Below are 115,343 nucleotides of genomic sequence, written 5' to 3'. Positions count from 1 at the left end.
AAATCAGAGCGTACCTCATCGGTAGGGATTGGAGATGGAGATAGAAATGGAGATGGATGGGGGAACGAAGGCGGGTTGCTCCTCTACCCAAACCCCACAAGCGGAAGGGTGTGGCTCCGGCTGCCAAAAGATTGCGAAGGGGATATTGAGTTGTACAATGGACTAGGCCAGCAAGTAGCCGTGGGAACCTGGACCCAATCCCGAACCGGAAACAATGAAATAGTGATGGAGTTGGACGGATTGCCGAACGGGCTGTACGTGGTGCAAATGGTTGGCAAGGGGCAACGGCGTAGTGTGCCGATTGTTGTGGCGCACTGATTGGGCGCAACCAAATATTCAAAAACGGGGCAGGCTGCCGGTAACGGAGCTTGCCCCGTCTGCGTTGGCCACCGTTCTACGAAAACAACCTCCGCAACAGCTTCCGCTTGGCCACGGGCAGCATGGTTTCGGCAAAGGGGAAATCAAGATCGGTTTGGAAGATGTAGGTGGCCGGGTTCGGAAGCGAACGGTTCTCGGCAATCAGCAGCATCTTCAGCGATGCCGCCGTCATCCCAAGATCGTTCAGCGAAACCGTCCGCACCGAGGTGGTTCGCAGGTTCCGGTATCGCTCGTTCTCGCTGGTGAAAATGCTCACCTCATACTGAATCACATGAAGCACCCCCCGCTGCAACTCTGGGATCAGCAAATACCCTTCCTCAACGTAGGAAGGAAGCAGCCCAACGTGCTCCAACCGCAGGTGGTCATCAACAAAATTGAAGATCGTTTGCCCCTCCTCGATTGCTTGTTGCAGCAGCGGCATCGCCCACCGGATCAGTTCCTGGACCGCCAGAACATCATCGTTGCTGAACGATTCGTTCCGGTAGATCACCCGTTGGCCTTGTAAGTCAAGCCCAACAATCCGCCCGGGAAGTTGGTCGCGAAGGTTCGTGCTGTTGTCGGTGATGGTCCGGAGCGTCACGTACAGCTCCGTTAATTCCGAAAGGGTGGGGTAGATACGGTTGTGCGTGAACTCCTGCCGAACGCGCCGTAACCCCTCAAGAATCCGATACCGGCTGGCCTCGAAATCCCTGCCAGCCGAAAGGAAGGCCTGTAAGCTGAGCGACATAACAACCTCTCTCTTTCTCAGTAAAAGTTCTGTGGAAGCAGCTGAAGAAGTCGTGGAAATGATACGAAAGAATGGATCGGCAACGCAAGAGCAAAGTTGCTGCGGCTTCCGCTCTTTCGTGCATATGGTGAGTTCCTATCTTTGCCCTTGCTTCCGTCACGTTCCATAACCATTCCTATGTCCTTTCTCCTTGTATTTTCGTCCGCGCTTGAGCGGGATGCTGCGTTCCCGAATGGGGTTCCCCCTTCGTTGCCGAGCGATATCACCGGCGTGGGGCTGGTGGATGCTGCCGCCGGAACGTCACGGATTGTGGCGCGCCACACGCCGGCGGCGATGCTGTTCGTCGGAACGTGCGGTGCGTATCCGGGAAGCGGTTTCCAGATTGGCCAGCTTCTGCTTGCACGCAGCGTTCGGCTTGGTTCGGGCGATGTGGCTTCCCAGGCAATGCGAATCCCGGGGCTGATGCCGGAAACGCTTCTTACCGATCCCGAGCTAACCGAGCAACTCCGCCGCCGGCTCTCCCCGCCGCCCGCCGATGCCGAAGTGATCTGCACGTTGGGAATCACCGAATCGGAATCGCTGGCGCGGCAATTGGAGTCGGGCATTTCGGGCCGGGTGGAGAATCTTGAGGCGTACCCGGTGCTTCGCGCCGCTGCCGGAATCCCCACAGCAATTCTGCTTGGCGTCACCAACATTGTTGGACCCGACGGAGGGAAAGAATGGAAAGAACAATTCCGAAGCGTGATGCAGGCGGCCGTCAACGCAATCCTTTGAACAGAAAAAGATGACTATTCCCGAAACCACACCGACCGTCGTTGCCGAGCTGGAACGGATGTTCGATGCCTTCCCCGACCTCCCGCGCGAGGCGATCATCAAACAGGACATCCTGCGCGTTGGCTTGGCATTCGACGAAAACGCCCTTGCGGTGGCCAGCGGCTACAAGCCAAAAGATTACTTCATCTTCTCCTTCGATCTTGTCCCCTTGAAGGAGATGCAGCACCACGAGGCCTACCGCTCGCCGGAGGAAATTCGGATGACCGGAGGGGCCTATGACCTTCGGCCCACCATCGTTTCGGTTCGGGTCAACCCCGATTCTCCGTACCGCGTGCAGCTTCACGAAGGCCGCCTTGCACTGCTGTGCGAAGGCACTCACCTTGCCGATCTGGAGTTCCCTCCAATCCCCGACTACTACGCCCACAGCCTGAGCAGCGGCAAAAAAATTTCCGAGATAGCCCCGGCAATCGAGTGGGGGTATTTGGTCTATCTCACCGTCTATCGCCTTTGCCAGTATTGGGGGAAAAGCGAGGAATGCCGGTTCTGCGACCTGAACGAAAACTACCGCCAGCAAAAAGCCCAGGGCCGCGAGTACACCGCCGTCAAAGCGATTGATGACATCGTGGAAGCAATGGGGCTGATTAACCAGCACGACACTGTCTCCAAAGCCTACACCGTCACCGGCGGAAGCATCACGTCGTCGTTGCAAGGGATGAAAGAAGGGGAGTGGTATGCCCGATATGCCGAGGCAATCGAGTCGCGCTTCCCCGGGCGTTGGATTCCGAAGGCCGTGGTCCAGGCACTGCCGAAGGATGAAGCCCAGATGCTGCGCGATGCTGGCTACCGGATCTATCACCCCAACTACGAGGTCTGGTCACCGGAGCTTTTCCCCTGGATTTGCCCGGGGAAGGAACGCTACGTTGGCCGCAGCGAGTGGATCAAACGGATTGTTGATGCCGCCGAAATTTTTGGCCCGGAACGGGTGATCCCGAACTTTGTGGGTGGGGTGGAAATGGCGCAGCCCCACGGCTTCACCGATATTGACCGCGCCGTTGCTTCCACCACCGAAGGGCTGGAATATTTTATGAGCCAGGGGATCATTCCGCGATTCACCACGTGGTGCCCCGAGCCGACATCGGACCTTGGCCGCCAGCAGGGACCGCCGTTGGAGTATTTCGTGAAGCTGCTGCTGGCATGGCGTGGAACCTTCGAACGCCACAATCTTCCCGCCCCCCCAGGCTACGGCCGCCCGGGCGTGGGGAATGCGGAGTTCTCCGTCAGTGCTTTCATGGATGTGATCCGCGTTGACCGCCTGCCAAAAGGCCGCGAGGTGGCGGAGGTGTAAGCCAAGAAGAAAATCATTCTCCTGGAACGGGTAGCGGCTCCGACCTTCGTCGGGGCCCAGTCAGAAAGTGCCGAAGGCTACCGGGGTGGGGTAGCGGCAGGTCTTTAGCCTGCCCAGTGTGGAAGATAGACGCCGAAGGCTAAAGACCTTTTATGAACCCCGACTTCATGTCGGGGCGGCTACCCGTGTGTGGATGCCGGGTAGCGGCAGGTCTTTAGCCTGCCGCGAGAGGGAGAGGAAGGCACCGAAGGCTAAAGACCTTCGGCTACCCGTGTGTGGATGCCGGGTAGCGGCAGGTCTTGAGCCTGCCGCGAGAGGGAGAGGAAGGCACCGAAGGCTAAAGACCTTTTATGAACCCCGACTTCATGTCGGGGCCCCAGTCAGAAGGCGCCGAAGGCTAAAGACCTTTTATGAACCCCGACTTCATGTCGGGGCGGCTACCGAACGGATGGCTTGCACTCCTGCCGTTGCGCACGCGCACTCAATTTCCATCAGCGATTCCACCATGAACGTTGTTCTGCTTGGCCAAAATATCGCCCACTCCCTTTCTCCATTTCTCCACAACGCACTCTTCCGCCGCCACCGGCTTCCGTTTGTTTATGGCCTGTTCCCGATTGCTGCTTCCGAACTCCCTTCCGCCGTGGAGATGATGAAGCGGGGGGGATATGCCGGGGCCAACGTCACTTCGCCCCACAAGGAGCTTCTGTTCCAGCTGGTGGATACGCGGGACCCGATTGCCAAGCGCGTTCGGGCCGTGAACACGGTGGTGTTTCGGGATGGGGCTGCGGCGGGATACAACACCGACGTGCAAGGCTTCCGGTGGTCGCTGGAATCAACGGTGGATGGAGGGATTGGCGCGTTCCGAACCGCTGCGATGTTGGGAACGGGCGGGGCTGCGCGCGCCGCTATCGCTGCGTTGTTGGATTCCCCCAATCTGAAAAAACTGACACTCTACTCCCGCACGCTTCCACGCGCCGTTGCCGAGACGGCCCGCTGGAACGACCCCCGAATCATCCCCGCCCAGATTGAGCATTTCGCCCCGGCGGAGCTTGTGGTGAATGCCACCCCCGTTGGGCTGGCCGCCGATGCAAGCTCCACAGATATTTTTGGCGGGCTGTTTGGAACGGAAGAGGCACGCAGCCAAGCGGGTGAAAGAGCAGGCGCAGGTGATGATGATCGCGCTCCCCGCTGCCAGCTTTTTTACGACATGATCTACCGCCCTGCCACCACTCCACTGATGGCGATTGCCAAGCGCGCCGGGGTTCCCGCCATGAACGGGCTGCGTATGTTTGCCGCGCAAGCCGCCGAATCGTTCCGGCTGTGGACCGGCGTGGATGCCAGCCCGGCGGAACTGCACAACCTTCTTCAAGATCATCTCCAAAACGACCTTCAAACCCAATGATTATCTGGCTTCAGGGACCTTCGGGCGGGGGGAAAAGCACGGTGGGGCGATTTCTTGCGCAGCTGCGCGGCGTTCCGTTTCTGGACCTTGACAAGCAGATTGAGGCCGAGGCGGGGAAATCCATCCTCGATATTTTCTGGCACGACGGCGAGACCGCGTTCCGGCGGATGGAGTGGAACGTTCTGCTCCGAATCATGGAGTCCGACCCGGGGCCAACAGTGATTGCGTTGGGTGGCGGGGCCGTTGCGGATCCAGCCATCCGAAGCATGATCCGCGAGTCAGGCATTCGGATTTTTTTGGATGTGGACGCAATGACTGCAATCGAGCGGTTGCAAGGGGAGGAGCCGCGCCCGCTGCTGTTCGAGGAGGATCCGCTGCTTGCGTGGAAACGGCTTTACCGCCAGCGGCTTGGCTGGTATCAGGAAGCGGAGCTAACCATCCAGAGTGATGCCCCGCCGGAGGCGATTGCCGAACGGCTGAACCACCAGATTAACCAACTGATGGAGCCGGCGTGGCACATCCAAACGGAGCCAAATGGGGAGCGGTGCTCCATCACCGGTTACGCCGCGCTGCCGCCGCTGGTGCGCCGCTTGCGGCAGCTTGCGGCCGGGCGGAAGGTTGCGCTGGTGATGGATGCTGCCGTGGCGCAACTGTACCACGACCACCTGGGCTTGGACGACGGCAGCGAACACTTGGTGCTGCGGATTGAGGCGACCGAGGAGTCGAAGAGCTTCAAGATTGTTGAGGAGTTTGCGCGGGCGTTGGTTGCTGGCGGTTTCACGCGGGACTCGTTGGTGGTGGGGATTGGTGGCGGCGTTGCCACCGATGTTGCGGGGTTCCTTGCCTCCATTTTCATGCGTGGCATTGGCTGCGCCTACGTCCCCACCACGCTGCTTGGCCAGGTGGATGCTGCGATTGGCGGGAAGACGGCGATCAACGTTGGCGGCATTCGGAACCTTGTTGGGACCATCCGCCAGCCAAGCGAGGTGCTGGTTTGCGGCGCGTTTTTGCGGTCGCTTCCGGTGCGTGAGCTTCGGTCGGGATTTGTGGAGGCCCTAAAAATGGGGATTGCAAACTCTGCCGAGCTTGCCCGCGCCGTTGCCCTGGCCGCTCCGGCAATCTTGCAAGGCCAGCTTCCCGCAATTCTTGACGAGGTGATCCGCCAAAGCATCGCCACCAAAATTGATGTTGTGGAGCGCGACACGTTCGACGCTTCGTTGCGGATGTCGCTAAACTTGGGCCACACCTTTGGGCACGCGCTGGAGGGGAGCGCGCCAGGAATCTACGCCCACGGCGAGGCGGTTGCGTTTGGGTTGATTGCCGCTGCCGAGATGTCGCACGCGGTGGGTTCTATCACTAGCGACCGTTGTGATGAGATTGCTTCCGCCGCACTGCCGTTCACGCTTCGCACGGCCCCAATCCCACCGGTCGAGCGGATGATTCGGGCGATGCGTTCGGACAAAAAACGCGCCGGTTCCGGAATCCGGTTTGTGTTGCCCACCCAGCAGGTTGGCGTGCGGTTGTTCGACACCGATGAGGTGGCGATAATCCAACACGCCGTGCGCCGCGCAGCCGAACGGATGGAAGCCGGCGGATAGCGCGGGCGGGTCCAAGTAACCTGCTTCACAGCAGATTCCATTTCCCGGGCGCACTCCAACAGACCTGCTGATAGTCTAGTCAGCTGATTTGGCACGTTGGAATGCATCTGTTGTATAGCTATCGCAGCACCTGAAGCGGCAACACACGGGTTTGCTGGTTGTTGGTGATGCGGATAAAATATAACCCCGAAGGAAGTCCCTCAGTTGGTAGCTGAAATTGATGCAGCCCTGCATCACGCTCCGTTGCTGGCTGAAGCACACGCTCCTGGCCCGTCACAGAAATCATGCTGATACCAACCCGCGACGGCTGCGGAAGCTGATATCGCAAAACAGGAACAGCACCCTCAAGAATGCGATTGGGAGCAAGATCAAATGCTGTGGGAGCCTCAGGCTGTGGTCCTGCATCGATGGACTTCCCAACATAGCGTAGCACCCGCGCTGTGGCACCGGTGATGACACCATTACTGCCAGGCTTGTAGGAGACCCGCAGGGTGAAGAAAGAATCAAAATCCAACGTTTCGCGGTTCCATGTCAGCCCACCATCGGTGGTGCGAAGAACCTTGTCGCCGCCGACGGCTAACCCATGCAGGGAATCGGCAAAAGAAAGATCGCTGATGCCAAAACCAGTGGCAAGAAAAGTATCAAGTAATGGATGCCAGGTTATTCCGCCATCGTAGGTTCGGGAGAAAATATCTGATAATTGTGGTGTTGAAGCCGGTGGGAAGTATTTGCCGGAGGACATCCAACCATTGAGGGAATCAAGGAAAAAGAATTGAGCATACTTGCATGGTGGGTCGTAGAAATATTTCCATGTTTTTCCGCGGTCGGCAGAGTAGGCAATGGCTGTGCTGTCCTCGTAGTAAATGGCGCAAATAAAGACGTTCGGGGCAGGAGTTGTTGCGGATTCGATATAGCGTTGCTCCCACATTGGCGGAATGGGGACGGCAATGGAATCCCATGTGGCACCACTATCGGAGGTAGCAAGGATATATTCAGGGTTGGGTCCAATCGCCTGAATAATACCATGCTTGGGGTTTGCCATGATAATTTTATTGAGCTGATGTGTTACAGCTATTCTTGTGGTTTTCCAAGACGTTCCTCCATCGGTGGTGCGAACAAGAATGCCGCTATCGCCACACGCGATTATTGTGTTCTTGGTGGTGTAAGCAACGCTCATATATCGTGGCAATCTTTTTCCCGTGGAATCTTGTTGATGGATAGACGACCACTGTACACCCCCATCGGTAGATCGAAAAATAGTATTTGTAAATCCGATCCCCCATGTTTTTACAAAGGCACAATTCAAAGAATCAAGGCAATCAACATCGCTAATAAAGCTGCCATCAGGGATAGAATAATCAATCTGGGTAATCCAATCGGGTTGCTGGGCCGAGAGTGAGAGAACAATGCTGAGTTGAAGCAGGAGTAGTCGGGTAAGAGTAAAGATATTCATGGCCGGTGCCGCTTGGTGGATGGTTGGTAGTGGTAGAAATTGAGGGCAATTGCAAACGGTGGAGGGGGGGATACCTCCCCCACCGCTTGCAACACAACAAATAGGTTATTTAATTACGGTGAACGATCCGGTGGCAAGTTGCTTCCGGTCGGCACTAACACGGTAGTGGTAGGTTCCGGCGGCTACATCGGAGGCATTGAACTCCACCTCCAACGTTTTATCAGCGGTGGTTACGCCGCGTTGGGTGGCAACAATGTTTCCTTGAAGATCAACAATATCAACCACTGCTTCCGGCACGGCAACAGCGGTGCAGCGAATAATTGTTTTTCCATTGGTTGGATTGGGGGCAACAACAACTTCGGCAACCTCAGGTGCGGTCCAAGGAGCCTCACGCTTGGCCGATGTTGGCGAGTGCACGGGAATATATCCGCAATATGATTGGCAGGGTGGGGTGCAGGTTACTGTGGTTGACGTTTCGCCAATTTGCTCGAAGGTGACCGTGCCATCGGTGCCTTTGCAAATTTTATACTCCGAAGTACAGCAATCGGATAAAAAGCCTGGTCCGGGGCAATGTTGATACGATGCGACCTGCGTTGGAGAGGTAATAAATTCGTAGCATCCTCCAATAAGAACCCGCCAGTTTGTTTCGCATTCTCCTTTGCCTGGCCTACAGTTCAAGGGAAGGTAATCTAAGTAAGTAATAAACAGATCCGCAATGGCGGATTTGAACATATCTCCTGCAGCGCAGGTGCAATTAACGTCATCCATGTCAATTTTCTCGACATAAATATCACAAGTGCCGCAGTTGCGTGTGCGGATATAGATTTTTCCGGTGCATCCGTTGCAGTGGCCGTAAAGGTCAAAGCGGACAGGAAACACAGAAACGCCGCTCCAAGAGCTGTTTGGGCAAGTGGGGTCTGGACAAGGGTTGCTTTGCGCAGTGGCCGTAGCAACGGCGATGACCATCGCCACCAGCCCAATCGCTAACCTATAAAGGAAAGAAATTGAGGATGAACCTACCCCTTGGAGTTTGGAGTTTGGAAAATGAGTCCTTGCTAACATGGTTTCCTCCGTATGGAGTTATGTGAATGGGAAAATGCGGCGGCGTATGCCAGCCACGTGAACGTGCGAGAACAGAAGGTTGTGTATCTGGGGGCAGAACGAGACTAAACTTACAACGGATCACAGCCGGTGGCAAGGGATGCAGCAAGAGAATTTTGTGAACGGAAGGAAGGGATCAATCGCAGCCATGATTTCCCCCAGCATTGGAGAGATGCGAAGCCGCTTGCGACGAAACAGAAGGCGCGACACTTCGACATGACCTACTCTTTGAACTGGCCCCCTCCGCTACTCCCCTCGAAGCACCACCACCGACAACACTGCGCCCCCTTCCGGTGCGTTCCGTTGCAGCGATAGGTAGCCGTTGGAGAGGTAGAGAATCGTCTGGTTGCTGTAGAATTCCGAGAGCGATTGCCCGCTTTGCCCGGTGGTCAGGACGCTTCGCAGGAAAGCGGTGGTGTCGGCAAAGTCAACAATCTGGCGCATCGAGGGACCAAGCGTTGTTTCGTAGGGAAGGTCCAGCCGCCATTCGCCGTTGTTCAGCGTGGTGTTTGCGCCGCCAATCTCGAACGGACCAATGTCAACAATGCCGCGCAGCTGCGGGTTCTTGCTGAATGGATGGTGGAACGTGACGGTGTGAAGGTTTCCGTACCGCCACGTGGCAATGTTCCAATTCCCGAACCGGCGGTGCAGCGTGTCGAGTGCGCGGCCAAGCGCGTTCCGAAGAATCTGATCCCGGGTTTCGTTTTCCCCGGTTCGCACGTCGTCGAACCAGGCACCATCCACCAGCAGCTGGTGGCGAATCGAGCGAATCGGCAGCAAGGCCATCCGCCCAAATTGGTGATAGAGTTCCGGGCCAAGCTCGTCGGCATACGTCATCTCCACCACGCTTTGGAACCATGCGGCGGCAATAGCTGGCTCGGGCGCGTCAACCAGCATCCCCCCATCCCAATCCCGCATTCGCGCTAACACCTGGCGCACCAGCGGCGTTTGGCGCAGGCTGTCGGGGAAGGCGTGAAGCAGAAATTCCGACATCAGAAGCAAGTGTGGCGAGCGGACATCACCCTGAATCTGGATCATATCCTGAACGCCGAAGTTGTTCCCTTCCTTCAATAATTCGTTCAGCCGGAACGCCCGCGACGGATCCTCCCAGCCATCCCCAATGGCAACGCCAGGCGTGTTCGAGACTTTGTTGTTCGCGCTGGCGATGTAGCCTGCGGGGGGATTTGTCAGCGTTGGCAATTGGCTGGGGGAGGAGTATCCCTTCCAGTCGAAGCGGCTTTCGGTTCCGTTCGATGGCAGGTTCATCCCCGCGCCGTCGCCACGCAGCGGCAGCTTGGCCGAGGGGAGAAAAGCGATGTTCCCGGCGGCATCGGCATAGACGAACGCCAGCGCCGGAACGCCACACATCTGGACCCCTTTGGCGAACTCCGCCTGGTTGGCGGCGCGGTTGATCCGCTGCCAACCCGCAAGCTCCATCGAGGGGTCATGCCCAACCCAGCGGAAGCTAATGGCCCGCGTGGCGAACGCGCTGGTTGGGTCGTTCATCTGTGGGTAGCCAATCTTGGGGTCGCGAAGGTAGCGGCGGAACTCGCGCAAATCGGAAAGAAGGGGGCCGTGGGCCGCAAACCGCACCGCCATTGGCGTTGCCGCCGAATCCTTGCAGCGAATGGTGTCGCGGACCAGCCGCAGTTTTTTCCATTTGCCGTCGTACAAGTAGCTGCGGCGCGTTGCGCTGTCCAGCTGTTCAACAAAAAAATCGGTTTGGTCCGCCATCAGGCTGGTGATGCCCCAGGCGATGGAGGCATTCCGCCCAATCACCACAAACGGGCAGCCCGGAATCGTGACCCCGGCAACGGTGGTTCCTTTCCAGGAGACCACGGCTTGGTACCATTTGGCCGGCGCGCTGTGGGCAAGGTGGGGGTCGTTGGCCAGTATCGGTTTCCCCCCCTCGGTGCGTCCGCCGGCAACGGCCCACGCGTTGGACCCGACGTGCGCCCCTCCCATTCCCAACAGCTGGCGGGTTTCGGCATCAAGCTCCATCACCTCTAACAGATCGGAAATTGCGGCGGCGTTCGGCTGGCGCGGCTGGGTGGTGTCGCGCTGTTGGGTGGAATCGCGGCGGGAAGTGTCGGGGGGAGGGGGAAGGTGAAACCGTTCCAGCAACGGCTCGGGCTTTTGTCCGCCGGGGATGATGGTGGGGGCATCGGAAGGGTACCACGGAAGGATTTCGGAAAACCGGGCGGAGTCAACGCGGTCCCGAATGTCGGCAAACACCATGTCGGTCCAGAAGGAGGTGTTCAGCTCCCACGCCAGCAGCTTCGTGACGATCACCGTGTGCTGTGGGGTCCAGGGTTCCGGCACGTAGCCAAGCGCGTCGAACTCGAACGGATAATGCCCCGCGTGCGAGGCAATGAAGGCGTTCACGCCGTTGCAATAAGCGTCCAACGCCGCGCGGGTTTCCTTCGGAAGCGATTCCAGCGTTTTGGCTGCGGCATTCTTGAAGCCAATGGTTTTCAGCAGTGCGTCCTGGCCAATCAGTTGCTTCCCGAAAATCTCTGCCAACCGCCCTTCCCCGGCCCTGCGGAACAGGTCCATTTGCCACAGGCGGTCCTGGGCGTGGGCGTACCCCAACGCGGCCCAAGCATCGTTCTCGTTGGCAGCGGTGATGTACGGAACGCCGTAGCGGTTACGGGTGATTGTGGTTTGATCTTTCAGCCCAGAGATCGTGTCCTGGCTGGTGCCGTCGGGGGTGAAGGAGCGGCCAATCAGGCGAATGCCCAACAAGACAAGCCCAACCACCAACCCCACCAGCACGATGACGGTCCCAAAAAATGAAAAGCGACGCATGGCTGCAAATGTAGGAAACAGGGAAGAAGATGGCCGAAGGAAATGCTAAGAAATGGTATTGGAGTAAGTGCGGCGGCTTGTACTGGCCGGGTAGCCGCCCCGACTTCCGTCGGGATTGATAAAAGGTCTTTAGCCTTCGGCGTTTTCTTCTTTCTCTGACTGGGCCCCGATAAAGATCGGGGCCGCTACCGGTATCACTGGGCCCCGATAAAGATCGGGGCCGCTACCCTTCGGTTACTTGGCGGAACCTCACTCTTCCCGCCCGGCGCGCACCCATGCGGCTGCAATCCGAAGCTGGGGGTAATCAACGGCGTTCCCAATTAGCCCACGCAGGTCACGGAGCGAGGCGTACGGGATCCGCTGAAGCTCCTGGGCCACGGCCTTGATAATCCCCTGCGGAACAAACCGCCGGATGTCCAGCTCCACCCCCAGCGTTATCAACTCCTCGATGTGGCTGCTGACGGTCGAGGGCTGCCGCGACGAACGGCGCGAGATTTCCTCAAGGTCGCCGCCATCTTGATAGAGTAGGTAGGTCCGTTTCAGCCGGTCGGGGATTCCTTGCGGAGTCTCTTCCTGCCATGTCTCCTCGGCCTGTAGCTGCTCAATCAGGGCGATAAATGGCGCGCCGCAGATGCCGTAGGTTGCTTCGGTCATCCCGGCAATCTCCATGAAATCGGTGCGGCTGGTGGGGAGTTCGTTCGCAATGGAAACAAGAAGATCATCGGGGCAGATTGCTTGCGGGCGCAGTCCCTCGGCACGCCCAAGCCGGTCGCGCTCCTGCTGAAGAAGCTCCAGCACTTTGGGGTTGCGGCTGCGCTCGGTTTCGTTCCCGCTCCAGCCAATGGTGAATTTTTTCAGAGCCAGATGCGCCACCGCTTCCCTTCCCGCCGGGGTGATCTTCACGGTGGGTTTCACCGCCATCGCGCTTTCCAACAATCCTTTATCAATCAGTTGTGTGGCGATGTCGGCAAGCTCGCGGCGGTCCATCTCCCGTAGCTCGCCAAAGCGGGGGTAGGTCTCCAGCCGGAACTTTGCAATCGTTGGGTTTGTGGTCCCGCGAAGCAGGTCAACAAGGGTCATTTTGCCGAACCGCCCGCCAAGCTCGTGGGCGGTGGCCAGCAGTTGCTCCATTGCGCGGCGGGTTTGCGGGCGAAGCTCCATCGGCTTGCGGTCGGCCCCGGTGTGGCAGTTGTCGCAGTGGCCGCAGCGTGGCGTTTCAATCTCGGCACAGAAATATTCCAGGATAAAATCGCGGCGGCAGCCAAGCGTTTGGGCGTAGCGTTCCATTGCGTCCAGCTTGGTAAGCGCGCGGTTGCGGGAAAGCTCAATGGAGCGTTCGTCAATCCGGACGTTGCGGATCGGGAGGCGTTCCTGCACGAACTGATATCCGGTTCCGGCGGTTGGGGGTGAGTATTGAATAAGGCGGCTTGCCATCAAGGCCCGCAGGCTTTGCTCGAACGCCTCGAACGGGATGTCGTGCTTCCGCGCAAGCTCTTCCGGGTTGAACAATGTTTCGCGGCTAAGGGATGCGCCGCCCAGCGTTCGCAGCAGTGCGGTGATGGTCTTCTTCCGGTTCTCGTCGCGGGTAAGTTGGTAGTAGTGTTGAATCTCGCGGCTATCGGCAAGGAATCGGATTCCGCCCAATCGTTCGGCACGCACTTTCCGGATGATCTCGTTCTTCTCCAACGCTCCCAAAATCCCATGGAGTGCGGACCCATGAATTTTTGCTCGCCCAATAAGGTCCCGTTCGTCGGGGACGAACACCCCTTCGTAGCGGCTTCCCAATCCAACGCGAACCATGTCCCACATGGCATCATAGACGGCATCAATGGCCGAGCGGTCGGGGTAGGTGTTGCGGATGAAGAACTCCTGCAAACGGCGGTCGCGGGTTTGGTACAGGATGGCGCAATCGCTTGGGGACCCGTCGCGCCCGGCGCGCCCGGCTTCTTGGTAGTAGGCTTCAATCGAGCCAGGAAGGTCCATGTGGATCACGTTCCGCACGTCGGCTTTATCAATCCCCATTCCAAAAGCGTTGGTGGCCACAATGCACCGCGCCCGCCCGCTGATGAACGCCTCCTGCGCGGTGGTGCGGTTGGCATCGGGAAGCCCCGCGTGGTAGATCGTCACCGGGAACCGTTCGGCATGAAGCATCGTCCCGACGCTCTCCACATTCTTTCGGGTTCCGCAGTAGATGATCGTGGAGCCGTCCCGCTGCAGCTCCTTGCTCAAAATTCCCCGTAGCTCCGCCTCCTTGTTTTCGGGGGTGATGACCTTGTAATTAAGGTTGGGGCGGTCGAACCCCCGCACGAACCTTCGCGGTTCCTTCAGGCGAAGCTGGGCGATGATGTCTTCCTGGACGTACGGGGTTGCCGTGGCGGTTAGGGCCAGCACCGGGGGGCGGTTAAGCTCGTTGATCGCTTCCCCCAGCCGCAAGTAGCTTGGGCGGAAATCGTGGCCCCACTCGCTGATGCAATGGGCTTCGTCAACGGCGAACAGGGAGATTTGGACCTCGCGGATAAGCTCAAGAAATTTCGGGCTTTCGAACCGCTCGGGGGCAACATAGACCAGGGAATAAAGCCCGTAGCGGATGTCGGTCATCCGCTGGCGGACTTCGGGGAACTCTAGAGTGGAGTTGATGGTGGTTGCCCGCACCCCGCGCGAAGCAAGGGCATCCACTTGGTCTTTCATCAAGGCAATCAGCGGGGAGACGACCAGCGTCACCCCTTTCAGCAGCAGCGCGGGGACTTGGTAGCACAGGGATTTTCCGCCGCCGGTTGGCATAATCACCAGCGTGTCGCGCCCGGAAAGTGCCGACTGGATGATCTCCTCCTGCCCGGGCCGGAACGTGGAGTAACCAAAGAAGCGTTGCAGTGCTTCGGTAGCGTTGTGTGGTCGTGCGGATTCAAGCATGAAGGAAACTACGAAGGAAGCGGTGGGATGGGAAGGGAAATTTTGGTGGCCTGGTAGAATCTTTGCGCGGAGAATCTAAAAAAAAGGCGAATGGCACGGTTCTGCCCGAAACAATGCCCCGCCCCCTTGTGTTCCCTTCGCGCCAAACGGGTGTGGGAAAGGGGCGATTCCCCTGCGCCCGCCCGTTCATCGTTTTACAACTCGCACACGACTTGCTATTGTCTGCAACAAGCGGTCGCGATTATATTTGAAGCCTTTCTTACAAGAACCCAGATCAACAATCCGATTCAACACGAAGTACGGAAGCCTGGCGGCGTGGAAGAAAACGCGTGCCAGATCAAAACCTTTGCGGAGCTGCGTCAGTGAAATCCACAACAACTCGTCTGATTCTTATCGCCCTGTCCATCATTGCGGCGGGCTTCTTCCTGTGGCCAACCTACAGGTTCTACTCGCTGGATAGCGAACGGAACGCCCTGGACTCCATTGCCCGGGTCAAGTGGGACTCCATCCACAGAGAAGATTGGGAGGATGCCCGCGCAAAGCGGATCAAGTTAGGGCTTGATTTGCAGGGGGGTATCTATATCACCATGGAGGTAGATGCGCCGGCATTGCTGCTGGAAACCGCCAACCGCGACGCGATTGACGACCCGTTCCGCAAAGCGATTGAGGCCACCGAGAGCGAGGCAAAACTCTCCGACGAACCGGTGATTGACATCTTCGCCCGCAATTTCAAGCAACACGTTGGCCCAACCGGCCACACGCTGCTGGATTATTACACGGACCTGAATCTTGGCGAAGACATCAGCGATGAAGCGATCCTTGCCAAGCTGGGGCAGAACATCAACGAGGCCGTGAACCAGGCCGAAGAGGTGATCCGCCGCCGCATTGACCGCTACGGCGTTACCGAGCCATCAATCACCAAAACCGGGCGCCGCATCATTGTGGAGCTTCCTGGTGCGAAGAACGAGGAAGAAGTGCGCGGCCTGCTGCAGACCACCGCACGTCTAGAGTTCAAGCTGGTGAAAGATGGGACCGATGTGATTGAGGTCTTCAAGAAAATTGACCAAGTGCTGGCCGGGAAAGTCAACCCGAACGACACCGCCAAGAAGGCGGCTGCCGACACCACCATTGCCAAACAGGACAGCGGCGCGGCCAAGATTGACAGCACTGCAGTGGCAAAGAAAGTGGACACTGCCAAGAAGGGCGACTCCGCCAAGAAGGCACCAGCCGACACGAACACCCAGCTTGCCCAAAACGACAGCAGCAAGAAAACCGGAAACGACAGCGCGGCAAAACCTGCCGACACCGCTGGCGACCCGAACGACCCATACAAGGGGCTAAGCGACGAGGAGAAAGGGAAGCGGTACGTGGCCGATCATCCATTCTCCACCTTGTTCCAGACGATCTACCGCCAAAACTCGGACGCAAAAGGGGAGGATGTGACGGCGATTTACGGAGGCCAAGCCAGCAGCTTCCCAAAAGGGCAGTATGATTTCTACACCAGCAAAGCCGGTGTGGAGAAAATCCGCGAATACTTGGCGCGCCCCGATGTCCGTGCGGTGATCCCTGAGGATATGGTGGTGGCATTCTCGGCCCACGGCGAAAGCCAAACCAACAAGAAAGATGACCCGCAGGCAATCTTCAGCATGTTCGTTGTCACCCGCGATGCCGAGCTAACCGGCGAGGTCATCACCGACGCGACGAAGAACTTCGACAACATGACGGGCCGCCCTGTGGTCCACATGGAGATGAGCGACGACGGATCCGACCGCTGGGCCGACATCACCGGAAAGAACATCAAGAAGCGGGTGGCGATTGTGCTGGACTCGGCGGTCTATTCGGCACCAACCGTGCAAAACCGCATCGCCGGCGGAAGCTCCCAGATCACCGGCTCGCGCGATCTTCAAGAGGCCGAGCTTCTTGCAATCGTCCTGAAAGCTGGTGCGTTAAAAGCACCGATTAAAATCATCGAAGAACGGATCGTTGGCCCGTCGCTTGGTGAGGACTCCATCAATAAAGGGATCAACTCGATGTTGCTTGCCGCTTTGTTGGTGGTGCTGTTCATGGCGATGTATTACGCCTTCGGTGGGGTGGTTGCCGATGTGGCGGTGATTATTAACGTCTATCTAACAATGGCGGTGCTTGCCGCGCTGCAAGCCACGCTGACGCTTCCTGGCATTGGCGGCTTGGTGGTCACCATCGGCATGGCAGTGGATGGCAACATCCTGATCTACGAGCGCATCCGCGAGGAGCTTGCGCGCGGGCGCGGATTGCACCAAGCGGTCAACGACGGCTACAACAAAGCGTTCGCCGCAATTATTGATACCCACTTGACCACGATCATCACCGGTATCATCCTGTTTGTGTTCGGCACCGGTCCAATCCAGGGCTTTGCCGTGACGCTTATCATCGGTATTCTGGCCACCCTGTTCACGGCGGTCTTTATGACCAAAACAGTCTTTATGATTATGCTGGATCGGGGGGCAACCTCGATCAACTTTGGCCAACCGAAGTCTCGCAAAGTCACCGAAGCCCAACAGGCCCGCGCCTAACCAACAACGCTGACGTGATGATGCGTCGCGGGTCAACAGTCCACACACTGAACATTGAACGAACGTAGGCTATGCAATTTTTCAGCAACACACATATTGACTTCATCGGCAAACGCCGGTTCTTCTACTGGGTCTCGGCAGCAATCACCGTTGCGGGGCTTATCGCGGCGTTTATCCGCGGCGTTGAGTTCGGCATTGACTTCGAGGGGGGAACCGAGGCTGCCTTCAAATTCGCAAAGGTTATTCCGCTTGATGAAATCCGCACCGCCGTGGATAACGCTGGCTTCAAAGGGTCGGAATTGAAATCGTACGGCGGCGACGACAAAGTGCTGATCCGTGTGAAGCAGGAAGCTGCCACTGTTAGCACAGGGGAAGCCAACAAGCTGGCGCGGACCCTGCAAGAAAAAATCCAGTCCGCCTTCCCTGGCAACACCATGACGCTGTTGAAGGTGGATAACATCGGCCCAAAAGTTGGCAAGGAGATGCGGGGCAAAGCGTTGCTTGCGGTGATCGTCTCGGTGATCGCCATCTTGCTGTACATCACCTTCCGGTTCGAGTTCCTGTTTGGGCTTGGCGCGGTGATCGCCCTTGTCCACGACGTTCTGGTGGCCTTCGCCCTTGCGGTGATTTTCAACGGAGTGTTTGGGCTGAACTTGGAGATGAACATGGGGATGCTGGCCGCGTTCCTGACGGTGGTTGGTTTCTCCATCAACGACACGGTGATCATCTTCGACCGTATCCGCGAGAACCGCAAGCTGCATCGCGGCGAAAACCTGATGATGTTGATGAACCGCTCCATCAACGAAACGCTTCCCCGCACCATCAACACCTCGTTGACGGTTGCGCTGGTGCTGGTGATCCTGTTGCTTTTCTCGGGCGAGGTTCTGAACGGCTTTGCGTTCACGATGTTGGTGGGCATTATCACCGGAACCTACTCCTCCATCTACATCGCCAGCGCGTTCGTTATCAGCGTGCTTGTGAAGCAAGGGAAGCTGGACCCACGTGCCGAGCGTGACTTTGCCGAGCACACGCAGCGCCTTATCGAAGAAACCCGCCAACGCAAAGCCGCAGCGGTGGCGCGGTAAAAACCTTGAACCCTTTATTCCCCTAACTCCCATGAAATTCACGGTTGAACAGACGGAACCTGCGATTATCGTTATCAACGGCGATGTGCTTGGCGGTGCCGATGCCATGGAGTTCACCAGCGGCGTGGGGGAGTTGGTTCGTGGTGGTGCGCGCCGGGTGGTGGTGGACCTTAACGCCGTGGAGCTGATGAACAGCTCGGGGTTGGGAATGCTGGTGGGGGCCGCAAAAACCGTTCGCGGGGCTGGCGGGGAATTCTGCGTTGTTGGTGCCAACCAAAAAATTCTAAGCCTGTTCAAGATGACCCGCTTAGATGCCGTGTTCCGCACCTTCGCCACGCGCGAAGATGCGCTTGCCTAAATGCCCGCCTGCGCGCCGATGCCCGGCGCGGGGTGGCCAACGGTGGCTATGAGTTCATCATGGCCGCCACACGACCACACAATCTTCATGCTCCGATTCCTGCAACGCCACGTGCGTGGCTGATTGCGGAATCGGGGCTGTTTCATGTTCCGAAAAAACCACTACCATGAGCGTCAAAATTATCGTCGGTGCACAGTGGGGGGATGAGGGGAAGGGGAAAGTTGTGGATTTGCTAACCGAGCAATCGGACGTTGTTGCGCGGTATCAAGGGGGCGCAAACGCAGGGCATACCATTGTTGTGGATGGGAAAAAATATGTGCTCCATCTGATTCCTTCCGGCATCCTTCACGACGGTGTCACCTGCGTGATTGGCAACGGAGTGGTGATTGACCCGGTGGCGTTGATGGATGAAATCCGGCGGTTGGAGTCGCTGGGCATCTCCATGAGCGGGCGGCTGAAGATCAGCCACAAGGCGCATCTTATCATGCCGTACCACAAACTGCTGGACCAGCTTCAGGAAAGCGACCAGAAGATTGGAACCACCGGGCGGGGAATCGGCCCTGCCTACATTGACAAATACAACCGCTCCGGCATCCGCATTGTGGACCTGCTGGACCGGACGTTGTTGGAGGCCAAACTGCGCCGCGCCATTGCCGAAAAAAACGAATGGTTCCGCAAAGTCTATGATGCTCCGGAGTTAGATGTTGAGAAAACGGTGGCGGAATATCTAGAGTTCGATAAGCAGATAGATGAGTATATCACCGACACCACGTCGTATCTGAACGAAGCGTGGCGCAGCGGGAAACGGTTGCTGCTGGAAGGGGCGCAAGGGGCGTTGTTGGATGTTGACCACGGGACCTATCCGTTTGTCACCAGCTCCTCGCCAACCTCTGGCGGGGCCTGCACGGGGTTGGGATTGCCGCCAACGGCCATCACCGGGGTGATCGGGATCGTCAAGGCGTACAGCACCCGCGTTGGCAACGGGCCATTCCCCACCGAGCTACACGACGAGGTTGGGGAGCGTTTGCGGAGCGAGGGGGCGGAGTTCGGCGCAACCACTGGCCGCCCGCGCCGCTGCGGCTGGCTGGACCTGTTCGCGCTCCGCTATTCGGCCATGATTAACGGCATCACCGAGATCGTCCTGACGAAGCTGGACGTGCTGAATAATTTTTCGGAGATCGGCGTTTGCACCGGCTACCAACTGGACGGGCGGACGCTGAAGTATTTCCCCAGCGAATGTGGCAGCCTTGAACGGGTGGATGCCCAGTACCAGATGCTCCCCGGCTGGAACACCAGCTTAGAAGGTTGTCGCACGTGGGAGGATCTGCCCGCCGCCGCCCGCGATTACATCAAGTTCATCGAAGAGTTCGTTGGGGCAAAAGTGACCTATCTTGGCACCGGCCCCGGGCGTGAGCAGATCGTGATCCGGTAATTACGCCAGCATATCGGCGAATGTAATCGGCGCAGGTGATGGGTGGGCATCATCTGCGCCGTTTGTCTATGAGCTGGTTCATAGATCTTTTGGGGAAGAACTCAGCGGGCAAGGTGGCGGTTGGAGGCGTTGCAGGCGGCGAATTCTCGGTGGTAAACCATATCTTTGTCAGCCAAGCAATCAATGTTCTTACAACAAAGCAATGCAGCCGAAGGATAGAAAGAAGTATAAAATGGAGTTTAAAAAAGAGCTTGAGAGTTTCACTGGCAAGCTCAAAAGGTATGTGTCCACTGAAAATGGTGATTGGGCAATAAAAGGTTTTATTGATGTTTATAAGAACATCTACACGATTTCTTCCGATACGAAAATCGTTTCTAAAATCCTCGAAATACACATCTTTCCGCAAATCGTGCAATTCGCTGAAAGCATTGGCTTTAATATTGTTCTTGCTGAAAAACAGAATTGGTATCCTGATTTAACGTTCATACGAAAAGATGATGAAGACGTGAAGTTTGCTGTTGATATTAAAACTACTGTCAGGAGAAATGATAAAACCGCTGGGTTTACCCTTGGTAGCCACGGAGGGTATTTTAAGGAGCGGGAAAAGAGCAAAAACATTCAGTTTCCATACAATCATTATCTAGGACATTACTGCATAGGAATTATTTACACTCGAGCAGATTCCCTTGATAGTCTTTCGGAAATTCAATCCTTTCAAGTACAAGAGCTTCAGGAAGAGTTCGACCTATTGAGCAAAAAAAGCAGTGAGCGTCAAGTGACAACGATAAAAAATCTAAAATCCATTACTTCGGTAATAAAAGACTTTGATTTCTTTGCGGCAGAGAAATGGAAAATTGCGAGCGATAAACAAGGGTCAGGGAACACGGCAAATATTGGATCAATTCTTGACATACAAGACCTGAAGAATGAAAATGGAGTTTTTAGCAAATTAGGAGAGGAATGGTTCGACGAGTATTGGATGAATTATGGCTCAGCTACGATGATGAAAAATGGCAAGCCAACAAAAATCACGACTCTCAAAGATTTTTTAGAATTCAAAGGAAGAACAGACCTTTGGAGTAAGATCGTCTCTAAATCTTCAAATAAAAAAGAAAAATGAGAGTGATTGTCCCTCCCATAAAAAGCCAAGGCATAAAAACCAAATTGGTTTCTTGGATTATGGACGTTGCGCCTAAAGTTTTAGGTGCATGGATAGAACCATTTCTTGGAACAGGTGTTGTGGCTTTTAATTCAGGGTATAAAAAGGCAATACTCAACGACTCAAACCCTCATATCATCAATTTTTATAAAGGCATTCAACAGAAGGTTATTACAGCCTCTTTAATGAAACAGTATCTGGAGAAAGAGGGGAAGCTGCTCAGCATGGCAGACAATAATGGATATGAGCATTATTTGAAAATCCGAAGCCGTTTTAATAGCGGTGAATTTTCACCATATGACTTTATTTTTTTATCAAGAGCGGGTTTTAATGGGATGATGCGTTTTGGAAGCAAGGGCAATTGGAATATCCCGTTTTGCAAAAAGCCAGATCGCTTTACTCAAGCGTACATTACAAAAATTACTAACCAAATAACGGCGGTAGATGGCGTTATCCAACCTGAACCTAATTGGATATTTTATAATAAATCTTTCGCAGACATCATTCCTCTTGCAACAGTGCGCGACCTTGTTTACTGTGACCCACCGTACTTCGGTCGGCACACTGATTACTACAACGGCTGGACAGAGAAAGATGAGGAAACATTGTTCCACTTGCTTTCCGAAACTAAAGCGAAATTCATTCTTTCAACATGGCATCATAACGATTGGAGAAAAAATGAGATGATTGATAAATTCTGGAAGAAATTCAATATCATTACTAGGGATCACTTCTATCATAATGGTGCCAGTATGGAGAACAGGAGGACAATCGTTGAGGCGTTGGTCTGCAATTTCGATATAGATACGATTGCACAGCACAACCACGGGGTAAAATCACAATCACAGGCCGAGCAATTAACCATTCCTTGGAATTATAGTGTGGGACATAACATTCCATAAAAGTTGGAGGGAGTGTTTCGTGAAAGGAATTACGTGCTCAATGATACCTTGAAAATCGGTTCGTAGAAATTTCGTATCCATGATGTTGCATAATTCCCTTGACGGGGTCAGCTACAAAACCACGAAGACGACGCACCGGCTTGATCTGAAATTCAGCGTGATCGTCAACTTGGGTTTTGGTGGGGACCAGGTTGTCGCGCTGAACACGAACTCCATCACCAGAACAACGTGGACCAGTGCCGAGCTTGGGGCAATCATCCGCGAGGAGCGCGAAGCAAAGGCAATCAACCTGGGAAGCTACACCGGCATAACCCTTCCGGTGATACCGGCCTACGGTTCGGTGACAGCAATGACGAAGGTGCTTGCCAAAGGGAGTTAGGCCCAGAGATAGACTGGCAAAGAGTAAATAGAACAACGGCATCTTGCTTGATTGCAAGATGCCGTTGTTGTTTGCGGGGGGGGGGTACTTCGGCCTTGAGAAGGTCAGAGCGGCTACCTCGCTCCATTGGTAGCCACCCCAAGTGTACCCTGTTCATGTTCCCTTTGATATTTTTTTACCTGCTCTGTCACGTTTTACAGCATTCCGGCATATATGCAATGGCAAGGGCATTGATGAAAGGAATCTCTTGCGAGCGATGGCCCGTTTTTAACGGGAAGGATGGCGACGAAGCACCCGCTTTCTGGTACCCGTCAGGAATTGCTTTTTTGGAGTGTTCAAAGGCTCCTGCAACCGCAGCGTACCCTTACTACGCCGAGGCAGCAGGAATCAAGAACCGTAAGGGACAAAAAGGCTGTACTACCGACTACAACAAACACCAACCTTTTTGGAACAATGAAACAAACAACGCCGATCACAATGTGCCAGACATGGCGCAAGAAGTGTAGCATGGGAATAACCAAGCTACGGATGCTAAGTATTGCCACAATAGCGATACTTATTACGACGACATATTCCGGTTTGGCGCAGTGCCCCACTGGCTTCGCAGGACCATTTACAACAACAATAACAGTGGTGTTACCACCACCATGCGGTACCACTACTGTTCAGGTAGAGTACTGTGTTGGTAGTACATATATTGGACCAGTTAGCCAATATCGTATTACTAAGGTGACAATAGTTTCTTCTGGTACACCCTGTGTTATTGATGGTGCAAATATGAGGATAATCGCTAAGGCACTTATTGAAAATAATCCTGCTGGATTAAATTGTGCTGGGAATTGCCCAACAGTTATACCAATAATGAAAGTAGGATGGGGAAATTGTGGACATACGGTAAATGGTGTCTGGGAACCATGCCCTTCCGCAGCAAACGATGGTTGTGGAGACCTTTATGAGATATGTTGCCGTTGCGATGGCACTTTGCGGGCGTTTTATAAAGGTTCTTCACCATCGGATCAATGTGAATACGAAACTGGGTGTACTACAATGTGCCCGCCAGCTGGTACTCCCGAACCAACGCAATGCCCGTAATGAGGATAAGATCGCATGGGTGTTGAATCATAGTGCTCTTCAACTCTGAAGAGCACTATGATTCATTTGTACTGGTAATTTTTTTCTTGTATCGGTGACATTCTTAAGAATGACCGAGTCTTTATCAAAGAACCAACGATCTGTGTAACTACAAACCCAATTTCCCAATGGCGCATCTTTTTACTCAAATAACACCACAGCTACACGGCTGGAACATTTATCGGCACTCGCTTACCATCTTCTTCGTGCTATTCATAGTTGGGTATAGCAGTATTGCTCAAACATGGCAAGAAGTGGCAACCGACAACTATGGAGTTGCATGGTTAGATAATCAGACAATTATAGTTGTGGGGGATAACGGTGTCATTATGCGCTCAGAGGATGCTGGTCTAACATGGAACTATGTGCCAAGTGGCACACGAGAAGTGTTGCTTGATGTCCATTTCTTCGACAAAAAAGAAGGGTTTGCTGTTGGAACGCAAGGGGTGTGTATTTATACTAACGATGGAGGACAAACATGGAGTCCGGTTCAATTACCAGCAGCCGGAACTATCTCAGGTGTAGATTTTCCAACAAGACTGAAAGGGTGGGCAGTGGGTGATAGCGGAAAAGTTATTAGCACTACTGATGGAGGAAAAACATGGAACGAATTAGTATCGGGTACAATAAGCTATTTGATAGATGTAAAATTTATTGATAGCCTGACTGGCGTTGTCTGTGGATTAAATAATACACTGCTTCAAACCGACAATGGAGGAGGGGCATGGCATAAGGTGTCGTTATCGAACGATTCATTAGTTCGCTATACAGGAATAGATATTCTGAATGATACCATCGTGGTTGTTGGGTACCGAATTGGACCGTCACGCGCCCCAATTATTCAGATCAGTCGCGACAAGGGAAAGACTTGGAGTGTGGCTCAGACAGCAGCATTGAATATCTATCCAGAAGCTGTAAAAATTATTGGGAATGGTAGAATAATAGCTACAGGTAATTTCCCGAGGGCAACTGATACGTTGGGAGTTAAAGTTGTTGCTTCAGATAATGGAGGGGAAACTTGGCAAGAAATACAAACAGGATTGTTAGCCGAATGGTATCCGCTGACGGCAATAGACTTTAGCAAGAGTGGGAAAATAACAGCCGTAGGGCGGCAAGCAAGCATTATTGTAAGCAATGACACGGGGCGCACATGGCAAACGCGTTCCTATGCACGACTGTGGTCTAGCTCCCATTTCCCTCAATTTACATTGCCAATGTATGCATCCCATTTTTATAGTTCTTCATCGGGAATCGTCATTGGGGGATCTGCATATGGCACAACATTGCGCACCGAAGATGCTGGATTAACTTGGCATACATACGAGGCACCAAGTGCATTGTATAGCCTTGCAGCATTAGATAAGCAACAGCTAATTGGACTCCCTTTTGAAAGTGGCACGTTATATACTTCTTCTGACCAAGGAAGAAGATGGGAAGCTATCAGACCAAATTTTCATGATAAACGGTATAGTAGCGGAACAGCACTGCAATTTTTAAATAGTAGAGATGGATATTTTGGTGCCGATAGCTTAGTGTTTTATACAAGCGATGGTGGTGCATCGTGGCAATGGAGAGAAATTCCTGTTTATCGTGGTAAAATCTCACAGTTGTTAGTGGTCAATCATAACACTATGTGGGCTTCGCTTGTTAGTATTCCAGAAGATGCTCATATATTGGATTCTCATTTTGTTTGCCGCCTTTATCGTACAACAAATGGTGGCGTTGAATGGCAACAAATTCGGCAATCATATTCCGAACAAAATCATAATTATCAGAGTTTTTATTTCCGCAATGCTACAGAAGGTTGGATAAGTTTTGGAGTTTCTGGATGGTCTCCGCTTCCAAGTTACATACTCCATACTACTGATGGCGGGGAAACTTGGGACTCGGTAGAAGTATCGGGTGGAACAGTCAACCATATCCAGTTCTACAGCGATTCGTTAGGCTATGCTGTTGGTGGCAATGCATTAATCATGAAAACCACGGATGGAGGTAAATCATGGAATCGAGAATACCCGTGGCCATATCAAGCAAGAGATACCGCCGTAATATTTTTGGGTTCGGCATTGCTCCCTGGCTCAAGAACGATCATTGTGTATGGCGATGGAGTGTTAGTTCGTGGGGCATTTGATTCACCAGCGACATCGGTTCCAACTCTGGGTGCGCCATCATCCAACATCACCATTCGTGTTCTGCCGACAATCTCCGCAGCAAGTAAGCGCCAAATAGAGATTCATGGGGCACGCGCCGCACGGCGCATCAGCCTGTATGATATGCTTGGGACAAAAGTCTATGATCGCGTTTTGCAGGAGCGTCGGTGGGATCAAGATAAAGAGGTGATAGAAGTGGATCTGGACGAACTCCCAAGCGGCTCCTATCGTGTGATGGTGACAACCGAGGAAGGAGAGTACAGTGCTCCGTTAGTGGTGGTGAAATAAGCTCAAACCCAGTCAGGATGCTGCCGATAGTACACGAGCAATGAATAGGTATATGAACGACCGTTTGAAAGAGCATGAGATCATCGTCCTACAATCCCCTAAGTTGGTGGTGCTTGCTGTGGATAACCATAAGTCGAGTTCTGGTTGCACAGACTCCTATTCCACCGCCGTTGCTACCCACCGGAACTTTGATCAACTGTTCCTTTGTTCAATCATCTTCATGGAACACTCTGCAAGGTGATGAATCCATAGTTTCAGCACGGATTTCTACTCGCAGTAACTATCAGTGGAATTTTACACCATGCACCTTCCGCACAACCTTTACAACATTGATCGGTGGCAGCTACCGTGCTGACTCCATTCCACAAAACGCTTTTCGCCTGAGTGATAATGAGGCGTTTGCCGAAGCAATTATTGTGCTGCCGCTTGGATGGATGGTTAATCCTTACGCTAGTGCCAATTTCCGCACGCCTCTGACCGAATCGTTTGCCATTGTTGGTGGACAGCGAATTCGCACAGCAAACCTTTGGGATCCGGTAACATCGCAACAGGCACTTGGCGGTACTTATTTTCTTGGAAGCAAAACTGCTTCATGGAGTTCACGACTCGGCTTCACGTTACAGCAGCTTCGTGCACACTATCACACACAACAAACCAACGATGTACGAACCCCAGAAATTGAGGCTTACAAAGCTCAGTCGGGAGTTGAATGGGTCAATGAGATGTCGGCCCAGATAGACTCATCGCTCACATACACGGGACGTTTTGGGATGTTCGGATCATTCGACGATGTTAGGGTATGGGCTGTGCGATCGGAGAACGAGTTACGAGTGAAGGTGTGGAAGTTTATTGGAGTAACGTGGAATTTTACGGTGGTGCAAGATGTAAGGCAAACCCGGCGCACCCAGATACGCCAATCGCTGACACTGGGGATTATGCAAGATTTTTGAGAGGGGAGCCATCGAAGCATCGCCAAAGCCAACAAGACTTCACAACTGTGGCAAACCTTCTAGAACAAAGTATAGGATCGAAACTACAGGATACTACATATAGGAGTTTGGTAATGGCCTCCTCGCCCCGCCAGCAAAGAACAACAGTAACGGAAGAATGGTTGTACCTTATTGAAGTTGCTAATCCCATACTTTTGAGATGGCTTCGATGGAATGTGAGCGAAGAATATGCACGAGAAGAAATCCTTAGTGAAGCAAAAGCAAAAGCGTGGTTAGAATTTCACCAGTGGGATCCAGAACGAAGTTTCACATACTGGATGCTCGGAATTCTTAAACATGAAGCTCAAAAATATCAACGCAGGGAGCAGCGAAAAGGAGGAGCCAGTATAAACCATGAATCATTTGATGAAAATATCCACGTGGGAGTGGGAGTGGGAGTGGGAGTGGGAGTGGGAGTGGGAGTGGGAGTGGGAGTGGGAGTGGGAGTATTCATTGACGCACACATAGATTGGGAGAGAATCAAGAATGTGTTGAGTGAAGAAGAACAGATGATTGTCTATTACCACTTTGGGCTACTCTATAGTTATAAAGAGATTGCTCAGGAACTTGGAAAGAGTGAGGAAGCAATACGACAAAAAGGGAACCGAGCGAAAGAGAAATTGAAGCGCAATTTCCCCGAATTACATGACTTGTACTAATACAGGTCTTGAGCTACGTCCAAAGGAAAGAAGTCAACCTACAATACGTCAGTACCTCTTCTGAGCATAACAGTCGCCTCTCATCATTCAACTCCTAATAATTTTTATCGAAGCCTCATTCATGGATGATGGAATAAGGCGGGGTGTGTTGATGCCTTGCAGGAAGCAAGGTGTTGCTGATACTCTTCTCGCCAAAATAGAGTTTTGTGTTCATGCAGTATTCTTGCTTTGCGCGGGCGGGTCTATCAAAGCTCTATCAAAGATTGTCATCCCCCAAAATATCCTCCGGGTTTGATGCTCCCGATTCCTTACTTTTCATCGTGATGTCCAACAACCCAATTCTTATCATCAGCGGCGAGCAATCGGGGGAGACGTATGCCGGGCTGCTGGTTCGCGAACTGCAGCGGATCAACCCTGCGCTCAAGTTTTACGGAACGGGAGGGGAGAGGATGAAGGAAGCAGGGGTGGAGTTGCTCCATCACATCAACCAGATGGCGGTGGTGGGGATCAGCGAAGTTGTGCGGAAGTACCGGACCCTTCGGGGAATCTTTACGGATGTGGTGAACTCCATCCCAAACCACTCCCCACAACTGGCAATCTTGGTGGATTACCCTGGCTTCAACCTGAAATTGGCTGCGGTGCTGAAGGAGCGCGGGATCCCGGTTGTTTGGTTCATGGCTCCGCAAGTCTGGGCCTGGAAGGAGTCCCGCGTGAAGCAGATGCGCCGGGTGATTGACACGCTGGTTGTTGGCTTCAAGTTCGAGGTGGAGTATTTCCGGGGGCATGGCATCGCCGCCAACTACTTTGGGCATCCGCTGGTTGATCTTCTCACGGAATTGGAATCGCAAAAGCGGGCTGCATTGCCGAACTCCATCCCAACCATTGCCTACTTGCCGGGGAGCCGAAAAGGGGAGATTGCGCGCCATTGGCCGCTGGTGAGGGAGGTGGCGGCGTTGTTGGGCGAGCGGTTCCGGCACGTGGTGCAGCGTGCCCCTTCGATACCGCCGGATCTGCTTCTGGGGAACGGAGCCAACATCGAAATTCTTAGCCAACCCCACAGCGCGCTGATGCAGGCCGATGTCGCGTTGGTGAAATCGGGAACCTCCACAATGGAGGCAACGATTTTTGGGGTGCCGTACGCGTTGTTCTACCGGACCTCCGCCATCAACTTTGCGATCTTCAGCCGGCTTGCAAAGGTTCGGCAGCTGGGGATAGCGAACATCATTGCGGGGAAGGAGATCGTTCGGGAATTCCTGCAAACGGATGCCACCCCGCAACGCTTGGCCGATGAAATCCGAAGGCTGGCCACCGATGCCGGCTATCGCCAGCAAGTGGCGGCGGATTTGCTGCAGGTCCGCAACAGTTTGGAGGCCCCGGGCGTGCACGCACGCATTGCCGAGCATATCGCCAGCACGTACGGTTTGCGCCCAGCAACTGCCCGGTAGCTTGGAGTTCGTGCCATTTTGTTAGTCGTTGTTTTTTGCCAAAAAAATGCTTGGCAGCCGCTACCCGCTTCGCCTATATTTGCAGGCTCTTAAACGAAGGGGGTCAACAACCCCCCGCACAGCCAAGGGCAGGTGGCCGAGTGGTTAATGGCGGCAGACTGTAAATCTGCTCTCTTACGAGTACGGAGGTTCGAATCCTTCCCTGCCCACTTCAGTTCTTTGTCAGATTTATTTGCGAGTGACGTTACGGCTCCGGGGAAACAGACCGGGGAAGACTACCGCTCAGAACAAGTTCGCCACACGGTGGGCTTGTCGGCTGGGAAGCCATGCGGGAGTTGCTCATCAGCACGATGTTGGGGCGTTTGCCATCACGGGTGAACAACCTCCATCATCTCTTCCCTGATCGAATCCCACCGCCTTCGTCACATCATAGCAAGTAGAGTGTTTACGCTCACGTAGCTCAGTTGGTAGAGCACGTCCTTGGTAAGGACGAGGTCACCGGTTCAATCCCGGTCGTGAGCTCTCTCTCAATACCGTTCGTTAAGCGGGAGTAACTCAGTTGGTAGAGTCACAGCCTTCCAAGCTGTTGGTCGCGGGTTCGAGTCCCGTCTCCCGCTCTATCCTTTATCATTTCGGAAACCGAAAACCATGCGCGACATCATTACACTGGAATGCACCGAGTGCAAGCGTCGTAACTACACCGCGACGAAAAACAAGAAGAAGCAATCAGGGCGTGTGGAATACAAAAAATTCTGCAAGTGGGACAACAAACGCACCGTCCACAAAGAAACACGCTAACCACGCGGTTTACGGATGTAGCTCAATTGGTAGAGCACCCCGATTTGCAATCGGGGAGGTTGCCCAACAGAATAGAGTGTTTACGGGTGTAGCTCAATTGGTAGAGCACCCCGATTTGCAATCGGGGAGGTTGCCCAATAGAATAGAGTGTTTACGGGTGTAGCTCAATTGGTAGAGCACCCCGATTTCCAATCGGGGAGGTTGCCCAACAGAATAGAGCGTTTACGGGTGTAGCTCAATTGGTAGAGCACCCCGATTTCCAATCGGGGAGGTTGCCCAACAGAATAGAGCGTTTACGGGTGTAGCTCAATTGGTAGAGCACCCCGATTTCCAATCGGGGAGGTTGCCCAACAGAATAGAGCGTTTACGGGTGTAGCTCAATTGGTAGAGCACCCTGATTTCCAATCGGGGAGGTTGCCCAACAGAATAGAGCGTTTACGGGTGTAGCTCAATTGGTAGAGCACCCTGATTTCCAATCGGGGAGGTTGCCCAACAGAATAGAGCGTTTACGGGTGTAGCTCAATTGGTAGAGCACCCCGATTTCCAATCGGGGAGGTTGCCCAACAGAATAGAGCGTTTACGGGTGTAGCTCAATTGGTAGAGCACCCCGATTTCCAATCGGGGAGGTTGCCCAACAGAATAGAGCGTTTACGGGTGTAGCTCAATTGGTAGAGCACCCCGATTTCCAATCGGGGAGGTTGCCCAACAGAATAGAGCGTTTACGGGTGTAGCTCAATTGGTAGAGCAGCGGTCTCCAAAACCGCAGGTTGCGGGTTCAAGTCCTGCCGCCCGTGCAAGTTGAGAAAGGGGTGGAGCATCCCGATTTCCAATCGGGAAGGTTGCGGGTTCAAGTCCTGCCGCCCGTGCAAGTTGAGAAAGGGGTAGAGCATCCCGATTCCAATCGGGAAGGTTGCGGGTTCAAGTCCTGCCGCCCGTGCAAGTTGAGAAAGGGGTAGAGCATCCCGATTCCAATCGGGAAGGTTGCGGGTTCAAGTCCTGCAAGAATCAGATATTTCAGAGGGATAGACGATACTTATGAAGCAGACTATCGTTGGTTTTGTTCGCGATGTCAGCAGCGAGATGAAGAAAGTCTCGTGGCCGACCAAGGAGCAATTACAGGAATCCACCGCTGTCACCATCGTTGTATGCTTATGCGTGGTGGTGATGGTTGGCGTTGCTGATTTTGTCCTGACCAAACTCTTTGGACTTCTGTTTTAAGGCTCCTGCCCAATGTACCAACCTGAACATACGGCAACCGCTGGCGGCGAAATGGCGATTCAGCGCCGCTGGTACGCTATCCGAACCTACTCCGGGCACGAACTTCGTGTGAAGCAGATTCTGGATAGCGAAATTAAGCGGCTTGGGCTTGATGAGCTTGTCCCCAACGTCCTGATCCCCCTTGAAAAAGTCTTTGAAGTTCGCGACGGCAAAAAACGAACCCGCCAGAAAAATTTCTTGCCAGGGTATGTGTTGGTCGAGGCGGTGCTGAACAAGAAGGTGAAAGATTTGATCCAAAACACTCCTTCGGTTATCAGCTTCGTTGGAACCAAAACCGAACCAACCCCGCTTCAGCCGGATGAGATCAATAAAATTTTGGACAGGGTGGAGGAGCGGAAGCACGTGGAGACGATCGTGGATGCCTTCCGCGAAGGCGACCCGGTGAAGGTGATCGAAGGACCGTTCAACAACTTCAGCGGTGTGGTTCGCGAAGTCAATATGAGCAAGCAAAAACTGAAAGTGGAGGTCTCCATTTTCGGGCGCAAAACCCCAGTGGAATTGGATTTTTCGCAAGTGGAGATGGAGCGATAAGGCTCCGTGATAGAATAGGAAAGCAGAGAACATAGCAACAGCAAATAGAGTTCCGTCATGGCAAAGAAATTACTCGGCACGTTCAAGCTCCAGATCACCGCAGGTTCGGCAACAATGGCTCCGCCCGTTGGTCCGGCGTTCGGTCAGCGCGGCTTGAACGGCATGGAGTTCGTGAAGCAGTTCAACGCAAAAACGCAGAAGGATGGGGGGATTCTGACACCAGTTCTCGTCAGTTTCTACTCCGATAAAACCTTCACGTTTGTTGTAAAAAGCCCACCCGCTGCGGTCTTGATTATCAAAGAACTTGGCATCCCGAAAGGTTCTGCCGAGCCAAACCGCAACAAAGTCGCCAAGGTCAAGCGTTCGCAGTTGGAAGAGATCGCCAAGCTGAAAATGAACGATTTGAACTGCGACACCATCGAAAGCGCGGTCTCGATGATGGCCGGAACAGCACGCTCGATGGGCATCACCGTCGAAGACTAATTCCCCGCGCCCCGGCTCCGCTTCCGAAGCAAGCACGGCGGCTTCTGCGCCAAGACGTTCTCCACACAGTCACCATTTGACTTCCCCGCAACAACGCGGCGGATGGATTGAAGATTTTAGATATGTCAAAGCATAGCAAACGATTCAGCAACATCACTCGCAAGGTTGATAAGAACAACCCGTACGAGCTTCGCCAGGCGGTTCAACTTGTCAAGGAGAACGCAACGGCAAAGTTCGACGAGTCGGTAGATATCGCCATTCGTCTTGGTGTGGACCCGCGTAAGGCGGACCAGATGGTTCGTGGAACGGTATCGCTGCCGCACGGTATCGGCAAAACCGTCCGTGTTGCCGTCATCACCCGCGAAGCCAAGCAGCAAGACGCTCGCGAGGCCGGTGCCGATCACGTCGGGTTCGAGGATATGCTGGAGAAGATCAAAGGGGGGTGGACCGATGTTGACGTTATCATCGCTACTCCCGATGTGATGGGCGAGCTTGGCAAGCTAGGCAAAATCCTTGGCCCGCGCGGCCTGATGCCAAACCCGAAATCGGGAACGGTCACCACCGACGTCGGCACAGCCGTACGTGAGGTGAAAGCCGGTAAAATCGAGTACCGCGTTGACCGCGCTGGCGTGGTTCACGCTTCGGTTGGCAAAGCCTCGTTCGAGCTTGATAAGCTGATGGATAACATCCAAAGTTTTGTTGGAAGCATCCTTCGCGCAAAACCACAGACGGCCAAAGGAAAATACGTCCGTGGCATCACGCTTAGCTCCACCATGGGGCCTGGGGTTCCGGTGCTGGAGGCCACCTTCACGGGTGTTGCCGACCACCACTAATCTCTCTACGTTTCGATTACGCACTCCCCCTTCGATCCATGATGCTCAACGATTGGTAGAAGGGGTTCCGCTTACTCCGGCGTTCCGATGATTCTTGCGTGCGTTTGGCTTGCTTCCCGATAACACGGGGCAAGGCTTCTCCAACGTAACCATAGTTCCATCATCGGCCCGATCCGGGATCAACATAGATTACCATGATAGCCGTGAGCCAGATCGCTCACCGAAGACTATGAACAGAGAACAGAAAGCACAAGTCGTCGCCGATGTGGCCGAGATGATGGATGGAGCCAGTGGAATTTACTCCATTGACTTCACGGGGCTGAATGTTGCCGACACCATCCGCCTGCGTCGCGAATTCAAGAAAGCGGGGGTGAAGTACAAGGTTGCCAAAAACACGCTGATCAAGCGTGCGCTGCAGGAGCGTGGCGGCTACGATCACATCCTTGGCCGCTTTGTCGGGCAAACCGGCATCGCCCTCGGGTATGATGATCCCGCAGCCCCTGCCCGCGTGTTGAAGGAGTTCATTGATCCAAAAACTGAGCTTCCGAAACTGAACTTTGCGGTGCTGGAAGGAGAAGTCTTTGAAGGCAAACGCCTTGCCGAGATTGCCGCCATGCCTTCACGGAAGGATATGCTGGCCGCTATCGTTGGCTCGCTGCAGGCTCCGATCTCCGGCATTGTTGGCTCAATTAACGCCGTCATGCGCGACCTGTCGTCGGTGATTGAAGAGGTCGCCAAAAAGAAGGAAGGAGTTTCCGCGTAACACCGGCCCTTGGGGGGAGGGGAAATCGCCCCGTACCGGATTCGCGCAACTTCAGCCGTTGCACTTGAACATCGAACAAACAACTCACACATTCTTAGGGAATACAGAAATGGCAAACGTAGAAGAACTGGTCGAAAAGATTGGCAACCTTACCCTTCTTGAGGCCTCCGAGCTGAAGAAGGCTTTGGAAGACAAATTCGGCGTCACCGCCGCTGCACCAATGATGATGGGCGGCATGATGCCAGCCGCTGGCGGCCCAGCCCCAGTCGTGGAAGAGCAAACCGAGTTCACGGTTGAGCTGACCGACGCCGGCGCACAGAAGATCAACGTGATCAAAGTGGTCCGCGAGATCACCGGGCTTGGCTTGAAAGAAGCCAAAGACTTGGTGGAAGGCGCACCGAAAGCCGTGAAGGAAGGGATTGCAAAAGCCGAAGCCGAAGATCTTCAGAAGAAGCTCGAGGCTGCCGGTGCCAAGGTTACCTTGAAGTAATCTCCCCGTTCCGAGCGTCGCCCGGGGGTGGCATTCACGCCACCGAACGGCGACACTGCGAGCGCATCTTGAATCTCCCCGATAGTCCGTTTGGCGCGCAACGCCACGTCTGTCGGGGAGAACTCTATCTTCGATGGTGAAGTGAAGGGTGCCAATATTTTTGGCAGCGGGGCAATACAACGGCTGTTTGCCCCGTCAACCGTTCGCCGTATCTTCACGGCCGTGAAGCAACAGAAGGGGGGAAACCGATCCCAACGCGCCAGCCGCTGAAGGCCATCGCGCCCCCTGCCCGCTGTTGCCCGGCCCAAACGCTCATGCTCAGCGCACACACGCACATCAAGATCGCTCTTACAAACACACAGCAGTTTTCAGGATTCTTCGCGATTCGGTCAGGATCGGGACGAGTCCTTTTTTTGTCTGACGTGACCTTGCAACTTTTCTGATAGATCGGAGGATCATACCTGTGACAACCAACGCACCAACGATCAACCAAAACGACGGGCGCATCACGTTCTCCCGCGTTAAGCATTTGTTGGATATGCCGGACCTGCTGGATGTGCAGGTGGCCGCATATCGGGAGTTTCTGCAGGCCGACATACCCCCTGCCGAACGCAAAATGGTGGGGTTGCAATCGGCATTTGCTGGCAATTTCCCCATCACCGATGCTCGCGAAATTTTTACGCTGGAGTATCTGGAATACCGGATCGAGCGGCCAAAGTATAGCGAGATTGAATGCCGCGACCGCGAACTTACCTTTGCTGTCCCGCTGAAAGCCCGCTTGCGCCTTAGCTCCAAAGCCGAACCCGATTCCGACGATTTTATCGAAACCGTTGAGCAAGAGGTCTATCTTGGGAACATCCCCATGATGACCGAGCGCGGCACCTTCATTATCAATGGTGCCGAGCGGGTGGTTGTCTCCCAGCTTCACCGCTCCCCGGGCGTGTTCTTTAGCGATGCCATGCACCCAAACGGCACGCGCATCTTCTCGGCTCGTATCATTCCGTTCCGTGGTTCGTGGGTGGAGTTCACCACCGACATCCAAAACGTGATGTACGCCTACATTGACCGCAAGAAAAAATTCCCGGTCACCACGCTTCTGCGTGCGCTGGGCTTCAGCAGCGATGACGACCTGCTGCAACTCTTCAATCTGACCGAAGACGTTGCTGTCTCGGAATTGAACGCAGACTTTGTGGACCGCGTGATTGCCGGCGACGTGATTGATATGGAAACCGGCGAGATCATCATCGGCCGCGATGCCATCCTGACCGAAGAGCTGATCGTGCGGTTCCAAGCCTCCGGCGCGGAAACCGTGCAGCTGTACACCCTTGAGGCTTCCCAGTCCGACTCCATCATCGTTAAAACGATCCAGAAGGATATCGCCCGCAGCGAAGAAGATGCTTTGGAGGCAATCTACCGCCAGCTCCGCTCCGGCGAAGCTCCAGATTTGGAGACCGCCCGCGCACTGATCGAGAAGCTCTTCTTCAATCCAAAACGCTACGACCTTGGCGAAGTTGGGCGGCATCGCATCAACCAAAAATTGGGATTAGGAATCCCGAGCGACCAGACGACCCTTACCCGCGAGGACATCGTCTCCATCATCAAATATCTGATTGATCTTCAGCAAGGGAAACGCCAGGTGGACGACATTGACCACTTGGGGAATCGCCGCGTCCGCACCGTCGGGGAGCAACTTGCCGCGCAGGTGAATATCGGCATGGCACGCATGGGCCGCACGATCAAGGAGCGGATGAACATCCACGATGCGGAGAACTTCACCCCTTCGGAATTGGTCAACGCCCGGACGGTCACGTCGGTTATCAACACGTTCTTCGGCACCAACCAGCTGTCGCAGTTCATGGACCAGACAAACCCGCTGGCCGAGACAACGAACAAGCGGCGTATGTCCGCGTTGGGACCCGGCGGCCTTACCCGCGAACGCGCTGGCTTCGAGGTTCGCGACGTTCACTACACCCACTACGGCCGCCTTTGCCCGATTGAAACGCCGGAAGGTCCGAACATCGGCCTTATTTCATCGCTCTGCATCTATGCCCGCATCAACGGCTTCGGCTTCCTTGAAACGCCATACCGCAAAGTGGTTGACGGCAGGGTGACCGACGACGTTGAGTATATCTCCGCCGATCTTGAAGAAGGCTCAATCATTGCCACCGCAACGATTGAAACCGACAAGGATGGCAACATCACCGTGGACCGCGTTCGGGCGCGGCAGTCGGGCGACTTTGTGATGGTGGAACCGCACCAGATTCAGTATGCCGACATCGCGCCAAACCAGATGGTCTCGGCCGCAGCCGCAATGATTCCGTTCCTGGAGCACGACGACGCAAACCGTGCGCTGATGGGGTCCAACATGCAACGCCAAGCGGTCCCGTTGCTCCGCCCAGAACGCCCAATTGTGGGAACCGGCATGGAGTGGAAGATCGCCCGCGACAGCCGCACACTGATCGTTGCCGAGCGCGACGGCGTGGTGAAATACGTTGACTCCACCAAGATCATCGTGGAGTATGACCAAACCCTCAGCAAGGATGACCAGCTTGTCAGCTTTGTTGACGACCGGGTGAAGGAGTATCCGCTGGTCAAGTTCTTCCGCACCAACCAGGACACCTGCATCAACCAGCGGCCCCTTGTCCGCGAAGGCCAGCGCGTTGCCGCCGGCGATGTTCTTGTGGATGGAAGCTCAACAAAAGATGGCGAGCTTGCCTTGGGCCGCAACCTGTTGGTGGCGTTCATGCCGTGGCGCGGCTACAACTTCGAGGACGCTATCGTTATCAGCGAGCGGGTGGTAAGCGAGGATATCTACACCTCGGTGCACATCGAGGAGTTCACCACCCACGTCCGCGACACCAAGCGTGGCGAAGAGGAGCTAACCCGCGAAATCCCCAACGTCTCCGAAGAAGCCGTTCGGAACCTTGATGAAGCAGGGATGATCCGCATCGGTTCGGAGGCAACCGAAGGGGATATTCTGGTTGGTAAGATCACCCCAAAAGGGGAGACGGACCCAACGCCAGAAGAGAAACTGCTGCGCGCAATCTTTGGCGACAAAGCTGGCGACGTCAAGGACGCATCGCTAAAAACCCCGCCGGGGATTAAAGGTGTGGTGATCCAATCGCAGCTGTTCAGCCGCCGGGTTATCAAGAAGGACACCGACATCCGCAAGGATGAGAAGAAACGGCAGGAGATGCTGGACCGGAAGCTGATCGAGGAGCTGGACCGCTACAGCAAGATGCTTGCCGAAAAATTGGGGCTTCTGTTGGATGGCGAGACCTCGTTGGGAATCCGCGATGAAAGCGGAACCACCATCATCCGCGCCGGAACCGGGCTGAAGGCCGACACCTTCACCACCAAGCTGGCCGATGGATTGGACGTTGGCCTTTGGAGCACCGAAGACCCGTGGGTGGAGAACAAGCGGAAAAACAGCCTTGTTCGCAAAGCCTACCAAAACTTCCGCGCGATTGTTGACTTGGTGCAGGACGACATCCGCATCGAGAAAAACAAGGTGGCGCAGGGGGATGAGCTTCAGCCTGGAATCCTGCAAATGGCAAAGGTCTATGTTGCCAAAAAGCGGAAGCTGCAAGTGGGGGATAAGATGGCCGGCCGCCACGGAAACAAAGGCGTTGTGGCCAAGATCGTTTCGGTGGAGGATATGCCATTCCTTCCCGACGGAACCCCGATTGACATCGTGCTAAACCCGCTTGGCGTGCCGTCGCGTATGAACCTGGGGCAGCTGTACGAAACCGCGTTGGGCTGGGCTGGGCTTCGGCTGGGCGTCCGTTTTGCCACGCCAATTTTCGACGGCGCACGCTGGGGCGATGTGATGGATTGGCTGGAGAAAGCGGGCCTTGACCGCTCGGCCAAAACCGACCTGTACGACGGACGCAGCGGCGAACGCTTCGACCAACAGGTGACCGTTGGGGTGATCTACATGCTGAAGCTCTCCCACCTTGTCGAGGATAAAATCCACGCGCGCTCAATCGGCCCGTACAGTCTTATCACCCAGCAGCCGCTGGGCGGAAAGGCGCAGTTCGGCGGGCAGCGATTTGGGGAGATGGAGGTCTGGGCGCTGGAAGCCTACGGCGCGTCGAACGTGCTGCAGGAAATCCTGACGGTAAAATCCGACGACGTCCATGGCCGCTCGAAGAGCTACGAAAGCATTGTGAAAGGGGAGAACCTGCCGGAACCAAACATTCCGGAATCCTTCAACGTGCTTGTGCGCGAGCTTCAAGGGCTTGGGCTTGAGGTGAAGATTGACTAACGGCGAAAGCTGAAGCAATCCGCCCGCCATGCTTTCCTCCATCAGCGCGATGGAGGAAGCGGCGTGCAAGAACCCCCAAGCAGCGTGATGGCACGGGCGCACTGCGCCAATGCAAACCAATGAAAAGTTGACTAACGAAGCACTGAACTTATAAACCGGGAGATCATCGTGTTCACACAACCGAATCAGATCGTCGGGCAGAACTTCCGCCGGATCATGATCAAGCTGGCATCCTCCGATGACATCTTGAACCGCTCGCACGGCGAAGTCACCAAGCCGGAAACCATCAACTACCGCTCGTTCCGCCCCGAAAAAGACGGGCTTTTCTGCGAAAAAATCTTCGGCCCGGTCCGCGACTGGGAATGCCATTGCGGCAAGTACAAACGGATCCGCTACAAAGGGATCATCTGCGACCGCTGCGGCGTAGAAGTGACGCAAAAAGCGGTCCGCCGCGAACGGATGGGGCATATCGCCCTTGCCGTTCCTGCGGTGCATATCTGGTACCTCCGTTCGCTCCCCTCCAAAATTGGCGCGGTCCTTGGATTGCCCACCAAGGACGTGGAGCGCATCGTGTACTACGAGTCGTACGTGGTGGTCCAACCAGGCCTAACCGGTTTGCAAGTGAACGACTTGCTGACCGAAGAACAATACCTTGACATCAAAGCAAGCCTTCCCCCCACCAATGCCGAGATGGAGGATGAGGACCCGAAGAAGTTCATCGCGCTGATTGGTGGCGAAGGCATTAAGGAGCTTCTGCGGCGCGTAAAGCCGGACGAGCTGGCCCTGGTCCTGCGCGAGCAATCCCGCACCGAAACCTCCATGCAGAAAAAGGCCGAGGCATTGAAACGCCTGCGGGTTCTGAACGCGTTCCGCGAACGCCCGGAAGGGGAAGGGGAGCCGAACAATGCCGAATGGATGGTGCTGGATGTGATTCCGGTGATCCCGCCGGAGCTTCGCCCGCTGGTTCCGTTGGAAGGCGGGCGGTTTGCCACCAGCGACTTGAACGACCTGTATCGCCGCGTCATCATCCGCAACAACCGCCTGCGCCGCCTGATGGACATCGAGGCCCCGGAGGTGATTCTGCGGAACGAAAAGCGGATGCTTCAGGAAGCCGTGGACTCCCTGTTCGACAACTCACGCCGTGGCTCGGCGGTCCGCAGCGATTCGCAGCGGGCGCTGAAATCCCTGAGTGACATGCTGAAAGGGAAGCAAGGCCGCTTCCGCCAAAACTTGCTTGGGAAGCGCGTTGACTACTCCGGACGTTCGGTGATTGTGGTTGGCCCGGAACTGAAACTGCACGAGTGCGGCCTGCCGAAGGATATGGCTGTGGAGCTGTTCAAGCCGTTCATCATCCGCAAGCTGATTGAACGCGGGCACACAAAGACCGTGAAGTCGGCAAAGAAGGTTGTTGAACGGAAGACCACCGAGGTTTACGACATCCTTGAGATTGTGATTGACGGCCACCCGGTGCTTCTGAACCGCGCCCCAACCCTTCACCGTTTGGGTATCCAAGCGTTCCAGCCGCGGCTGATTGAAGGGAAGGCGTTGCAGCTTCACCCGCTGGTCTGTACCGCCTTCAACGCCGACTTCGACGGCGACCAGATGGCCGTGCACGTGCCACTAAGCCACGATGCCCAGCTTGAGGCAATGCTCCTGATGTTGTCGTCGCACAACATCATCTCCGCACAATCCGGGGACCCGATCACCGTGCCGTCGCAGGACATGGTGCTTGGTTGCTACTACGTCACCAAAGCCCGCCCCGGCGTTGCCGGCGAAGGGAAAACCTTCTCCTCGCCAAAGGAAGTGGTGGTGGCCTACAACACCGGGCGGCTGCATCTTCATGCCCGCATCAAAGTTCGGATTGATGGAACGTTGATCGAGACCACAACGGGTCGCGTCATCTTTAACTTCATTGTGCCGAAGGAGCTGGGGTATCTGGATATCCTGCTGACGAAAAAAGAGCTTACCCGCCTTATCAGCGAATGCTTCCGCAAAGCGGGGCTGCTGAAGACGGTGAAGTTCCTTGATGACCTGAAGGAGATGGGCTTCACCTACGCCACCAAAGGGGGGCTGTCGGTCTCCATCTCGGACGTTATCATCCCCCATGAGAAGGATGAGATTATCGGCAAGGCCCAGAACGAAGTTGACCGTATCGAGAACTTCTATCTGGAAGGCGTTATCACCAACGGCGAACGCTACAACAAGGTGATTGACATCTGGTCCAACGCCACCAACCGGGTCCTTTCGGTGGTGGTGAACGAGCTGAAAAACGCCGACGACGGATTTAACACCTTCTGGATGATGCTGGACAGCAAGGCCCGCGGATCCACAGAGCAGATCCGCCAGCTTGCCGGAATGCGCGGGCTGATGGCCAAGCCGCAGAAATCGCTGAGCGGTGGTATCGGTGAGCTGATCGAGAACCCCGTCACCGCGAACTTCAAGGAAGGCCTCTCCATTCTGGAGTACTTCATCAGCACCCACGGCGCACGCAAAGGCTTGGCCGACACGGCGTTGAAAACCGCCGACGCGGGATACCTTACCCGCCGCTTGATTGACGTTGCCCAGGACTCCATCATCAGCGAGCTTGACTGCGGAACCATTCGCGGTATCGAGATGTACGCGCTGAAAGATGGCGAGCATATCAAGGAGCATCTGCACGAGCGTGTTGTTGGCCGCGTGGCGTTGGAGGACGTGATTGACCCGATCAGCGGCAATGTGATCGTCAAAGGGGGACAGATCATCACCCCCGATATCTCCGCTGCGATTTCCGAAACGCCGCTGGAGATGATCCTGATCCGCTCGGTGCTGACCTGCGAAGCCAAACGGGGCATTTGCGGACGTTGCTACGGGGTGAACCTCACCACTGGCAAACTCTCGGACGTTGGGGAAGCGGTTGGCATCATTGCCGCTCAGTCCATCGGTGAACCAGGAACCCAGCTTACGCTTCGCACCTTCCACACCGGTGGAACGGCGTCGCTGATCTCGGCACAAAGTACCGTCCAAACCAAGAACGAAGGGCGCGTCCAGTACGAAGGGATCAAGTTCATCGAACGCCAAGAAGAAGATGCCGACACCGGCGAGATAAAAGTGGAGTGCGTGGTGACAGGCCGCGCCGGTGCCATTGCCATTTTGGATGCCGACAACCGCGTGATCCACCGCTACGATGTTGCCTACGGTTCGCAGCTTCACGTAAAGGATGGCGACCGTGTGCAGAAAGGTTCGGTGCTGTACGAATGGGACCCGTACAACAACGTCATCATCACCGACAAAGAAGGCTACATCCGCTACCGTGACCTTATCCCGAACGTCACGTACCGCGACGAGGCCGACGAGCAGACCGGATACATCACCAAGCTGGTGATTGACTCCAAGGATCGTACAAAAAGCCCAACCATCGAAATCGTTGATGAGAACGGGCAGGTGCTGCAGCCATACATCATCCCCGTTCGTGCCCACATCAACGTGGAAGATGGGGAGATGGTGAAGCCCGGAACGGTGGTTGCCAAGATGCCCCGCGACGTTGGGAAAACACGTGACATCACCGGCGGTCTTCCCCGCGTTACCGAGTTGTTCGAGGCACGCTCGCCACAGCAACCGGCGGTTATCAGCGACATTGACGGAATCGTCAGCTTCGACAAACCAAAGCGCGGCAACCGCGTGGTGGTGGTGACCTCCCTTGACGGCTACACCCGCACCGAGTACACCGTCAGCTTCGGCAAGCACGTGCTGGTGCAGGAAGGGGACTTCATCCGTTCTGGCGAGCAGATCAGCGACGGCTCGATTGACCCGCACGACATCCTACGAATCATGGGGGTGAACGCCGTGCAGGAGTATATCGTCAACGAGATTCAGGAAGTCTATCGGATGCAAGGGCAGAACATCAACGACAAGCACATCGAGGTGATTGTCCGGCAGATGATGCAGAAGGTGCGCATCCAGGACCCAGGCGACACCCGATTCCTGGAAGGGGACCAGGTGGACCGCTTCAAGTTCCAAGAGGAGAACGAGGAGATGAAGAACCACGTGGTGATTATGGACAAGGGGGACAGCCGCCTGAAGGCCGGGCAGCTGGTGCTGCGCCGGAAGATTCGGGAGATGAACGCCGAGCTGAAGAAGAAAGGGAAAACCTTGATCGAGGCACGCGATGCCGAGCCGGCAACCTCCGAGCCATTGCTGCTTGGTATCACCCAAGCATCGCTGACCACGGAATCCTTCATCTCGGCAGCATCATTCCAGGAAACAACGAAGGTGCTGACCGATGCCGCAATCGAAGCCAAGATTGACAACCTCCATGGCTTGAAGGAGAACGTCATCATGGGTCGCTTGATTCCGGCAGGGACCGGATTGAAAAGCTATCGCGACATCCTTGTCACCAGCAAGAACGACAACGCCATTGACACCGCCGACCGGAAGCAAGCCCTTCCAGCAACGGCTCCGTCGAAGGTCTCGAAAGTCTTGTTCGGGGTGTAATCCACCACTGGTGGTGGCCGCATATCAATCCCAAGCCCTCGGCGAAGCAATTCACCGGGGGTTTGTGGTTTCCAGGATCATTCAATCGGTGATGAATTTGGCATGGATGGATTGCTGCTTCGCACACGGTGCGCGCTTGTGGGGGCCGAACGGCTGAAAGCACTGGTGGTGCTTGGCAGCGGCATGGGGGATGCGTTCGCCCAAGCCGCGCTGACCCCGGTTGCCACGCTCCCGACCAGCGTGGCTGGGCATCGCGGGGTGCTGGCAATGCTTGGGAATCCAACCGATGGAATCCTTCTTGCACTTGGGCGGCGGCATCTGTACGAAGGCGTTGGGCGCGGGGAGATTGAATCCACCGTTCGGGCCGCCGCCGATTGCGGTGCACGCCTGCTGGTGCTGACCAACGCCGCCGGGGGATTGAACCCCCACCTTCGCGTGGGGGACCTGATGCTGCTTGGGTCCGCCTTCGCCATGCCGATGACGAAGCTCCCGCACGGGGTTCCAAACCATGCCAGCTTCAGCACCGAGCGGTACTCCACGATTGAAGCCGATGCGTTGGCCCGGGGCGTTGCGCTGCGGCGCGGCAGCTACGCAATGGTGACCGGTCCCAGCTACGAAACCCGCGCAGAAATTCGGATGCTTCGCCGGCTTGGTGCCGATGCCGTTGGGATGTCAACACTGATGGAGGCCGCCGCCGCCAGGGAGTGCGGAATGGAGGTGGTGGGCTTATCGCTTATCACCAACATCGCCAGCGAAACGCCGGCGGAGCTGCTGGACCACCACCACGTTGTGATGCAAGGCCAAAGCGCGTTCGGAAACGTGCGGAAAGCAATTGAGGCAGCGTTGCACGGGGTAGCGGCCCCGACTGGGTCGGGGTAGCGGCCCCGATCTTTATCGGGGTAGCGGCAGGTCTTTAGCCTGCCAAGACACCGAAGGCTAAAGACCTTCGGCTACCGACTTTTTATGAACCCCGACTCCATGTCGGGGCGGCTACCGACCTTTTATGAACCCCGACTTCATGTCGGGGCGGCTACCGACCTTTTATAAACCCCGACTTCATGTCGGGGCGGCTACCGAAGGTTCTTGCACTGCCTCAGCTCTTTACGAAATCCCATTTCCTCCTTTTGTACTTTTGCCCTGCCAACAAGCCGGGACCTCTTCGCAAATCCTTCAATCCTGCCGATGCGCCACATTGATCCAGCCACTATCCATCACAGCGAGTCGCACCGTTATTTGCTGAGCTGCGTTGCGCCGCGCCCAATTGCGTTTGCCGGAACGGTGGATTCCGATGGCCGCCCGAATCTTGCCCCTTTCTCCTTCTTCAATGCCTTCGGCGCGAATCCTCCGGTGGTTGCGTTCTCCCCAGCGTTTCGGGGGACGGACGGCAGCCCCAAGCACACATTGCTGAACGTGCTGGCAACGGGCGAGTTCACCATCTCGGTGGTGAGCTATTCGATGGTGGAGCAGATCAGCCTTGCTTCGTGCGATTTTCCCGAGGGGGTGGATGAGTTCGTGAAGGCTGGATTTACGAAGCTGGAAAGCCACAAAATCAAGCCCTTTGGCGTGGCCGAATCGCCGATGGTGATGGAGTGCAAGCTGCTTCACCATATCCCCGTTGGCGGCGGACCCGGGTCGGCCAATATCTTGATTGGCGAAGTGGTGATGTTCCACCTTCAGGAATCAATCTTCGACGGCCAATATCCCAGCGCGGACCGGTTGGACCTTGTTGCCCGAATGGGGGGGCCGCTTTACTGCCGCGCAAGCGGGCCGGCGGTGTTCACCCTTGCCAAGCCAACCCACACCGGCATTGGGTTCGACGCGCTTCCCAACCACCTGCTGGAAAGCACCATCCTTACCGGAAACGATCTGGCAAAACTGGCCGGGGTTCAGCAGCTTCCCGACGTGGCGGCGGCGCAAGCGTTCATTGCAACGGAGCTTGCAAATCTTCCCGCAAGCCTTCCCGATAACCTTGCCACCGAGCTTCGCGTTGGCACGCCGAACCGAGCGTTCCAAGCCTTCTTGGCCGGACGGATTGGCCGCGACCAGTGGGGGGAATCCGACACCGCAACGCTTCACCACATCATCCAACAATTCCTGCGGAAGAACGACGTGGCCAACGCTTGGAACTGCGCCATTGCCCAGGAATTGCTTCGCCACCCCGAGCACCATTTGGCGGCAATTGAACAGAGAGATCAACAACCAAATCAATAGAATCAACAGAGTTTTAACAGAACGCTCATGGCCTACAACATCGAACAGACCGACGCGCAACTACTGAACACCACCGCAGCAATCCGCTACCAGCTGAGCTTCCCGCACGCCGCGCAGCATTTGGTGAATGTGGAGATGGAGATTGACACCGAGGCGGGGGAACTGACGCTGGCGCTTCCGAACTGGATACCTGGTTCGTACAAGGTTCGCGACTTCGTCAGCAACCAGGGGGACCTGCAAGTGTTCGCGCCGGACGGAACGCGGCTTACTCCAGAATGGACCTCCAAGAATCGTTTCACCCTTGCGGTCCCAACCGCCGGGACGGTGCGGGCTTCGTGGAATTGGTACGGGAACGAGCGTTCGGTGCGGCTTAGCCACATCAATCGGTTCCATGCGTTCATCAATCCGGCCAACGTGATGATGTACGTCCAGGGGCGCACCAACGAACTCCATCACGTGGAAATCCACAACCCGTGGTCCCAAATCAGCACGCCACTTTCTCCGGTTCGGGAAGGGGTGTGGGGGGCGTTGAATTACGACATCCTGGTGGATTCGCCGATGGAGCTTGGGGACCATTTTGTGGCCACCTTCACCCGCCACGGAGCAACGCACGAGGTGGCGGTGATTGGCGCGGGCGACTTCGACCCCGATTGGATTGTTGAGCAATGCAAAATCATTGTTGACACCGCCGTGAAGATGTGGGGAAGCCTTCCGTACGACCGCTACGTCTTCATCAACCAGCTTCTTAGCGGGCTGTATGGCGGGCTGGAACACGCCCGCTGCTCGGTGAATATTTTCGACTCGGAAATCTTTGGCGACAGCGACCGCGCCGTGAAGTTCCTGGGGCTGCTGTGCCACGAGTATTTCCACTTGTGGAACATCAAGCGGATCCGCCCGATTGAGTTCGGCCCGTTTAACTACGACCGCGAAATCTACTCCAGCATGCTCTGGCTTGCCGAAGGCTGTACCAGCTACTACGACGACCTGATGACCTACCGCTGCGGCTTCTACAACCGCGCCGAGTACCTGCGGACCTTAGGCTCCGATCACCTCTGCACGCTGATGGCGATCCCCGGGCGGAAAGCGATGTCCATCAAGGAAAGCTCCTTCCTCGCCTGGGTGAAGCTCTACGTCCCAACGCCGGACCAGAACAACCGGCAGGTGAGCTACTATCTGAAAGGGGGGGTGATCTTCATGCTCTTGGACCTTCTCATCATCTCCGAATCGAACGGCGCAAAAAAATTGGACGACGGGATGCGGGCATTGATGGCACGCTACGAAGCAAACCCTGCGGTTGGCCTAACCGAAGATGAGTTCATCGAGATTGTTGGCCAGGCAACCGGGGTGGAGATTGGGACGCACTTGCGCCACTGGCTTTCCAGCACCGACGAGCTTCCCCTTGCCGAATATCTGGGGCGTTTCGGGTTGGAATGGGGCAGCAGGGTTGCCGTTGCCGAGGCTCAGCATTTTGGGGAATCGTTGCCATACCAACGCCCATTCCCTGCCACATGGGGGGGGATGCAGGTTGAGGAGATTAAGACCGGGCTGAAAGTAAGCCGGGTTGTTCGCGACTCCCCTGCGGAGCGTGCAGGGCTGGGGGCGGATGATGAGGTGCTGGCGTTGAACGGAGTTCGCGTGGGAAGCAGCAAGCAGTGGGACGCTGTTTACCGGGGGGCATTGCTGGCAGGGAAGCCGCTGGAGATTATCGCCGCAACGGAAGGGAGGGTTTATCAAGCAACCCTGCAGCCGGAGGAGCGGGTTGTGTGGGAGCTGACCCCGAAGCCAGAACCAACCGAAGAAGAAGCAAGGCTGATGGAGTTCTGGCTTGCACGCTAAGTGCCCGCAGGAAGAAAACGGGAGGTAGGAAGGTGGGGGGGGATTTCACTATTTTGGCTCACGCTAATTCAGCAACTGCACCAAAAAGAACCAATAGACATTCCGGACCAGACGACCATGAACAAACAACTTCGTTTCCGCCAATTGTTCGCGCTGCTTTGTGTGGCGGCTCCGTTAGCATTCACCGCCTGTGGTGGCGGGGAGAATGGCGGCGCAACATCCACCGCCGATGCCGGCGCGCCGGTGCAGGGGGATTGGGTTATCATCCACAGCACCGCCGACCCTGAGGACATGCGCGAGCTTGTGGCAACCGATGCCAGCCAGCAGGAAATCATCAGCTATATCTACGACCGGTTAATGCTCCCGAATTGGGAAACGCTGGAGCCAATGCCGTGGCTTGCCGACTCGTTGCCGGTGGTTAGCGCGGACCATTTAACCTACGATTTCCGCCTGAAGAAAAACGCCAAGTTCAGCGATGGCAAGCCGGTTACGGGGAACGATTTTATTTTCACCCTGAAGGCAATCAAAAATCCGGCAATTAAAAATGCCGGGCCGCTTGCTGGATATTACGAGCGGGTGAAATCCGCAGAGCTAATCAACGGCGATCCTTACCACTTGCGGTTCACCATGAGCAAGCCATATTTCCTTGCTGCTGATAATTTAGGATCCCTTTTTGCGATGCCAAAACATATTTTGGACCCCAATAGTCTAACCGATAAAATCACCTTTGATGAACTGAATGCTGGCAATTCAAAAAATCCAGCAATTCAGGAATTTGCCGACTGGTATCAGACCAGCGACAAAGCATTTAAGAAGGAAATCCTGATCGGCTCCGGCCCATATATGTTCGACAGCTACACCCAGTATGACAAAATCACTCTTGTGCGGAATCCAAATTATTGGAATAAGGAGAGCAAGTTCGGCAAGGCATACCCCGACAAGATCATCTGGAAGACAATCCAAGAGAACGTTGCGGCAGTAAATGCCTTGCGTGCTGGCGAAATTGATGTGGTTCCAACAATGCCGAAAGTCCTCTACAAACAGCAAAAACCGCAGTTTCCGGGGCGAGGCATTGCTTCTACCGAATATGATTATCCAAGCTATAATTATGTGGGCTACAACCAGAAAAAGCCGTTGTTCCAAGATAAACTGGTTCGCCAGGCGCTTGCGCGTGCAATCAACCGCGATGAGATTGTGAAGAATGTCTATTTCGGTTATGCGCGTGCAATTCAATCGCCGATATTCTACAAACGGCCAGAGTGCGACACCACGATACCGCTGATTAAATTTAATCTTGAAGAAGCGAAAAAAATGTTGGCCGATGCGGGGTGGAACGATACCGATGGAGATGGCGTGTTGGATAAAATGATCAATGGAAAGAAAACCGATTTCAAGTTTGAAATTATGCTGACCACGGCAAGCAAGCCAACGGTGGATCAGATATCGCAGATTTTTATCAACGACTTGAAAAAAATCGGAATTGAGGCATCAACCAAAAGCCTTGATTGGGCGATCTTCTTGAAAAATACCCGCGCCGGCGATTATGACGCATATCTTGGAGGCTGGGCGATGGACATTGTGGAAGGGGATAATTACCAGCTGTTCCACTCCAAGTCAATCGGTGCCGGCTCGAACTACGTCTTCTGGTCCAACCCAACGGCCGATTCGCTGATTGAAGCAATCCGGACGGAATTCGACCAAGCCAAACGGTTTGAGATCACCAAGCAGTTCCAGCGCGTGTTCAACGAGGAGCAACCGTACAACCTTTTGGTCTCCGCAAAAGCCACTGGTGGCTACAGCAACCGCTACCAGAACGTGACGTGGTACGCGCCGCGCCCGTGCTTCCTTGCCAACACGTGGTGGGTTCCGCTTACGGCGCAGCGGTACAAAGCCCAGCAGCCGGTGGCAATGAACTAACATGAGCCAGCAACTTCCATGAAGTGAAGAAAATTGCGCCCTGCCGCCCATTTTGCGGTGGGGCGCGGTGGCTTCTGGGGTAGAAGTTTGCGTATCTTCATTTGCCGCGTGATTCTTTCAACCAATCAACACGCTCACGTCCACGAACACATATCTGGAAGGACACTTGCCTGATGGGTACGTACATCCTAAAACGCATTCTCCTGTTCATTCCTACCTTCATTGCCATCACATTCCTGACGTTCGGCATCAGCCGCCTTGTCCCGGGGGACCCTGCCGAGCGCAAAGCCGGGATGGGAAGGGAAGGGCAGCAAATCGCCAACCGTGAGCTTTCGCAGGAGCGAATCCAGCGGCTTCGGAAGGAATGGCATCTTGATGAGCCTATCCATGTTCAATACATGATCTGGGCCGCCGGCATGATCCAGCTGGATTTTGGAAAGTCGTTCAAGGACGACAAGCCGGTGATAGATAAAATCACAAGCCGCCTTCCGCTTACGGTGTTGATGAGTGTTATCTCCGCCATTCTTGCCTACATTATCGCCATTCCTATCGGCATCTACTCGGCTTCGCACAATGGTTCGCTGGGGGAGCGGTCGCTTTCCACCTCGTTGTTCATGCTCTATTCCCTCCCCGATTTCTGGATTGGCACGCTCTTCATTGTGTTCCTCACCATTGGCAGCAATTACTTCGAGATTTTCCCCAACAACGGCCTAACCAGCACCGGCGCGGAGACCTGGCCGTTCTTCAAAAAACTGACGGATTCGGTGTGGCATCTTGTGCTGCCGATTGTGGTGTATACCTACGCGAGCTTTGCTTACATCTCGCGCCAGATGCGTGGGGCGATGATGGAAACCCTGCGCCAGGATTACATCCGCACCGCACGCGCAAAAGGGCTTGCCAACAAAGTTGTGGTTTACCGCCATGCGTTGCGCAACTCGCTGATCCCGATCATCACCCTGTTTGCGGGGTTGTTTCCGGCGTTCATTGGTGGATCGGTGGTGGTGGAGCGGATCTTTAATCTCCCCGGGGTTGGACAGCTTGCCTTCCAAGCAGCCACCGAACTTGATTACCCGGTGGTGATGGGAATCCTGACGATGAGCGCGCTGCTAACAATGACCGGCGTGCTTGTTGGCGACATCCTCTACTCCGTTGTTGACCCGCGCATTGCCTACGCCAAGAAGTCCAGCTAATAACCTTTGAATCTGAGCCTTCCATGCAAAACAATACAACCACAACCGAGCCAACGCCGAACGGTGGGGAAGGGCAGCATCTTCCCAACGAAACCTACTTGCAGTATGTGAAACGGCAGTTCCGCAAGAACCGCCTTGCGCGGACCGCTCTCTATTTCACCTACTTCATGTTCTGTGTGGCAATTTTTGCCGACTTCTTGGCGAACGACCGCCCCATTGCTTGCTCCTACAAAGGGGAGTTTTACATGCCGGTGGTGCAAGATTATTTGAAAGGAATGGGGATGTACCGATACCCGAAGGAGCTGAACAACGTTGATTGGAAATCGCTGGAGTACGATTGGTCCTTCTTCCCTCCGGTGAAATACCACGGCAACGGCATTGACGGCGCGAACCCCTTTGTCCCCCCGTTCACTTCCGGCAGCGACCACTTTTTGGGGACCGACCAAGTTGGCCACGATCTGCTGGCCGGGCTGATCCACGGGGCGCGTATCTCCCTGTCGGTCGGTTTTATTTCGATGAGCATTGCGGCGTTTGTTGGGATCAGCCTTGGGGCAATGGCCGGGTATTTTGGGGGATGGGTGGATATGCTGATCTCGCGATTGATTGAGCTGTTTCTCAACTTCCCGACGCTGTTCCTGATTATCACGGTGGTGGCGTTCTATGGGGCGAATATCTTTTTTATGATGGTGGTGATTGGCCTGACCGGATGGACCGGAATTGCCCGATTAATTCGTGGCGAGGTCCTGCGGATTCGGAACATGGAGTATATCACTGCGGCGAACTCCATCGGGTTTCCGGCATTCCGAATTATCTGGCGGCAGGTGCTTCCCAATGCCCTTGCCCCGGTGCTGGTTTCGATTGCGTTTGGGATTGCCGGGGCGATTCTCACCGAGTCAACACTCTCGTTTTTAGGGCTTGGGGTTCCGGCCGAGGTGGTAACGTGGGGGGCAATTTTGGACGGCTCCCGCAGCGCAACGTTCGCGTGGTGGATGGCGATCTTCCCAGGTTGCATGATCTTCCTTTCGGTGGTTAGCTACAACCTTATCGGCGACGGATTGCGCGACGCACTGGACCCGCGATTGAAGACGTAAGCCGTGGGGCATGAACAAGAAAGAACAGGGGGAATCAATATCACGATTGATTCCCCCTGTTCTCTTTTTGCTCTGTCACCTCACGGCTAATTTCCCATCTGCCTCAAGCCATCTATGAGCTCCATCAAAGTATCTGCCAACAACGTTCAGTTTATTTGTGGTGCTGTTGAATATCAGAGTGCCTTCAGGCATAAGATTTGGGTTAGGGCGGTGATCAATCCTATTTTCTACCCCTTTAAACACCGAAACCCGGTAGGCGTTGTTGCAGTTCTGCGTTTCCAACGGGATGTCTCCCGAACTATTGTCAGTTCGTGGTTTAGGATTTGGTGCAATTGGCAAATGCTCATAAAGGCCAGTTAATGGAAGGTTAACCGGGGCTGGGCTTGGGGCTTGAGTATTGCCGGCAATAAGCATCCCCTGTGAAATACGTGGGACGTTGTAGATCTGTGCAGGATGCCGATCCGACTGATAAAAATCAAATTTGTCTGTTCCCATTTGGTTCCCAACCGATACCAGCGAACCTACGTATGCTTGGGTTTGATTTGTGTCGAAAACAGCATCACGAATGTTGAAAATTGAATTGCCCACAAATGTTATGGCCATAGGATTCTCATCACATTGTGGCACTTGATCGCCTACAATAAGTACGTGTGATAAATCCTCAAAATGGCATCCATAAACAAAAATCCCGGCCAGCCATTGTCCGATAAATATGCCTTCGCTACGAACAGGAATCGGATTGTTGAACCTATCCCGAAGCTCAATCCCGCGCTCATCCACTTCATTGTTTCTGCTATGGCCCATACTTACCCCAAATAGCTGAATTTGCCCCCAACTCTGATCCGTTCTTTCAAGCGTTTCTGGTGAGCTATCAATAGAGATATGGTAATTATTCCCCACCATTCTGCCGCCAAAAAAACGGATTTGCCCAGTGGCATCGTTATCGGCTTCAATACGGACACCAACATGGCAATTCCCCACGGTAAGGTTATCCAAAATAATATCATATGCTCGTATGATCCGGACACCACGATTAAAATTATGAAGCCGCACGTTTTCCAATCTAACATTGGTCACGTCGCCTGGAATGCGTTTTCCGCTCGGGTCTTCTAATGCTCCTACTCGATTTCCATCTTTATCAAGAAAGCCACCGTTTAAATCTTGGATTTCAATGCCACTAATATCAGGATACCATCCTTCATTATGAGTCCCTTTATTTCTGTCGCGGCCACCTGTCGTGATGTTGTCAAGGACAAGGTCACGGAGTATCACATTCTCAATATATGCCCGGCGGTTATTGTAGCCTGTTGATGTTGGTATATAAGCATTGCGGATCCGAATAAGTGGGGAAGGAAGAGTGTCAGGGCTAGGGATAATTGTTCCTCCCATGCCAATAATTTGCACGTTCCGTTGGGTAATCTCTGCCGTTTGGTTAATAATGTAATAGCCTCCCCGAATTGGATCAGATGCTGAAAGGGTTTTTCCGTCACTCTCAATCTCAGGGTACTCGAAACGATTGATGAATAGGATGTCACCTTCTTGTAAATCAGCAAAAGCTAATTCCAAAGAAGGTAGGTTCTTTTCGTGGATTACAGCACCAGGATTAGGCAAATAACGAGAATCTGAAGCGTATTTGATTCCCGGAACAGTTGGAGCATTCGGTTCGTTTGATTGAAACATGGTACCTCCTGTACAGCAATGGTAGCGATAGATTAGTGGTAGAACGGGTAAGTATATACCTCTTGGCCAGTTTTGATAATTGCGTAGTACGCTCCATGTGGATACCCATGGAAGGGGATGATAATTTGATCGCTGGCTTCTTTGGCATCAGTAGATAGGAGTTTTTTACCTTGTACATCGTACACTTCAATTTGTGTAGGATGGTGTGATTTGTGGTAGTCTATACATAAGCTACCTGAACGAATGGTTAGAATGGGACGTTCTTGATCGCTTCTATCCAGCGGTAAGGATGTTACTTCCGGTTTAACACAACAACGTGTTACTCGTGGCAGTCCGTGCTCATCTTGACCAACTACAGCAAAGCAATATTCTTCATGAATTTTTATAAACATAAAAGAAGTAGTAATAAAAGGGGTTCCGGTACTATACGTAGTAATTATACCTTTGGAATTCATATGAATAAGGCGATTATCCTTGTTTTTCAATCCATAATTGATATAACCAACACAAACCCATGATTCATCTGCTAATGGTTCTGATTCGTAGATATGAGTTCCTTCAAAAGGAGCGGTCGAAGTGAAAATTAGTGAGTAATTCCCTGAATAATCAAAACGGTACACTCCCAACCCAGTAGTGTCGGGACCTCTTCGGAGACTGTCACTGTCAGACCAATATCTTCTGGCTATCAATAGTTCAAAATAATTCTCTCCTATTCTACCTCCAGTAACCATTTCACTTGTCCAGTCTAATTTAATTTGCTGTTGATGTATTGAGCCACTCCCTTCTAAATCAATAATGGCTACTACTGGATCTGTTGGATAATCTGTTCCGAATTCATCAAGTGACATTCCAACTACTCGTACACCCGCAATCACGATTTTGTTGTTTGGAAGTATAAGTGGAGTTACGCCAGAGTAATAGTATAATGGGAGTGAGAAATGGTGAGTACTTATAGAATCTCCATTGCTATTTAACTGTATAGCCATAAGGTCAGAAGTATCTTTTCGTATTTGTCCAAAAGCACATATGCCGCTGTTTCGTTTGGCAATAAACACACGCCTCTCCCAATAGGTAAAGCGATGAATCCAACGTATGTTCCCGTTAAAATCCATTAATCCTGTGAAAATATCAGAAGTATTGTCATATTCACTCTTGGGCTTTATTTTGCCGATAATAAGCATTGTAGAATCGTCAAAGAGAGACGCGTACATGTTATCAATCTCTGGGTATAGTTTTCTCCATAGTAGATTACCATTATGATCTGTTTTAATAAGCAAACCAGAGAACCCTGAGACTGGCGAATAACGATTACCACAAATAAGAAATCCATCTGCAATAGGTAGTGCTGAAGAGGCTGTACCTATTCCCAAGAGCGAATCGGAGTAGGTTTTATCCCAGAGGATATTAAGGTTCTGAGCAAGCGCAGGGGAAGGGGAAAAACCCAGGACCAGAATGAAGGAGATTGCGGATATGATGAGCGTGTTCATGATATTGGAGTTTCATGGTTAACGATGCGCTATGGATGCAAGGCAAACAAGAGAGGGTATTGAACCCTTTGTGAATCAATGACCCTCTCCTTATCAAGATTATCGTTATCATAGTTCGGTTACACCACGTGCCAGAACCCTTGGTACATTGCCCAATCACCAGCGTTGCTAATGGTGCGTATGCCAATACGAAAATCACCACACTCCTTAAGGGTAACTATAAGACTTATTGCGCCAGTGTAGGTCCCTGTCTCCCAGCGGATAACCGGAATCGTGCCTTGAGTATCTCCACGACTGGCTGCATTACCAAGTAAGGATAGTTCAATACTCGTGATTGTAGTACCTCCAACTGTTAATGGAATTGTATTAGCCCACTCACAGCCACCTCGTAGATATACATCATTCCGTAGCGGTGGAGCAAGAAGTGTACTAAGGTTTGCTGTCTTGTGTTCAAAGCCCCATTGTTGAGCATTCGCCACGTTTTGCTGTTGGTCGGTACCTAATGCTGCAACAACGGGGGCGGCAGTTAGACTGAGATGAGGCGTAGAAAGCCATGATGCTGGTGGAGTGGAATACTGAATGCTATCGGCATAGATGCCGGTTTGCGAACCGAAGCCTCCAGTTAAGGTTGCCATAGCAATAAAATTAAGTGGCGATTCTGGTGGAAGATGTGCAAGATCATTCCAACCTTGTACTTCGGCTTCATGTCGGCACGCAAGGTTTAGACGCGAACTGCATGAAAGATCATGCAAAGGAGGGATCAAACTTGCAGTTCTGTTTCCGCAATTGCAGTTTGTCATGGTAATACCTTTAAGAAGTAAGAGTTATGCGGCACCGATGTACTGGACTTCAGTCATCGGAAACTATGAGGAGGGGTTGCTGACAACTTACACTGCGGTGGCGCAAGAAACAATGCGGAATTTGCGGACGGCCAGATATTTCTTGATGCTTCCCCGCTGCTACCCCTCGGCAATTATTCGCCTCACCACTTCGCGATTTCCTTCCAGGATATCATACTTCTCAAGCTCCGTTGTTGGGACCCAGCGGAGCGTTGCAAAGACGTTGTTCTGAATTTCACCTTCCCACATATCCACAAAGAAATACCGCACGCGGTAGGTTTTTCCATCAACCGGGTAATGGGCGATTTCTTCGTGAAATAATCGGCCAATTTCGGTGGTGATGGAAAGCTCCTCGGTCAGTTCGCGGCGCAGTGCTTCTTCGGCGGTTTCACCGGTTTCTACTTTCCCGCCGGGGAATTCCCATTTCAGCGGATAGCTTTTCCCGGGTGGGCGTTGGCAAAGCAACACCGCCGAATCGGCTCCCCGAAGAATTGCCACGGCAACGTCAATAATCACCCATTTCCTCCGGTTGCTTCAAAGCTAAATTTTGCCCCTTTGGCAGGGATAGAAACGTGCGTAATTCCAACCTCCTGCAAGCCATCGCGCAATGCTTCCTGCGCGGTCTGTTCGCCATGAACCAAGAAAACCCGTTGCAGGCGTTCGCGGTTCTGGTGGCCGATAAAATCAACCAGCTCATCATGGTCGGCATGGGCCGATAATCCATTAACCACTTTCACTTCGGCCCGAAGGTTGTACGGCTGCCCCATGATATTCACCACCGGCTCGCGCTCCACAATTTTCCGCCCCAACGTGTGTTCGGCCTGGAATCCGATCACCAGCACGGTGTTTCGCTCCTCCTCGATATGGTTCATTAAATGGTGGACCACCCGCCCGGCTTCCATCATGCCGCTTGCGGAGATGATGACGCAAGGGTGGGGATCATTGTTCAGCCGCTTCGACTCCTCGGCACTGCGTAGATATTGCAGCCCACGGAAGCCAAACGGGTCGGGGTCGGTCAGCAGAAGGTTGGTGACTTCACGGTTGAAGCAATCAAGGTGGGAGCGGTAGATATGGGTGGCATTGATTGCCAGCGGCGAATCCACGTACATCGGCACGCGGGGAAGCTCGCCCCGTTCAAACAGGACGTTCAGCAGATAGACCACATCTTGGGTGCGCCCAACGGCAAAGGCCGGGATAATCACTTTGCCGCCACGCTGTGTGGTTCGGGTGATGGTCTCCTTCAGTGTTTGCATCAGGTTTGGGAACGGCTCGTGGTGGCGTCCGCCGTAGGTGCTTTCGCTGATGAGGACATCAACATCGGGGAGATATTCCGGGTCGCGGAGGATGGGGCGGTTTTTCCGCCCAACGTCGCCGGTGAAGCCAATCTGCAAGGTCTTCCCATGTTCCCGAACGGTAAGCACCACCCCGGCCGAGCCAAGGATATGCCCGGCATCGTAGAACGTTGCTGAAACGTCATGGGTGACGTTGAATTGGCGGCGGTAGGGAACCCCGGCGAAGTGTTCAATCACTTGCAGCGCGTCGTCCATGGTGTAGAGTGGGCCAACGGCTTCGCGCTTTTTTTTCCGGAGGAACGCCGCATCCGATTCCTGGATATGAGCCGAGTCGGGGAGCATGATGGAGCACAGGTCCCGCGTGGCGTGCGTGGCGTAGATGTAGCCGTTGAAAGGCCGTGGATACCGCCCCGAAACAAGCGAGGGGAGGTTGCCAGAATGGTCAATATGCGCGTGCGACAGCACCACGGCATCAATGCTGCTGGGGTCGAACGGCAGGTGGCTGTTGATTTGGAATGCCTCCGAACGGCGGCCCTGGTACATCCCGCAATCAAGCAAGATTCGGCTTCCGTTGGCGGTGGTAAGCAGGTGCATGGACCCGGTGACGGTTTTGGCTGCGCCAAGAAATGTTAGTTCCATGCGGGGAAAATACAGGATTGCAATGGCAACGGAGAAGGGAAGAGAGGGAGGAAGAAGAATTAATTTTTTGTCATTTATGCTTCCCCCGTTGCTATCGGGGGGGCGTTTGTTGTAGATTTCTGCTGTTCAACAACGCTGGCTGGCGCGCACGCCACGCAGCCAACATGCGGGAGTAATTCAGTGGTAGAATGCAAGCTTCCCAAGCTTGACGTCGCGGGTTCGAGTCCCGTCTCCCGCTCCACACACACACGTCAGTCCTTCGTTCTCGTACAGCATCTGCATTGCCAGCCCAACGCGGCAACGCAGCGATGGAATCCAACACTACCAGCCGCCCCCCGGCACTTTTTCGTCACTGTTGACAAAGCAACCGTTTTGTTTTCTGTGGGAGGGGTGTATCCCTGCCACCAGCATGAACGGCCAGCAACAACTTGCAGCCCGATGGCTGCAAGAGGACGGAATTTCGGGAAGAGGGGGGAACGGCAACGCTTCCCAACCAAATCGCGCACGGAAGCCCGGAGCTTACCAGCCGACGCTTGTCCTACACCAATTAACGTTACAGGGGGACCGCACCATGCCAGCCTACGTCTATGTGCTTCGCAGCACGGTAACCGGACAACATTTCATTGGCTCTACCAGCAATTTACAGGATCGCATCTCCCATTATAACCGTACCTCGGGCCGGACCTATCGCCCAGGAGGACCGTGGGAATGCGTGTATGTGGAGGTTTGCGACAAGCTGGAAGATGCCCGCAAGCGGGAACGCCACTTGCGGAGTCTGGACGGAGTTGATGAGAAGATCAAGATACTCTACACCACGGCTGAACGAACGCGGCAGTAGCCACTGCTGCATGGCGTATGCCGTCCGGTTGTACAAATAAAGAATGCTCCCTGAACACATCAGATTGTTCAGGGAGCATCTGTTTTTCTGGCAAGAATTCCCGCCGCTACTCGGAGTAGCGGTGGTCCTCAATCGGGTGCTCGGCAACATGGTCTTCCCGAACCCTTACCACCATGAATTCTTTCCCGTGCGCGTTCAACAGCAAGCGGTTGTGGCTATGCCGTTGGATTGTGCAGCCAAGCTCATCCACCAGCAACCGCCGTGCGTCGTCGAAGTTGATGGTGAACAAGATCATCAAGTTTTGAGGGAGCGAGGACATTGCTGCCTGCTCGGCAGCCGCAGTGTCATCCGTTGCGGGCTCTGGGGTTGTGTCCGCCGGGGCCTCCTTTTTCCGTAGCTGCACCGACTCGGTGGCGGCGCGCAGCAGCGTGCGCGGGCGGTCCACACCCACCATCTGCAATGCCATTTCGGCCTCAACGCTGGAGGCATCACGGACTTCGTAGGAAAGGATCCGCAGATCCACCTGGCGGTCGCCGGTGATGGGGATCGTGATGAAGGGGAAGGTGATTTTCCGAAGCTCCTTCAAGAAATTGCTGAACTCCTTGTCCTCAATTTCCTCAATGGCAACATGAGCTCGGTGGCCCAGTTGTTTCAGCTCCTCCAAATCCCGCTGCGCGTTTGGCGAAGAAGAAATAAGCTCCGTGACGTTGATATGAACCATGGTGTCGGGGGTGTTGTTCCCCAGCCAATTCCGGAAAACACCGATTGGCGCAAGGGTGTCGCGGAAGTAGCCGTTGTAGTTCCATCCCGCAAGGCAGCGGTCCAGGAATGATAGCGCATCGCCGACACGCACTTGGAAATAATACTTCCCGCCATCGGTATGGAACACCGATTGCGGCGTGGCAGCCACTAGCGCCCATGCAAACGGAACGCTTTGCCGCTGCGTTGCTACGGCTTTGTCAATGTCGGCTGGTTGATTTGGCGAGAGGATCAGATAGGAATGTGCAAGCATATCCAACGTGGTTGTTTAAGTGGACACTGAAGTGGGGCGCAATATACTTCAGCAGCGGACATTGAGTAATCGTTAATTTCACCTTACGGGAGATTTTATGAAGTAATTTTGCGGCAATCTTTACCCGATGAAGCGATACCGATGAACGAAGTACTGGGCGACCCCCAAACCGATCCGATGGATACCGCAGCCGGTGCCGAAGCCAGCCGCATGGACGAGCGCTCGATGCGCAACGCGGTGCTGCTGTTTGGTGGGCTGATTCTTTGCGGCTTCCTATTTGTTGGAATTGGCCCCAATGATTCCGACCAAAACAGCATGGTGGCCAATCCCTTGCCTAGCTCAGCACCGAAAGGTTCCGGCATTCAGCTCTCCGGCTTGGTCATGTCCCACGCCCGGTATCTGGACACCATCTACACCACCGACTCGGCCTATCTGGAGATTAACCTGCGGAAGCAGCGTGTGCAGTTGCACCGCCGCAGTGGGGGCCCGGTCAGCTTCCCGGTCTCAACCGGCAACCCGTACATCAGCGAAGGAATGGCCACCCCGGCGGGGGTGTTTACCGTGCAGAATAAAACGCCAATGGCCATTAGCAAGCAGTTCAACGATGCGAAACTCCATTGGTGGATCGGTATTCAGGGGGGCGTTGGATTCCACGGGCTGGATGGAAATGGATATTACTGGAACTTGGGGGTCCGCCCTTCCTCCCACGGCTGCGTTCGGATGGCGCGCGAGGATATTGCCCAGCTGTACAAAATGGTCCGCCCGGGGATGCTGATTCTGGTGCACGGTGGCTCGCCTGGAAGAATCGTAGAATTCTGCGCCCCGAACGACACCGCCGGCGCAACGGTGATTGACTCGGCCAGCGTCTATTCTCGCAATCTTGGTTTGCGCAGGCTTCGCACAATCTTGGATGCCGACGCTTGGATTGACCCGCAGCCACGCATCGTTCACCTTGCCGGGCAACGGCTCCGCTGGGGAATGCCGATGGTGGAATCCACAGCGATCCCAAAACAGAAAATCCCCACCTACCAGTTCCGCAGTGCCGAGCTTGCCCAGCCCCACGAAGCCGCACGCCAGGACCGGACGCTGCAAACCATCACCTCCCGCTGGAGCCTTACGGTCCAACGCTATCTTGACTCGCTGGAACAGGTGGAGAAGAAGCGATGGAACGAAGAGCAAAAGGCGGACCCCGTGCTGTAAATTTCCCTTTTCTTGTCAGGGAGGAGCTGCGTAGGTTGTCCCATCAACAACGTTCTGCTTGGTTCATTCAACAGCATCTCCTTCCCATGATGAAATCATTCTTGGCTGCTGCAATTGCCGCTGCTGCAATCGCTGGTTTTGCCGGATGCGGCAGCGGCGATGACCCCGCATCACCAACTACCCCAACCGACACTATCAGCAAGGTTCCGCCGGTGGCTTCGTTCACGCTGCTGCAAACGGAGTTGTTTACCAAAAGCTGTGCTATTTCTGGATGCCATGCCGGCACCATGCCAACCGGGGGGCTATCGCTGAATCCGGAGGTGGCGTGGAAAAACCTTGTGGGAATCGTTCCAGAAAACGAGGCCGCCGCTGCCGAGGGGTTTCAGCGGGTGATGCCAGGGCAGCCAGAGCGGAGCTTCCTGCTGAAAAAACTGAGCGGGGAGCTTGGTCCAAACCACGGCGCACGAATGCCGCTGGGGTCGGCAGCGTTGGACAGCGGGAAGTTGGAGTTTATCCGCCAGTGGATTGCTGCTGGCGCGCCCGACACCGGGGTGGTTGCCAACGCGCAATTGCTGGCCGGAGGGAGCAGTGAATTCATCCCGCTTCCGGCACCTGTATCGGGATTCCAGCTTCATCTTCTTCCATTCGACATCCCCGCCAACAGCAACCGCGAAATCTTTGTCACGCAGAATTCCCCGCTTGCTTCCGGCACCTACGTTTCCGGCTACGACGTAAAGATGCGGAACAACAGCCATCACTTTATCCTGTACACCTACCCAAAAGGAACCACCAGCTTCCCCGCGATTGGAAAAGTGAGGGAGTTAGGGAAGGATATGGATGAGTTCTTCAGCAAGCGGATATTCTTCCTTGGCTCGCAGACGGCAAACGATAGCTACCGATTCCCGCCAGGGGTGGCGTTGCAGCTTCCGGCAAACACCGTGTTCGATTTGAACTCCCACTACGTGAACCCCAACCAAACGATTGCCCAGGGGGAAGTGTATGTGAACTTGCACACCACCACCACGGTGCAACGGGTGGCGCAGGTGCTGTTTGCCAGCCAAACGGATATCTCCCTTCCGCCATATCAAACCACCACAGTGAAGGATAGCATCCAGTCGCCATTGAACGCCGATATTTTTATGCTGACTTCCCACATGCACAAGCATGGGCAGCAGTTCAAGGCGTACATCCGCCGATTGAATGGGAAGGAGGAGCTGATCTACCAAAGCACCGATTGGCATCTGCCGGCGGTGAAGACGTACGACGCACCGCTCCGAATCCAGAAAGGGGAGTGGCTGCGGTGGGAGGCCACCTACTTTAACGACACCGACAAAGTGATCCGCTACGGCAACACCAGCGAGGATGAGATGTGCATCATCACCGGGTACTTTGCAATGGCCCAGTAATCGCAAGCAAGGGAAGTCGCAAAGAAAGGGCACGCAACAAAGAAAGGGTGAGTAGGGAAGGGGATCACACCCCTTGTTCCTGCTCACCCTCTGATTTTTTGGGGGATGCTCTTACTTGTTCTGAATCGTGGGGTCCGGCATTGTGGAGTTCGGCACCTTGCTCTCCTGCCCGCGCAGAACCGGCGGCTGCTGCGATTGGCTTGGTTGCTTCTGTTCCCCCTGCGCCGCTGGTTGCCCCTTCGGGTTCTTCGCCCGGGCTGGTGGCGGCGTGGCAGCGGGGGGGGCAGCCGGTTGCTCAACCGTGGCGCGTTCGGTTGCTTGCTGTTGGGAATTCACCGCTGGTGGGGGCTGGTGCAATTGCGGCGGAGCGGGGGGGATTGCCTGCGGAGCCGTTTGCACTGCCGGGGCCGGATTGGTCGCTTCTTGGCTATCCCCGGGGGAAGCAAGCCAGATGATTCCGCCAACCACCCCGATTGCTGCCACCGCGCCAACAATCATCTTCCCAAGCCATGCCCCTTGCGATGCCGCCCCTGCGCCACCACCATGCGTGCCGCCCGATGCGCCGCCATCGGCAGCGGGCGTTGCGGCGGCAAGTGCCAGCATTTTTTTGCGGGTCAGCGCGTGGTTATCGGGAATGCTGTTGCGGTCGGCACGGAGTGTTTCTTCAATCCGTTGCTCGGCGGCAATCGCCCGCGCAGTTTCGGGATCGGAGGCGGCTTCGGCCAGAAATTGCTGTTGCTCGGCGGGGGGCATTTCGCCAAACAGATAGCGGTCAAGTTGTTCGTTCGTAGCCTTGTTCATCCGTTCTTCTCCTGTGGCTGGGCATTGGTTGCTGCTGGTGTGTGGGGCGTTGGGTTTTGTTCGGTCATTGAAAGGATCATGGTTCGTAGCTGTGCGCGTGCCCGCGATGCGCGCATCCTGACGGCATCCACCGATTTCCCCATCATCTCCGCAATCTCATCAAAACGGTATCCGCTGTAGGTGTACAAAATCAAGACTTCCCGCATCTCCAACGGCAATTTGTTCAAACAGATCACCACCAGCTCTTCAAGCTCCGATTGCTCACGCATCTGGACGGTGGGGAGTTTGTACTCCTGAACGTCGTCAATCGGGGTCAGTTTTTTTGTGTCGCGCAGGTGGTTCAGGCTAAGGTTCCGCGTGATCCGAAGCAGGAATCCGGTGGGGTTCAGCACGTGCTGCGGGTTCTTCCGCATCCGTATCACCCGCTCCCACACTTCTTGGACGATGTCCTCGGCTTGGTCGGGGCTCCCCACCAACTTCAGGCAGTAGAGGTACAGGCGGTGGTGGTGGCGGTCGAACAGTTCGGCAAAGGCGCGGTCGTCCCCGGCAAGGAATTGGTCGAACAGTTGTGCCTCTGGATTGGAAGGGGGCATGGCTCGTAGCTCGGATATGGAATCCGTTCCTGATGAAATCGCCCTGTTCGGCAAAGCAAGCGTCATCGTTCCCATCGGCTTGGTTGGATATGAAATGGAAGCAAGTGCTGTGGGGCAACGACACCACGCTTCCGGCAATCATAACACCTTCATAACACCATCCAACAGAAACGGTTCCCCTGCGGCCTGGGGCCGGCTTTATGCCGAGCGGGTCAGCGCAAACTCAACAAACGCCAGCAAGGACCGTTTTGCCTCGCTGTCGCGGAAGTTGGCGATGCTGGCGCGCGCGCGTTCGCAGTACTCAACCGCTGTTCGTTCGGCATAGACAAGTCCGCCGTACTGCGTCACGAACTGGCGCACCGTTTCGGTTCGCGCCCGCGATTCTTCTCCGTTTTTTATCAAACTCAAGATTTTTTTTGCCTCCTTCCGCGGGGCGTTGTTCATCGAGTAGATCAGCGGTAAGGTGAGTTTTTTCTCCTTAAGATCGTTGCCGGTTGGCTTGCCAATGGCGGCATCGGTGCTGACGTAGTCGAAGATGTCGTCCCGAATCTGGAAGGCAATGCCCACCATCTCGCCGTAGGTGCGAAGCGCGTGGTGGGCGGCGGGGTCGTCGGTGGCGCTTCGTGCGCCAAGCTCGCAGCAGGTGCTGATAAGCGATGCGGTTTTATCGCTGATGATCTTGAAATACTCCTCCTCCTTGATGTCCAGCTTCCGCGATTTTTGGATTTGCAGCAACTCACCTTCGCTCATGCGGCGAACCGCTTCGCTGGTGACCCCCAAGAACTCATACTCCTTGTTTTCCACCGCCACCAGCAGCCCTCGCGACAGCAAGTAATCGCCAACCAGCACCGCCACTTTGTTTTTCCAGACGGCGTTGATGCTGGGGAAACCGCGGCGTTCGTCGGCCTCGTCCACAACGTCATCGTGGACCAGGGTGGCGGTGTGAAGAAGCTCCACCATCGTGGCCCCCACGTAGGCCCTGCGGGTGGTCCCTCCGGCGACCTCGGCCGAAAGGAGCACCAGGATCGGGCGGACCTGTTTCCCTTTCTGCCGCAGGATGTAGCGAACCACCGTGTCAAGCAACAGCATCTTGCTGTTCATTGACTCGCGGAAGAACTTGCGAAACTCCTTTAAGTGGGGTTCTATTGGGCGTGAAATTGTAGAAAGGTCCATACTGGAATGGCTCGTCGGTTGAACTCAGGGTTGGGGGGATTCGGTTTGTTCAAGCTGTGCGGCCTCGTCGCGCTGCCGCTTGGCTGTTTTGGAAACAAGGATGCTGATCTCGTACAAGGCATAGAGCGGAACGGCAAGCAGCATCTGGTTGATCGGGTCCGGCGTGGGGGTGATAATGGCCGCCAGAATAAGGATCACCACAACCCCATGCCGCCGGTATTTCCGCAGCATTCCCGGGTTGATGATGCCGAATCGAGAGAGGGCGTAGCTCAGCATCGGCATCTCGAACACAGCACCGCAGGCAAGGCAAAAACCGAGCACAAAACTGAAGTAGGAGCTAACAGCAAACTGATTCTCGATGTTCCCCCATTTGATGGTGCTGGTGAACCCAAGCGATGTTGGAACCATGATGAAATACGCAAACGAAACCCCCAGCAAGAAGCAGAAGACCGTTGCCACGGTAATCCATCCCACATACCGTTGCTCCTTTGGATACAGCCCGGGGCGGATGAACCCCCACAGTTGCCACAGGATAAAGGGGATGGAAAGGATCAGCCCGCTGAAAACGCTTACTTGAATGGCAAGGGTGAATTGGCCCATCACCTCAAGGTTCTGCAGCTTGATCCCAAGCCGGGTGGCGGGTGCAAGCAGAACATCGCTCATCAGGAAGTCAAGAAAAATCCCGCACAGGGCGGACATCACCACAAGGGCAATCACGGCTTTGAAAATACGGCCACGCAGTTCTTCCAAATGGTCGAAGAACCCCATTTCGTGGCGAACTTCTTCGCCGCTGCCATTCTGCAGCGATTGCTGCGGCTGCGCTGACTGGGGGACGGCGGATGGATCCCACTCCGCCGGCGGCAGCGATTCCCGAAACGCGGTCTGCGCGGCGGCATCGGCCTCCAATTGGATCGGCTTCTGATTGTCGGGGGGGATGCTCTGTGGATCCATCGGTCGTTGGTTCTTTTCGGGATTGTGTTGTTGGCCCTTGCTTCGCCGCCCGTTGTTGCTTAGGCCGCAAGCTCTTCCGGCAAAGCAGGACGCGCTCCGGCGTCCGCAAGTGCATCGGGATAAAGGGGGAAGGCGGCGCAGAACTCCTGGACCTCACCATTCACCGTGGCTTGAAGCTCGGTGTTGGTGATGTTGCTTAGCACACGGTCAATAAACTCGGCAATCTGCTCCATCTGCGCTTCTTTCATTCCGCGTGTGGTCATTGCCGGCGCGCCCAACCGGATTCCGGAGGTAATCAGCGGCGACTTGTCGTCGAACGGGACGGCGTTCTTGTTGCAGGTGATTCCGGCGTGGTCCAGGGCGTTCTCGGCAGCTTTTCCGGTAAGCCCTTTGTTCCGCAAGTCAATCAGCATCAAGTGGTTGTCGGTGCCGTTCGAGACGACGTTGTAGCCCCGGTTCATCAGCGATTGCGCCAGTGCGGCGGCGTTGGCAATCACCTGTTGGGCGTAGGTGCGGAAGTCGTCGCGCAGGCATTCGCCAAAGGCAACGGCTTTTGCGGCAATCACGTGCATCAGCGGGCCGCCCTGGATTCCGGGCATCACCCAGCTGTCAATAATTTCCGACATCATCTTCGTCCGCCCCGATTTTGGCGCGACAATGCCGAACGGATTTTCAAAATCTTTCCCCATCAGAATCACCCCGCCCCGCGGGCCCCGCAGCGTTTTGTGGGTGGTGCTGGTGACAACGTGGCAATGCTCAATCGGGGAGTCCAGCAGCCCTTTGGCAATCAGCCCAGCGGGGTGGGCAATGTCGGCCATCAGGAACGCGCCAACCTCGCGGGCAATCTCGCCAAACGCCGCGTAGTTGATGTTCCGGCTGTAGGCCGACGCGCCAACGGTGATCATCTTCGGCTTATGTTGGCGGGCTGCGTCGCGCACAGCATCGTAATCAATCAGCCCCGTTGCCGGGTCCACGCCGTAGGCCACGAAGTTGTAGAACTTGCCGGAGAAGTTCACCGGCGAGCCGTGGGTCAGGTGGCCGCCGTGCGAAAGGTTCATCCCAAGAACCGTGTCGCCGTGGTTCAGAAATGAAAAATAGGTGGCCATGTTTGCCGACGAACCGGAGTGAGGTTGCACGTTGGCATACTCCGCGCCGAACAGTGCGCGGGCACGCGCTTGGGCCAGCGATTCGGCAACATCAACCCATTCGCATCCGCCGTAGTACCGCTTGCCTGGGTAGCCTTCGGCGTACTTGTTCGTCAGCACGGAACCTTGCGCCTGCAGCACCGCCGGGCTAACAAAATTCTCGCTGGCAATCAGCTCAATTTTGTCGTTCTGCCGGTACAGTTCTCCGGTTAGCGCAGCGAACAATTCGGGGTCTTGGTTGCGAAGCGTTGAGTTCATGAAGGCAAAGGTTGTTGAAGTTGGAAATTCGTGTTGAAGTTGGTTGGGGAGCGTTGCCGCTTGGAGAGATTAGCACCCGGTCAATCGGTGGATTTTTTCCACGCGGTTGCGGTGGCGTTCGTTATCGGAAGCGGGGGTGGAAAGGAACGCATCAACAATCTGCTGGGCGGTGTCCCAATCAACCAGCCGCTGGCCGATGGTGAGGACGTTGGCATCGTTGTGCTGGCGGGCAAGCTGCGCCATTTCGGCGGTTAGGCAGTTGGCCGCGCGGATCCCCGCCACTTTGTTGGCCACAATGCTTACGCCAATGCCGGAGCCGCACACCAGAATGGCGCAATCGGCTTGGCCGCTTGCGACGGCGTTGGCGGCGGCGGCGGCGTGGTCGGGGTAGTCGGTGGACTCGGTGCTGTTGGTTCCAAAATCAAGCACCGTATCCCCTTGCTGTTGCAGCAACGCCGCAATTTCCTGCTTGTAATTGACCCCGGCATGGTCGGCACCAAGAGCGATTGTGCGGTTCATGGTCTGTTCGATACGTTGACTTAGTGATTGAGCCTGAAGTGGGGTCAAATATAGAAGATATGGGGAACGTGGCAGCCCGCTTGGCGCTGCCAAAGGCCTTACTCTGCAAACCGTTTCGAGATCATCACGTGCCACGTAATCCCGCCGAACTCATAATCGCGGCGGGCGGCGAAATCCAGCCGGAGGTTCTGGCTATCAATCGGGGGGGTAAGGAACAGGCCAAACGCCGCATCCCCCACGCTGCTGAACCCCAACCGAAACCCCAGATCAATCCCCCGATATGGCACACACTCGGCGGCAATGCTTACCGCCGGTTGCTTGCTGAACTGCCCGATTGTTGCCTCCACCGTCCCAATCAAATACTCTTTTGGTGGCCCACTCTCCCTGTGGATTTGTCCGCTGGGGTCGGGGTGCTGCTCCTCAAGTTCGGGTTCGGAAAAGGGGAGAAGGTAGGCCGCGCCAAACCGTCCATGCCACGGGATAACCTCCTTGGGACCATCTTGGTAGCTGGCAATCATTCCCCCCGCCACGTTGCTTAGGCTGGTGCTGATAAACAATCGTTTCTGGAAGGCGATGCTGCCGGAAAGCCCAATCGAATATCCATTTTCTGGCGCGTCAACCCCGCTAACGTCGCGCCGAAGGTAGCGCACCGATGCCCCAACGTTCCCGGGGCCGATATTCAGCCCCGCACCAACCGCAACCGCAAGGTCCTGGCTGGAAAGCTCGCCAAGTTTCTGCCCGGTGTTCGTCCGCCCGGCAATGCCGCCTACCCCGTACCGAGTGATCCCCAATCCAAACCCCGCCACGCCATCAATGGCGTAGCTGCCGCACAGCGTCTGTTGCTGTTGCTGGAATGGGAGCAGGGAAATCGCCGCAGCCACCCCTCCGCCGGTTGTGCGTGCCAATGCCGCGCTGTTGGTAAGCAGTGCGGTTGCGTCGGGGAAGACAACGTGCGACGCCCCGGCCAAGGAGGCTTCGGAAGGAAGGAGCGTGCGTCGGAACGGAGCGCCAGCAAGCCCGCCCGGTTCGGTCTGTGCGGTGGCAACGCACAGCGGCACGCACAGCATCAGAACAATGAGCGGAATGGCTTGGTGGAAGAACATAGAAGAGCAAGGAACGATGCTGGCAGAAGGCTTAGCGCGCAATCAGCACCTTCTTGGTGATTCGCTGGTCGCCGGCTTCCAGCACCACCAGATAGGGCCCGTTCGGCAGGCCCGTGGTGCGGAACGTGAAGGTGTATTCCCCTTTGGTGACGGAGGTGGTCCCGTTCGTCTCGATCAGCTTCCCGATGATGTTGTAAAACGCCACCCTGATTCGCGGCTGATCCTCGGGAAAGGTGGCGAACAACGTCACCAGCTCATTCTCGGACGATCGCCCAACCGTCGCGGAAATTTCCTTCTTCGGTTCAATCTGCTGGGCAATCTCGCCGGCGGTTGCATGGGTGGTGGCCGGTTTGTTCGCGGCGTGCAGTTCGCCACCAACCAACAGTGCCAGGCCGGCAACAACGGCAAGGAGAATAGAGCGTTTCAACGTTTCAGTATCAGGATTGGTATGGAAGATTGCTCGCCCGAGCTTGATTCAACAACGCAAATATACGTTCCATTGGCCACTACTGCGCCGTCGCTGTTGCGGCCATCCCATTGTTCAACGTTCAGCCCTGCTTCTTTATCACCGCTGCGGAGCAACTGCCGCACCAGTGCCCGCGAGGCATCGTAGATGGTGATGGTGACGCTGCCACGCAACTCCAGATCATAAAAAATCTCGACGATGGATTCCCTACCCCCCAGCATTGGGTTGAAAGGATTTGGTTGGGCGTAGGTTCCAACCTCAATCGGCTCAAGCTCGAACGCCGCACGGCCAAAGGTGCAGCTGGAGGAACCGCTGCCGCAGCAAAGCCGTGCCGTGACGGTTCCGGCAAAATTTCGGGGGAGATTCAGGTCGTAGATTCCTGGGCGGTTGCTCACGGTTTTCACCCCCGCCGCATCGGCAGTGGTGATGGTAAGCTCCACGCTGTCGCAATCGAACAGGTTGGGATTCCAGCGGAGCAGGCGCGCACGTGCGGCCCCCGAGTCTATGGATAGCTGGATCGGTTCCGTCAGCAGTGTGATGGTGTCGGCCACCGACTCCACCCCGGCCAACGACGTATCCACCAGCCGGAACCGCAGCCTTGCGGTCTGTTGCGTGGGGCAGGGGTCAAGGCAGGGGGCGTTAGTTTGGATAAACGCCGTATCCCCCAGGTAGGTGATGGTTGCCGGAACCGCTTCCCAGTCGTTCCCCGATCCCAATGCCCGTTCCAATCGCAAGTTGCTGGCGCAGCGGATCACCGTTTGCGCGGCGATCGCATCCCCGGGCCGGTACTGGCTGCGCGGCAGAACCAGCGGCTTGATTGATGGTCCGGTAATGGTGAAAGAAAGGCTGGTTGCCGAAAGCGTGGGGACCGCGTTATCCTGCAGCAGCAAGGTGTAGCTGCCTGGAAGAAGTTGGCCGGTTGGGAAGGTGAATGTTCCGCTGTCGGTGGCGGGTTTCAGTTCGGCAATCATCACGCTGTCGGTTCCCGTGGATGCGCGAACAATCACCCGCAAGCCTTGCTCGCCGCCGCCAACGCGCCGCGCACCCCAACGGGCGGTTGCCTGTTCCCCTCGGCAATATTCATCCTTGGTGGTGACTTCCCCCAGCGGGTTTTCAATGGCGGTTCCAATCGCGTAGGTGGCGCGTTCGGTGGTGGCCACAATGGTGTTGGTTCCGTTCCCTTGAAGATCCGCAACGGCAACCGCCACAACGCGGGAATCGAGCTTGAAGGCTTTCACTTGGCGGAACCACTGGCGGCGCGAGGCATCAACCGTGCTAAGAAGGACATCGGCATAGCGATTCATTTGCAGCACGATCAGGCTGTCGCTGTGGGCAATGATGATCTCCTGCTTTGCGGTGTCGGCATCGCGAACGATATCGGCAACGGCCATCAGCCGCCCTTTGAAGGGCCAAGCGGTGTAATTCCAAAACACCCGCCCGCCGTTGTTTGGTTCGCGTGCGCCATTGCGTTGGAAGAAGAACAGGTAGTTGCTATCAACGTCGCGCCCATCAAGCTGGCGATAGGCGGCAAGGACTTCGTTCCCGGGGTTGTTGGGATATTCGCCATCAACTCCGGGGTCTTGCTTGGAGGTGTCGTTGCCGTCAACATTTCCGGAAAGGATGGTCCACCCCACATTCTTCACGGTGTTGATGCTGAAAATACCGCGCGACTGATCTACCGGTAACCCATCCTGGGTTAGCAGCAAGGTGATGGAAGGAACGCCCGGGCGATCCTCGCTGAAGTTCGTCGTCACCAAGCGGTATTCGCTGGGGAAGGTGAGTTGGGAGCGGTCCCGCCCGTCGTACATCCGCACGAAGTAGGAGTTGGTTTCCCCCAGGGTGTCGTTCTGGGAAGTCTGGCTGGTAAACCTTCGCGTTTCCACATGAGCAAGCTTGTCGTCAACCTTCAGCCCAATGCCATACATCCGGGTGGTAAGGGTTGGCGTAACCCCTTGTCCGGCAGGGATCACCTGCCCAGCCGGCTCGATAAGCGAGCGGGTGGAGGGGGCAATGTAGGGAATGGCGGAGCTGTCCGTAATCGTGATAGCAGGTGCTTGTGGATAGACCCCTGGAGCAATCGGGAAGCGGTCGGTCTGGACAAAACCGTTGCCGCTGTTGGTGTAGCGATACACCCCGTTCACAATGCTGTCGGGGGTTGATGGCGTGGTGTTCCGGAACTGGTTCTGGCTGGCAATGGCAAATACGGTCGGCTTCCCCTGGACCATAAACGCTGCGGCTGGATACACCCCAGCAATGCGGTTGTAGCTTGGGTCGTTGCTGGCCAGCGTTGGAATGCGGACCGAGAACCCGTTGCGCCCGTTTGGTTGGCTAAGGATTCCGTTTAACTGCGTTTCGCCCCGCTGCTCGCGCTCAATCCCCAATCCTAACAGGTTGGGAACTCCAACACCATTGGGCATTGTTGCTTCGGAATTGAACAGCCCGGTAAGCGTCAGGGTGTAGGGGGTGCTGGGGTCAATGGTTTCGTCATAATTCACCGTGTCGTACATCCTGCCAAACGCATCCAGAAACCGCAGAATGTGCGACCCCGATTCCAGCCCAATAATCTGCTGCTGGTTTGCGCCTTCCTGCCGGACTTTTCCGGCAAGGAGCACCGGTGAATTTTTTAGCGACTCCGTCCGCCAGATAATCTGCAGGTTTGCGGTGTCGGCCAGCTTGGTTGTGGCGGGGTTGTTGCGGGTTCCTTCTGGGGTGCCGTTGGGGTACCACCATGTTGAGGTCAGCGGTTGCGCCCCGGCTTCGGCAAGCGGAAGCAGCAGCAGAACCCAGAAGAGCAGCACCATGGATAAACGAAACGTCAGCACGTGATCGTCGGAATGGGGAGTTAAAGCAACAGTTCGATAAATGGGGGGGCAGCTTGCCCGGTCAGAATCTTTCGTAATATAGCGGCCCCTTTGCTGCAAAGGTACGGGAGTTTCCGAACCATACTTCCCTGAAGTTCGTTGCAGTTCATGGCAAAACGCCATGAAAAAGGGGCGGCGCAATCCGCTCCCGCTCTGCTAACACGCCAACGGAGTGTCTCGTTTCGGAGCCGGGTTGCCGGGGGCGCAGCAACGTACAATCAACAGAAGGTGACACTCAAAGCAATTGCTACGGAAATAATAGAGGGACATGGTTTCTCGTGGACCCTCCAAACGTTCCAATCACGCAACGGATAACGGAATCTATGCCAACATCACGGCGCATTCTTTGGGTGGATGATGAAATTGACCTCCTTCGCCCCCACATCAAACTGCTGCAAGCAAAAGGGTACCAGGTTGACACCGTAACCAACGGCGAAGACGCTGTTGAGCTGGTTCGCCAGCAATCGTTCGATCTTGTTTTTCTTGATGAGTCCATGGTTGGCATGGGGGGCTTGGAAACCCTTGCCGAACTGAAGGACCTTCGCGCCGCCATGCCGGTGGTGATGGTGACAAAAAACGAAGCGGAATCGGTGATGGAAGAAGCCATTGGCCGCCGCATCAGCGATTACCTAACCAAGCCGGTGAATCCAACCCAAATCCTTCTTGCCTGCAAAAAACATCTGGAAGGGGAGAAGTTGGAGGCCGACTACGCCCAGCGCGATTACATCCGCGAGTTCAACCAAACGGCCATTCAGCTGATGAACCCGTTGGATTGGGAGGAGTGGGCCCAGCTGTACGTGAAGATGACCAACTGGGAGCTGGAGTTCGACCGCCACCGCGACATCGGCCTTGAGCAAACCCTTGCCGACCAAAAACGGGATGCCAACGCCGAGTTCGGGAAGTTTGTGGAGAAAAACTACAAGCAGTGGCTGAACCCCGACAACCCCGACCGCCCGCACCTTAGCCCCGACGTTATCAACAACTACGTCCTGCCGCTGGTGAAGAAGGACTCCGGCCCGGTCTTCCTGTTCGTGATTGATTGCATGAGGTTGGACCAGTGGTTAGTGATGGAGGAGTTGCTGACGCGCTACTACTCCATCCAAAAAAACTATTACTTCAGCATCCTTCCCACCGCCACCACCTATTGCCGCAACGCAATCTTTGCCGGGCTGTACCCCAGCGAGATCGAGCAGCACTACCCCGACCTGTGGCAAGGGGGGAACGACGACGACCACTCCCAAAACAAGTACGAAAAAGAACTGCTGGATAAGCTGCTGCAACGGAAGCGGATCAGCCTTCGCAGCGGGGTTCGTTACGTGAAGATTATTGATACCGATTTCGGCAAGAAGATCGAATCGGAGATTGCCAGCTACGCGCAGTCGCAGCTGTCGGCAGTGGTGGTGAATGCCGTGGATATGATGGCCCACAGCCGCAGCGATTATCCAATCCTGAAGGAGATTGCCCCGCACGAATCGGCCTACCGCTCCCTTACCCGCAGCTGGTTCGAGCATTCCTCCTTCTTCGGAATGCTGCGTACGCTTTCGGCAATCCCCAACGTGCAGATTGTGGTGACAACCGACCACGGCTCCATCCGCTGCATGAGGGGGGCCAAAGCCCTCGGGGATCGCGAGACCTCCACCAACCTGCGGTACAAGTATGGCCGCAACGTGAAGGTGGATGATAAGTTTGCCGTCCACGTCCGCAAGCCGGAAGAATTTAAGCTGCCAAAACGGGGGATGCTGACCGAGTATGTGATCGCCAAAGAAGATTACTACTTCGTCTATCCAACCGAGTATCACTATTACTTGAACCATTACCGTGACAGCTTCCAACACGGGGGGATCTCACTTGAGGAGATGATCCTTCCGGTTGCCACGCTGACACCACGGTAATTGGAGTTTGTGCACATATCGCGCTATCACAGGCGAAGGAACAGAAGCTGAAAACGAAATGGACGTAGAGATTTTTTTAAGCACCAGCCCAGAGCAAACACAGGAGTTCGGGGAGAACTTCGCGCTGCGGCTGAAGCCCGGGGATGTGGTCGCTTTCTACGGCGAACTTGGGGCAGGGAAGACGGAGTTTATCAAAGGAATTTGCGCCGGTTTCCGGGTGGAGGAGATCGTCTCTAGCCCCACCTTCACCGTCGTCAACCAGTATGAAGGGGTTAGCCGGAAGGAGAAGCCGGTCACCATCTTCCATGTGGACCTGTACCGCATCAACTCCGTTGCGGAGCTTCGCGAGGTTGGGTTCGAGGAACTGATCGAAGACCAGCAAGGGGTGAAACTGGTGGAGTGGGCCGAGTACGCCGTGGCCCTGCTTCCGCCAAATCGCTACGATATCCATTTCTACAGCGATGATGATGCCGACAGCAACGCCCGCCGCATCGAGGTGATGCAGGTGGTCTCGCCGCAATCGGCCCATGCTGTGCCGTAGCGGTTCATCGCCATCGTACAACAAACGGCCCGGCCCTGCATAACGGTCGGGTCGTTCTTTTCAGCTTGGGACATCAGCGTGTACTTCAATCCAACATCGGCACAGTAGAATGCTTGTTGCAATCGAAACAACGGGAGAGACCTGCGGAATTGCCCTGTTCCAGCAGGAGCAATTGCTGGCCGAATTTCACGTTGCGCTTCCGCGAATCCACGACCGTGCGCTTGCCACGCTGTTCCAGCAATCGTTGGATAGCGTCGGGATGCAGGCCGGTGATGTTAGCGCGATCGCTGTTTCCATCGGCCCGGGTTCCTACACCGGCATTCGCATCGGCGTTAGCTTTGCCATTGGGCTTGCGATTGGGACCGGTGCGCCAATCATTCCGGTCCCCACGCTTGATGCCATTGCCTTCTCGCTTCGTGGGCTTGCCAAAGCTACCCGGCGCAGCCGCGTTCTTGCGGTGATCCCTGCCGGGCGGCTGGGGCTGTACGCCTCGCTGTTCCAAGTCCTTCCGGAATTTTTACGCCTAACCGATGCCGGGGCAATCCCGCCGGAGCAAGCCCCGTTGCTGCTTGATGAAAACGTGATTGCTGCCGGCCCAGGCATTGCGCAGCTGCAATCCCACAATTCCGACCGCCTTGCCGAAGGCACAATCCAGCTTACCGCACGTGCTGTTGGCCAGCATGGTATCTTCCTGCAACGCCTGGGGATAACCTGTAGCCCAAAGGAACTAGAGCCGTTGTATATTGGGTAAAGGGTGAGTGCTAAAAAAGAAAGCGCGTCCGGCACCTTGCCGCCGCCCATTTCCAAGCAATGCCACGGGACCTTCTATCAAAAACCATGAAGCCTTCCCCGGGCAGCAACCCCGGATAACGAACCAACCTCCATTTAACCTTCAACATCATGCCGTGGTGGAGCCGTAACCGCAAGAATCTTGACGAATCGCAGAACCAACAGCGCGAAATGCCCGATGGCCTTTGGACGAAATGCCCAAGCTGCGAGACGGTCATTTATAAAAGTGAGCTTGAGGAAAACCTCTACACCTGTCCCAAATGCGATCACCATTTCAGGATCGGTTCCAACCATTACATTAACCTGCTGATTGACCCCGACACCTTTGCCGAAACCCATGCCCAGCTAACCTCAACCGATCCGCTGGAGTTTGTGGACGAAGATTCCTACCAAGTGAAGCTGCGCAAAGCCACCAAGCGGACCGGCTTGGCCGACGCAATGCGGACGGGGTTGGGGGATGTTAGCGGGCAGCGTATCTCGCTGGCAATCATGGATTTCAGCTTTATCGGCGGGTCCATGGGGTCGGTCGTGGGGGAGAAGTTCTGCCGCGCCGTGGACGATGCCATTCGTGAGCGGGTTCCGTTTATCTGCATCACCGCTTCCGGCGGCGCGCGGATGATGGAGGCGGCAATCTCGCTGATGCAAATGGCCAAAACCAGCGCACGGCTAACGCTCCTTGCCGAAGAACGCATCCCCTACATCGTTATCCTTACCGACCCCACAACTGGTGGTGTCACCGCCAGCTATGCAATGTTGGGGGATATCACCCTTGCCGAGCCGCGGGCGTTAATCGGCTTTGCAGGACCGCGGGTGATTGAGCAAACCATCAAACGGAAATTGCCCGAAGGATTTCAGCGCTCCGAGTTCCAGCAGGAGCACGGGTTTGTGGACCACATTGTTCACCGCAAGGAACTGCGCAAAACGGTGGGCCGCATTCTCACACTCCTCCCAATTCCAGAGGTTGCTGGCTAAATCATTGGCCAGCAAGGGGGAATAATGCCCGTCCCGAATCGGTTTCGGGGCGGGATTGGGCAACGCTTCTCTTGCTCTCTTAGCATCTCTGTCAGTATCCGCACAACTTCATCGAACTTCCGCACAACATCACGTTATGGCAGCCAAATCTTCCGCAAAACAACCGCGCCGCAAACGCAAACCTGCTATCCATCTGCTCGGCTTCCCCATGGACTTGGGGGCGGGGCGGCGTGGCGTTGATATGGGACCATCGGCACTCCGCATTGCCGACATTGAAGGGCGATTAAAATCGTTGGGAATTAAGGTTGAAGATGAGGGGGATATTGAAATTCAAGTGCCGGAGGTGCTGAAAATTAAAAACCCACGATTGCGGTATTTGCCGGAAATAACCGCCGCGTGCGAAAAATTAGCGCGGAAAGTGAAAAAAATTCTGAAGTCGGGCGATTTTCCGCTTGTGTTGGGGGGCGATCACTCCATGGCAATCGGGACCCTTGCCGGGGTTGCCAGCTACTGCCGCGATGCCGGAAAACGCTTGGGGGTAATTTGGATTGATGCCCATTCCGACATCAACATCCCCGAAACTTCGCCAAGCGGAAATATTCACGGAATGCCCGTTGCCGCTTCGATTGGGCTTGGCGCAAAAGAATTAACGCGAGTGGGTGGGGATTTCCAAAAATTGGATCCCACGAACATCGTGATGATTGGCCTGCGGTCCGTGGATGAAGGGGAACGGAAAATTATTCACGAACGTGATATCCGTGCCTACACCATGACCGATATTGACCGCAAGGGAATAAATACGGTGATGGAAGAAACGCTCGATTATTTGCAAGCCCGCACCGATCATATTCACATTTCCTTTGATCTTGATAGCGTTGATCCAACAGTTGCTTCCGGCGTGGGAACTCCAGTTCCCGGGGGACTTACTTGGCGCGAGGCGCATTTTATTATGGAAGTGCTTGCCGAGCGTGGCGCGCTCGATTCAATGGAGGTTGCCGAAGTAAATCCAATCCTTGATAACCTAAATAAAGGTGCAGAATTTGCCGCCGACCTTGTTGCCTCGGCAATGGGAAAAAGAATTCTGTAGATTTTTTCTGCACACTACTTGCGGCATTTTTGGATAATCGCAAACGGCATTGTTCTGCAAGTACTGATTTACTAACTCATGCACATCATTACCTCCGTTGCCGAAATGCAGCAATATTCCCGCAGCCAGCAACGGCGCGGGCTGCGGATAGGGTTTGTCCCAACCATGGGCTTTTTGCACGACGGACATTTATCGTTGGTGAGCCTTGCCAGCACGGCGGCAGATATTGTTGGCGCGTCCATTTTCGTAAACCCAACGCAATTTGCCCCAACGGAAGATTTAGCCCAATATCCCCGTGATTTCGCGGGCGACAGCGCAAAATTGCAATCGGTGGGGTGCGATTTTATTTTTTATCCACCTGTCCAAGAAATGTACCCCGATGGAGCCAGCACCGTTGTGAATGTGGAAGGGATCACCAGCCGCTACGAAGGTGCCTTCCGCCCAACCCATTTTCGCGGGGTAACGACGATTGTGGCAAAGCTCTTCAACAGCGTGCTTCCCGATGTTGCGGCTTTTGGCCAAAAAGATGCGCAGCAGGTGGCGGTGATTCGGAAAATGATGGAGGATTTGAATTTCCCAATTCAATTACTGGTTGGGGAAACCGTTCGCGAGCTTGACGGATTGGCCATGAGTTCCCGCAACGTCTATCTTTCCCCGGAAGACCGGGCGCACGGGCTTTCAATTTCGGCGGCGTTGCGTGCGGCGCAACGTGTGGCGGAGGGTGGGGGAAATCTTGATGAAGTTGAAGGGGCAATGCGCCGCCAATTATCCCCGGCAATCGCCCTTGATTACGCCGATGTTGTGGACCCACTGACGTTTGACCGTCCGGCTGGCAACGGTGCCGCGTGGCTTGGCATTATTGCCGGCAAAATTGGGCGCACCCGGCTGATTGATAATATGCTTCTGCGCGCCCCGAACCGGTAGCGGCGTTGCTGTGTGTTCGATACAGGTCGAAAACGGTTTCTGGCGTTCATACCAATATGTTTGTGCCGCAATTCTTCCGGAGCCTTCCGCGTCCTTACTGCCGGTTCCGCATTCCATTCACGTTTTGCAGGGTGAGCAAGCAACAATGACGCGATTCATGTTCAAATCGAAAATCCACCGCGCTGTCATCACGCAGGCCGAACTCTATTACCAGGGAAGCCTAACGATTGATGAAGAGCTGATGGAGGCGGCGGATCTGCTGCCGTACGAGAAAGTCTCGGTGGTCAATGTCAACAATGGGGAGCGGTTCGAGACGTACGTCATCACCGGCGAGCGTGGAAGCGGGGTGATCTGCCTAAACGGCGCAGCCGCACGAAGGGGAACCGTTGGCGATGAAGTCATCATCATCAGCTACGCTTCGATGTCCAACGAGGAAGCCAAAGTCTTCAAGCCCACGATTATCATGGTGGACAAACGCAATCATATTATTTCCCGCAGCAACGAACAGCGTGCAGGGGAAAAATATGTGTCGGTCTGACAACCGGGCTGCAACACACAAGCATGGCACTGCCAAATTCAACCAAGCCACACATGACTTCAGGAAACCCCTGTTCTGTGTGGCTTCGTTGCTTCCGTAGCGTTCAATTGTACCATCGTTTCCGTACTTCTTTATGAGCCAACGACCCTTCGCCGTAGTAATTCTTGCCGCCGGGAAAGGAACCCGCATGAACGACCCGTCGCGCGCAAAAGTGATGTTCCCGATTGGTGGCGTGCCGATGATCCATCACGTGGTGGAACGCGCCTTGCAGTGCCAGCCGGACCGCGTGGTGGCCATTATCGGATTTAACCGCGAAGCTGTTCGCCACTATCTGGGCGAAGCCTTTCAGGGCCGCGTTGAGTTTGCCGAGCAGCTTGAGCAGTTGGGAACCGGCCACGCCGTGATGCAGGCAATGCCGCTGCTGAACGATTTCTCCGGCGACATCCTTGTTCTTTCCGGCGATGTTCCGCTTCTTAGCTACCAAACCATCGGCGATTTGTGGGACGTCCACACCGTGCGCGGGGCAACCGGAACAGTGCTGACGGTGGTTGCCCAGGACCCAACCGGCTACGGCCGCGTTATCCGCAATGCCGATGGAAGCGTTTCCCATATCGTCGAGCATCGGGACGCTACCGAGCAGGAGCGCACGATGAAGGAGATCAACTCCGGCATCTATCTGTTCGATGCCGAAGGGCTGCGTGCTGCGCTGGCAAACCTGAACAACAACAACGCCCAAAACGAATATTATCTGACCGACGTTTTTGGCTACTTCCGCCAGCAAGGTCTGCCAATTGCCGCCCACTGCTCATCCGATTTTGAGGAGATTCAAGGAATCAACACGGTGGAGCAGTTAGCCCAGGTTGATGAAGAATTTAGAAGGCGGGGGGATGGGAAGAAGGAAAACGATGGCAAGGCACTTGCCAGCTAAAAACCGTAGCTGAAATCGCCCCGACGTGTTTGGGGTGGAAGCACAACACAACCCAAACGTAGTTTCCAGCATGAAAATCTCTCATCTTGGCATTGCTGTTCGATCGCTTGAAGAAGCTGGCATCCGTTACGGCGAATTATTTGACGTGAGCGAGCCGCACCGCGAGACGGTGGAGGAGCAAAGCGTCTCGATTCTTTCATTCCCAGTTGGCGATGCGGTGATTGAGCTTACCGCCGCCACTGCTGACCATTCCCCAATCGCAAAATTCATTGAGAAGCGTGGGGAGGGGATCCACCACATTGCCTTTGAGGTGGAAAACATCCAGGCGGAGCTTGACCGATTGAAGGCTGCGGGCGTTCGCCTTATCAACGAAACCCCCCGCGAAGGCGCGCACGATATGCTTATCGCTTTTATTCACCCATCAAGTTTTAATGGAGTGTTGGTGGAGTTGTGCCAGAGGAAGGGGTGAGGTGATTTCGAATCTGTATTCTTCCTGAAGTGGAGCAGAGTGATGGCTGCTCCATTATTGTTTTTCGGAAAGCGCAGGGCCGACCCCCGACAAAATCCTGGCCTGTCTGGAACGCTGCATTTTTCTCACCCCTCCGTTCTTATCTTCGCGCATCCATCCATCATTGTACGGGGTACTCGCCATGGTCTCCTTCCGCGCCATTTTCCCGCTTGCTCTTTTTGCTGCGTTGGGGTTTGCAGCGTTCCAGTTCCACTCGATTACTTCTGCCCCTTCCGGTCCACGCGATTGGGTGGGGGTGATGAAGGCGGCGGGGATTGGGCAGGAAAACCCGCAGGCACGCCACCGCTGGGAGCTGATGCGGCTTCGCGACCCTGCCACCGGAACGTTGCCCCCCAACATCATCGAGCGCGAACACCGGTTTGCCCGCACGCTCCCAACCCGCGAAGGTGCGGCGGCTGCTGGCTTGTCTCGGGTGCAAGGAAGTTTTGATTGGGTTCAGCGTGGCCCGTACAATGTTGGCGGACGCACCCGCGCTTTTGCGATTGACCGCACCAACGAAAATCATCTTCTGGCCGGTGGCGTTTCGGGGGGGATGTGGAGTTCCAGCAATGGCGGTGCTTCCTGGATTCCGCGCACAGGTTCAGCGCAACATCCAAGCGTTTCCTGCATTGCCCAATCACGCATTGCCGGAAAGGAATCGGTCTGGTACTACGGAACCGGTGAGTTCACGGCGAACACTGCCTCGAACCATGGGGACTATATCTACAAAGGAACCGGTATCTACCGCTCCACCAATGGCGGGATTACGTGGCAGCAACTTCCCTCCACCGCAACCACACGCCCGAACCAACTTGGCGAAGTGTTCGAGACGGTGCTGAACATTGCCACCGACCCAACGGCACAAGGGGAAGATGTGATCTATGCAGCGGTGCGCGGCGGGATACTGCGCTCCTCCGATGGTGGGGGATCGTGGAAGTGGGTGCTTGGCGTGTCCAATGGCTCCCATATCACCGATGTTGCCGTCACCTCCGCCGGGGTCTGCTACGCAACGATGTCGGGAGCCGGGGCCAGCACTCGCGGAATCTGGCGTTCGGCGAACGGCATAGATTGGAAGCAAATCTCCCCAGCCGATTGGCCAACGCTCTCCTTCCGCATCGTGATTGCCGTTGCCCCTTCCAACGAAAACATCCTCTACGTCCTTGCCGAAACCCCGGGGAAAGGCTTCGCCACCACCAACAGCGCTGGCGAGACCGAACATCACAGCTTCTACAAGTACACCTACGTTTCGGGGGATGGTTCGGGGAGCGGAGGGACGTGGGAAAATCGTTCAACAAGTCTTCCGGCGTTCGGCGGCAATTTCGGCCAGTACATCTCGCAAAACTCGTATGATATGCTGGTAAAGGTCAAGCCCGATAATCCCGACGTTGTGCTGATTGGCGGGACCAACCTGTACCTTTCCACCAACGGCTTTGTGAACTCGCAGCAAACCAAATGGATTGGCGGGTATCGCTCGGGGGATATTTCGCAGTTTGAACTCAGCAGCGAATATCCAAACCATCACCCCGATCAACACGCTGCTGAATTCCTTCCATCGAACCCCTCGGTGCTGCTTAGTGCCAACGATGGCGGGGTTTTCAGGACGAACAATTGCCTTGCCCCAACGGTGACTTGGACCCCGCTCAACAACGGCTACACCACTTCCCAATTTTACACCGCTGCGGTGGACATGGCCGCAAACCACGATGAGATGGTGATGGGGGGATTGCAAGACAACGGCACGTGGCTGGGGCTAAACGCCGACCCCAACTCCCCGTGGAAATTGCTGGGCGGGGCGGATGGTTCCTTCTGCGCGATTGCCGACGGGAAGTCGCAGTTCTACGGCTCGGCTCAGGAAGGCTTTATCCTAGGGGGGACGGTGAACAGTGCTGGCTCGGTCACCTCGTTCAAACGGGTGGACCCCGATGGCGGCGGCCCATATCTGTTTATCAACCCCTTCATGCTGGACCCCGATGACAACAAGGTGATGTATCTGGCAGGGGGTGAGCAGCTTTGGGTGAATACCGATCTGACAGCGATTCCCAATTTCAGTGCCGAGCCTGCAACCATCAACTGGCATCAAGTTCCCAACGTCACTCTCTCCAACGATGTGATCTCGGCAGTGGCCTCCAACACGCTCCAGTATGCCACGGTGAAGCAAGTGTGGTTCGGCACGGCGCGGGGGAAACTCTACCGGGTTGATAACCCAGCCTCGGCTTCCCCGAACGTCTTCAATGCCACCGGAACGAACTTCCCAGAGGAGGCTTATATCAACTGCGTATCGGTGAACCCCAAGGACCCGAACAACGTGATGGTCGTCTTCTGCAATTACAACGTCCTGAGCCTTTTTGCCACGACGGATGGCGGCATCAGTTGGGTTCCGGTTGCTGGAAATCTTGAGGAGAACCCTGATGGAACGGGAGCCGGGCCATCGCTCCGGTGGGCAGCAATTTCCGACGGCGCGTTCGGTCCATACTGGCTTATTGGAACAAGCACCGGGCTGTACAGCACAAGGCAACTGGCCGGGATGAACACCGTGTGGGAACAGGAAGAAGCCATTGGCAACAGCGTTGTGAACATGGTGGTGGCGCGCCCGAAGGATCGGTGGGTGGTGGTTGTCACCCACGGGAAAGGGGTCTTCAGCGCGTATGCCCCTTCGTTGGATGTGCCGGAAGAATCATCCGCAGCCTCGTTCGCTATCAACGCAATCTCCCCTAACCCTGTGCGCCGTGCAGCAACGGTCAGCCTTACCGTCCCCGAGCGGCTTGTTGGGAAGGAGATGTCTGGGAAAATCTATAGCTCGCTCGGTCAGGAGGTTGGGCAAATTCCCCCCGCCATTGCGGTGGCAGGGGAGAACAGGGTGATGTTGGAAGAGGGGATAATCGCTCAGCTTTCCGCAGGGAAGTACTTCGTTGGAATTCGAATTGGAGGGGTGATGGAATCGCGTGAGTTCGTGGTGGCGCGGTAGCGGGGGGGCAGAAGTCATTGCCAGCAGAAGCGTGTGTTGGTCGCATCGCAGCGGATTGCGCAGCACGGTCACACTCTATCGGCCAGCGTGCTCGTCTTCCAACGCGCAATCGGCAGCGGACGGAATGGAGAGAGTTGCGGGGGGATTGCTTCACGATCTGTTCACCACAGAACCAACAACACCATGGAACGCCCAATTGACAAGATGATCCGCGAGGCGATGGAGCGTGGGGAGTTCGACAATCTTCCTGGAAAAGGGAAGCCACTGACCCATCTGGATGATTATTTCAGTGCTCCGGCGGAGCTTCGGCTTGGGTTCAATGTGCTTCGCAACGCGAACACCCCGCCCTACGAAGTGGAGATGATGAATGAGATAGTCGCATTAAAAAAAGAGCTTCAAGCCACCACAACCACCGAGCGCAAACAAGAGCTTCGCCGCACGATTATGAACAAAGAATTAGAGCTTAGGATGCGGTTGGAGCGGATCCCCAAATCGCGCTGAAAATCATTCCCCCGGGTAGCAATCGGAGATAGGGTAACCGCCCCGGCTCAGTCGGGATTGATATAGCCGGGCAAGATTTAGTAGACCGGGTAGCCGCCCCGACTCAGTCGGGATTGATAACAGGTCTTTAGCCTGCGGCGTCTCAGTCGGGATTGATATAGCCGGACAAGGTTCAGTAGACCGGGTAGCCGCAGGTCTTTAGCCTGCGGCGTCTTTGGCCTTCAGGCAAGATTTATGGAAAAAGGAAAGCCTGCTCAGAATGTGAGCAGGCTTATTGTGCGGAGAGGGCGAGATTCGAACTCGCGGTAGGTTTTGACACCTACGCCCCGATAGCGATCGGGGTGCCTTCAGCAGGGATGTGAGGTTTATGGAAAAAGGGATGCCGGTGGCGGAAATTGCTGGATGTACCAACGAAGAAAGTGAGAGCTTTTCTTAGCCTTGAGTGCTCGCTCTTCGGCCATGGCTTCGGCTCGGGAGTTGAATGCCCGAACAGCGCACAGAATCCAGGTAGCCTGTTTGCGAGTGGCAGTGCATCCGCCTTGATTATGCCGGACTACCCGTTGGTAGACATTGTTGGTTTGCCCGATGTAGAATCGTCCGGTTGGTTGGCTCTGGATGATATAAATGAAGAAGGAATCCATGGGGAGAAAATAAACAAGCCTGCTCAGAACTTGAGCAGGCTTATTGTGCGGAGAGGGCGAGATTCGAACTCGCGGTAGGTTTTGACACCTACGCCCCGATAGCCATCGGGGTGCCTTCAGCAGGGATGTGAGGTTTATGGAAAAAGGGATGCCGGTGGCGGAAATTGCTGGATGTACCAACGAAGAAAGTGAGAGCTTTTCTTAGCCTTGAGTGCTCGCTCTTCGGCCATGGCTTCGGCTCGGGAGTTGAATGCCCGAACAGCGCACAGAATCCAGGGGCCTTTGTTGCGAGTGGCAGTGCATCCGCCTTGATTATGCCGGACTACCCGTTGGTAGACATTGTTGGTTTGCCCGATGTAGAATCGTCCGGTTGTTTGGCTCTGGATGATATAAATGAAGAAGGAATCCATGGGGAGAAAATAAACAAGCCTGCTCAGAACTTGAGCAGGCTTATTGTGCGGAGAGGGCGAGATTCGAACTCGCGGTAGGTTTTGACACCTACGACGGTTTAGCAAACCGTTGCCTTCAGCCACTCGGCCACCTCTCCGAAAAAAACTCTATTGAGAACAATTGTTTTGACACCTACGCCCCGATAGCCATCGGGGTGCCTTCAGCCACTCGGCCACCTCTCCGAAAAAAAACTCTATTGAGAACAATTGTTTTGACACCTACGCCCCGATAGCCATCAGGGCTTTCAGCCACTCGGCCACCTCTCCGAAAAAACTCTATTGAGAACAATTGTTTTGACACCTACGCCCCGATAGCCATCAGGGCTTCAGCCACTCGGCCACCTCTCCGAAAAAAAACTCTATTGAGAACAATTGTTTTGACACCTACGCCCCGATAGCCATCAGGGTGCCTTCAGCCACTCGGCCACCTCTCCGAAAAAAAACTCTATTGAGAACAATTGTTTTGACACCTACGCCCCGATAGCCATCAGGGTCTTTCAGCCACTCGGCCACCTCTCCGAAAAAAACTCTATTGAGAACAATTGTTTTGACACCTACGCCCCGATAGCCATCGGGGTGCCTTCAGCCACTCGGCCACCTCTCCGAAAAAAACTCTATTGGGAACAATTGGTTTGACACCTACGCCCCGATAGCCATCGGTGTGCCTTCAGCCACTCGGCCACCTCTCCGAAAAAAACTCTATTGAGAACAATTGTTTTGACACCTACGCCCCGATAGCCATCAGGGATGCCTTCAGCCACTCGGCCACCTCTCCGAAAAAAAACTCTATTGAGAACAATTGTTTTGACACCTACGCCCCGATAGCCATCAGGATGCCTTCAGCCACTCGGCCACCTCTCCGAAAAAAACTCTATTGAGAACAATTGTTTTGACACCTACGCCCCGATAGCCATCAGGCGTTTCAGCCACTCGGCCACCTCTCCGAAAAAAACTCTATTGAGAACAATTGTTTTGACACCTACGCCCCGATAGCCATCGGGGTGCCTTCAGCCACTCGGCCACCTCTCCGAAAAAAACTCTATTGAGAACAATTGTTTTGACACCTACGCCCCGATAGCCATCGGGGTGCCTTCAGCCACTCGGCCACCTCTCCGAAAAAAACTCTATTGAGAACAATTGTTTTGACACCTACGCCCCGATAGCCATCAGGATGCTTTTCAGCCACTCGGCCACCTCTCCGAAAAAAACTCTATTGAGAACAATTGTTTTGACACCTACGCCCCGATAGCCATCGGGGTGCCTTCAGCCACTCGGCCACCTCTCCGAAAAAAACTCTATTGAGAACAATTGTTTTGACACCTACGCCCCGATAGCCATCGGGGTGCCTTCAGCCACTCGGCCACCTCTCCGAAAAAATCAAATTGTTAGATCACTCCCTTCAGCCACTCGGCCACCTCAATTTTGGGAGCGCAAAGATAATAAAAGTGGGTAGGGGCAAAACAGCATCGGAATGTATCCTGCAGAAAATTTTCTACAAGAATTCTACCCGTATGATCCAATGGGCCGTTGCTTTCTGAACTAATGGCCAGGCGTTGTATTCCAGTCGTCCCTTGTTGCGGATATGCCTTTCCGACGGCCACGGGTCGCGAACCACGATGGACTCAATTTGCGGAGGAGTGGACCCGGGAACAATCTTGACGGCGGTGCAGACCACGGCATGATTCATGTTCGGACGGCTTTTGTACGAAAACAAAATCGGCCGCCCGTTGGATAGCTCGCGGATCAGCACTTCCGATGAAGGCGCGCCCGGCATCAAGGCCGAAACCACACGGTACTTCCGCCCTTTGCGGTCCACGCCCTCATAGTTAAGGTTGGCCGTCATCACATCCAATCCTCCTGGCTTATTCGGCAGGTTTCCCCAACGGTCGCTGCCAAATGTGCGGCGGACGATCATCTCCTGGCTAACATCCACCCCGTAAGCCTGAAAAATCATCTGGATGCTTGCAGCCCAGCACCACATCGGTTGGCGTTGCGTTGTCCAGCGATTGTTCAGATACTGCGACTTGAGTCCTATGTACATGCATTTTCTGGTAAGTGATACATCGTGGCATTTCTAAGGCCAGCGTTTATCGGTGGCAAGATTACACCGATGTCCGTTGTTAGTTTGCAATAGGTTGTCAAGTCAAGCCCATGCGGGGGGGGTGCCTAGAATTTATATCCAACCCCAACCACCCACTTCCGCAGCGTGAAATAGCCGATGGAGGCCTTCCAGCGGTTATCGGCGATGTAGCTTAGGTCTATCCCATGCAGGAAATGATAATCGGCCTGGGTGGCGTTCTCATACACCGTCTTCGTGACGTTATCTTCCACCAGCAAAAACTTCCGCTGCTGCGTTACGCCGGCGTTGTACATGGCGTAAAAGTTCCCATAGCTGACCCCGCCGCCAAGCGTCAGGAATAGCTCGGAGTTCTGGAACCACCCCAACGAGGTGACGTTGCTGTTCGGTGCGGTGGTGCTTTGGTGGGCCGGGCGTTTTGTTCCGTTGAACAGCCCGCCAACCTCCAACCCTCCAATAATTCCCGACGTTGTCACCACGTTCAGGTCAACGGAAATCCCCCCGGGTGATGCTGGCGAGTAGTTCACCCCCATAATCGCGCCGGGGCGCAAGGGGCGGCGCGGCTGCACGGAAGCCTCCTGCGCCAGAAGTAGATATGGAACCATGATTCCCAGCAATGCCGCAAGCCACGTTCGGATGTTCGCCATTGCTCTGGCGGTAGTTCTTTCCATCATCTTTTCGCTTCGATTTTTCGGCAAGATGCAGAATCGTTGGCCGTTGCTGCAAGGGGGCGGGGCGGGGATGAAAAAGAAAGGCGGGGGAAGGGACAATAGAACAAACCAATCACACGTCAGCCAACCGTGCCCCAGTGTTCCAGAACTTTGCGGGAAGAAAAAATAGAGTCTCCTTTTTTCCCTGAAACGAACGTATCCGAAGCAAGAAGCCGATTGTATGAAGCTACTGATAACGGGTAGTTCGGGATTTGTCGGCTGGAATGCGGCGCGGTATTTCGCGAACCATGGTGACAGCGTCGTTGGGACGTTCCATACGTTTCCTCACTACTTGCATCACGACAACGGCGCGGTTGCTGTCAGGCTGGACCTTGCCGACAGAACCGAGGTTCGCAAGATCATCCGCCGCTTCCAGCCGACCCATATTTTCCACTTCGCCGCGCTTGCCCGCCCACAGCTTGGCCACACCCCACAGCAACTTTTTTCCGTCAACGTCCAGGGGACCGAAACGCTGGCGCAGGCTGCCGAAAGTCGTGGCATTCCGCTCCTGTATCTCTCCACCGATCTTGTCCTTCCATCCAGCCTTGCGCCGCTTGATGAATCCGTCACCCCAAACCCACCCGAGCATTCCTTCTACGCCCAATCGAAGCTGCAGGCCGAGCAGGTGCTTCAGCAAAGTGGCGGGCGTTGGGCAATCATTCGGCCATCGGTGATGTTCGGCGATGGAACTTCCCACACCAACTCTTTCACCCAGTTTATTGATAGCTGCTGGGCGCGGAACGAACCCGCTCCGCTGTTCACCGACCAGTTCCGTTCCTTCCTGTTTGTTGAGGACCTTTTCACCGCCATTGAAGCGATTGTTCGCACCGAGTCGTGGGGAAGGATGTTCCATTGTGGCGGTCCCGAGTGCCTTAGCCGTGCCCAGTTTGGGCTTGCTTGGGCCGATGCTTGCGGCGTGCCACACCGGCTGTGCGACCTGATGGAAGCCCACCAAAAACCGGGGTATGTTGGCGGCGAAAGCCATATCCAACTGGATTGCCGCGCACTCCGTTCGCTTGGGTGGGAACCCCGCTCAATTACAGATGGATTCGAGCAGATACTTCGCCGTCGGGAGAAGTCGCGGTAGATTGTGGGCTGTTTTTCAACAACAGCAACCAAACGATCAACCGAGCACAGAGATATGGGTTTTGCCTGCGGCATTGTTGGGCTTCCGAACGTCGGGAAGTCAACGCTTTTTAACGCTATCACTTCGGCGGGTATCGCTGCCGAGAACTATCCATTTTGCACCATCGAGCCAAACACCGGAATGGTCCCGGTCCCCGATCCCCGGCTCGACTGGCTTTCGGGGGTGTTCAACACCAAACGCACCGTTCCCACCACCATCGAGTTTGTTGACATCGCCGGGTTGGTTCGCGGCGCGGCGCAGGGGGAAGGGCTGGGGAATCAGTTTCTGGGCCATATCCGCATGGTGGATGCTGTGGCGCACGTGGTCCGCTGCTTCAGCGACGACAACGTGATCCACGTTGACGGAAGCGTGGACCCAATCCGCGACATCGAGACGATTGAAACGGAGCTGATCCTGAAGGATATCGAGACGGTGGAGAAGCGGATCGAGGGGGCGCAACGGAAACTGAAAACGCAAGATAAATCGGCGGCTGATGAGATTGAGGTGGCCAACAAATTGCGCCAGCATCTGGGGAACGGGCATCTTGCCATCACCTTCGAACGCGACGACAAGGAGCGGGAAATCCTCCGCGAATTCCACCTGCTGACCGACAAACCAGTGATGTACATTGCCAACACCGACGAAGATGGCTTAATCAATGGCAACCCGCAGATTGAGCGCGTCCGCCAGTTTGCCGAGTCACGCTGGTTCAAGTGCGTTCCGGTCTGCGCAAAAATTGAGTCGGAGATTGCCGAGCTTCCGGCGGAGGATCGCGCAGAGTTCCTGGCATCGCTTGGGCTGGCCGAGCCAGGGTTGAACGCAATCATCCGCACCGGCTACGGGTTGCTGGGGTTGCTGACGTACTTCACCGCTGGCGAGAAGGAGTGCCGCGCATGGACCGTCCGCAAAGGCTCCACCGCGCCGGAAGCTGCCGGGGTAATCCACACTGATTTCCAGAAAGGATTTATCCGTGCCGAGGTCCAAGCCTACGAGGACCTGCGCCGGCTTGGAAGCGAATCGGCAGTGAAAGAAGCGGGTCTGTATCGAATAGAAGGGAAGGAGTACGTGGTCAACGATGGAGATGTGATGTTCTTCCGGTTCAACGTTTAGCAGTAGCAACGAAGCCCATGAGGTGCTCATGGGCTTCGTTGTTATGGATAGTGGATTGATCCTTTCTTACTGATATTCCTTTCCAGCAATCAACTCCCAATGAAACTCCTTCTGTTCGACATTGACGGGACCTTGGTTCGTGTTCAGCGTGCAGTGAATCGCGCAGTGGTTGGCGGGGTGGTGCGGCGGCTGTTGGAGTTCGATGGGGAGCTGCCGGAAATCGAGCTTCACGGAAAAACCGATCCACAGATTTTTCTGGAGATTGCCGAGTATCTTCAGCTGGAACGCCGCAATGCCGAAGCGTGCCTTCGCGACCTTGAGCCGGTCATCACCGAGGAGTGGGAGCGGTACTTGAATCAACAAACCGTAGAACTGCTTCCCGGGGTGGTGGAGTTGTTGGAGCGGCTTTCGCGGCTGCCGAATGTGCACCTTGGAGTGCTCACCGGAAACGTTGCAACCGGGGCCGCGGCCAAGCTGCGCCCGTATCAGCTTGAGCGATTTTTCTCTGTTGGAGCCTTCGGTTCCGATTCCGCGATCCGCAATCATCTTCCGCCGATAGCGTTGCGCCGCGCCGCCACGCTGCATCAGCATCCTTTCCAACCCGATCAAGCCTTAATCATCGGCGATTCACACCGTGATATTGAGTGCGCCCACGCCAATGGGTTGCGCTCGATGGCGGTGGCCACCGGCACGTTATCGCTGGAGCAGCTTCGCCAGCACGGTCCCGATTATGCAGTTTCCAACCTGTTTGATGAATCCCCAATCCATGACTTCTTGGCCCAGTAACATGGCCGCACGCCTTGCTTGCCGCTTGCTGTTGGCTTTGCTGGTGCTTCCCGCCGCTGCCGCCGCGCAGACGCTTCCTGGCATTGATGTTCTTGTTGCGCAAAACTTTGCTCCGGTGGCGGGCAAGCGCGTTGGCTTGGTGACAAACCAGACCGGGGTGCGGCGCGATTTCCGGCAAACAACCGTTGAGGCTCTGCTGGCCACCGACCGCTGCCAGCTAACGGCTTTGTACGCGCCGGAGCATGGGATTGATGGATCGGTGCTGGCAGGCGATGAGGTTGCCAACCGAAGCTACCGTGGGATTCCGGTGTATTCGTTGTATGGCCCAACCAAAAAGCCAACGCCGCAAATGCTGAAGGATATTGACGTGATGCTGTACGACATCCAAGATATTGGGGTCCGAAGCTACACGTTCATCTCAACGCTGATAAAAGTGATGGAGGGATGCGCCGAAGCGAACATTCCGCTGATTGTGCTGGACCGCCCCAACCCAATCGGCGGCGATGTGATTGACGGGGAAGTGCTCGACACCGCTTTCCGCTCCTTTGTTGGCATGGTTCCGGTTCCCTACGTCTATGGCCTAACCGTTGGCGAGCTTGCGCTGATGGCCAACGGCGAAGGGTGGCTATCGAACGGACTGAAATGCGAGCTTTCCGTGATCCAAATGGCGCGGTGGAACAGGGGGATGAGATGGAGGGAGACGGGGCTGCAATGGATTCCGCCATCGCCCCACATCCCAACGCCGGAAGCGGGGTTTGCCTATGCTGCAACCGGAACGTTGGGCGAGCTTGGGATTATCAGCATCGGGATTGGCTACACGCTTCCGTTCGAGCTGGTTGGGGCCACGTGGATGGACGGAGAAGATTTCGCGAAGCGGCTGAACAGCTTGGATATTGATGGAATATGGTTCCGAAAAACCAGCTACAAGCCGTTGTACGGATTTTCGAACGGGCAAGTCTGCAACGGCGTGCAGATCATCCGCTCGGACCTGCGCACCGCCCCGTTTACCGCCTGCATCGCAATAATGACCACGCTGCGCGATGCCTATCCCGAGCGGAAATTGTTCCCCCCCGACACCTCCTCAAAATGGGGAATGTTCAACAAGGTCTGCGGGGGGAATCGGCTGAAACAGCAGCTTCTTTCAGGAGCCTCCTTCAAAACCATCACCGACAGCTGGACCTCCGAACTCAACCGGTTTATTGGCAGAAGGGAGGAGTATTTGTTGTATGAGTAAGCGAATTATCGTTCAATAATTAACTGTTGAACGAACTTGCGCTTTGGTGTTGCAACCATTACATAGTAGGCTCCTGTTGGTAAATCGCTGGTATTAAAAGAAATCGAGTTCTCACCACCTTGTAACTCTCCAGAGTAGATGGATTTAACTTGCTGCCCAAGCAAATCAGCAATTAAAATCTTGACATTTTCCGACATAGATAAACTCACCTGAAGGCTTGCTTGGTTGAAAGATGGATTTGGCGATATCCGAATGCTGTTTTCTTCATCGTTGGTAGTAGGAACGCCAACGTAATCGCGAGGGTCTAATCGCCCTTTAAGCCTAATAATTGTCGGAGAGCCAATGCCATCATACTCAAATAACATCTGGGACAATAATGCAGAGCCTTGCGACACTGTAAACCTTACGTCGGTCTTCGCGGTATCTCCTGGCATAAGTACAAAAGGAACAGATTTGTTAAGTACTTCAAAAGTGAAATCCTGATAGTTATAAAGAGTGGTAGTACGTACATCTGTTATAGTAAGTGGTAAAGAATTAATGTTGACAACAGTTGGTATTTGGAGCGAGTCCGTTATCATTCCGTCCCTTTTTGTGCCAAAATCAATAACAGGATTAACAATAGCTAAATATGGGTTTATTCCAACCCCAAGCAACCTGACTACAATAGGAGAGCCAGCCCCTTCATATTCAAGGAAAAGTTGGCTATTCCTCAGATTGACATCTGAAGGCGTAAATCGAAGATCAATTTTAGCAGTATCGTTTGGCTTAAGCACCAAAGGAGAGGTAGAGATAGCACTGAAATCGGATGAATTGAAGCCACGAACCAGCCAGTTTGTGATGGTTATGGTGCTATCACTGTTGTTCCTAATCATGATTGCTTGAAGCGTATCTCGGGAAGTAAAGCCAAGAACTTGCCCAAAATCAATCTCTTTAGTCAATTGATGGAAGTACGGATTGATCCCTTCGCCAATGAGCTGTGCTGTTAGAGTGGCATCATCGTTTCCCACAATAAAGTGGAGTTGGCGGCTCATAAAGCCAACATCGGAAGGGAAAAATTCAATTGGAAAGTTTTTACCTTCGTTAGGCTGGATAGTTATGGGAAACAGGGAATCCGGAATAGAAACGACACTATCTCCAGCATCATCAATGTAAGCCCCAACAATGGTTTGTGGGCTTGGCCCAACATTTATTATTTGGATGCTATTCATAAGGGTTTTCTTCTCTCCAACTCGTACTTGACCGAATTCAATTACTAGACCTCTTTCAAAAGTAGTTTTCAAGGGAGTTCAAAATTATGGATGGCGGCGATGAGGTTGAATCTCACATCAAATCGCTTGCGACGATTTCGATACTTCTCCGCTATGATCTTGAACACCTTTAACCGACCAAACACATGCTCAATCACGATCCGCTTCCGCGAATGCTCACGATTCTCCTCCTTCTCCCAATCCCCTAATGCTCCCCCTTCCGCCGCTTGTGCGGCAACCATACGTTGCTCTGGATCTTCGATAACCCCAGATATCCCAAATCCGCCATCCAACAACTCCCACTCCCCAACAATCGCTTATACCCCCGACCCACACACTGCTTCAATAACGAGAAATCATGCTGGCTTCCAACCCCAAACTCTGTCTTGAGGATCCGACGACTTCCCAACGCCATGGCTACCTGCGTCTTGATTGTGTGGCATCCTTTCCCGCTTGTCCTCCCTTTGCTTTTTTTTTGGCCGTTCAATCGGGCTTTCTGTCGCATCGATCACGATCACGGCAAATTCTATGTCCCCGCCTCGCGGCTGCGGCCGCGGCAATTGAAACTCTTTGCTCTGGGGAGTTCATCCTCCACTCGCCGAATGATCCGGCCGAGGTCGGTTCGCTGATCCCAAAATCCGCTGCAAGGTGATATTGCGCTCGATACTCACGCCAATACAGCAGCGTCAACAACAGCTGATCGGCCAACACCAGTTTCGGTGGGCGACCAAACTCTCGCCGTGCTGCACGAATGACCTTGAGCATTGCCTCGAAGGTTGTCGGCAACACACCCGTTAAGCGTCGAAATTGTTCCGGTGAACGATCACAAATCTCTGCGTAGCGCATCCTTCTTCCTTATATTGGTTGACCCCAAACATAACCCGTAATCTAGACTTTTGAAAGAGGTCTACTGAATCAGCAAGCCTTAATGCCGGGGATATAACCTTACCTTGAATCTGCTGAATAATCGTGTCTGACTGAGTAATAATGCGGATCTGTGCTGAATTCAATCCGGTACTTGATTGGAGAAATCTAAGCTCAACTGGGTAAGAAGTATTAGGAGCAATAGTAAATGGTGGAGGTGGGGAAGTGATAGTAAAAGTCGCAGCCTGCTCACCAAGAATATCAATAGCGAGAACGCTAATAGGGTAGGAACCAATATTTCGGATGAAATCTTGAATCACGGTATCCTTTTGATAGCCAGCACCAACATTCCCAAAATCAACGTCTTTGCTCGCTACCTTTGATTTTTTTATTTGAAAAGAAATATTAGACAAAGTACTGTTGGCTGTAATATCCATTACTTGAGAAATGAAAACGTCCTCATACTTGACAGTGGTCATCTGGGAATCAAGAAAATTGCCAGTATTGTGAAACCCACCAGCAACGAAGATGTTATTCAAGGAGTCAAGTGTAATGCTTCTGCTAGTCCCAGATTCGCTACTGCCAATGACAGTGGACCATTCATACGTTCCATCTGGATGAATCTTTGAAACCAATGTGTTCCCTTCATAATTGTTTCGAGGTAATGTGTCAATACCAATATTGGTTTTGCTAATAAGAGAGCATATTAAAAATATATTCCCATATTTATCCGAAACTATAGAACTCTGTGGCGGGTATATTTCATGACGGTTTTGATAAAATCTTGAAGGCATATATTGCCCCAGTAATCTATCCCCATCTGTATTGAACTTCAGTAAATAACCTCGATAGTTTATTGAAACAGTAAGAATGATGTTGTTAGCTGAATCAATTGTCAATGCATCAAAAAATATCGGTGTACTGACACCGGGAATCCCATAATGATCAAGCCAAATTAACTCTCCATCTGTAGTAAATTTTCCTATGAAAACATCCTCTTCACTATGGCTGTAGAACAATGTTGTATCATACTTGATCCATCCATTAAAATTGCCGATCACTATTAAATTTCCTGAAGCATCCATGGAAATGCCGCCCCCATACACTGCATCACGTGATGTATTCGAAATGCCATCAAATTTTTTCACCCAAACAATCTTGCCGTCTTTTGAGTACTTGGCAACAAAGGCATTCTCGTAGCTTCGGAAGTAATTCGCGGTGTCATTTCTTTCGATTAGGGTATTTATCAACTCGTATTCACCAAACGAAGCCCTTTTAAAAAAGCTACCAGTGATGTATATATTCCCTTGCTTGTCAGTAGTAACAGCTTGACTTTGGTCGGGGTCAATTCCCCCAGCTTGGGTAGCCCATTGTAGATTGCCATCAGAATCAAATTTTGCTACAAAAATATCTGCACCGCCGACAGCAGTAAGGCTGGTGTCTCCAATATCCATTTTATTGAAAAAACGACCTGTTATTACCAGATTGCCTGCGTTATCAATAGCTATACCTTTCCCCGCATTCGAAGGAATACCAGTAAACTGTACTACCCAAATACGCCTTCCATCGGTGCTGTATTTGGCTACATAACCGCCGGAAGTTTTTAATGCAGAGCTTCCAAAATCTGTGATTTCCCCTGTTGAGTAACCAGCAATAAAAATATGGCCAGCGTTATCCGCTACAATCCCGCTAACGCTCTCGGATTTTGGGCCTCCTATCCTTTGAGGCCATTGGTGAGGTTGCTGAGAGATGCCGAATAATGCTTGCCTTGCGCGAAGCAAGCAAGAATTCGATTCAATATTCGGGACACGCCACAGATATTTCCCTCCCCTAGCATTCCTGACTATAGGGTTCCATGCCATGCCACTATCACTTGAATACTCAAGCGTAATTCCGTCATCTGGTGAGATATACTCGAAATAAAGTAGTTTGCGAAAAAGGGATGATGGGGTTACGTTAGGGAAAAGATAGTAGTCATTGAATAGATAGAGGGAAGAGATGATAGAACTTACGGAGGAATTACGGACACAACTGCGGAAATTGCAGCGAATGGAGAAAGAGAAGCGTCGGTATGTGAAGATCACGACGCTGCTGATGCTTGACGGGGGATTTAGCGTTGGCGAGACGGCCTTTGCGTTGGGTGTTGATAATTCGACGATATATCGGTATGCCGAAGGGTATCGAGCATCAAAGAGCTTTGAGGATTACATAGAAGACAAGTATGTGTGCTATGGTGGGAAGCTGAGCGGTGAACAGGCATCAGCTGTATCGAAGGAACTGGAGGGACATCTGCATCATACATCGAAGGAGGTGGTGGAGTTGGTGTGCGAGCGTTATGGTGTGCGATATACGGAGAGCGGGATGGTAGCATTGCTGAAGCGTCTGGGCTTTGTGTACAAGAAGACGAGTCTGGTGCTCCAGAAGGGGAATCGAGCGGAGCAGGAGGAATTTCTTGAACGTCTGGCGGGATTGCTTGCTGATAGGGGTGAAGGCGAGGAAGGTGGGGTAGTGTATTTCAGTGATGCGGTGCATCCTCAGCACAACACACGGAGCAGTTACGGGTGGATCAAGTCGGGGAGTCGGTATGAAGTGCGATCGAACACGGGTCGGGAACGTGTGAACATCAACGCGGCATTGAACGCGCATGATGTGGGAGATGTGGAGGTGGTGGAAAGCGAGCGGGTGGATAGTGAATCAACGATTGAGTTGTATGCAGCCTTAGAGCGGAAGCATCCGAGTGGAAGGATCAGAGTGATTTGCGACAACGCGAGATACTATCGGAGTCGTCGTTTGCGGGAGTGGTTATCATCATCGCGAATAGAGCAGGTATTTTTGCCGAGTTACTCACCGAATTTGAATTTAATTGAGCGATTATGGAAATACATGAGGAAGAAGGTAATAGACAGGAGGTATTATGAAACGAAGGATGAATTTCGTGGAGCTATCCGAAGATTTTTCAACGATATTGAGGAGTACCGCCCAGAGTTAGAGAGACTTCTAACCCTGAATTTCCACGTGCTCTGATTTTCGCAAACCTCTTTGCAGTGAGTATACCGTTCCAAGCAACTTCGGTATTGCTTCCGGCAACTAAAATATTATCAGTTGGCTTGGTTAATGAAAGCGTTGGTTGCTTTAGGCTTACTGATGGAAAACCTCCGCTTGCAAAATATGTGTAGCGGCAAACATCAGAATGTAATGTGAATTGGGTCCACGCATAACTGCTATCCGTTGGGGTATAGCTGACAACTAAGTTTTGGCCGATTGCACCATAAAGAGTGAGCTGCTTTGGGTTGATATCGAACGCTGGGTTTGAACTGGTTATCTGCGAAATAGCAATATTTATATTTCTTGCGGTGAGCTTGATGGTTGTGTCATATTTTTTACCGGGTAACTTCGAATTAAAGAACAACCCTTTCTGGTTGGGGAGGATGTGCGAACTCCCATAGTAATAAGAAACTGTTGCTGTCTTTCCATTCCATTGTAGTGAGGCCGTCCGTTGGTCGGTAAAGCATTGCGCACTACCAACCCATGATATTTCACAAGGTTGATGGCCTTGAGCATGGTAATATATTTCTCGATATGCCTTTTGTACTTGCTCTATTGAAGTGATGGCATCGAACCATTTGCCCCCTGTCTCCTTGCTGATCTTTTGCAGAGAATCGGACGTTGGTAATCCTATTGTTACTGTGTAAATAGTGCAATTTTGCCGTTTTGCTTCTGCAATAATCTCACTTGTATTCAGGTGGGGTTGATAGCTATCCGTTAATAGAATGATGATGCTTTTATAATTGGCGTTTTTTGTCAATTGCAATGCTGATACTCGGTTGCTTATCAAAGCCTCCTCAATATTCCTGTCGCTGCTTGATTGCAGCCGCTCAGTGGCTGCCAGCAGCTTTGCTTTGTTGAATGTGAAATCTTGATTAAGAGAATACTTCCTCCTGAATCCTGAAATTGCGCATTGGCTCTCGTATGGCACAATTTTATTGATCCATGTCTGGGCTGCTGCTTTTGCAAATCTGATATTGGGAATGCTTCCTGTATCGGTGACTGTTACGGTGGCAATATCAAACACAAGCACAGTGGAAAGTGGCTTGTAGGGGGTGGGGGAAGGTGAGACTACCGAAATCAGATTGACAGGGAGACCATCTTCAGTGATAGATACATCAGCTACTGTTGGGTATTGCTGTTTCCCAGCAGAATCATGTGCGAAAAACTTCGCCTTTTTAACCAGGTTCTCCCAGTGTGTGATATTAAAGAATGCTAAGTCTTGGGCATAGCTATGGGTTGCCGATAAGGCAAGGATACATAGCACGAACATCGCTCGCATGGTGACCTCCGACAGAGTTGTGTTGATGATGAGTCTTACCTAAGCGGGAGGGCAGGGAACAGGGAATTGCTTAACTGTAGTCAAGATAGTACAAATGCTATGCACCTTTGCAAGGCAATTCTAAGGCTCCAAAAAAAATATCAACCAGAGGTGGATGCGCTGTAACGTGCGGAACCTACCTAAAACCCCACCCCCACCCTCACCATCGGCACCATCTCCAGCTCTCCGTTTGGTTGCAGCATTCCTTTCAGTTCTGATTTGATTCTGATGTTGTGGGCGTGGGCGGTTAGGGCTGCGTCCAGCATGCTTACGATGTGGTTGATTGCCACAATCGTAATCCCCGTTTGGGCGTAGCTCAGCAGGTTGTTCGCATCAAGCCGCAGAAGGGTGTAGTCATGGTTGCGTTGGGTGACGCGGCTGGGGTTGTAGATGGCCGTGTCACCTTCGGCGATGTGGTCATCCCAGCCGGCGCGGTATTGGACGTACTTCCCAATCTGCTCGTAATACTGCTGCTCGCCATGGTTCGGAAGGGTGTGGGTGAAGTCATCCTTCACGGCCGATTCCAACTTGCGTAGTTGCTGGAAATCAACCCGCTCCCAGGGGGAAATCGTGGGGTCGTCCGAACGGTAGATGTTGGCCAATGCCTCCGCCGCCGCTGTTTTATCAATCTGCTGGTCGCTCCACTGCTGGTAATTCGCCTCAATCCAACCGATGTACCGCGTAACGTCCCAATGCTGGTCGGCGAACTGCTCGAACGCCGTTGTTGCGTCGTTCCCTTTTGCCTGATAAACCCCGAAGATGGTCCAGCCCGCCACCTCCGCCGCACCATAAACCACCGCACGCCACCACGGAGCTTCGGCATACACCTGCCCAGCCCCCGGAACCAGCAGCGATAACCCACCAGCAATCCACACCGATTTCCCTTCCACATTGCCCGCAAGGTGGGGAGCGTGTGGCGGCATCGCTTCGGCGGCATTGCCGATTGCAGGAATATCCAAACTCAGGTGGCCCGATAGCGATTGCTGCTGCGCAGAAAGTGGGCAACACTGAAAGAGCGTGGCAACCAGCGCCACCGCAAAAAGCTGATTTCTCATGGCCATAACATAGGGGAAGAATGGTGGGGGAGCAAGGGGGAAGTTAGGTGCTTGGATTGAACAACGCCGCGCCCCATCCCGTTCGGCGGATCAGCCAAATTGCTTCGCCAGCAAGCGCGGCCCCAACAATGTCGGCCACCCAGTCCATCACGTCGGCATCGCGGCCCGGGACGTAGGATTGATGAACCTCATCCAATCCGGCATAGATACAGCAGAAGAGCAGCCCCACGGTGATCCAACGTGCCAACGTCTTTCCTTCGGCAAACCACCGTGCGGCGCGGACGGCAAGCAATCCCATCAGCCCAAATGCCCCTGCGTGAACCACCTTATCCCCCCAATCAAAACCCAAGTCGGGGGTGGGGGGTGAGGGGAGCGAGCTGACGTAGTAAATCGTGGCGCAGTGGGCGATAAGGGGGAGCACAAGCTGCAGGAAATCCGTGGCGCGGCGGTTGCTCATTGAAGGGTGTTGTAGGCTTCTGGTAGATGTGTGATAAGGTCGCTGGCGATCATGCTTCGCTGGCCGATGGCTGCTGCGGCAAGGTCTCCGGCATGGCTGTGGAGAAACGTCCCCAGCAACGCGCCCGCAAGCGAATCGCCCAATTGAGCAATCAGCGAAGCAATGGTTCCGGTAAGAACATCGCCGCTTCCGGCGGTTGCCATGCCGGGGTTTCCGGCATGAAGAATCCACGCGGATCCACTGGGGGCGGCAACCACTGTTGGCGCGCCTTTCAGCACAACAATCGCGCCGGTTGTGGCCGCAGCTTGCCTGGCCGTGGCAATCGGGTTTGCCCCAACTTCTTCTTTCTTGGTTGCCAGCAGCCGCGCCATTTCGCCGTGGTGTGGCGTAATTACTAACGGGGCTTTTCGGTTGGCCAAGCCCGCAGCGTTTCCGGCAAAAGCGTTCAGCCCGTCGGCATCCAACACCGTGGGGATTGGGCTTGCTTCAACAAGCTGGCGCACGAACGTTGCCACACCTTCGGAGCGTGACACGCCGGGGCCAACCGCAAGCGTGGCAAAGCGGGGAAGATCGTTCAACAACCCCTCAATCCCATTTCCCGAATCGAACGCCCCGTTGCTGTCGGAAGGGAGCGTTCGCGTCATCAATTCCGGGGGAAGGGGGTGGGGGAGTGCGATCCCTTCTGGCATCCCCAGCACCACTAATCCCGCCCCGGCCCGCATCGCTGCTGTTGCGGTCAATATCGCCGCGCCGGACATCCCGCGTGCGCCAGCAATCGCCATCACGGACCCGCGGCTGTACTTGTGCCGCGCATGGGGAATAGAGGGAAGAAGGCTTGCCGCAAGCTGGCGATCCAGCAGCTGCAAACTGCTGTTGGCATACACCGCACGCGGCGCGCCGATGTGGGCAACCACCACCGCGCCGGAATGGTTGGGACCATCGCGCAGAAGCAACCCAGGTTTCCATGCTCCAAGCGTCACCGTCAGGTTGGCTTGCACTGCGGCTAAGGGGGCTTCGCCGGTGTCGGCATCAACGCCTGTGGGAAGATCCACGGCAACGATTTCGGCAGGTTGCTGGTTCATCCACTCCACCGCGCTGCTGATTGGCGGGCGCAGTGTGCCGCCGCCGCCGATGCCAAGTGCCGCGTCAACAATGATGTCGTATCGCTCCCTCATCCACCCTTCATCCTCCCAAGCAAGAGCGTGATTGGCCGCAATGGCGCGAACAATGGAAAGCTGGGCCGAAGCATCGGGGGAAAGTTGGTCCGGCGCAAACAGCAAAACGGCGGTGGCCCTGGCCCCGGCAATCGTGGCCAGCCGAGCAATCGCAAGCCCATCGCCACCGTTGTTCCCTTTGCCGCAGATAACCAAAATGCGCTTTCCCGATAGCGAGCCATATCGGGCGGCCATTGCATCTATCACCCCCCGCGCAGCATTCTCCATCAGCACAAGGCTGGGAATGCCGTAGCGGTGGATTGCCTTGGAATCGGCGGCGCGCATTTCGGCGGCGGTCAGGATAGGCTGCATGGCGGCAGGAAAGATTGAGAGCGGGAAATATCCATCTACGGGAACAGCAATTGCGAAACGTCGGTTTTGGGAGCGTTGAAATTGGCAACAAGGTCCTTGGCCGCCGTCGCCGCAACCACACGTTTCGCTCCGGCGGACAAAAGTCGGTCGGCGCAGATGTTCAGCGTTGCGCCGGTGGTGCAAACGTCATCGCACAGCAGGACGGTCCGCCCGGCCAGCGATTCGTTGCGTGCGGCAAATGCGTTCTGCACGTTGCGCTGGCGTTCTTTTGCGTTCAAGCTGGTTTGGCTGATGGTGTGGCGGCTGCGGTGCAAGCGGTCGGTCAAAAGCTCCACCGAAAAAGCGTGCGCAACGCCGGTTGCAATTGCCTCGGCCTGGTTATATCCCCGTTCGCGCCGCCGTGCGTGGTGCAGCGGAACCGGGACCACCGCATCAACCCCGTGAAATTCGGGGAACATCTTGATGGTTGCGCCCAATTCCTTGCCAAGCTCAACCCCTAAATCGTAGCAACCTTGATATTTCAGCGCGTGGATAATCCGCTGCACTGGCGAATCTTGCTCGAATAAATACAGCGCGCCGATTGCGAAAATCGCAAGGTGGTCGCTGTCAAAATGTTGAAGCAAATCCATGAATAAATCGCGAGGGAAAGGGGCGGGGGTAAGGGAGGCTCGGCAGGCGTAGCAATATCCAACCTTCTGCTCGGGTAATGGGTCGTCGCAGCCCGGGCATAAGGCTGGTGCTAAAAGGTGAAGAAAATCATTGCGCAGATGCATGATGGAACAAGGTTGCGACCGTACTCATCGGGAATTACTCGCGATTTTTCAGAATATACCCGGCCTCCAACGCCACAATATCACGCAGCCCCGGCAAAGGCTTCAGGAAATTTGCCCCAATTGGGTTCATCCCAAATTTCATTTTATACACCGGGCGGATAAGATAGAGCTTCTCGTCGGCAATGGAATAACCGGCAGCAGCGGCGGCCTTGCGCAGTTTATTCGTTGTCATCCGAATGTCGCGCAGGCGGCGCACCTCCACTTGGTCGGCGGGTCGTCCGCTTGCAATCATTTTTTCAAAAATCGGCTTCGGCAAAAGGTGCATAAACGGGACTTTGCTGGACCAATTCACCAACGTTTGCTGGTGCCCGCCAAAAGCAGAGTAGTAGGGGGGGAAGGTGACATATAAAACCCCGCCTGGCTTCAGGATGCGGCGGATATTTCGCAAGGCAATTTCGGCATCGTCCAAATGCTCGATAACGTCACGGAGCATGGCGATGTCAAAATGGCCAATCCACTCCGGCAGCGGCTCATCGTAGATAACGTCGTGCGTGCTGTAGGTGATATCAAGCCCTAATTTCTCGGCAATCTGCTTGGCGTGGACCAGCCGCGGCTCGTTGATATCGGTCCCCACAAGTTCTGCCGCGCCCCGCTCGGCCATTGCGCAAAGATTTCCCCCTTCGGCGCATCCAATCTCAATAATTTTTGCGCCCGAAATCGGAACGTTTTTCGACTCCAAATAATCAATGATATACTCCCGCGAAAGGCCATACATATACCCCCACAAATATTTATCGGTAGCATCAATAAAATCAAAAGAATTTACGGTTGACAGCATCATTGAAAAGCGGGAATCGGTGTTTGGTTACTGATGTTTTTTTTATCAATCGGGCTATCGGCGGGCGCGGAGTTATAATTTCCAAATGATGCTGAAGTTCACCCCCACAAACCCAATAATTGCTTCGGGGTCGCGGCGTTGGTTGTCCACTACCAATAAATTCCGCTGGGTTACGGGATCGGTATCCCTTCCGCCAATATTGAGCGCGCCGTAGCCGATGCTGAAATCAAGAAGCAATGGCTCGAAAAACTCCACTTGGGAACCAATTTCCAGATAGGCTCCGAACCGTGTTTTATTGGCTGTGTCGGGGTGGACGGTTCGTTCCACAATTACCGAGCCATTATCGGAGTAATAAATCCGTGAAAGAAGGTCCGAGCTTGTGATGAAATTGACTTTCCCTTGCCCGCTGACGTACAGGCTTGGCAGGCCGCCAACCAAATTATACGTCACCCCTGCGCCCACCGAATAGACCTCGGCAGAATGCCGGAACAGCCACCGCCGCTTCCGTTTGTCAACGTCGGGGGTTGCCGCAAAGGTGGTTTTTCCAACCAGTGAGAAGGCCTCAAGGGAGATCGGAAATCGGAACGAACTTTCGTTGGAGGGAAGAAGGTCCAGCTGCAATTGCAATCCCGGGTGGGTTCCGTTCATGCCCCCGCCAAGCGGAAGCTCGCGGGCGGTGCCGGGGCTGATTGGTTGGCGGATAGCGTTGTCGCCGTTGAACCACATTGTCTGCACGCCGATTGAGGGGCGCGCACTCCATTGGGCATTGCTGGCGGTTGCCGCGCCAAGCATCAGCAGCAGCGCACCAATCGCCAAGCGGCGGACGAGCAAGAATCTTTGCATACGGTTTATTCTAAAATTTCGCGAATGGAGTAGCGGGCGTTGTCCAGCGAGTTTTTTGCGATCATCTCGCCAATCAGCCCGATTGATACCAACTGCACCCCCACGATAATCAGCAGCACCCCCAACAACGCCAGCGGGCGGTTGGTTAAGGAGGTCATCCCCAGGAACCACTCGATGCTTAGCCAAAGGTCAATCAAGAATCCGACAAGCGCGACGATGGTCCCAATTGTTCCAAAAACGTGGAGCGGGCGGGTGGAGTATCGGAAGGTCAGCAGCAGCGTCAGCAAATCAAGGTAGCCTTTCAGAAACCGGCTTACGCCGAACTTGCTTACCCCGTGCTTCCGCGCATGGTGCGTCACCGGAAGCTCGGCCACCCGAAACCCTTGCCAGTGCGCTTGTGCCGGAAGGTACCGGTGCATCTCGCCATAAACGCTTAGCTGCGGCAGGACTTCGCTGCGGTAAAGTTTCAGCCCGCAATTGAAGTCGTGAATCTTCAGCTTGGTGACGGTTTGCACCACTTTATTGAAGAGCTTGCTTGGCATGGTTTTATGCCACGGATCATGCCGCCGTTTTTTCCAGCCGCTTACAAGGTCGTAGCCGCTTTCCAGTTTTTCCATCATGGCAGGAAGTTCGGCAGGGTCATCTTGCAGGTCCGCATCCATGGTGTACACGAACTGGCCGCGAGCCTTCGCAAACCCAACGGAGAGGGCTGCCGATTTCCCATAATTCGTGCGGAAACGAATGGCCTGGAAGCGCGGGTTTTTCCGGTGGAGTTCTTGGATCACCGAAAATGAGCCATCGCGCGAGCCATCGTCCACGAAGATGACTTCGTAGCGTTCGCCGGCCATCTGCTGCAAGGTCGTTTCCAGCCGTTTGCCAAGTTCACGCAGTGATTCTTCCTCGTTGAAAAGGGGGATCACCACGCTGATTGTGGGCAGATGCTGCTGCGGGTCGGCGTGCAAACTGGCTTGCATGGATAGGTTTTCTGAAGGGGGATATTCCCCTCTGGGTCTGTTCATGGCGGGCGAAGATACGGAAGCGGGATTGGCTGAAACAATTGCCGCACGTTTCACTCGGTACCCACGTTTCCCTGAATAGATCACCCTTTCCCCCGTGATGTCACACCGTAACAGAGGAATCGGCGGGATTGCTTAGCGGCGGCGGCGGGCGTTGGGTTCGGCAACGGAGGGGGATGCATCGCGAGGGTTGGGGCGCAGCTTGTTCATCAAACGGTCGAACAACCAGTTCGGCATCCATTGTAGCAACCGCACTGCCGCGCTAAGGCGGGCGGGGAAGCGATACTCCGATTTCCCCTTGGCAATCGCTGCCATGATTCGGCGCGCACCCTGTTCCGGCTCCATCAAAAAGGGCATGGGGAATTCATTTTTGTCGGTCATTGGGGTGCGGATAAATCCGGGGCTGATGGTCAGGAGCCGGATTGGCGTGCCAACCACTTCGGTCCGTAGGCTTTGCATCAGCGTGGTGACGGCGGCTTTGCTGGCGTTGTAGGGGCCGGAGCCAGGCATCCCGCGGTATCCCGCAAGTGAGCTGATCGCCACGAACGTTCCGCCCCCCTGGCGGCGGAACAGGGGGATTACCACCTGAACCATTCGGACAAGGCTGAACCAGTTCACGCGCATGGTCTGTTCGGCATCGGCGGCATCGAAGGAATTGAACCATTGTGGGCTGCTGGTTCCGGCGTTTGCAATCACCAGATCAACCCCGCCCCATGCTTGCACTGCCAGATCCACGGCGGTGGCGGCGGTTTCCGGTTCTGTGACGTCGGCAGCAAGAATAATGGCTTCGCCCCCGGCGGCGGCAACCTGCGCAGCAACCGATTCCAGCCGATCTTTTCGCCGCGCCACCAGCAGCAGTTTGCAGCATTGTTTGGCGTACTCAACCGCCAAGATTGCCCCAATCCCACTGCTGGCTCCGGTCAGAATAATTCGTTGAGTTGGCATACCGGCAAGATCGCTTCCCAGAAGGTTGCCCACCTTGACGAGAATCGTAAAAGTGCGTTCGGCAGCCCTTCTTTGCGGGATTTTCCCTGGCAATAGGGTTGCATGGGCCGCCCCGCAAAGCCTATCTTTGCAGGCTTTTCCTTGCACCAAAAGGTGCGAAAAGATAGGGAAGTGCCACCCCTGCTTGGGTTCGCCATTTGGGACATCCAACAGGGTGGCACTGGCTGCCGGATAACGATCAACAAAACATTCAACGTTAACCACTTTTGTTACCCGCCTCTCGCCAATGTCCGTGCTGGGACGCACGCATTAGCGAAACGGGGACTCGCTAAGGGAACGCCGCAGATTCCGCCGCCGCGTGCTTGCCATTCGTCTCATGGCAAGCCAAGCAACCGGCAGCCCGGCAACGGAAACCACCTGCAAGGCCGCAACCAAACGCGACGCTTCTAACCCCCATGCTACGCCATGGAATGGAAGTTTTAGGGGTATGTACCACATGGAAGGCACGATCATGGCTGAATCCACACAGAACGGGAAGGACCAGAAAAAGACCTTGCGCCACAGCTTCAATGCAAAGCGGAACGAGGCACGCTTCCGTCGCCACAGCGATTACTCGGCTGATGAGTATAGCGACATGATGAAGATGTACGAAGGCACACTCGGCGATCTTACCGAACATGAGATCATCAAAGGCCGCGTGGTGCTGGTGAACGATGACGAAGTCTCGATTGATATCGGCTTTAAGTCCGAAGGCATTGTCCCACGCAGCGAGTTCGCGAATATCGAAGACTTGAAGGCCGGCGACGAAATTGAGGTCTATCTCGAAAAAGTGGAGGACACCGATGGCAAGCTGCTGCTAAGCCGCAAACGGGCCGACTTCATGCGCATCTGGGATAAGATCATGAAGTCCTACGAAAACCAAGAAATCTTGAAAGCGAAGGTTACTCGCCGCATCAAAGGTGGATTGGTGGTGGATCTGCTTGGGCTGGATGCCTTCCTTCCAGGTTCGCAAGTGGATGTGCGCCCCGTGCGCGATTTCGATGCCTTGCTTGGCCGCGACCTTGACGTGCGTGTGGTGAAAGTCAACCACCCGAACGAAAACGTTGTGGTCTCCCACAAAGTCCTTCTGGAAGAAAACCTTGCCGAACAACGCCAGGAAATCCTTGCGAAGCTGGAGAAAGGCCTGGTGCTGGAAGGTATCGTCAAGGCTATCACCGACTTCGGTGTGTTCGTTGACCTGGGCGGGGTTGATGGCCTTGTCCATATCACCGACCTCTCGTGGGGCCGCGTCAATCACCCGTCGGAGGTTGTCCAGCTTGATGAAACCATCAAAGTTGTGGTGCTGGACTTCGACGAAGAACGCCGCCGCATCTCCCTGGGCTTGAAGCAGCTGACCCCGCACCCGTGGGAGCAGATTGATGAGAAAATCGCTGTTGGCAGCAGGATCACCGGCAAAGTGGTGTCGCTTACCGATTACGGTGCATTCATCGAGATTGAACGGGGCATCGAAGGCCTGATCCATATCTCCGAAATGTCCTGGACCCAACACGTGAAGCACCCATCGCAGGTCGTCTCGTTGGGCCCAAAATATCGAGGTCCAGGTCCTGAATATTGACAAGGACGAGAAGAAGATTTCGCTGGGAATGAAGCAGCTTGAGCCGGATCCATGGAGCGAGCTGATGCAGAAATATCCGCTTGGCTCCATCCACAAAGGGATTGTCCGCAATCTTGCCAACTTTGGCGTGTTTGTGGAGCTTGAGCCAGGGGTTGATGGCCTTGTTCACATCAGCGATTTAAGCTGGACCAAGAAGCTGCGCCACCCAGGGGAAGCACTGAAGAAAGGGCAAGAGCTTGACGTGATTGTGCTTGGTGTTGAACCGGATCAACGCCGCATCAGCTTGGGCCACAAGCAGCTGAACATGAACCCGTGGGATGAGTTCGCCGGCGACTACTCCGTTGGCAGCGAAACCGCAGGAACGATCGTTCGGATTATTGACAAAGGGGTGGTGGTGGAGCTTCCGCAAGGCGTTGATGGCTTTGTCCCAACCTCGCAGCTTGCTTCGGCACCGGTGAAAAATATCGCCCAGTTCTTCCGCGTGGGCGATGAACTTCCGCTGAAAGTGATCGAGTTCGATAAGGAATCGAAGCGGATCACCCTTTCGGCAGCAGAAGCCTTGAAGAACCGTAGCCAGGAGCAGCAGGCCGAGTATTATCGCCAGCACCCGGTTCCGCAGTCGGAGCCAGCAGGGATGATCATCGCTGAAGCACCAGCCGCCGAAGCACCAGCCGCCGAAGCGCCAGTTGCCGAAGCACCAGTTGCCGAAGCACCAGTTGCCGAGGCACCAGCCGCCGAGGCAGCCGTTGATGAGGTGGCCGCAAGCGAGGAAAATCAAGGGTAAGGGAGCGGAAGCCAGCAGGTTTATGCAAACGGCCCAATCGCCAATCGGCGGTTGGGCCGTTGCGGTAGTTGGCGCAACCGTTCCTTCCTTTGCTTCATACCATTACCGTCCCGCAGAGTGTTTTTGAAGTATCTTCGCAGCGGTCAACATAGCCCGATTGTGCGGGATGCCAGGGTGGCATCCGTCGCGTGAGTATCCAACCGTTTACATTGATGACCTCCAAACCAACCAACGCCGCCTCCAGCTTCCTGATTATGGCTGTTTTCAATCTGCTGGCAGCCATTGTGTTTATCGTGCTCTATCTTCTTACAGCTCCGTCGGAAGACTTCGATAGAATATGGTTCCTGGTGGCTGGAATCATTGAGTTGGTGGCCACGGTGGCCCTCTTCTTTGCCTATCGCCACTTCAAAGCCAAACTGGCCGGGCTGTAAAAAAACAGGTGATGGAAAGCGAGGTTCTACTCTGGAGCATTGCAGTGCTGGCGGTTACGCCGGCAGTGCTTGTTGCCAGCGGCTACTGGGAGAGTAGTGGAACCTCCATCGCTGCGGCGATTGCAGGGGGGGGTGTTTCTGCGCTGCTGGCGTTGGGCGGATCGGCCATTGCTGCGGTGGCGGTGCTTGCGCTGGCAATCGCAGGCTTGCAGTGGAGAAGGCCAAGCCAGCCAGCAGAGGATTCCAAGCCTGTTTCTTGGGGGAACAGTTTGATTGCGGTTCTGTTCTGCGGAGTGGTTGGCGGCGGCCTGTTGGCGGTGATTGGCAGCGTGAACAAGGGGAGCAGCACGCCGTTGGAAGGAACCCCCACCGATCCCTTGCGTCTATTCGACGCCGATCTGCTGCTGCTCTGGATTGCCGCTGCCGTCTCGGTTGCGGTGTGGCGGGTGGCGATTCCCGCCGGCGCACACCAGAACTCAATTTCTGTGGCCCAGTCGTCTATCCATCCCACCTCCCATCACACAGCCCAATGAGCACCGCTCCTCTTATCCTCCTTTCCGTTGGCCTTCTGCTGATTGGCGGCTGCTGTGCGATGCTGCGCCAATCCGCGCCGCAGTTGATGCTTGGGCAAGTGCTTATGACGATTGGCGCGGCGGCAATTCTGCTTCATCTGCTTGCCAGCTTCCGGCCCTCTATCGTCTGGGCTGGGCTGCCGTTGTGCGTGTTGCTGGTGGCGGGCATTGGGCTGTTTCGCCACGTTGTTGCGGATCGCGCCTCCCAGCGTCCGTTTTCGGAAACGGAATCCCAGAATCATTAACCCCTGCACACCCCACCGCGTACCATCCTGTTCTGCTTATCTCCAACTCAACTATCAAACACCAACATGAGAACGCTTTTCCTAACCCTAACCCTCACGTTTGCTTTGGGCGGCACGCTGCTGGCCCAGCAACCACGCGGAACCACGCCTGCGCCAAAATCCGCAGGGGCGCAGAAGCAGCCGGCCAAAACGGCAAAACCAGCGGCCAAGCCGATCACCCAACAAATGGATTTAGTTGACATCCGCAACGCCTTCAGCGCGTTGGGAATCGAGGCCTACAAGTTCCCGATTTCTGGCGCGGCGGGGCAAGTCTTCCAGATCAATTATCTGGTGGAGGAGTGGGAGAGCGGTGCGTTGAAAGGAACGTACAATTGGCTAAACGTTCTGCAGGAGCAGCTTCCGGAAGGAACGAACACGCTGCCGTACATGGATAAAGTTGCTGGCCCCAAACCGAAGTTCATCCGCGTCTATGCCCAGACAAATCACCCCACGCATTTCATCTTCCGTTTCGGGACCGATGAGCTGATGCGCCCTGCGCCGTTCACCATTGACACCAACCGTTGGGGGGCTGGGGTAAGCTACGCGGTAAACACTGCGCCCTTTGTGATTGGCAAGAAAACTCCGCTGGTCTTCCATTGCTTGCAAGTGAAAGGGAAGCCATTGGCTCCGTTTAAGGGGGGGCAACCGATGGATATCGTGAAGGCCTATCCTCGCGTTTTTGTGGTCTATGCCCAGCCGATGAACGTTGCCGCGCAACAAGCCCCAACGCCATCGGAGCTGCAGGAGCAACGGATAAAACCGCAGCAACCCGCTTCCAGCAAGTAACGCTAAAGCAATAGCCGTCCCGAATCCACAATCGGGACGGCGTTGGTAATGCCCGCAGCCCGCCCGTTGCCTTCTCCTACTTGACCCACGAACTGCGCCGATGAATTCCTCCCAACTTCTTTTCAGCCTCTACGGCTTCTTGCCGGAGTTCCTGCTGATTGCCACGTTTGTTGCCGGAGCAATTGCTGCCCGCCGCCAAGCCTTTTCGGAACAGCTTCCGGCAGTGCTGGCGGTGGGGTATGCCGTTGCTGGCGTGCTGGTGTTGCTGATCCAGCTTCCGCTTGCCGACAACGCATTCAAGGCCGAATGGCTGTTCAAAGGGCCGGACCAACCGCTGGGGTATGGGATGGTGATGATTGACCCAATGGTGGTGGTGGCCAAGCTAACGCTGCTGCTGCCGCTGCTTGGTGCCGAGCTTTCACGGTGGCGAGCCGGGGCTGCTGTGCAGAATTTCCCCGCCTCTATTTTCCATTGCAGCGGGCTGCTTGGGCTGTGGTTGGTGGTTGGTTCCGATGATTTACTGACGCTGGTTGCCGGGCTTGAACTTGTTGGGCTTTCCGCGTGGCGGATGCTTCAGCAAACCGGGGGGAACTCCCGCCGGATCGTGCTGCTAAGTGCCGCCGCCACCCCGGCCATGTTGGTTGGGATTGGCCTGATTGCTTCGTTCACCGGGGCAACCAACTACGCCACCATCAACAACATCACCACGGCGCAAAACAGCGCGCCAATCCCACTGCTGCCATTCGTTGGCGGAAGCCTGTTGCTGCTGGTGGGAATCGCGTTGCGTGGCGGGTTGTTCCCTTCGTTCACGGCGGCCCCGAACCTCCCCGATTCTGCCCCGCTCACGGTGCGGATATTCCTTGCGCTGCTGGCCCCCACCGGGGTGATGGTTGGGGTGATGCGATTGCTTGGCAGGGCTTGGCCAACCCAGCTGCCGGAACTCCAGTGGCAGCCGTTCGTTGGCGGGCTAACGGTGATGGTGATGCTGCTTGCAACGGTGGCGATGCTTCGCCACGTGCGGTTGCATCAGGTGCTGGTTCATTCCATCACCGTTTCTGTGGCGTTCCTGTTCCTTCCCATTCTGCCACTATCTGGCGGCGTTGGCGGCGGCGGCCACAATGTTGTGGAAATGCTGATTGGGGTGATTACCTCCGCACTGGCCTTGCTGCTGCTGCTATCGCCCAATGGGAACGCCGCCCCGCCCCGCACCATTGCCGACCTTCAAGGCATTGGGCGGGGGGAAAGGATGGATGCGCATCTGCTGTTTGCCGGGTTCATGCTCCTTGCCGGATTGCCGTGGGGAATCCTTTTCCGCACCCGCCCTTTTTTATTGATCGAGCTTGCCGAACAGGGCTACCATTGGATTGCCGCCATGGGCGCGTTGGCCATGCTTGGGATGTGGGCTGTGGCCGTGCGGATCGCAATCGTCGGCTACCGGAATCGCCAATCCCCGGGGGCCAGCCAGCCGCCGCAAACTCCATCACTTGCTCCATCGCTCACTCCATCACTCACTCCGCCTTCCGTCGGCATCTCCATCAATCGTGGGCGTTTGGGTGTTGCGGCTGTGTTGCTGCTGGCCAACGTCGTTAGCGCGATTCCGCCGGTGTTCGATTCCTTGCGGCTGTGGCTCCATTCGTGGTTCGGCTCCGTGGCCGGTGGGTGGTGAAGCCTGAGCCGGGCATCGTCATCGTTTCAATTCTCTTTCCTGTTCTCTTTTCTTCAAGATTCCGCTGGCTTCGGCTGCCGAACTTCGCGCAACCTTCTCTATCTTGAAGCGGAAATTCTTCCTGACCGAGACCTTCTTCTATGCCAACAACTCAGCCTCCGAACGCGCAATTTCTTGCCGCCAGTTTTGCACATCCATCCAGCCATGTGGCCGAATCCCTGGGGGTGAATCTTGAGCAAGGGCTAACCGATGGAGCCGTTGCCCAGATGCGCGCCCAGTATGGAAGCAACGCACTTCCACAACCGAAACAGAAATCGAAATTGCTGCTGTTCCTGGAGCAGTTCAACAACCCGCTGATCTTTATCCTGTTTGGCGCGGCGGCCTTAACGATTGTGGTAAGCGATGTGGGGGAGGCCATCACCATCTTCGTTGTGGTGATCTTCAACGCGATTATCGGGTTTGTGCAGGAACAACGCGCAAGCCAGCGGCTGAAAGCCGTGATGAACCTTACCGCCCCCACCGCCCGTGTGGTCCGCAACGGAACGCAGCTATCTATCCCCGCCGAGGAGCTTGTGGTGGGGGATTTGGTGATGCTGGAAAGCGGCGTGCGGGTTCCCGCGGACCTGCGATTGGCCGAGACAATTGAGCTGACGGTGGATGAATCTATGCTGACCGGCGAGTCGCTTCCGGTGCTGAAAAAAGCCAACCAGCAGCTTCCCGAACGGATTTCTTTGGGGGATAAAATCACCATGGCCTTTGCCGGAACCACCGTCAGGAAAGGGCGCGCAAAGGGGTTGGTGGTTGGCGTGGGGGAGTTCTCCGAGATTGGAAAGATCAGCAAAGGCGTTGCCGAAGCGCAAGACACCAGCTCGCCGTTGCAGGAGCGGCTGGAGAAGTTCGGAAAAGTGATGGCCATTGCGATTGCTGCGGTCATCGGGACCATCTTCACCGTTGGGCTGCTTCGTGGCTACGAGACCACGCAGATGCTGCTGACCTCGATTGGCCTTGCTGTTTCGGCAATCCCGGAAGGCCTGCCGATTGCGGTGACGGTGGCGCTTTCCATTGGCGTTTATCAGATGGCACGCCAGAAAGCAATCGTCCGGCGGATGCGTGCGGTGGAGACGCTTGGCTCAACCACCGTCATCTGCTCGGACAAAACCGGGACCCTAACCCGCAACCAGATGACCACCGTGGCGGTTGCCACCGACGACCGCATCTACCAACTGACCGGAGGGGGGTATCAGCCCGATGGAAACTTGCTGGATGATGCCGACGAGCCGATAACCCCAACCCCAGGGACCCCGCTCTTTTGGGCGTTGCAAATCGGACTGCTTTGCACCGAATCCTCCTTTGCCACCAACAGCGACGGAAGCCGCGAACTGCTTGGCGACCCCACCGAAGGGGCAATGATTGTGGCTGCCGAAAAAGCCCGCATCGCCAGGTCAATCCTGGGCACGTGGGCTTCGCAGACGGCGTTGCCGTTCGAGTCGGAACAGATGTTTATGGTGACGCAGATTGATGGCGCAGAAGGAAGTTTTTATCTGATAAAAGGCTCGGTGGAAAAGGTGCTGGCGATGTGCAGCCGTGAGCTACGGAGCGAAGGGGAGAAGCCGTTGGAGATGGCCTGGATTGAGGAACGCCAGAAGCAATTCTCGCACCGTGGATTGCGGGTGATTGCCACCGCCTATCTTCCGATTGACCCTGCTTCGCCCCCCGACCCCACAACGCTTGGCGGTTGCGTTTTTGCCGGGCTGCATGGAATCGAGGACCCCCCGCGCGACGAAGCCCGCACGGCGATTGCCGATGCCCACAATGCCGGAATCAAAGTGGTGATGATTACCGGGGACCACGTGGCAACTGCCGTCTCGATTGCACGCCAGCTAAACATCAAAACCGGGCAGCAAGTGCGTGCGGTTCCTGGGGTGCAGCTGGAGGAGATGAGCGATGATGACCTGTACGAACGGGTGAACACCACCGATGTCTATGCCCGGGTTGCGCCGGAGCATAAGCTGCGGATTGTCCGGCAGCTTCAGCGTCACGGCCATGTGGTGGCCATGACCGGCGACGGCGTGAACGACGCGCCCGCGCTGAAACAGGCCGACATCGGCGTGGCAATGGGGAGCGGAACCGACGTGGCCAAAGAAGCATCGGCACTGGTGGTGCAGGATGACAATTTTGCCACCATCGTCTCGGCAATTCGCTACGGACGGGTGATGTTCCGCAATCTTCAGCACATGGTGCTGTACGTCCTTTCCACCAGCACCGGCGGCGTGCTGACGCTGACCGCTGCGGTCTTCCTTGATTTCGCGCTTCCGATACTGGCCGTCCAGCTTCTGTGGATCAACCTTGTCACCGACGGGACCAGCACCATCCCGCTGGCCTATGAGAAAGAACACGGCGACACGATGAAGGAGCAACCGCGCCGGCGTTCGGAGGGATTGGTCAGCGTAAAAATGGCCGAGCGAATTTTGGGAAGCGCGCTGATTATGATGTTCGGCACGTTGATTGTGTTCGAGGTGGTGCTGGCCCAATACGGCTACACCGCTTTGTCGAAAGATATTTCCGCCGACGCGTTGGCCTACGCCCGCACCGCCGCGTTTACCACGTTAGCGTTGTTCCAAATCTGGAACGTTCATAATTCCCGCGCGCTGGATCACTCAATATTCCAGATTGGATTTCTTGCCAACCGCCCGCTGTTGGCCGTAACGATTTTGGCATTGCTGCTGCAGGTCGCGGCCGTCCAGCTTCCATTTATGCACAGCTTGATGAAAACCGTTCCGCTGCAGGCCGAAACGTGGCTGTTGTGCGTTGGCACCAGTTTGTCGTTGATAGTCTTGGTGGAAATTCGGAAATGGGTGGGGCGGTTTGTTGTGCGGGTGAAGGAGGGGCATGGCGGCGCGGCAGCTGCTCCATAAGCACGTGTCATCCTGCCTTGCCCAATTTGCCAGGCATATTCAAAAAAAACTCTGCAATCCGGTTGCTGTTCTGCTGCAATCCGTGGTTGGTTTCGCCATAAACTCTGGCATATTGCCCAAGTTGGCGGCACTCATCGGGGTGAGTAAGCAGGTGGCGTACGTGGCGAACAAGTTCGGGAAAATCCTTAGCAGCAATTCCCGCACGGTGCCTTGACAATGCCTCCGCAGGGTCAATGCCGATAGAGAGCGTGGGCGTTTCCCGCAACCACGACTCGATAAAAACATTGGAGAAACCTTCATACTCGCTGGTATTTACCAGCATCCACGCCGATCGCAATATTTCATCAATGTGCTGGGGTGTGCATTTTCCAAAAATCTGAAGATTAGAAATTGCCGCAGCTTGGTTAATGAGGTGGGCTGTGTATTGCTGGCGTGCGTTTCCCAGAATCATAATAAATGTGGCATTAAGGTCGCTGCATTGTTTTGCTAATTGGAGAAATAATTCCCCCCGTTTTAATGGGCGATAATTGCTGATCCATGCAACGGTGGCCCCGGGCGGTTTGGTGATTGTTCCCGTAATTTCAGGATGGAGGTTCGGCAAAATTACTCCCTTGTGGTGAAGCGAGGGGGGGAGCAGTTCAAATTGATGGAGGTGTTGCGTGATGATCGCATCCGCAGATCGTAAAGTCTGCCGCATTTTCCAATCGGACCATGCCCCATACGGAATAATCGCCGATTTTTTTATCAACGATTGCTTGGCTCGGGAAAGCTGAGTTATTCCATGCAATAGCTTTGTGTCGGCATCGCTTGATAATCCAAAAACGTACGGAATATTCTTGCGTTTGCAGTAGCGAATTACCGCTCCGCTTTCTTGCAAAATGCTCCGCCCACGTTGATACACCACATCGGGGGTAATTTCTTGGAGGATTTTTTCGATATGAGAATTTTCAATTTGGAAACCATAATTCGGCTGCTGGAATCCATACACGCCGATGCTTCCATCATCCAATTGCCAGCCAAGTTCCCCACTGGTGGGGCACAAATACACAACCCTCCAGCCACTGCGTGCCATTATTTGCCCGATCTGCCACGTCTGTGTTTCCACGCCCCCTTGTTTTTCGGTGTGGAAGTAGGAG

General features: G+C 54.8%; 96 protein-coding genes, 6 tRNA genes and 1 pseudogene (2 of these 103 only partly in view). 63 read left to right on the top strand and 40 right to left on the bottom strand.

The annotated features are described in order from the left end of the window. On the top strand, nt 1–318 hold the final stretch of the coding sequence (locus IPM61_16280; GenBank protein MBK8912862.1) for a T9SS type A sorting domain-containing protein. The gene continues 1,893 nt to the left of window position 1, outside the view; only the last 318 of its 2,211 coding nucleotides appear in the window; the start codon falls outside the window, past its left edge; the stop codon is at nt 316–318. Nucleotides 319–394: 76 nt separating this feature from the next. Here the strand turns inward: IPM61_16280 and IPM61_16275 are convergent, their stop codons facing one another. Then, nucleotides 395–1,105 carry a hypothetical protein gene (locus IPM61_16275; protein ID MBK8912861.1) on the bottom strand — a complete coding sequence of 237 codons (711 nt, stop codon included), beginning with the start codon at nt 1,103–1,105 and terminating at the stop codon, nt 395–397. Nucleotides 1,106–1,282: 177 nt separating this feature from the next. On the opposite strand from IPM61_16275, the gene IPM61_16270 reads away from it, so the two are divergent. The 4 genes from IPM61_16270 (at nt 1,283) to IPM61_16255 (ending at nt 6,224) form a co-directional block, all read left to right on the top strand. Beyond that, nucleotides 1,283–1,879 (top strand): hypothetical protein, encoded by a 597-nt coding sequence (locus IPM61_16270; protein MBK8912860.1) that lies wholly within the window; start codon nt 1,283–1,285, stop codon nt 1,877–1,879. A 10-nt stretch (nt 1,880–1,889) separates the two neighbouring features. After that, nucleotides 1,890–3,224: a radical SAM protein gene (locus IPM61_16265; protein MBK8912859.1), complete on the top strand. Its 1,335-nt coding sequence runs from the start codon at nt 1,890–1,892 to the stop codon at nt 3,222–3,224. Nucleotides 3,225–3,729: 505 nt separating this feature from the next. Further along, on the top strand, nt 3,730–4,626 hold the full coding sequence (locus IPM61_16260; GenBank protein MBK8912858.1) for a hypothetical protein: 897 nt from the start codon (nt 3,730–3,732) through the stop codon (nt 4,624–4,626). Then, nucleotides 4,623–6,224: a bifunctional shikimate kinase/3-dehydroquinate synthase gene (locus IPM61_16255; protein ID MBK8912857.1), complete on the top strand. Its 1,602-nt coding sequence runs from the start codon at nt 4,623–4,625 to the stop codon at nt 6,222–6,224. The genes IPM61_16260 and IPM61_16255 overlap by 4 nt, the downstream gene beginning before the upstream one ends. A gap of 118 nt (nt 6,225–6,342) precedes the next feature. Here the strand turns inward: IPM61_16255 and IPM61_16250 are convergent, their stop codons facing one another. The 4 genes from IPM61_16250 to IPM61_16235 all read right to left on the bottom strand — a co-directional run bounded on the left by IPM61_16250 (nt 6,343) and on the right by IPM61_16235 (nt 14,496). Next, nucleotides 6,343–7,677 (bottom strand): T9SS type A sorting domain-containing protein, encoded by a 1,335-nt coding sequence (locus IPM61_16250; GenBank protein MBK8912856.1) that lies wholly within the window; start codon nt 7,675–7,677, stop codon nt 6,343–6,345. A 105-nt stretch (nt 7,678–7,782) separates the two neighbouring features. Continuing rightward, on the bottom strand, nt 7,783–8,094 hold the full coding sequence (locus IPM61_16245; GenBank protein MBK8912855.1) for a T9SS type A sorting domain-containing protein: 312 nt from the start codon (nt 8,092–8,094) through the stop codon (nt 7,783–7,785). Between the two features lie 930 nt (nt 8,095–9,024). Then, nucleotides 9,025–11,586, bottom strand: coding sequence for a penicillin acylase family protein (locus IPM61_16240; protein ID MBK8912854.1), 2,562 nt, complete (start codon nt 11,584–11,586; stop codon nt 9,025–9,027). A gap of 249 nt (nt 11,587–11,835) precedes the next feature. Further along, a complete protein-coding gene (locus IPM61_16235; GenBank protein ID MBK8912853.1) occupies nt 11,836–14,496 on the bottom strand; it encodes a RecQ family ATP-dependent DNA helicase in 2,661 nt (886 codons plus the stop codon). Nucleotides 14,497–14,858: 362 nt separating this feature from the next. Here IPM61_16235 and secD point away from each other — a divergent pair, with 362 nt between their 5' ends. The 31 genes from secD to IPM61_16080 all read left to right on the top strand — a co-directional run bounded on the left by secD (nt 14,859) and on the right by IPM61_16080 (nt 51,183). Continuing rightward, complete coding sequence (gene secD, locus IPM61_16230; protein ID MBK8912852.1) at nt 14,859–17,048, top strand: protein translocase subunit SecD; 2,190 nt, start codon at nt 14,859–14,861, stop codon at nt 17,046–17,048. A gap of 71 nt (nt 17,049–17,119) precedes the next feature. Continuing rightward, the gene (gene secF, locus IPM61_16225) at nt 17,120–18,133 is read left to right on the top strand and encodes a protein translocase subunit SecF (GenBank protein ID MBK8912851.1); all 1,014 of its coding nucleotides are present in this window, start codon (nt 17,120–17,122) and stop codon (nt 18,131–18,133) included. A 31-nt stretch (nt 18,134–18,164) separates the two neighbouring features. After that, complete coding sequence (locus tag IPM61_16220; GenBank protein ID MBK8912850.1) at nt 18,165–18,491, top strand: STAS domain-containing protein; 327 nt, start codon at nt 18,165–18,167, stop codon at nt 18,489–18,491. A 166-nt stretch (nt 18,492–18,657) separates the two neighbouring features. Continuing rightward, nucleotides 18,658–19,923, top strand: coding sequence for an adenylosuccinate synthase (locus IPM61_16215; protein MBK8912849.1), 1,266 nt, complete (start codon nt 18,658–18,660; stop codon nt 19,921–19,923). 202 nt (nt 19,924–20,125) lie between these two features. Beyond that, on the top strand, nt 20,126–21,043 hold the full coding sequence (locus IPM61_16210; GenBank protein MBK8912848.1) for an EcoRV family type II restriction endonuclease: 918 nt from the start codon (nt 20,126–20,128) through the stop codon (nt 21,041–21,043). Further along, nucleotides 21,040–21,984 (top strand): Dam family site-specific DNA-(adenine-N6)-methyltransferase, encoded by a 945-nt coding sequence (locus IPM61_16205; protein MBK8912847.1) that lies wholly within the window; start codon nt 21,040–21,042, stop codon nt 21,982–21,984. Before IPM61_16210 ends, IPM61_16205 begins: the two co-directional genes overlap by 4 nt. 79 nt (nt 21,985–22,063) lie before the next feature. Continuing rightward, nucleotides 22,064–22,363: a hypothetical protein gene (locus IPM61_16200; GenBank protein ID MBK8912846.1), complete on the top strand. Its 300-nt coding sequence runs from the start codon at nt 22,064–22,066 to the stop codon at nt 22,361–22,363. Nucleotides 22,364–22,518: 155 nt separating this feature from the next. Next, entirely contained in the window at nt 22,519–22,869 is a 351-nt protein-coding gene (locus IPM61_16195; GenBank protein MBK8912845.1) for a hypothetical protein, read from the top strand. 753 nt (nt 22,870–23,622) lie between these two features. Next, complete coding sequence (locus IPM61_16190; protein MBK8912844.1) at nt 23,623–25,932, top strand: hypothetical protein; 2,310 nt, start codon at nt 23,623–23,625, stop codon at nt 25,930–25,932. Between the two features lie 188 nt (nt 25,933–26,120). Then, complete coding sequence (locus tag IPM61_16185) at nt 26,121–26,882, top strand: hypothetical protein (GenBank protein MBK8912843.1); 762 nt, start codon at nt 26,121–26,123, stop codon at nt 26,880–26,882. 113 nt (nt 26,883–26,995) lie between these two features. Next, nucleotides 26,996–27,580 (top strand): sigma-70 family RNA polymerase sigma factor, encoded by a 585-nt coding sequence (locus IPM61_16180; protein MBK8912842.1) that lies wholly within the window; start codon nt 26,996–26,998, stop codon nt 27,578–27,580. A 323-nt stretch (nt 27,581–27,903) separates the two neighbouring features. Continuing rightward, on the top strand, nt 27,904–29,025 hold the full coding sequence (lpxB, locus tag IPM61_16175) for a lipid-A-disaccharide synthase (protein ID MBK8912841.1): 1,122 nt from the start codon (nt 27,904–27,906) through the stop codon (nt 29,023–29,025). Nucleotides 29,026–29,151: 126 nt separating this feature from the next. Then, nucleotides 29,152–29,234 (top strand) — tRNA-Tyr (locus IPM61_16170). 240 nt (nt 29,235–29,474) lie between these two features. Further along, nucleotides 29,475–29,547 (top strand) — tRNA-Thr (locus IPM61_16165). A 22-nt stretch (nt 29,548–29,569) separates the two neighbouring features. Then, nucleotides 29,570–29,642 (top strand) — tRNA-Gly (locus IPM61_16160). A 31-nt stretch (nt 29,643–29,673) separates the two neighbouring features. Further along, entirely contained in the window at nt 29,674–29,823 is a 150-nt protein-coding gene (gene rpmG, locus IPM61_16155; GenBank protein MBK8912840.1) for a 50S ribosomal protein L33, read from the top strand. A 721-nt stretch (nt 29,824–30,544) separates the two neighbouring features. Next, nucleotides 30,545–30,617: transfer RNA gene (locus IPM61_16150), tRNA-Trp, on the top strand. A 241-nt stretch (nt 30,618–30,858) separates the two neighbouring features. Next, entirely contained in the window at nt 30,859–31,041 is a 183-nt protein-coding gene (gene secE / locus IPM61_16145; GenBank protein MBK8912839.1) for a preprotein translocase subunit SecE, read from the top strand. A 51-nt stretch (nt 31,042–31,092) separates the two neighbouring features. Next, the gene (gene nusG, locus IPM61_16140; protein MBK8912838.1) at nt 31,093–31,632 is read left to right on the top strand and encodes a transcription termination/antitermination factor NusG; all 540 of its coding nucleotides are present in this window, start codon (nt 31,093–31,095) and stop codon (nt 31,630–31,632) included. 57 nt (nt 31,633–31,689) lie between these two features. Then, the gene (gene rplK / locus IPM61_16135; GenBank protein ID MBK8912837.1) at nt 31,690–32,115 is read left to right on the top strand and encodes a 50S ribosomal protein L11; all 426 of its coding nucleotides are present in this window, start codon (nt 31,690–31,692) and stop codon (nt 32,113–32,115) included. 122 nt (nt 32,116–32,237) lie between these two features. Beyond that, the gene (locus IPM61_16130; protein ID MBK8912836.1) at nt 32,238–32,948 is read left to right on the top strand and encodes a 50S ribosomal protein L1; all 711 of its coding nucleotides are present in this window, start codon (nt 32,238–32,240) and stop codon (nt 32,946–32,948) included. Between the two features lie 229 nt (nt 32,949–33,177). Then, nucleotides 33,178–33,711, top strand: a complete 534-nt coding sequence (locus IPM61_16125) for a 50S ribosomal protein L10 (GenBank protein ID MBK8912835.1) — start codon at nt 33,178–33,180, stop codon at nt 33,709–33,711. 109 nt (nt 33,712–33,820) lie between these two features. Beyond that, complete coding sequence (gene rplL, locus IPM61_16120; protein MBK8912834.1) at nt 33,821–34,201, top strand: 50S ribosomal protein L7/L12; 381 nt, start codon at nt 33,821–33,823, stop codon at nt 34,199–34,201. A 538-nt stretch (nt 34,202–34,739) separates the two neighbouring features. After that, a complete protein-coding gene (gene rpoB / locus IPM61_16115; protein MBK8912833.1) occupies nt 34,740–38,468 on the top strand; it encodes a DNA-directed RNA polymerase subunit beta in 3,729 nt (1,242 codons plus the stop codon). Between the two features lie 168 nt (nt 38,469–38,636). Continuing rightward, nucleotides 38,637–42,938, top strand: coding sequence for a DNA-directed RNA polymerase subunit beta' (gene rpoC, locus IPM61_16110; protein MBK8912832.1), 4,302 nt, complete (start codon nt 38,637–38,639; stop codon nt 42,936–42,938). A gap of 102 nt (nt 42,939–43,040) precedes the next feature. Then, a complete protein-coding gene (locus IPM61_16105; GenBank protein MBK8912831.1) occupies nt 43,041–43,817 on the top strand; it encodes a purine-nucleoside phosphorylase in 777 nt (258 codons plus the stop codon). 303 nt (nt 43,818–44,120) lie between these two features. Then, the gene (locus IPM61_16100) at nt 44,121–45,149 is read left to right on the top strand and encodes a flavin reductase family protein (GenBank protein ID MBK8912830.1); all 1,029 of its coding nucleotides are present in this window, start codon (nt 44,121–44,123) and stop codon (nt 45,147–45,149) included. Nucleotides 45,150–45,176: 27 nt separating this feature from the next. Beyond that, nucleotides 45,177–46,985, top strand: coding sequence for a M61 family metallopeptidase (locus tag IPM61_16095; GenBank protein ID MBK8912829.1), 1,809 nt, complete (start codon nt 45,177–45,179; stop codon nt 46,983–46,985). 117 nt (nt 46,986–47,102) lie between these two features. Beyond that, entirely contained in the window at nt 47,103–48,902 is a 1,800-nt protein-coding gene (locus IPM61_16090; GenBank protein ID MBK8912828.1) for a hypothetical protein, read from the top strand. A gap of 173 nt (nt 48,903–49,075) precedes the next feature. Continuing rightward, nucleotides 49,076–50,092, top strand: coding sequence for an ABC transporter permease (locus tag IPM61_16085; protein MBK8912827.1), 1,017 nt, complete (start codon nt 49,076–49,078; stop codon nt 50,090–50,092). 23 nt (nt 50,093–50,115) lie between these two features. Further along, nucleotides 50,116–51,183, top strand: coding sequence for an ABC transporter permease (locus tag IPM61_16080; GenBank protein MBK8912826.1), 1,068 nt, complete (start codon nt 50,116–50,118; stop codon nt 51,181–51,183). Nucleotides 51,184–51,258: 75 nt separating this feature from the next. Here the strand turns inward: IPM61_16080 and IPM61_16075 are convergent, their stop codons facing one another. From IPM61_16075 to IPM61_16055, 5 genes are all read right to left on the bottom strand, one after another. Further along, nucleotides 51,259–52,863, bottom strand: coding sequence for a hypothetical protein (locus IPM61_16075; protein MBK8912825.1), 1,605 nt, complete (start codon nt 52,861–52,863; stop codon nt 51,259–51,261). Nucleotides 52,864–52,895: 32 nt separating this feature from the next. Further along, nucleotides 52,896–54,350 carry a hypothetical protein gene (locus tag IPM61_16070; protein ID MBK8912824.1) on the bottom strand — a complete coding sequence of 485 codons (1,455 nt, stop codon included), beginning with the start codon at nt 54,348–54,350 and terminating at the stop codon, nt 52,896–52,898. A 119-nt stretch (nt 54,351–54,469) separates the two neighbouring features. Continuing rightward, the gene (locus tag IPM61_16065) at nt 54,470–54,985 is read right to left on the bottom strand and encodes a hypothetical protein (protein MBK8912823.1); all 516 of its coding nucleotides are present in this window, start codon (nt 54,983–54,985) and stop codon (nt 54,470–54,472) included. 324 nt (nt 54,986–55,309) lie between these two features. Further along, nucleotides 55,310–55,705, bottom strand: coding sequence for a (deoxy)nucleoside triphosphate pyrophosphohydrolase (locus tag IPM61_16060; protein ID MBK8912822.1), 396 nt, complete (start codon nt 55,703–55,705; stop codon nt 55,310–55,312). Continuing rightward, complete coding sequence (locus tag IPM61_16055; protein ID MBK8912821.1) at nt 55,702–57,120, bottom strand: MBL fold metallo-hydrolase; 1,419 nt, start codon at nt 57,118–57,120, stop codon at nt 55,702–55,704. Before IPM61_16055 ends, IPM61_16060 begins: the two co-directional genes overlap by 4 nt. Nucleotides 57,121–57,286: 166 nt before the next feature. On the opposite strand from IPM61_16055, the gene IPM61_16050 reads away from it, so the two are divergent. Together IPM61_16050 and IPM61_16045 are read left to right on the top strand one after the other, a co-directional pair. Beyond that, nucleotides 57,287–57,361, top strand: a tRNA-Gly gene (locus tag IPM61_16050). A gap of 168 nt (nt 57,362–57,529) precedes the next feature. Next, nucleotides 57,530–57,958, top strand: a complete 429-nt coding sequence (locus tag IPM61_16045) for a GIY-YIG nuclease family protein (GenBank protein MBK8912820.1) — start codon at nt 57,530–57,532, stop codon at nt 57,956–57,958. A gap of 106 nt (nt 57,959–58,064) precedes the next feature. Here the strand turns inward: IPM61_16045 and IPM61_16040 are convergent, their stop codons facing one another. Then, complete coding sequence (locus IPM61_16040; GenBank protein ID MBK8912819.1) at nt 58,065–58,970, bottom strand: hypothetical protein; 906 nt, start codon at nt 58,968–58,970, stop codon at nt 58,065–58,067. Nucleotides 58,971–59,111: 141 nt separating this feature from the next. On the opposite strand from IPM61_16040, the gene IPM61_16035 reads away from it, so the two are divergent. Then, nucleotides 59,112–60,170: a L,D-transpeptidase gene (locus IPM61_16035; GenBank protein ID MBK8912818.1), complete on the top strand. Its 1,059-nt coding sequence runs from the start codon at nt 59,112–59,114 to the stop codon at nt 60,168–60,170. An 86-nt stretch (nt 60,171–60,256) separates the two neighbouring features. Beyond that, nucleotides 60,257–61,576 (top strand): hypothetical protein, encoded by a 1,320-nt coding sequence (locus IPM61_16030; protein MBK8912817.1) that lies wholly within the window; start codon nt 60,257–60,259, stop codon nt 61,574–61,576. Nucleotides 61,577–61,687: 111 nt separating this feature from the next. Here IPM61_16030 and IPM61_16025 read toward each other — a convergent pair whose 3' ends face one another. From IPM61_16025 to IPM61_15985, 9 genes are all read right to left on the bottom strand, one after another. Beyond that, nucleotides 61,688–62,377: a hypothetical protein gene (locus IPM61_16025; protein MBK8912816.1), complete on the bottom strand. Its 690-nt coding sequence runs from the start codon at nt 62,375–62,377 to the stop codon at nt 61,688–61,690. Further along, a complete protein-coding gene (locus IPM61_16020) occupies nt 62,374–62,970 on the bottom strand; it encodes an RNA polymerase sigma factor (protein MBK8912815.1) in 597 nt (198 codons plus the stop codon). Before IPM61_16020 ends, IPM61_16025 begins: the two co-directional genes overlap by 4 nt. 198 nt (nt 62,971–63,168) lie before the next feature. Next, entirely contained in the window at nt 63,169–64,143 is a 975-nt protein-coding gene (locus IPM61_16015) for a polyprenyl synthetase family protein (GenBank protein MBK8912814.1), read from the bottom strand. 24 nt (nt 64,144–64,167) lie between these two features. Then, the gene (gene tatC, locus IPM61_16010) at nt 64,168–65,094 is read right to left on the bottom strand and encodes a twin-arginine translocase subunit TatC (GenBank protein MBK8912813.1); all 927 of its coding nucleotides are present in this window, start codon (nt 65,092–65,094) and stop codon (nt 64,168–64,170) included. Between the two features lie 59 nt (nt 65,095–65,153). Then, nucleotides 65,154–66,497, bottom strand: a complete 1,344-nt coding sequence (locus IPM61_16005) for a serine hydroxymethyltransferase (protein MBK8912812.1) — start codon at nt 66,495–66,497, stop codon at nt 65,154–65,156. Between the two features lie 69 nt (nt 66,498–66,566). Then, nucleotides 66,567–67,016, bottom strand: a complete 450-nt coding sequence (gene rpiB / locus IPM61_16000) for a ribose 5-phosphate isomerase B (protein ID MBK8912811.1) — start codon at nt 67,014–67,016, stop codon at nt 66,567–66,569. A 98-nt stretch (nt 67,017–67,114) separates the two neighbouring features. After that, the gene (locus tag IPM61_15995) at nt 67,115–68,119 is read right to left on the bottom strand and encodes a hypothetical protein (protein MBK8912810.1); all 1,005 of its coding nucleotides are present in this window, start codon (nt 68,117–68,119) and stop codon (nt 67,115–67,117) included. A 31-nt stretch (nt 68,120–68,150) separates the two neighbouring features. Continuing rightward, nucleotides 68,151–68,546 (bottom strand): T9SS type A sorting domain-containing protein, encoded by a 396-nt coding sequence (locus IPM61_15990; GenBank protein MBK8912809.1) that lies wholly within the window; start codon nt 68,544–68,546, stop codon nt 68,151–68,153. Then, nucleotides 68,543–71,407, bottom strand: a complete 2,865-nt coding sequence (locus tag IPM61_15985) for a hypothetical protein (protein MBK8912808.1) — start codon at nt 71,405–71,407, stop codon at nt 68,543–68,545. The genes IPM61_15990 and IPM61_15985 overlap by 4 nt, the downstream gene beginning before the upstream one ends. 362 nt (nt 71,408–71,769) lie before the next feature. Here IPM61_15985 and IPM61_15980 point away from each other — a divergent pair, with 362 nt between their 5' ends. From IPM61_15980 to IPM61_15930, 11 genes are all read left to right on the top strand, one after another. Then, entirely contained in the window at nt 71,770–73,338 is a 1,569-nt protein-coding gene (locus IPM61_15980; protein MBK8912807.1) for a bifunctional response regulator/alkaline phosphatase family protein, read from the top strand. A gap of 58 nt (nt 73,339–73,396) precedes the next feature. Then, nucleotides 73,397–73,879, top strand: coding sequence for a tRNA (adenosine(37)-N6)-threonylcarbamoyltransferase complex ATPase subunit type 1 TsaE (tsaE, locus tag IPM61_15975; protein ID MBK8912806.1), 483 nt, complete (start codon nt 73,397–73,399; stop codon nt 73,877–73,879). Nucleotides 73,880–73,988: 109 nt separating this feature from the next. Continuing rightward, entirely contained in the window at nt 73,989–74,630 is a 642-nt protein-coding gene (tsaB, locus tag IPM61_15970; GenBank protein ID MBK8912805.1) for a tRNA (adenosine(37)-N6)-threonylcarbamoyltransferase complex dimerization subunit type 1 TsaB, read from the top strand. Nucleotides 74,631–74,779: 149 nt separating this feature from the next. Further along, the gene (locus IPM61_15965; protein ID MBK8912804.1) at nt 74,780–75,640 is read left to right on the top strand and encodes an acetyl-CoA carboxylase carboxyltransferase subunit beta; all 861 of its coding nucleotides are present in this window, start codon (nt 74,780–74,782) and stop codon (nt 75,638–75,640) included. Nucleotides 75,641–75,776: 136 nt separating this feature from the next. Continuing rightward, nucleotides 75,777–76,727, top strand: coding sequence for an arginase (gene rocF, locus IPM61_15960; protein MBK8912803.1), 951 nt, complete (start codon nt 75,777–75,779; stop codon nt 76,725–76,727). Between the two features lie 78 nt (nt 76,728–76,805). Next, nucleotides 76,806–77,651: a pantoate--beta-alanine ligase gene (locus IPM61_15955; GenBank protein ID MBK8912802.1), complete on the top strand. Its 846-nt coding sequence runs from the start codon at nt 76,806–76,808 to the stop codon at nt 77,649–77,651. Nucleotides 77,652–77,796: 145 nt separating this feature from the next. After that, on the top strand, nt 77,797–78,189 hold the full coding sequence (locus tag IPM61_15950; GenBank protein ID MBK8912801.1) for an aspartate 1-decarboxylase: 393 nt from the start codon (nt 77,797–77,799) through the stop codon (nt 78,187–78,189). 133 nt (nt 78,190–78,322) lie between these two features. Beyond that, a complete protein-coding gene (locus tag IPM61_15945; GenBank protein ID MBK8912800.1) occupies nt 78,323–79,117 on the top strand; it encodes an NTP transferase domain-containing protein in 795 nt (264 codons plus the stop codon). 70 nt (nt 79,118–79,187) lie between these two features. Further along, nucleotides 79,188–79,586, top strand: a complete 399-nt coding sequence (gene mce, locus IPM61_15940; GenBank protein MBK8912799.1) for a methylmalonyl-CoA epimerase — start codon at nt 79,188–79,190, stop codon at nt 79,584–79,586. Between the two features lie 181 nt (nt 79,587–79,767). Further along, a complete protein-coding gene (locus tag IPM61_15935; protein ID MBK8912798.1) occupies nt 79,768–82,590 on the top strand; it encodes a flagellar basal body rod modification protein in 2,823 nt (940 codons plus the stop codon). Between the two features lie 183 nt (nt 82,591–82,773). Next, a complete protein-coding gene (locus IPM61_15930) occupies nt 82,774–83,091 on the top strand; it encodes a DUF1992 domain-containing protein (protein MBK8912797.1) in 318 nt (105 codons plus the stop codon). 365 nt (nt 83,092–83,456) lie between these two features. Here the strand turns inward: IPM61_15930 and IPM61_15925 are convergent, their stop codons facing one another. From IPM61_15925 to IPM61_15905, 5 genes are all read right to left on the bottom strand, one after another. Further along, the gene (locus IPM61_15925) at nt 83,457–83,732 is read right to left on the bottom strand and encodes a GIY-YIG nuclease family protein (GenBank protein MBK8912796.1); all 276 of its coding nucleotides are present in this window, start codon (nt 83,730–83,732) and stop codon (nt 83,457–83,459) included. Between the two features lie 134 nt (nt 83,733–83,866). After that, nucleotides 83,867–84,142 (bottom strand): GIY-YIG nuclease family protein, encoded by a 276-nt coding sequence (locus IPM61_15920; protein MBK8912795.1) that lies wholly within the window; start codon nt 84,140–84,142, stop codon nt 83,867–83,869. A gap of 48 nt (nt 84,143–84,190) precedes the next feature. After that, a tRNA-Ser gene (locus IPM61_15915) sits at nt 84,191–84,279 on the bottom strand. A 1,394-nt stretch (nt 84,280–85,673) separates the two neighbouring features. Then, complete coding sequence (locus IPM61_15910; GenBank protein MBK8912794.1) at nt 85,674–86,222, bottom strand: C39 family peptidase; 549 nt, start codon at nt 86,220–86,222, stop codon at nt 85,674–85,676. A 125-nt stretch (nt 86,223–86,347) separates the two neighbouring features. Beyond that, nucleotides 86,348–86,905 (bottom strand): hypothetical protein, encoded by a 558-nt coding sequence (locus tag IPM61_15905; GenBank protein ID MBK8912793.1) that lies wholly within the window; start codon nt 86,903–86,905, stop codon nt 86,348–86,350. A gap of 244 nt (nt 86,906–87,149) precedes the next feature. Between IPM61_15905 and IPM61_15900 the strand changes: the two genes are divergently transcribed. The 4 genes from IPM61_15900 (at nt 87,150) to IPM61_15885 (ending at nt 91,224) form a co-directional block, all read left to right on the top strand. After that, nucleotides 87,150–88,055 (top strand): sugar nucleotide-binding protein, encoded by a 906-nt coding sequence (locus IPM61_15900; GenBank protein MBK8912792.1) that lies wholly within the window; start codon nt 87,150–87,152, stop codon nt 88,053–88,055. 54 nt (nt 88,056–88,109) lie between these two features. Continuing rightward, a complete protein-coding gene (gene ychF, locus IPM61_15895) occupies nt 88,110–89,204 on the top strand; it encodes a redox-regulated ATPase YchF (protein MBK8912791.1) in 1,095 nt (364 codons plus the stop codon). 99 nt (nt 89,205–89,303) lie between these two features. After that, nucleotides 89,304–89,990 (top strand): HAD family hydrolase, encoded by a 687-nt coding sequence (locus IPM61_15890; protein MBK8912790.1) that lies wholly within the window; start codon nt 89,304–89,306, stop codon nt 89,988–89,990. Next, nucleotides 89,971–91,224: a DUF1343 domain-containing protein gene (locus tag IPM61_15885; protein MBK8912789.1), complete on the top strand. Its 1,254-nt coding sequence runs from the start codon at nt 89,971–89,973 to the stop codon at nt 91,222–91,224. The genes IPM61_15890 and IPM61_15885 overlap by 20 nt, the downstream gene beginning before the upstream one ends. A 5-nt stretch (nt 91,225–91,229) precedes the next feature. Here the strand turns inward: IPM61_15885 and IPM61_15880 are convergent, their stop codons facing one another. The 4 genes from IPM61_15880 to IPM61_15865 all read right to left on the bottom strand — a co-directional run bounded on the left by IPM61_15880 (nt 91,230) and on the right by IPM61_15865 (nt 95,197). Next, nucleotides 91,230–92,504 carry a choice-of-anchor D domain-containing protein gene (locus IPM61_15880; GenBank protein ID MBK8912788.1) on the bottom strand — a complete coding sequence of 425 codons (1,275 nt, stop codon included), beginning with the start codon at nt 92,502–92,504 and terminating at the stop codon, nt 91,230–91,232. Next, a complete protein-coding gene (locus IPM61_15875; protein MBK8912787.1) occupies nt 92,501–92,764 on the bottom strand; it encodes a transposase in 264 nt (87 codons plus the stop codon). Before IPM61_15875 ends, IPM61_15880 begins: the two co-directional genes overlap by 4 nt. 190 nt (nt 92,765–92,954) lie before the next feature. Then, entirely contained in the window at nt 92,955–93,317 is a 363-nt protein-coding gene (locus IPM61_15870; protein MBK8912786.1) for a transposase family protein, read from the bottom strand. After that, nucleotides 93,266–95,197, bottom strand: coding sequence for an SBBP repeat-containing protein (locus IPM61_15865; GenBank protein MBK8912785.1), 1,932 nt, complete (start codon nt 95,195–95,197; stop codon nt 93,266–93,268). The genes IPM61_15870 and IPM61_15865 overlap by 52 nt, the downstream gene beginning before the upstream one ends. Nucleotides 95,198–95,333: 136 nt before the next feature. Here IPM61_15865 and IPM61_15860 point away from each other — a divergent pair, with 136 nt between their 5' ends. Further along, a complete protein-coding gene (locus IPM61_15860; GenBank protein MBK8912784.1) occupies nt 95,334–96,359 on the top strand; it encodes an IS630 family transposase in 1,026 nt (341 codons plus the stop codon). Here the strand turns inward: IPM61_15860 and IPM61_15855 are convergent. From IPM61_15855 to IPM61_15810, 10 genes are all read right to left on the bottom strand, one after another. After that, nucleotides 96,292–97,662 carry a VWA domain-containing protein gene (locus IPM61_15855; GenBank protein MBK8912783.1) on the bottom strand — a complete coding sequence of 457 codons (1,371 nt, stop codon included), beginning with the start codon at nt 97,660–97,662 and terminating at the stop codon, nt 96,292–96,294. The two genes, IPM61_15860 and IPM61_15855, sit on opposite strands and share 68 nt — an antisense overlap. Before the next feature lie 179 nt (nt 97,663–97,841). Next, complete coding sequence (locus IPM61_15850; protein MBK8912782.1) at nt 97,842–98,756, bottom strand: hypothetical protein; 915 nt, start codon at nt 98,754–98,756, stop codon at nt 97,842–97,844. A gap of 43 nt (nt 98,757–98,799) precedes the next feature. Beyond that, on the bottom strand, nt 98,800–99,213 hold the full coding sequence (vanZ, locus tag IPM61_15845; GenBank protein ID MBK8912781.1) for a VanZ family protein: 414 nt from the start codon (nt 99,211–99,213) through the stop codon (nt 98,800–98,802). After that, nucleotides 99,210–100,739, bottom strand: a complete 1,530-nt coding sequence (locus IPM61_15840) for an NAD(P)H-hydrate dehydratase (protein MBK8912780.1) — start codon at nt 100,737–100,739, stop codon at nt 99,210–99,212. Before IPM61_15840 ends, vanZ begins: the two co-directional genes overlap by 4 nt. 35 nt (nt 100,740–100,774) lie before the next feature. Further along, nucleotides 100,775–101,368 carry a ComF family protein gene (locus IPM61_15835; GenBank protein ID MBK8912779.1) on the bottom strand — a complete coding sequence of 198 codons (594 nt, stop codon included), beginning with the start codon at nt 101,366–101,368 and terminating at the stop codon, nt 100,775–100,777. A gap of 178 nt (nt 101,369–101,546) precedes the next feature. Then, the gene (locus tag IPM61_15830) at nt 101,547–102,350 is read right to left on the bottom strand and encodes a class I SAM-dependent methyltransferase (GenBank protein MBK8912778.1); all 804 of its coding nucleotides are present in this window, start codon (nt 102,348–102,350) and stop codon (nt 101,547–101,549) included. Between the two features lie 72 nt (nt 102,351–102,422). Further along, a complete protein-coding gene (locus IPM61_15825; protein ID MBK8912777.1) occupies nt 102,423–103,193 on the bottom strand; it encodes a hypothetical protein in 771 nt (256 codons plus the stop codon). A 5-nt stretch (nt 103,194–103,198) separates the two neighbouring features. Next, on the bottom strand, nt 103,199–104,167 hold the full coding sequence (locus tag IPM61_15820) for a glycosyltransferase family 2 protein (GenBank protein ID MBK8912776.1): 969 nt from the start codon (nt 104,165–104,167) through the stop codon (nt 103,199–103,201). Nucleotides 104,168–104,344: 177 nt separating this feature from the next. Next, entirely contained in the window at nt 104,345–105,154 is an 810-nt protein-coding gene (locus IPM61_15815; protein MBK8912775.1) for an SDR family NAD(P)-dependent oxidoreductase, read from the bottom strand. 309 nt (nt 105,155–105,463) lie between these two features. Further along, on the bottom strand, nt 105,464–105,667 hold the full coding sequence (locus tag IPM61_15810; protein ID MBK8912774.1) for a hypothetical protein: 204 nt from the start codon (nt 105,665–105,667) through the stop codon (nt 105,464–105,466). Between IPM61_15810 and rpsA the strand changes: the two are divergent. The 7 genes and pseudogenes from rpsA (at nt 105,666) to IPM61_15775 (ending at nt 114,207) form a co-directional block, all read left to right on the top strand. Next, nucleotides 105,666–107,553 (top strand): annotated as a pseudogene (gene rpsA, locus IPM61_15805) (30S ribosomal protein S1). The gene IPM61_15810 and the pseudogene rpsA overlap by 2 nt on opposite strands. 212 nt (nt 107,554–107,765) lie before the next feature. Further along, nucleotides 107,766–107,984 (top strand): hypothetical protein, encoded by a 219-nt coding sequence (locus tag IPM61_15800; GenBank protein MBK8912773.1) that lies wholly within the window; start codon nt 107,766–107,768, stop codon nt 107,982–107,984. Nucleotides 107,985–107,995: 11 nt separating this feature from the next. Continuing rightward, nucleotides 107,996–108,517: a hypothetical protein gene (locus IPM61_15795; protein ID MBK8912772.1), complete on the top strand. Its 522-nt coding sequence runs from the start codon at nt 107,996–107,998 to the stop codon at nt 108,515–108,517. Then, entirely contained in the window at nt 108,514–108,801 is a 288-nt protein-coding gene (locus IPM61_15790) for a hypothetical protein (GenBank protein MBK8912771.1), read from the top strand. The genes IPM61_15795 and IPM61_15790 overlap by 4 nt, the downstream gene beginning before the upstream one ends. A 66-nt stretch (nt 108,802–108,867) precedes the next feature. Continuing rightward, nucleotides 108,868–109,626, top strand: coding sequence for a hypothetical protein (locus IPM61_15785; GenBank protein ID MBK8912770.1), 759 nt, complete (start codon nt 108,868–108,870; stop codon nt 109,624–109,626). Between the two features lie 100 nt (nt 109,627–109,726). Continuing rightward, the gene (locus IPM61_15780; protein ID MBK8912769.1) at nt 109,727–111,292 is read left to right on the top strand and encodes a hypothetical protein; all 1,566 of its coding nucleotides are present in this window, start codon (nt 109,727–109,729) and stop codon (nt 111,290–111,292) included. A 140-nt stretch (nt 111,293–111,432) separates the two neighbouring features. Further along, a complete protein-coding gene (locus IPM61_15775) occupies nt 111,433–114,207 on the top strand; it encodes an HAD-IC family P-type ATPase (protein ID MBK8912768.1) in 2,775 nt (924 codons plus the stop codon). A 7-nt stretch (nt 114,208–114,214) separates the two neighbouring features. Here the strand turns inward: IPM61_15775 and IPM61_15770 are convergent, their stop codons facing one another. After that, on the bottom strand, nt 114,215–115,343 hold the 3' portion of the coding sequence (locus tag IPM61_15770) for a glycosyltransferase family 4 protein (protein MBK8912767.1). Its footprint extends 23 nt past the window's final position; only the last 1,129 of its 1,152 coding nucleotides appear in the window; its start codon lies off the right edge, out of view; the stop codon is at nt 114,215–114,217.

This window comes from Chlorobiota bacterium (genome assembly GCA_016710285.1).
Lineage (GTDB): Bacteria > Bacteroidota > Ignavibacteria > OLB7 > OLB7 > OLB7.
The sequence above is the reverse complement of the archived record's forward strand: the minus strand, read 5'-3'. Positions and strand labels throughout refer to the sequence as shown.

Coding starts and splice junctions, on each gene's coding strand:
- mce (MBK8912799.1), top strand. CDS start 79,188: ATGAAAATCTCTCATCTTGGCATTGCTGTTCGATCGCTTGAAGAAGCT.
- IPM61_16080 (MBK8912826.1), top strand. CDS start 50,116: ATGCAAAACAATACAACCACAACCGAGCCAACGCCGAACGGTGGGGAA.
- IPM61_15815 (MBK8912775.1), bottom strand. CDS start 105,154: ATGCCAACTCAACGAATTATTCTGACCGGAGCCAGCAGTGGGATTGGG.
- rpoB (MBK8912833.1), top strand. CDS start 34,740: ATGCCGGACCTGCTGGATGTGCAGGTGGCCGCATATCGGGAGTTTCTG.
- rpiB (MBK8912811.1), bottom strand. CDS start 67,016: ATGAACCGCACAATCGCTCTTGGTGCCGACCATGCCGGGGTCAATTAC.
- IPM61_15955 (MBK8912802.1), top strand. CDS start 76,806: ATGCACATCATTACCTCCGTTGCCGAAATGCAGCAATATTCCCGCAGC.
- IPM61_16090 (MBK8912828.1), top strand. CDS start 47,103: ATGAACAAACAACTTCGTTTCCGCCAATTGTTCGCGCTGCTTTGTGTG.
- secE (MBK8912839.1), top strand. CDS start 30,859: ATGAAGCAGACTATCGTTGGTTTTGTTCGCGATGTCAGCAGCGAGATG.
- rocF (MBK8912803.1), top strand. CDS start 75,777: ATGGCAGCCAAATCTTCCGCAAAACAACCGCGCCGCAAACGCAAACCT.
- IPM61_15835 (MBK8912779.1), bottom strand. CDS start 101,368: ATGGATTTGCTTCAACATTTTGACAGCGACCACCTTGCGATTTTCGCA.
- IPM61_15945 (MBK8912800.1), top strand. CDS start 78,323: ATGAGCCAACGACCCTTCGCCGTAGTAATTCTTGCCGCCGGGAAAGGA.
- IPM61_16075 (MBK8912825.1), bottom strand. CDS start 52,863: ATGTTTCAATCAAACGAACCGAATGCTCCAACTGTTCCGGGAATCAAA.
- IPM61_15820 (MBK8912776.1), bottom strand. CDS start 104,167: ATGCAAGCCAGTTTGCACGCCGACCCGCAGCAGCATCTGCCCACAATC.
- IPM61_16030 (MBK8912817.1), top strand. CDS start 60,257: ATGATGAAATCATTCTTGGCTGCTGCAATTGCCGCTGCTGCAATCGCT.
- IPM61_16130 (MBK8912836.1), top strand. CDS start 32,238: ATGTCAAAGCATAGCAAACGATTCAGCAACATCACTCGCAAGGTTGAT.
- IPM61_16125 (MBK8912835.1), top strand. CDS start 33,178: ATGAACAGAGAACAGAAAGCACAAGTCGTCGCCGATGTGGCCGAGATG.
- IPM61_15785 (MBK8912770.1), top strand. CDS start 108,868: ATGAGAACGCTTTTCCTAACCCTAACCCTCACGTTTGCTTTGGGCGGC.
- IPM61_15900 (MBK8912792.1), top strand. CDS start 87,150: ATGAAGCTACTGATAACGGGTAGTTCGGGATTTGTCGGCTGGAATGCG.
- IPM61_15935 (MBK8912798.1), top strand. CDS start 79,768: ATGGTCTCCTTCCGCGCCATTTTCCCGCTTGCTCTTTTTGCTGCGTTG.
- IPM61_15870 (MBK8912786.1), bottom strand. CDS start 93,317: ATGCGCTACGCAGAGATTTGTGATCGTTCACCGGAACAATTTCGACGC.
- IPM61_15905 (MBK8912793.1), bottom strand. CDS start 86,905: ATGGCGAACATCCGAACGTGGCTTGCGGCATTGCTGGGAATCATGGTT.
- IPM61_16085 (MBK8912827.1), top strand. CDS start 49,076: ATGGGTACGTACATCCTAAAACGCATTCTCCTGTTCATTCCTACCTTC.
- IPM61_16250 (MBK8912856.1), bottom strand. CDS start 7,677: ATGAATATCTTTACTCTTACCCGACTACTCCTGCTTCAACTCAGCATT.
- tsaB (MBK8912805.1), top strand. CDS start 73,989: ATGCTTGTTGCAATCGAAACAACGGGAGAGACCTGCGGAATTGCCCTG.
- IPM61_15850 (MBK8912782.1), bottom strand. CDS start 98,756: ATGAGAAATCAGCTTTTTGCGGTGGCGCTGGTTGCCACGCTCTTTCAG.
- IPM61_16200 (MBK8912846.1), top strand. CDS start 22,064: ATGATGTTGCATAATTCCCTTGACGGGGTCAGCTACAAAACCACGAAG.
- rplK (MBK8912837.1), top strand. CDS start 31,690: ATGGCAAAGAAATTACTCGGCACGTTCAAGCTCCAGATCACCGCAGGT.
- rplL (MBK8912834.1), top strand. CDS start 33,821: ATGGCAAACGTAGAAGAACTGGTCGAAAAGATTGGCAACCTTACCCTT.
- IPM61_15910 (MBK8912794.1), bottom strand. CDS start 86,222: ATGTACATAGGACTCAAGTCGCAGTATCTGAACAATCGCTGGACAACG.
- IPM61_16040 (MBK8912819.1), bottom strand. CDS start 58,970: ATGCTTGCACATTCCTATCTGATCCTCTCGCCAAATCAACCAGCCGAC.
- IPM61_16095 (MBK8912829.1), top strand. CDS start 45,177: ATGGCCTACAACATCGAACAGACCGACGCGCAACTACTGAACACCACC.
- IPM61_15980 (MBK8912807.1), top strand. CDS start 71,770: ATGCCAACATCACGGCGCATTCTTTGGGTGGATGATGAAATTGACCTC.
- IPM61_16190 (MBK8912844.1), top strand. CDS start 23,623: ATGGCGCATCTTTTTACTCAAATAACACCACAGCTACACGGCTGGAAC.
- IPM61_15995 (MBK8912810.1), bottom strand. CDS start 68,119: ATGTTCTTCCACCAAGCCATTCCGCTCATTGTTCTGATGCTGTGCGTG.
- IPM61_15800 (MBK8912773.1), top strand. CDS start 107,766: ATGACCTCCAAACCAACCAACGCCGCCTCCAGCTTCCTGATTATGGCT.
- secF (MBK8912851.1), top strand. CDS start 17,120: ATGCAATTTTTCAGCAACACACATATTGACTTCATCGGCAAACGCCGG.
- IPM61_16055 (MBK8912821.1), bottom strand. CDS start 57,120: ATGGAACTAACATTTCTTGGCGCAGCCAAAACCGTCACCGGGTCCATG.
- IPM61_15920 (MBK8912795.1), bottom strand. CDS start 84,142: ATGGATTCCTTCTTCATTTATATCATCCAGAGCCAAACAACCGGACGA.
- IPM61_16240 (MBK8912854.1), bottom strand. CDS start 11,586: ATGCGTCGCTTTTCATTTTTTGGGACCGTCATCGTGCTGGTGGGGTTG.
- IPM61_16070 (MBK8912824.1), bottom strand. CDS start 54,350: ATGAACACGCTCATCATATCCGCAATCTCCTTCATTCTGGTCCTGGGT.
- IPM61_16180 (MBK8912842.1), top strand. CDS start 26,996: ATGGCCTCCTCGCCCCGCCAGCAAAGAACAACAGTAACGGAAGAATGG.
- IPM61_16220 (MBK8912850.1), top strand. CDS start 18,165: ATGAAATTCACGGTTGAACAGACGGAACCTGCGATTATCGTTATCAAC.
- IPM61_16195 (MBK8912845.1), top strand. CDS start 22,519: ATGTTCCCTTTGATATTTTTTTACCTGCTCTGTCACGTTTTACAGCAT.
- IPM61_15885 (MBK8912789.1), top strand. CDS start 89,971: ATGACTTCTTGGCCCAGTAACATGGCCGCACGCCTTGCTTGCCGCTTG.
- IPM61_16265 (MBK8912859.1), top strand. CDS start 1,890: ATGACTATTCCCGAAACCACACCGACCGTCGTTGCCGAGCTGGAACGG.
- tatC (MBK8912813.1), bottom strand. CDS start 65,094: ATGGATCCACAGAGCATCCCCCCCGACAATCAGAAGCCGATCCAATTG.
- IPM61_15830 (MBK8912778.1), bottom strand. CDS start 102,350: ATGCTGTCAACCGTAAATTCTTTTGATTTTATTGATGCTACCGATAAA.
- IPM61_15855 (MBK8912783.1), bottom strand. CDS start 97,662: ATGCGAGCGATGTTCGTGCTATGTATCCTTGCCTTATCGGCAACCCAT.
- IPM61_15780 (MBK8912769.1), top strand. CDS start 109,727: ATGAATTCCTCCCAACTTCTTTTCAGCCTCTACGGCTTCTTGCCGGAG.
- IPM61_16275 (MBK8912861.1), bottom strand. CDS start 1,105: ATGTCGCTCAGCTTACAGGCCTTCCTTTCGGCTGGCAGGGATTTCGAG.
- rpmG (MBK8912840.1), top strand. CDS start 29,674: ATGCGCGACATCATTACACTGGAATGCACCGAGTGCAAGCGTCGTAAC.
- IPM61_15950 (MBK8912801.1), top strand. CDS start 77,797: ATGACGCGATTCATGTTCAAATCGAAAATCCACCGCGCTGTCATCACG.
- IPM61_15890 (MBK8912790.1), top strand. CDS start 89,304: ATGAAACTCCTTCTGTTCGACATTGACGGGACCTTGGTTCGTGTTCAG.
- IPM61_16065 (MBK8912823.1), bottom strand. CDS start 54,985: ATGGCAACCTTAACTGGAGGCTTCGGTTCGCAAACCGGCATCTATGCC.
- IPM61_15925 (MBK8912796.1), bottom strand. CDS start 83,732: ATGGATTCCTTCTTCATTTATATCATCCAGAGCCAACCAACCGGACGA.
- IPM61_16270 (MBK8912860.1), top strand. CDS start 1,283: ATGTCCTTTCTCCTTGTATTTTCGTCCGCGCTTGAGCGGGATGCTGCG.
- IPM61_15775 (MBK8912768.1), top strand. CDS start 111,433: ATGCCAACAACTCAGCCTCCGAACGCGCAATTTCTTGCCGCCAGTTTT.
- IPM61_16015 (MBK8912814.1), bottom strand. CDS start 64,143: ATGGACCTTTCTACAATTTCACGCCCAATAGAACCCCACTTAAAGGAG.
- IPM61_16035 (MBK8912818.1), top strand. CDS start 59,112: ATGAACGAAGTACTGGGCGACCCCCAAACCGATCCGATGGATACCGCA.
- IPM61_16205 (MBK8912847.1), top strand. CDS start 21,040: ATGAGAGTGATTGTCCCTCCCATAAAAAGCCAAGGCATAAAAACCAAA.
- IPM61_15790 (MBK8912771.1), top strand. CDS start 108,514: ATGAGCACCGCTCCTCTTATCCTCCTTTCCGTTGGCCTTCTGCTGATT.
- IPM61_15930 (MBK8912797.1), top strand. CDS start 82,774: ATGGAACGCCCAATTGACAAGATGATCCGCGAGGCGATGGAGCGTGGG.
- IPM61_16020 (MBK8912815.1), bottom strand. CDS start 62,970: ATGCCCCCTTCCAATCCAGAGGCACAACTGTTCGACCAATTCCTTGCC.
- IPM61_16210 (MBK8912848.1), top strand. CDS start 20,126: ATGCAGCCGAAGGATAGAAAGAAGTATAAAATGGAGTTTAAAAAAGAG.
- IPM61_15860 (MBK8912784.1), top strand. CDS start 95,334: ATGATAGAACTTACGGAGGAATTACGGACACAACTGCGGAAATTGCAG.
- IPM61_16260 (MBK8912858.1), top strand. CDS start 3,730: ATGAACGTTGTTCTGCTTGGCCAAAATATCGCCCACTCCCTTTCTCCA.
- IPM61_16025 (MBK8912816.1), bottom strand. CDS start 62,377: ATGAACAAGGCTACGAACGAACAACTTGACCGCTATCTGTTTGGCGAA.
- IPM61_16255 (MBK8912857.1), top strand. CDS start 4,623: ATGATTATCTGGCTTCAGGGACCTTCGGGCGGGGGGAAAAGCACGGTG.
- IPM61_16105 (MBK8912831.1), top strand. CDS start 43,041: ATGGATGGATTGCTGCTTCGCACACGGTGCGCGCTTGTGGGGGCCGAA.
- IPM61_16215 (MBK8912849.1), top strand. CDS start 18,658: ATGAGCGTCAAAATTATCGTCGGTGCACAGTGGGGGGATGAGGGGAAG.
- tsaE (MBK8912806.1), top strand. CDS start 73,397: ATGGACGTAGAGATTTTTTTAAGCACCAGCCCAGAGCAAACACAGGAG.
- IPM61_15965 (MBK8912804.1), top strand. CDS start 74,780: ATGCCGTGGTGGAGCCGTAACCGCAAGAATCTTGACGAATCGCAGAAC.
- IPM61_16005 (MBK8912812.1), bottom strand. CDS start 66,497: ATGAACTCAACGCTTCGCAACCAAGACCCCGAATTGTTCGCTGCGCTA.
- nusG (MBK8912838.1), top strand. CDS start 31,093: ATGGCGATTCAGCGCCGCTGGTACGCTATCCGAACCTACTCCGGGCAC.
- ychF (MBK8912791.1), top strand. CDS start 88,110: ATGGGTTTTGCCTGCGGCATTGTTGGGCTTCCGAACGTCGGGAAGTCA.
- IPM61_16235 (MBK8912853.1), bottom strand. CDS start 14,496: ATGCTTGAATCCGCACGACCACACAACGCTACCGAAGCACTGCAACGC.
- IPM61_15840 (MBK8912780.1), bottom strand. CDS start 100,739: ATGCAGCCTATCCTGACCGCCGCCGAAATGCGCGCCGCCGATTCCAAG.
- IPM61_15795 (MBK8912772.1), top strand. CDS start 107,996: ATGGAAAGCGAGGTTCTACTCTGGAGCATTGCAGTGCTGGCGGTTACG.
- vanZ (MBK8912781.1), bottom strand. CDS start 99,213: ATGAGCAACCGCCGCGCCACGGATTTCCTGCAGCTTGTGCTCCCCCTT.
- IPM61_15810 (MBK8912774.1), bottom strand. CDS start 105,667: ATGATCGTGCCTTCCATGTGGTACATACCCCTAAAACTTCCATTCCAT.
- IPM61_16100 (MBK8912830.1), top strand. CDS start 44,121: ATGCGCCACATTGATCCAGCCACTATCCATCACAGCGAGTCGCACCGT.
- IPM61_15865 (MBK8912785.1), bottom strand. CDS start 95,197: ATGGCATGGAACCCTATAGTCAGGAATGCTAGGGGAGGGAAATATCTG.
- IPM61_15825 (MBK8912777.1), bottom strand. CDS start 103,193: ATGCAAAGATTCTTGCTCGTCCGCCGCTTGGCGATTGGTGCGCTGCTG.
- IPM61_16045 (MBK8912820.1), top strand. CDS start 57,530: ATGAACGGCCAGCAACAACTTGCAGCCCGATGGCTGCAAGAGGACGGA.
- lpxB (MBK8912841.1), top strand. CDS start 27,904: ATGTCCAACAACCCAATTCTTATCATCAGCGGCGAGCAATCGGGGGAG.